The organism is Streptomyces sp. NPDC050738, assembly GCF_040654175.1.
In the GTDB taxonomy this organism is placed as follows: domain Bacteria; phylum Actinomycetota; class Actinomycetes; order Streptomycetales; family Streptomycetaceae; genus Streptomyces.
In genome coordinates, this window is sequence record NZ_JBFAHN010000007.1 from 217,943 (window position 1) to 333,285 (window position 115,343).

Here is a 115,343-nt window from a genome sequence, read left to right on the forward strand (position 1 = left end):
TTGTTTTTGTTTGTCTTTTCTCGGTTCTTTTCTTGGGGGGGGGGGGGGGGGCCCCCCCCCCCCCCGCCACTGCTGCGTCGCTGTCGGGATTCCGCTGCTCTCTCCGGTAAGCCCCGGGTCAAGCAGCTGACCGAGGTCACCGTCCGGCCCCTGCTCTGCCCCCTCCACGGGCAGGAACAGAATGAGAGCTATGAATGAGGGATCGGACTGGCCGACGGACAAACTGACCGCGCTCCGCCTCGGCAGGAGGCTGGTTGCGGAACTCCCCGCATCGCGGCCGGATCGCCGCGCATTCGTGGACATCCGCCCCGGGCAGAGCGACCCTGACGTCCAGGCTCGGGACGAGGGATGGGTTCGCAGAGACGTTGACCGTAGCTTCCGGCTTGAGCATTGGGAGTACGACCGCGACCGCATTGAGGGCTTCGACTACGACATCGGCGCAGCCCTCATCAGGTCCGCTGAAGCCCCGGACGAGTCTGAGCTGACCACCGTGCTCAACGCATGGGGTGTCCGGCCCGGCCTGTTCGTCTATCCGTGGGGCAGTGATGATCCCAGGTAGGCGGAGATCAGTTCAGGGGAGCCGTCAGCTCACGCAGCAGCTTCTTCGGCCCCTGAGCCGTCCGGATCTCCCGGATCTTGAAGTCCATCGCATCCCCTGAGCTGGGGTGTTGCGACGACCACTAGAACCTAAGCAGGCGATGGGACACGGGCCTTCTTGCGCGGACCTACCGGACCTCGGCGGCCAGCCGGTCACGCAGATCCGACTTGAGGATCTTGCCCGTGGGTGTGAGCGGGAGCGCCTCGACGATCCGCAGGACACGGACCTTCTGGTACGGAGCGACGCGCTCCGCCAGGTGGGCCAGGATCTCCCCGGCCAGGGTGTCCCTCTCCTCGAAACCGGGGCGCAGGACGACGAAGCCGACCGGGATTTCGCCGGCGGTCTCGCTGTGCGCGCCCACCACGGCCGCCTGGGCGACGGCGGGATGGGAGCAGAGGATCTCCTCCAGGGGCTGCGGATAGACGTTGTAACCCTTGTAGATGATCATGTCCTTGGAACGCCCGACCAGGAAGAGATTGCCCCGCTCGTCGAGGCGCCCCATGTCACCGGTGGCGAGCCAGCCGTCCTTGAACTGCAGAGCCGTGAGCTCCGGTTCCCCGTGATAGCCGTCGGTGATCTGCGGACCGCGCGCCCACACTTCACCCGTCTCGCCCGCGGTCAGCACGGTGGAGGCGTCGTGGTCGCGGATCTGGACCTCGGTGTCGAACATGGGGATTCCGACACTGCCGACCGGGACCCGGACGTCCGACTCGATCGGGGAGCCGGTCAGCCCCATCGTCGCTTCACTGAGTCCGTACCCCTCCGCGACGGCGGCCCGGGGGAAGACCTCCGCGAGCCGGCGCAGGGCGGTGGTGTCGATCGGGGCCGCGCCGGAGACGACCATCCGTACCGAGGACAGGTCGTACGCGTCCAAGGAGGGGCTGCGCAGGACGGCGTAATACATGGCGGGCGAGCCGGACATGCACACCACACGGTGCTTCTCGATGTCCGCCAGGAACGCCTCGGGATCGAAGCGCCCTCCGCAGAACACCGTGGTGGTGCCGAGCAGAGTGTTGATGTTCTGGCTGACCAGCCCCAGTCCGTGGAAGAGCGGGGCCACGGCGAGCGAGGAACCTTCGCCGAGCGGCACCATGCGTCCGGAGGCGGCCCCGGCGCCCAGGGTGATGCGCAGAGCGCCGTCGGTGTCGAGGACGGGCAGTGCGCCCGTACGCCAGCACCCGGCCTGCACCACGTTGGCGCTGAGGTTCCGGTGCAGTACCCGTACGGCCTTGGAGCGGCCGGTGGTGCCGCCGGTGAGCTGAAGGTGCGCGACGAGTTCGGGGTCGACGCGGTAACCGGTCAGTGGCTCGGCCGCCAGCAGCTCGGCCAGCGCGATCGTGCCCTCGGGCAGCTCACCGGGAGCGGGGGAGCAGGCGGTCGGCGGTACACAGACCGTGAACCACACGGACCCGGCCCCTGCCGCGGCCACCGCGCCCGCTCCCGCGCCGCTGGTGACAACGGCCTTGGCACCCACGTCGTCAAGCTGGCGGCGCAGAGCCGGGGCGGGCTGGGCGGGGTTGATGGGGGCGACCGCGGCTCCCGCGCAGAGCGCACCGTAGTAAGCGACGATGTACCAGAGGGAGTTGGACATGTGCAGGGCCACGACGTCGCCCGGCCGTATACCGCGCTCACGCAGTCCGGCGGCTGTCCGGAGCGCCTTGTCGCGCAGTGCGGCGAAGGTCAGGGACTCGTCTCCGTCGAGCAGCGCGACCTTGTCGGGGTAGGCGCGGGCCGCGCCCGCGAGGATCGCGTCGGCACCCGCGTACGGGTACTGGAGTGTGCGCGGCATGTTCTTCGGCCAGGCGCCGGTCATGGGAACTCCCTTGTTCCTGGGGGGATTACGGACGTCGGAGGCGGAAGACCGCTTCCTGTACTACGTGGGCCACGAGGTGCCCGTCGCGGCTCCAGAACTCGCCCAGGGCCAGACCGCGCCCGTCGCTCGTGGACGGGCTGCGCTGGGCGAACAGCAGCCATTCATCGGCCCGGAAGGGCCGGTGGAACCACATCGCATGGTCGAGGGACGTCAGGAAGATGCGGGGCGGGCCGCCGCGGAGCGGCACGGGCGGTTCATGGCCGAGAGCCGCCGTGTGGGCCAGTGTGAGATCGGAGCAGTAGGCGAGAGCGCAGACGTTCAGGAGAGGGTCGTCGGGCAGCTGCTCGGTGGCCCTGAGCCACACCAGCTGCTGGTTGAGCCCCGGTGCGGATACGCGCGCAGGGGGCACGAAGCGCATGGACATCACCCGTCGCCACTCGGCGCGTTCATAGCTCTCGGGGTCGGCGTCGGCCCATTCCGTGTACGGGTCGGGCAGCGTCTCCGGGGAGGGCGCCTGCGGCATGGCAGGCTGGCGGTCCTCGCCCGCTTCGGGGTGTTTGAAGGAGGCGGAGAGGGTGAAGATGGCCTCGCCGCCCTGGACCGCGGTGACCCGGCGCGAGAGGTAACTGCGGCCGTCGCGCAGCCGTTCCACCTGGTAGACGATCGGCTCGCGCGGGTCTCCGGCGCGCAGGAAGTAACTGTGCAGAGAGTGCACGGGGTGGCCTCCTGCCACGGTGAGGCCCGCCGCGGTGAGTGCCTGAGCGGCGACCTGGCCGCCGAAGGCACGCAAGGGCAGTCCCGCGTGGCACCGGCCGCTGAATCGATCGCGGTCGAGCTGTTCGAGGCTGAGGAACCCGACCAGGTCACTGCGGAGCATCAGAGCAGTTCGAGGATGGTGGCGTTCGCCATGCCGCCGCCCTCGCACATGGACTGCAGGCCGTAGCGGACGTCGTTGGCCCGCATGTGATGGACCAAGGTCGTCATGATGCGCGCCCCCGAGCCGCCCAGCGGGTGGCCGAGCGCCATCGCGCCACCGTTTGGATTCATCCGCTCGTAGTCCGCCCCTGACTCCTTGAGCCAGGCCAGGGACACCGACGCGAACGCCTCGTTGATCTCGAAGGCGCCGATGTCGCCGATGGCGAGACCCGACCGCTTCAGGGCCTTGGCCGTGGCAGGAATGGGCCCCTTGAGCATCGTGATGGGGTCGGTGCCGGCCAGCACCGCCGTGTGGATGCGCGCGATCGGTGCCCAGCCCTGGGACCTGGCGAACTCGCTGGTCGTGATGAGCAGCGCTGCCGAGCCGTCGGAGATCTGCGAGGCGTTGCCCGCGGTGATGGTCCCGTCCTCCTTGAAGGCGGGCCTGAGGCCGCCCAGCGTCTGGAGGGTGCCGCCGCGGCGTACGCCTTCGTCGGTGTCGAAGACGCGCCGGCCGCCCTCGGTCCCGGTGCCGGTGACCGGAGCGATCTGGCCCGTGAAACGGCCCTCGTCGATGGCGCGGGCGGCGCGGGCGTGGGAGTCCAGGGCGTGCTGGTCCATGGCGGTGCGGGTGATGCCGTACTCGTCGGCGATCATCTGGGCGCCCACGCCCTGGTCGAACGCGAAGCCGTCGTACCGGGACACCGCGAGCGGTCCGTAGGGCCGGCCGAATGCGCCGTCGGCGAAGGTCGAGCCCATCGGGACACGGCTCATCGACTCCACGCCACCCGCGACGGCGACGTCGTACTGCCCGGAGACAACCCCGGCCGCGGCGAAGTGCACGGCCTGCTGCGAGGAGCCGCACTGGCGGTCGACGGTGACGCCGGGCACCGACTCGGGCCAGCCGGCGGCGAGTACGGAGTAGCGGCCGATGCACGCGGTCTGCTCGCCGATCTGGGAGACGCAGCCCCAGATGACGTCGTCGACCAGGGCCGGGTCGAGTCCGGTGCGGGTGGCCAGGGACTTCAGGACGTGGGCGGACAGATCCGCGGGGTGGATGCCGGACAGTGCGCCGTTGCGCCTGCCGACCGGGGTACGGACGGCGTCGACGATGACCGCGTCACGCATGGGGGCTCCTAGATGAGGGCGGTGCAAGAACCGGGGAGGGGCGGGAGAGGGAGCGGGAGGGAGGCGGACCTACAGGCCGAGGTCCTTCGCGATGATCGTTTTCATGACCTCGCTCGATCCCGCGTAGATCCGAGAGACGCGGGTGTCCGCGTAGAGGCGGGCGATGGGGTACTCGAGCATGTAGCCGTAACCGCCGTGCAGTTGGAGGCACTTGTCGATGACGCGCCCCGCGGTCTCGGTGCCGAAGAGCTTGAGCCGGGCCGCGTCGGGCGCCGACAGCTCGCCGGTCTCGAAGAGTTCGAGACCCCGGTCCACCGCGGCCTGTACGGCTTCGAGTTCGGTGGCGCACTCGGCGAGGACGAACTTGGTGTTCTGGAAGTCGGCGACCCGCCGGCCGAAGACCTCTCGCTCCTTGACGTACGCCGTGGCGAACTCGACCGCGGCGGCGGCCTGGGCCGAGGCGGCCGTGGCGCACCCCAGGCGCTCGTGGACCAGGTTGCGCGTCAGGTAGGAGAAGGCTTCGCCTTCCTCGCCCAGCCGGTTGGCCACCGGTACCTGTACGTCGGTGAAGGCGAGTTCGGCGGTGTCCTGGCAGCGCAGACCGATCTTCTCCAGCTTGCGGCCGACCGACCAGCCGTCGGATCCGGTGTCCACGCACAGGATCGTCAGCCCCGCCCGGCGGTTGTCCGGTGTGGCGGGGGAGGTGCGGGCGACGACCAGGACCAGGTCGGCGTGGGCGCCGCCGGTGATGAAGGTCTTGGCCCCGTTGAGGACGTAGTGGGTGCCGTCGGCGGAGAGCCTGGCGGTGGTACGGATCCCGGCCAGATCGGAGCCGGTGCCCGGCTCGGTCATCGCGATGGCGGTCATGATCTCGCCTGAGACGAAGCCGGGCAGCCACCGCTGCTTCTGCTCCTCGGTGCCGTACGCCACGAGGTAGGGCAGGCACAGTCCGGTGTGCACGGTGACACCACCCAGATTCACCCCCGCGCGATACAGCTCCTCGTGCAGCACGGCCTGGTACTTCAGCCCGCGCTCGCCGGCGCCGCCGTACTCCTCCGGCACCTCGATGCCGAAGACACCCAGTGCGCCGAGCTTTCGGTAGATCTCGCGCGGCACGCGGCCCTCGCGCTCCCACTGGGAGTAGTGGGGCGACATCTCCTTGGTGGCGAAGTCGCGGATGGTCCGCCGGAAGGCTTCGTGATCCTCGGTGAAGACAGTGCGGCGCACGGTGGTCGACCCTTCTGTTCTTGCAGTGACCTCAACGGTCCGTGGAGCGATAAGTTAATGAGCAATCACATTTGTGTCTAGGGGTGGGTGCGGCCAAAGACCTATGAGAACAGTTCGGATGGGTGTGCAAGTGAGTTCATGTTCTCTATGCTGACGCACCTGTTCTCTTGGCGCCCGCGCGGTCCGAGGTCCATCGATGGGAGGCCGGAACCGTGACACCTCGCACCCCCGCGACACCGGCGGAAGCCCCACGCCGGCAGCTCGGCGGGAAGCTCAGTGCCCCGGCGCGCGCCATGGCCGCGCGCTGCATTCCGGAGCTCAACTCCCTTGCCCGCGCCATGGTCTTCGCGTCCGTACGGAGCGACCCGGCACTCGGCGGGCTCACCACCCGCGTCCGTGACGTCGAGATGGCCGACACCGCACGGCAGGGGATGCGGGCCTTCCTCGGCGCGCTCACCGAGGGCGCGCACCCTGCCGCCTTCAACCGGCTGATCGTCGAACGCACCGCGCAGCGCGCCGAGGAGGGCCTTCCCCTGGACTCGATCGTTCACAGCTATCTCGGCGCCGGGCGGCTGTTGTGGCAGCATCTGCGTGCTCAGGCCGCCGAGGGCGAGGAGGCGGCACTCCTGGAGCTCGCCGACGCCCTGCTGGAGGCCTTGGGCGACTCGGTGCCGCGCGCGATCGCCGCGTACCAGCAGCAGATCGCGCTGTGCGACGCCGACCGGACCCGCCATCGCGACGCTCTCCGCGTCCTGCTCGAAGGGGAAGGCCCTCCGTCCCGGGGATGGGAGCGTCGGCTGGGGCGCGGTGACGGATGGCTGGTCCTCGCACTGCGGGCGGGAGAGCCGACGTCGCCGGACACCAGCACGGTGCTGCCCGGTTGCGGCGCCGGCGGCATCGAGCGCCTGGTGGAACGCACCCTGGAACGTTCGTCGGGGACCCCGGCGGTGGCGGTCCTGCGCGACGACGGCGTGGTGCAGGCCCTGGTACGTCCCCGGCCGGAAGCGGACGGTGCGTGCCTGCCGGCCGACGTGGTCGTGCGCTTGGCCGACGTGCTTGAGGAACCCGTCCGGCTGGCCGTCGCCCACGCGACGGACGACGCCTCCGTGGCCGGGAGCGGCAGGGTCGCCGGTGAGATCCTCCGCATCGTCTGCCGGCTGGGGCGGGCGCCCGGGGCTTATCACCTCTCGGATGTGCTGTTGGAGTACCAGTTGTCGCGGCCCAGCGAATCCAGCCGGGCTCTGGCAGCCGTACTGGATCCACTGGCGGAGCGGCCCGACCTGCTGGAGACGTTGCGGACCTATCTGGCGCAGGGGCAGAACCGCAGGGCCACCGCACGTGTTCTCCGGCTGCATCCGAACACGGTCGACAACCGACTGGCGAAGACCTGTGAACTGACCGGCGCGGACGTGACCGATCCCCGGGGCGTTGTTCTGATCACTTCGGCACTGATGGTGCGCACCCTCATGGACCCGACTGCTTGCCCGTAGCCCGCCCCGGCAGGCCGGACCCGACCGCCAGCGTCAGTTCGAGGACACGGTCAGGCGACCCGAGATCAGGAAACAGCTCCCGCAGCTGCGACATGCGGTACCGGACGGTCTGCGGATGGACGAACAACGCCGCCGCCACCTCATCCCGTCTGCCCTGGTGCAGCAGCCACGCCCGCAACGTCTCCTCGAGCCGCCGCGCGGTCGCGACAGGCACGGTCCGCAGCGGTGCGAGGGCTCGGGCACGCAGGTCAGCGAACGCGTCCGCGTCGGCGCTCAGCACCAGCTCGGGCAGGTGGTCCTCGGTGTCGCGGATGTCGGAGGAGAGGGAGCGCGCGCGTACGGCTCGTGCGTACGAGGCGGACGCCCGCGTCCACGGCCGGGCCGGACCGACCACGGCGGTGAGGTCGGGCAGCTGCCTCAGGAGATGTGCTCGGTCGGCATCGGGGACGAGCAGCACGCCCGAGGCGTCCGGCAGATCGTCGAGGACGAGGGTGCCCGGGTCGAGCGAGCGGTAGGCGGGCCTGGCCTGCGCGGCGGGCAGCAGGACCGCGGTCAGTGAAACCGGCGGCTGCCACCCGGCCCGCCCCGCGGCGGCAACGAGCACGTCCGGGCTCGCGCCGGCGAGGAGGTCGCGGGCCAGTTGTTCCAGGTGGCGCTCGTGGGCCCGGCCCCGGGCGGCCAGTTCGTCGGCGTGGCCCGCGGCACTCGCGGCGGAGAGCTCGTCGATGTAGGCAAAGGTCAGCTCGGCGAACTTGGCGACCTCGGCGGCGGGCAGACCTGCGGGCACGGCACCTGCGGCCAGGCCTCGCCAGGCCACGCGGGCGCCGACCCGGTAGGCGCTGAGCAGGGCGTCCATCGGACGGCCGTCGCGGACCTCGCCGCGGCCCAGCTCGTAGGCCGCGTCGCTGGCGTGGCCGCCCATGGCTTTCCCGCTCGCGAGGTCCAGGTAGAGGCCCAGGGCGGTGCGGACGGCTCGGCGGATGGTGGAGCCCATGCGGCCCGAAAGGGCGTTGGCGTAGGGAGGGACCTCGTCGATGATCGCCTGGACGACCTCGTCGGCGGTGGTCCTCAGCGCGGCCCGCAGCGCGGTGACCGTCGTTTCGTCCAGGACCAGTTCGCTGGCACTTCGGCTGGCATGACTCACGTTTTTGTTCCCTGCGAACAACTCGACCTATCAGATTCACGTCCTGCGGACAGGACTTTACCCCCTGAAGCGCATCAAGCTGGGGCCATGACGAGTGCAGCCCTCCGCAGCAGGGCGTGGAAAATGCTGGAGATGGTCACGACGCCGCTGCTGCCGTCGGACTACCTCGACCTGGTCAGCCCGCTGCGTGCGGGTGCCGACCTGCGGGGGCGCATCGAGGCCGTGCATCCCGAGACGGCTGACGCCGCGACCATCGTGATCAACCCGGGTCGGGGCTGGCGCGGGCACAGGGCCGGTCAGTACGTACGGATCGGAGTCGACGTCGACGGGGTGCGCCTGTGGCGTGCCTACTCGGTCACCTCGCCGACGGACCGCCGGGACGGCCGGATCACGATCACCGTGAAGGCGATCCCGGACGGCAAGGTCAGCAATCACCTGGTCCGCAGGGCGAAACCGGGCACGCTGGTCCAGCTCGACCAGGCGACCGGTGATTTCGTGCTGCCGGAGGCCAGGCCCGCCAAGGTGCTCTACCTGACGGCCGGCAGTGGCATCACGCCGGTGATGGGCATGCTGCGCGACACCGAGTTCGACGACGTCGTCATGGTCCACTCCGCGCCGCAGCCGCACGACGTGATCTTCCGCAACGACCTCCACGACCTGGTCGCGGACAACAAGCTGCGGCTCACCGAAGTGCACACCGCCACGGACGGCATGCTCGACGTCGCCCGTCTCGGCGAGCTCGTGCCCGACTGGGCCGAGCGCGAGACCTGGGCGTGCGGGCCTGCGGGCCTGCTCGACGCCGCCGAGGCGCGCTGGGCCGAGCACGGCATCCCGGAGCGCCTGCACACCGAGCGCTTCCGTGCCGGCGTGGTCGTCGCCGGCGACGGTGGCGAGGTCACGTTCGGCACCACCGGCAGGACCGTCGACGCGGACGGTGCCACGCCGTTGCTGGATGTCGGCGAGGAGGCCGGCGTGCTCATGCCGTCCGGGTGCCGCATGGGCATCTGCTTCGGCTGCGTCACGCCGCTCACGTCGGGCGCCGTCCGCGATCTGCGCACCGGCGAGATCACCGAGGCCGGGCCGGGCGTCCTCATCCAGACCTGTGTGTCCGCCGCGGCGGGCCCCTGCGACATCGAACGGTAGGAGCACCTTGACCGCCATCGACCCCACCGCCCATCTGACCGCGGAGCAGATCGAGGAGCTCGGCCGCGAGCTGGACGCGATCCGCGACGACGTGATCGCCAGTCGCGGCGAGAAGGACGCGGCCTACATCCGTAAGGTCATCTCGGCGCAGCGGAAGCTCGAACTGGCCAGCCGGGGCGTGCTGCTCTTCTCCTTCTTCCCGCCCGCGTGGCTGATCGGCACCGCCGGCCTTTCCGTGGCGAAGATCATGGAGAACATGGAGATCGGCCACAACGTCCTGCACGGCCAATGGGACTGGATGCGGGACCCGAAGATCCACTCCACCACCTGGGACTGGGACCACGTCTCGCCGGCCGACCAGTGGAAGCACTCGCACAACGAGCTGCACCACACGTACACCAACGTGATCGGCAAGGACAACGACCTCGGCTACGGCATCATGCGCGTCGACGAGGACCAGAAGTGGCACCCGTTCCACCTCGGCCAGCCGCTGTGGAACTTCCTCAACGCCTGCTTCTTCGAGTACGGCATCGCCGCCTACGACCTGGAACTCGGCAAGAACCTGAGCGAGCGCCGCCGCAAGACCCCGGAGTTCCGCGCGCGGGTCGGGGCCGTGGGCCGCAAGATCCGCAAGCAGGTCCTCAAGGACTACGTGATCCACCCGCTCCTTTCGGGCCCGTCGTTCCTCCCCACGCTCGCCGGGACGTTCACCGCGAACCTGGTCCGCAACCTCTGGACCCACTCGGTCATCATGTGCGGGCACTTCCCCGAGGGCGTGCAGGTCTTCGAGCGCCGGTCGATCAAGAACGAGACGCGCGGCCAGTGGTACCTGCGCCAGATGATGGGCTCGGCGAACATCAGCGGCAGCAAGGCCATGCACTTCATGACCGGCAACCTGTCGCACCAGATCGAGCACCACCTGTTCCCGGACCTGCCGAGCAACCGGTACGCCGAGGTCGCGGTGAAGGTGCGCGCCTTGTTCGAGAAGTACGAGCTGGAATACGTCACCGGGCCGCTGCCCAAGCAGGTGTACTCCGCGTGGCACAAGGTCTTCCGGCTTTCGCTGCCGAACAAGAAGCCCAAGGTCACGACGCCGGAACGTGAGAAGGAGCTCGTGGCGGCCTAACTCCCGGTACTGGTGAGGCAGATGTGGTGCGGTGGGTGGGTTCCCGCCCGTCGCGCCACGCCCTAAACTGCGGGCGCTCCGGAATCAGGCGATCATCGGGAGGGCGTGCAGGATGAACCGAGCACTCATCACCGCACTGACAGCCATGGCGTTGGTCGCGTCCGGGGGTGGCATGGCCACCGCTTCGGACGCCCCGGCGCGCACGACGCACGGCCCCTGCCAGTACACCCAGACTCCTGATGAGCCCGCGGCCCGGCCCGTCCCTCTGCCGCCGGACCCGCGTCACACCCCCAGCCGCGGCACGGTCGACCTGGCGGTTCCGACCAGCCAGGGCCCGCTCCCGCTGCGCTTGGACCGCGCGGCGGCGCCGTGCACGGTCCAGAGCTTCCTGCACCTGGCGAAGCACCGGTTCTACGACCGCACGGTGTGCCACCGGCTGACGGCGTATCCCACGCTGAAGGTCCTGCAGTGCGGCGACCCGACCGGCACCGGCGAAGGCGGGCCGGGATACAAGTACAAGGACGAGTTGCCGGTGGATCTGCCGCCCGCACCCACCGACCCGACCGGCGCCCGCCGCCTCTACGGGCGTGGCCTGCTGGCCATGGCCAACGCCGGGCCGAACACGAATGGTTCACAGTTCTTTGTCGTCTATGGCGACTCGGCTCTGCGACCGGACTACACGGTGTTCGGCACCGTCGGTGACACCGGTCTGGGGACGCTCGATAAGATTGCCGCCGGCGGCGTCAAGCCCACCGCGGAGGACCCGGCACCGGTCGACGGCACCCCCGCCCTGCGGACCGAGCTGCTCCGCGTCCGGACGTCCTGCAGGTCCTGACGACTCCGGCGCTGCCGGCGGACGGTGCCGCCGGCAGCTGGTGCCGGCGTACGGGCGTGATCCGTTGTCAGTGGCTCGTCGTACGGTCGGTGCATGAGCACGTCCGAAGAAGTCCGCGAGATCGCCCTCTCCCTGCCGGAGACGACCGAGAAGGTGGCCTGGTCCATGCCCACCTTCCGGGTCGCCGGGAAGATGTTTCTGACCGTGCCCGAGGATGAGACATCGATGGCTGTCCGGTGCCCCAAGGTCGAGCGCGACGAACTGGTCCTCGCCGAGCCGGAGAAGTTCTGGGTCGCGGACCACGAGGCGTCGTCAGCCTGGGTGCGCGTGCGGCTCGCCGCGCTCGACGACGCGGACGAGCTCCGCGCGATCATTGTCGACTCCTGGCACCAGGCGGCCCCGCCCCGGCTGTTGCCGGAGCCACCCCAACTCGCGGACACCCCCTAGGCCTGGGGTGCGGCCCGGATCGCGGAGATGTCGAATTGCAGCCGGACCCTCTCGCTCACCATGGTGCCGCCCGCTTCCAGGCGCTGGTTGTAGACCAGCCCCCAGTCGGTGCGGTCGATGGTCGTCGTGCCGTCGAAACCGGTCCTCTCGAACCCGAACGGGTCCACGACCGACCCCAGGTAGTCGAGTTGAAGCTGTACGGGCCGGGTGACGCCGCGAATGCTCAGGTCCCCCGCCATGCGGAAGGTCTCCCCGCCCTCGTAGACCGTGGAGGTGCTGCGGAACACCATCTCCGGGTGGCGGCGCGCGTCGAAGAAGTCGGGTCCGACCAGGTGGCCGTCCCGCTGTTCGACGCCGGTGTCGACGCTCGCGACCCTGATGACGATTTCGGCCCGCGAGTCGGCGGGCCGTGCGCCGTCGAAGTACAGCGTGCTGTCGTAGTCGGCGAAGGCACCTCGCACCGTCGTGACCATCGCGTGCCGGACGGAGAATCCGATGCGGCTGTGCGGGCGGTCGATGGTCCACTGCCCGGTCAGCGCGCGGAGCTTCGGGTCGAGTGCGGTATCGGCGCCTGCCGGGAACGGCGTACTGGGCCCGACGGCCGGGGTCGGCTCGAGGATCGCGGTCGGCCGACGGCTGAAGATGCCCATGGTGGTGTCGTCTCCTTCGGATGTGGTTACTCCGTGCTATCACGCTCCTCGAAGTCGATACGTTGCGAGTTGGGAGGCCTTACCCGGTTTCCGTTCCCCTGACGGCAAAGAAGCACAAGATCGACACGCATGTGGATGTACGAGGGGGTGGCCCGACATCACACACGGTCACGGCCGGCGGTGGTGATGGCGTGAGATCCCGAGGGATCGGCCGGGCCCCCCGGGACGGCTACAGCAAGCCGCCCAACGGCAGGCATCGCTCGGTGAGTTGTCCGCGGAGTCTGTCTCCGCTGACGTCGGCATCGACCAGCCAGTCCGCTGCGACCAGCAGTTCGGCGTGCTCGCCGACCTCGGTCGGGGGCAGGGTGCAGAACGCGGCGACCGCGTCCAGCGGCAGTCCGTCGTCCTCGGCAGTGCCCAGGCGCCCATCGGAGCGGCTGTGAGCGGCGGTGTAGAGAGCAAGGAGCCGGGTGGGGGCGCCCAGTTTCTTCTTCCTGATCTTCCGGTCGCCCACCACCTTCTGCGCCCAGCCGGAGATGCGAGCCCGGGTGGTCTTGCCGATGGACAATTCGGTGGGGCTCCCGGGGAGCAGCAGAGGGACCGTGACCACGGCAGGTTCCTCGGGCCGGGAGGCCAGCGCTTCCGGGACCGTGCCGGGGAGCTGCAGCCATCCGGACGCGACGAGGCGTTCGAGTACATCCTCGGTGTCGCCGAGCAGCCAGCCGGTGAGGTCCTGCCCGGTCACGTTCCCCGCCCCGGTGCGGGCGGCCCGCAAGGTGAACAGAAGCGTGGCCAGGCGCATTTCGGCATCAGGGAACGGGACATGTTCCTGGACGTGGGCGAGTACCTCGCGGGCGCGCACCGCCTGAACCCGGGTCAGCAGTCGTTCCACCGCCGGTGCGCCTCCGCCCGTACCGTCCAGGGACTCTCCGGTGCGCTGGAGGTGCATCTCCCTGGTCGTCAGGACCGCACTCTCGGCCCGCTCCGCCTCGTGACGCAGGGTGCGGTCCCCGGTGACATCGGCCCACAGCGCGAACGCGCGGGCCTTGCGCTCGTGGAGCGTGGCCAAATGCGCGAGGTCGGGTTCGGCGCACCTCTGATAGGCGCGGAACGCGTCGCCGAGCTCGATGAGTTCGTCCCGCAGTACTTCGGGCCGGAGGTCGTCGGGGACGGTCCGCTGCGCGATCGTTCCCTGCCGCCTGGTCCTGCGGGGAGCGGGCACCGAAGCCGCGTCGGGTCGGGCGGGGTGCTGGTCCGAGAAGAGCGTCACCGCACCGGGGGCGGCCTCCACCGTCCCGTGGCGGCTCTCGGAGCGGACAGCGGTGGAGCGGCGGGGAGGTGGCGCGGTGTCCAGGACGCGGCAGCCGGGGACGGCGGCCGCGCAGCTCGCGCACATCTCCGCGATCCGCCACAGCCTCCCGGCCCGGTCCGCGTACACCGCAAGGACGATCGGGCCGCCGCACCGCCCCGTCACCGGCCGGTTTCCTGGACGTGTGTCCGGGTCGGGGGTGTGCCACGCGCAGTCGGCGGCGCGGCAGCCGCACCATGCCCGGCCTCGCGGGCCGCCACCCGTACGGATGTGTGCCAGATGGGAGTTGACGTGTCCGACCGCGGCCTTGCGCCCCTCGGCCGTGTGCGGGAAGTGCTGGTCGGCACAGGCCGGGCGGGAGCAGGTGAGCCGTACCGTGCCGGCGGAGAGGCGGCCGTACGGGTCCAGGCGCACTGTCCACACCCGCCCTGCGACGCGCTCCTCTGGTGTATGCGCCTCTACCGCCATGCCCGTTCTCCCTGTGTTGCTCGTCCGTCACTCCCTGCGATCTCCATCATTGCGGACTGAGTCCGATCCGTAGGCCGGTACGGAAAGGACGGGGCGGTCGGGTGGGTGGTGGACGGTGTCATGTCATCATGCAATGACATCGCTTGATGACTTGATCGGGAAACCCCTTGCAACCCTCCATACCGGCGTCCGCGCTCCGCCACCCACGCGCCCTGGTGCCCGTACTCGTCTCGCTCGGCATGCTCGTCGCCGTCGTCAGCAGCCTCGGCGCACCCCTCATCCCGACCATCGCCGCCAAGGACCATGTCCCGGTCTCCACCGCGCAGTGGGCGCTGACGGTGACGATGCTGGTCGGGGCCGTCGCCACGCCCGTCATGGGACGACTCGGAGACGGCCCGTACCGCAAGAACGTCATCCTCGTCGGCCTCGCCGCCGTCCTGGCCGGCAGTCTTCTCGCGGCCCTGCCCTTCGGGTTCGGCTGCCTGCTCACCGGGCGGGCGCTGCAGGGCGTGGGCCTGGGACTCGTGCCGCTCGCCATCGCCACCGCGCGCGACGCACTGCCGCCCGAGCGGGCGCGGTCGGCGGTGGCGACGCTCTCGCTGACCACTGCCGCGGGCATCGGGCTCGGATATCCGATCACCGGGATGTTCGCGGAGTATCTCGGCATGTACGCGGGCTTCTGGTTCGCGGCCGCCACGGCCGCCGCCGCGTTCGCCGCCACCGTGCTCGTCGTCCCCACGCCCCCGCACCGGCCCTCGACCCCCATGGACTACCCGGGAGGACTGCTGCTCGCCGGCGGCATGGCGGCGCTCCTGGTGACGCTGGCCGAGGGGGAGCGCTGGGGCTGGGGCTCCGTGACGCTTCTGGCACTCGCGGCCGCGGCCGTCGTCCTGCTCACCGGCTGGGTCGTGCACTCCCTGCACTCCACACACCCGCTGGTGCGCATCCGGCTCGTCAAGGACCGCGGCGTGCTTCTCGCCAACGTCACCGTGATGGTCGGCGGCGTCGGCACCTATCTGCTGATCTCTCTGGTGACCCGGTACGTACAGACCCCGACGTCCGCCGGATACGGATTCGGAGCCTCCATCGTCGTCACCGGTCTGCTGCTCGTACCGTTCTCCGCGGCCAGCCTGATCACCGGTCGTCTCGTGCGGATGCTGGGCCGTGCGGCGACGCCCGCCCGTATGCTGCCGCTCGGCTGTCTGCTCTCGCTCGGTTCCCTCGTCTGCTTCCTGCTCGCCCGCTCCAGCCTGTGGGGCATCGGCGCGATGATGGCGCTCGCCGGACTCGGCGTCGGAATCACCTTCGCCGTAACACCCGGCCTGATCGTCGGCGGGGTGCCCGCGCAGGAGACGGGCAGCGCGATGGGTTTCAATCAGGTCGTGAAGTACATCGGATACTCGACCGGCAGCGCTCTGAGCGCGGTTATCCTGCAGGCCGCCACGGCTCCCGGTGCGCAACTGCCGAGCGACGACGGCTATCGCACCGCGGGTCTCGCAGGCTGCACCGCGTTCCTCCTCACCGGCATCCTCGCCGTCGTGCTCACCCGTACGGGAGCTTCGCGGCGCCCCTCCGTCGTCACCCTGCGAGGCGGCGCGACGGTCGTGCCGGACGACGGAACGCGCTCCGAGGCCGGGCGCCCGTGAACACGAACGACACCGGCCCGCGCCGTAACTCCACCCGCAGCCGGGAGGCGCTGCTGCGGGCCGCGACCGAACTGTTCTCCGAGCACGGCTACGACCGCACGACGATCCGCGAGATCGGCGAGCGGGCCGGAGTGGACCCGGCGCTCATCGCCCGCTACTTCGGCAGCAAGCCCCTGCTGTACGTGGAAGTGCTGCGCGCCGAGCACGGGGACGCTGCGCCGGACGACCTGCTCACCGAACCCCGGCTGCGGGAGATCGCCGAGCGTGCGCAGCGGCGCGGCCCGGTCCCGCTGCTGCGGGTGGCTGTCCAGCCGTTGAGCGATCCGGCCGCCCAGGAAGCCACCCGCGCCGCGCTGACGGCCCGCCTCGTGGAGCCCCTGCGCGCACGCTTCGCACGCGAGGGCCGCGACCGTCCCGGGCTGCGGGCCGACGTCCTGGTCGCGGCGGTCGCCGGGGTCCTGCTCGCCCGGCACTCCGGGGCGTTCGACGACCTGGCCGACGCGGAGACGGACGAGGTCGTCGACGTACTGCTGGAGATGTTCGACAGCGGCACGCGGTGACTGGCGCCGCGGCTGCCCGCTCGACGAGGATGGACCCATGAAGACGATCACCTTCCCCGATACCGAACTGCAGTCCTCGAACGTCGTCCTGGGGCTGATGCGCATCGCCGAAATGGCCGATGACGACATCCGCACCCTGTACGGCAGCGCCCGTGACGCCGGGATCAACACCTTCGACCACGCGGACATCTACGGGCCCTCGCGGCACGCCTGCGAGGAGCGCTTCGGCGAGGCCGTCAAACTCTCCGCCGCGGAACGCGAATCGATCGTCATCCAGAGCAAGGTCGGTATCAGGCCCGGCTTCTTCGACTTCTCCAAAGAGCACATCCTGCGCACCGTCGACGAGTCGCTCGCGGCCCTGCGCACCGACTACCTCGACCTGCTCCTGCTCCACCGGCCCGACACCCTCGTCGAGCCCGAGGAGGTCGCCGCGGCCTTCGACGAACTGCATGCCGCAGGGAAGGTCGTGAACTTCGGCGTCTCCAACCACACCCCGGGCCAGATCGAACTGCTGAAGACCGCTGTCCGCCGGCCGCTCGTGGCCAACCAGGTGCAGTTGAGCATCACCCACTGCCCGATGATCGCCTCGGGCATCGCCGCGAACATGGGCGGCCTCGACCAGTCGGTCGACCGGGACAACGGCCTCCTCGACTACTCGAGGCTGCACGGGATGACCCTGCAGGCGTGGTCGCCGTTCCAGAAGGGGTTCTTCGACGGGGTCTTCATCGGCGACCGGGAGAACTTCGCGGAACTGAACACCGCCCTCGAGGAGTTGGCCGCGAAGTACGAGGTCACCCCGACCGGCATCGCCGTCGCGTGGATCACCCGCCACCCGGCGCACATGCAGGTGGTGCTCGGTACCACCAACCCGGGCCGGGTCGCGGAGTCCGCGGCGGGGTCGGAGCTCCCCCTCACGCGTGAGGAGTGGTACCGCCTCTTCCGTGCGGCCGGGCACGTCCTTCCGTAACCGATGGCGGCGGGGCGCACCCCGCTCTCAGACCCCGGTGACCTTTCCGCTCGACGCCAGTTCGTAGACCAGCGTCACCGTGCGCCTGCCCCCGGGCGGCAGCGTGACGTTCCAGCGGGCGATGCCCTCGGCGTCGAGCGCGTCCGGGGCGGGGGAGCAGGCCTCGGTGCGGAGCCTGACCTCGACCTCCGACACCTCGGAGACCGGGATCCGCTCCCGTAGGCCGACCACGCGTTCGCCGGTCTCGTCCGGGGCGGAGAACCGCGAGAGGTGCAGCCGTACCGTACGGGTGACGACCGTCCGGTGGGTGAGTGCGCCGGTGTCGCGGGACTCGTCGGTTTCACGGATCACGCGGTAGGTGTCCGAGCTGCCGAATGCCAGCTCCGCGGCGGCACCCGGGGCGGTGAAGTCCAGCGTGGAGCGGCCGGTGAATCCGCTGTCGCGGACCAGGTCCACCGGACCGGCGAGCAGGGCGTGGCCCGAGGCGTTGGTGAACCGCACCACCTCGGTGACCAGTGGGGAGAGTTCGGGCGCGCAGGCGTATGTGCTCCGCGCCGCCGAGACGGCGGAGGTGAGCGGCGTGCGGTGGGCGCGTCCGTCGCTGGGCACACTGACCGTTGCGGGTGCGTGCAGGACGCGTGCCTCTCCGCCGTCGTCCACACCCGGCAGACCGGCGACCGGGGTCGGACCGAGATCCGTGATCTCCTCCTCGCGCAACTCCACGTCGACCGTGCGGCGTTCGGCCGTGGACCGGTCGCGGAGCGTCAGCCGGTCCGCCACCAGCCGGGGCGGGGCGGTGGCGTGGGCCGACCGGGCCGTCGACAGCGTCAGCCGTACGTCGGACCAGTCCTCGCCGGTGCGCTGCCACACCACCGCGTCCGTCTGCAGGGTCAGTTCGCCGTCGCTCAGTGCGGCACGGTAGGCGGGGCGCCACGCCGCACAGGGTGTGAGGTGGCTCAGGCGCAGGCGGGCCGTGCCGGCGGACCGTGCGCGCACGGTCAGCTCGATGTGGGCGGTCAGTGCCGGCGGTTCCTCCTCGGCGAGGTCCAGCGACTGCCAGGTCTGTTCCAGCTCGGTCGCGATTCGCGTCAACTGGGCCTCTGCGGACCGTAGTTCGTCGTCATGGGTGTCGATCTCCGCATCCACCCGGTCCAGCTCGCGCTCCCAGCGCTCCTGATCGGTCTCACCACAGCCGGCGCCCTCGCCGATGTCCCGCAGCAGATCGGCGGACAGCTTCCCCAGCAGATCCAGTCGCGCCCGGAGCCTGTCGCGCCGCTGCTCCAGCGGACGGCGCTCCTCTTCCAGGGCGTGGGCGTGGCGACGGAGCCGGGAGTCCTCCTCCGTGGGCGGCTGCGGGCCGCGCGGCGTCCATGCCCGCACCAGGCGTACGTCGGTGACGGCGGCGTCCGGGGCGCCGGTGAGTTCGGCGTGCAGGCTGCGGTCGACGGCGAGCGCGCTGACGGGACCGAGGAGCAGCCGCTGGACTCCGGCCGCCACCTCCACGGTGGTGGTGCGCTCGATGTGCGCGCGGTCCTCCAGACAGGTCACCGCGGTCACGGGTACGGGTACGGGTGTCGGGGTCAGAGGTGTCGGTGATTCCTGCATGGCGGGTGTCAGCTCCTCCGGTTGCCGCCGGTGAGGGCCTTGGCGGCCGGGATGCGGATCTCGTAGCCGCCGTCGAGCGCGGTGGTGCCGCCCGCGGGCACGTCCACCCGCCACAGGCGCGTGCCCGGCACATGCTGCTCGGGCCCATCCTCGCCGTCCTCCGGGCGTGTCCAGTCGCCTCGTTCCTCGATGCGCACATCGGACTCGGACGTCATCGGGACGCGCTCGCGCACCTCCACGGTGACCTGCCGGGCGAGGCGGTTGGCCAGCTCCACGTGGATGCGATGGTCGAACACCGTGGTCGTGTTCCGCAGCCCCGCGGTGGATTCGCGCAGCTCCGTACGGCGGGCGGCGCGGACCGCCTCGGCAGGTCCGAGTCCCACACGACCCGTGGCACCGGGGGCCAGAGTCGGCAGTGCGGTGGTCGGCAGAGGCTCGCCGTCGACCGTGATGTCCACCGGGCCCGCCAGCAGGGCCTGGTCGGTGGTGTTGGAGACCAGCAGGGTCGCGTACACGGTCTCGTCCACGGACGGCACGCACACGTACTCCGTACGCAGGCCCATCGGGAGGCGGGTGACGGTGACCGTGTGCCAGGTGCCGTCGGAAGGGATGTCCGCCGGGTCCGAGGCGTCGTAGCGGTGGTCGAACGAGCCGGCCGACTCGCGGGGCCGCACCGCGTGCCCGGGCAGCGGCAGCGAGCTCGGCGACTCCGCGCGCCGGCGGTACTCGGAGGTCACGGCGTCGGTGGGGGAGCCCGGCAGGAGGAGGCCGCGCCGGCCGCCGTGCTCATCGGGTCCGGACAGGACGAGGTCGGAGTATTCGAGTTCGGAGGCGCTGGGCTGCGGTGGTCCCAAGGGTGGGGGCGGTGCAAAGGCCTGGCCGGGGGGAGCGGGTGCCGCGGGCCTGGCGCCGCCGCCCATACGAGGACGAGCCGATGGTGGCGGCAGGGGCGCGGCCCCCGCATAGCCCTGGGGTGCGACGTCGGCCGCCGCGCCGGGCGCGGGGGGTGGGGGTGCGTACGGCGCGCCGTACGCAGCGGGCTCCTCCGCGTACGCGTAGCCGCCCGCCGCCGCTTTGAGGGCAGGGGCAGGGCGTGGCCCCGCCGCGGCGTACCCGGTGAACAGGTCGGCGAGCCCCGCCGGTGGCTCGCGCCAGCCGGACGGCTCGGGGACGGCCTGGCGGCGCCCGATCCGCAGCGAGCGGAGTGTGGGGACACCGGTGGGCCGCAGCAGATCTGCGGTGGACAGACCGATCCGCACACCGGACCAGTCCTCGCCGGTGCGCTGCGCGACGCCGGCGCGGAGCACCAGCTCTGCGTCGTCCGCTCCCTGACGGTGCGTCAATCGATAGGCCGGAACCCAGACCGCGCCAGGCACCCGGTACTCCAGCTCCACCTCCATGTCGATCCCGTCGGTGGCCGACTGGGCTCCCTCGACGGTGAGTTCGGCCAGGACCGTGGTGCGCACCGACGCCTGAGGAGCCTCCGTGGACGCGCGCTCGAGCCGGTCCGTGGCGAGGTCGAGGTCGTGCGCGATCCGACGGAGCTCCGCGTCCAGTTCCGCGAGCTCGCCGTGCAGAACCGTCAGCCGCCCGTCGACGAACCCCGCGAGATCCAGCCACGCGTCGACGGGGGTGTGCCGGTGCGGATCCTCACGCTTGCGCGGCGGCGGGACCGGGCGCAGTGCCGAGACCGCCTCGATACGCCCTGCTTGCCTTGCACGCCGTACCTCCGCGACCCGCTGCGCCTCGTGCAGTCGCTCCACCTCGCGGTACAGCTCGTGCCGGGTGCCGGGCGCCACAGGTTCGGCCTCGACGACCGGCCGCACCTCGCTGACCCGGACGTCCGGCATGTCCACGACGCGGGCGCGCAGGGAGTCCCGGTCCAGCGACAGCGGCAGTCCGCTCACCCGTATCCGGCCGTTCGATGGCACGACACCTCGGGCCAGCCGCCTGCAGACCGCGCCCCGCGCGTACACCACCACCGACGCCAGCTTCGATTCCCACGGATGCGCCGCCGGATCCGTCATCGTGCGTTCCTCCCCAGGGCGCCGCGGGAGTGCGGCGGCAAGGACCGTACGGTACGCGAGTGGAACGCGTGAAGAGCAGGGGGCTCCTTATGTACAAGTGGGTCTGGAATACGCGGGATTCGGACCGGTCGTTCCGCCGTCGTGCTGCCGCGACCCTGCTGGCGGTCGTCGTGGCGGCCGCAGGCGCCGGATGCCATCCAGGCAAGCATGCGACGTCCGGAGAAGGCGGCGGGGCGGACCGCCGAGTCGAGGCCAAGGCGACGAATCCGCCCCCGGGCCTGCCTGCTGCCCTGACCGCCGGCCAGCGGCTCCACTGGTCCGCCTGCCCGGCACCGACCGCCGCACAAGGTGACGGTGACGCCCCGGGCGCCGGCTGGGAATGCGCCACGATGAAGGCACCCTTGGACTACCGGAAGCCTGACCGCGACACGATCGGCGTCGCGCTGATACGGAAGAGGGCCACCGGTCCGGAGCGCAAGCGCCTCGGGTCGTTGCTGCTGAACTTCGGAGGTCCCGGTGTGTCGGGCGTCATGGGGCTCCCCGAGTTCGAGGACCTGTTCCGATCGTTGGGTGGGCGGTACGACCTGGTCAGCTTCGATCCGCGAGGGGTCGGTGGGACCATTCCCGTCACCTGCGGTGCGAAGGCGTTCGAGGGCAGCGACGCATGCAAGCGGTACTCCGGCAAGTTCCTTCCGTACGTGGGGACTTCGCACACGGCCCGCGACCTGGATCTGCTGCGCTATCTCCTCGGCGACGAGAAGCTGCACTACCTCGGCGTGTCCTACGGCACCGAGCTGGGCGCCGTCTACGCGCACCTCTACCCGAAGAATGTGGGCAGGCTCGTTCTCGAAGCCCCCGTCGACCCCACACACGATCGCGTTCAGGCGGACCTCAGCCAGGTCAAGGCTGTCCAGCTCGCCTTCGAGCGCTTCGCACAGCACTGCGCGAGCAGCGACACCGACTGCCCCACCGGCAGCGACCCGGGGCAGGCGGACCGCCGCATGATCGCGCTGATGGACAAGCTCGACAAGGCGCCCGCCGACACCGGCGGGAAGGAGAAGCTCAACGGCGATCACGTCGCGCTCGCCATCGCGAACTATCTGGACCTCGGCGAGGACGGCTGGGCGCCCTTGACCAAGGCGCTCAAGCAGGTCGTGGAGCAGGGCTCCGGCAGCCTGTTGATGCGCAAGGTCTATGACCACGAGCCGGGTGCGCGGTCCCTGCAGGGCTCGGCATCCGGCGGCAACGGTACGTCCGCCCTGGTCGCCATCACCTGCGCCGACTCCAACGTGCGCCTCGGTCTCACGCAGTACGACGAAAAGGCGCAGCAGATCGCAGAGGCCTCACCGGTCTTCGGCAAGGCGATCTCCGGGAACGTCTACCTCTGCTACGACTGGCCGTTCGCAGGCGAACGCACCACCCCCGAAGTCGGCGCGCACGGCGCCGCCCCCATTCTCGTCGTCGCCAACACCGGCGACCCGACGACGCCGTACGAGGGCGGCAAGCGGATGGCGAACGCACTCGGGCCGGGTGTCGGTGTTCTGCTGACCGTGCGGGCCGAGGGCCACGGCTCCTACCCCTATGTCCGTTGCGCCGCCAAGACAGTTGACGCGTACCTTCTCGACGGCGCGCTCCCCGAGAACGGCGCCACCTGCTCCTAGGAGCCGGCTGGTGAGGGCCGCAGCTCAGATGCCCGCTCCGGTCGCCCTCACGATGATCTTGCCCTGGTTCTCGCCCCGCAGCATCCCCAGGAATCCGTCCACGATCCCCCCGAAGCCGTCGACCAAGGTCTCGTCGAGCGTGACGCTTCCACTCTGCAGGTGCGGCACCACGAACTCGTACAACTCCTCCTGCACATCACGGTAGTTGCTGACCAAGAAGCCCTCCATGCGCAGGCTCTTCTCGACAATGTCGGGGAGGTTGCGCAGGGCATAGGGGGTGCCGGTGCTGTTGTACTGGGAGATCGTGCCGATCCGTACGATCCGTCCGAACTCGCGCAGCGAGGAGATCGCCGCCTCGAGGTGTTCGCCACCGACGTTGTCCATGTACAGGTCGATCCCGTCGGGCGCCGCCTTGGCGAGCAGCTCGGCCGTCGGGCCCGCGTGGTAGTCGAAGACCTCGTCGTAGCCGACATGTTCGGTCAGGTAGGCGGCCTTCGCTGCCCGGCCCGCGCTGCCGACGAGCCGTCCCGCGCCCATCAACCGGGCGAGCCGCCCGGTGGCCGTGCCCACGCCGCCGCCCGCGGCCGAGACGAACACGTCCTGTCCCGCGCGGAGTTGGGCGATGCGGGTGAGGCCGACGTAGGCGGTCAGGCCGGTTCCGCCGAGGATGCTCAGGTGGGCGGAGAGCGGTACGCCGTCGAAGTGGGGGACCTTACGAGCCTCTTCGGGGGTGACGACACTGTGGGTGCGCCAGCCCTGCCGGTGGAAGAGGATCTCACCCTCGCGGAACGCCGGATCGCGGGACTCCACGACCCGGCCGAGGGCGCGGCCCTCCAGGGGTGCGTTCAGTGCGAAGTCCCCGTCCATCATTTCGCGGTGGTACGGGTCCACCGACCAGTAGAGGTTCTCCACCAGCGCCGTTCCTGGGCGGGGTTCCGGTACTGCGGACTCGGCGAAGGCGAAATGGCCTGGGGTGGGGAAGCCATGGGGGCGGGCGGTCTGGTGCACGGTGATCGCGGTCTCGGTCATGGCGGTGACCGTACGGAGGAATGCGGAGACCGGGGAGGGGGTTGCGTTCATGGAACGGCTCGATCCATGAAGAGCCCTCATAGAAGCAGGTGGGACACCCCTTATGGCAGCCGCAGCCCCCATGGTCGCCACAGACCTTGCCCCGCACGAGCTCCGCATCCTCGTGGCGGTCGACCGCGAGCGTGGGTTCTCGGCGGCGGCCAAGGTCCTCGGGCTGACCCAGTCCGCGGTTTCACACTCCATACGCGGGACGGAACGCAAGGTCGGAGCGGTCCTCTTCACGCGGGGACGCAAGGGTGCGACGCCCACCGCGGCCGGTGCCGCCGCTGCCGCCCACGCCCGCCGGATCCTGCGGCTCCTGGACAACCTGGCCGCAGAAGCCCGCGGGGCCGAGCGGGGCATGGTCGCGGGGCCGCTGCGCATCGCCGCCTTCCGCAGCGCCGCACTCCACCTGCTGCCACGGGTCCTGGAGCGGCTCACCGCCCACCACCCAGGCATCGAACCGGAGGTGTACGTCGTCCGCGAGCTGGGCGCGGGCACTGCCGGCGAGGTCGCCGAGGGGCGTGCGGACGTGGGCATCGCAACGATCGGCGCCACCTCGCCCGTGCCCGCCGGGCTCATCGGCGACGTACTCGTCGAGGAGCCCTACTCGCTGGTGCACCCGGCCGGCCACCCCGCGCCGCGCTCACTGCCGCTGGTGGACTGGCACGAGAACTGTGGTTCCTACACCCGTAAGTGGTGGGCCGAACAGGACTGGATTCCGAAGGCGACGGTGCTGACCGAGGACGACGGAGCGGTGCTCTCGATGGTGAGCAGAGGTCTCGGCATGGCGATCATGCCGGCGCTCTCGCTGAACGAAGCGCCTGACGGTGTCGAGATCACCGATCTTGGACCCGAGCGCCCGACCCGTTCCGTCGGCTACGTCACCACTCCGGAGCTGGCCTCCAGCGGTTCCGTCCGCGCCCTGATCCGCGAACTCAGGGCGGCCCACCGGTGAAGCCGGTATCGCCGAGGGGCACCGCCTGGTTGCCGGCGTGGGCATCGGTGGCAAACGGGGTGCTGCCCGTGCCACCGACGCCCTGCTGCCACGCTGTTCTATGTCTGCGGCGCGAGCTCCGGGCCGAGCGAGGAGAGCTTCTCCTGTGAGACCACGCGCTGCGGCGGCCAGGTGATGTTCGCCGGCGGCCACTTCTGACCTGTCTTCTTCAGGAACCAGGCGGGCGGCTCGTACATCGGCGGCTCGTATCCATCGGGCAAGGCCGTCTGCCACCGCACTCCCTTCGTGCGGTCCGCGAACTCCGACTTCAGCTCGGCCAGCCGCTCCGGCTGGGTGATCAGGTCAATGGCGGTCGCCGCCAGGTACTTTGCCGCGGCGATGACGGCGGCCTGACCGGGAGCGGCTGCCGCGCAGGCCGCGGTCGACCAGGTGTGCATCTTGGTGCCGATGGGAGCGAGGGCCGCGCCCATCGAGACGGTGGGGACGTTCCAGGAGATGTCGGCGACATCGGTCGAGCCGCCACCGAGGAAGACCGGATTGGGCGGGGTCAGCTCGGCGACCTTGTTGTGCATACCCAGTTGGGGGAGACCGAGCGATTCCTGGAGGCTCTTGGCGAGGGACTGGGCTTCGTCGGTGAAGGTGGGCGGTCCGATCTGCTTCATGTTCTCGTGCAGCAGTTCGGCGAAGGAGCGGGAGGGCAACTGGTTCCAGCAGGACGAGGTGATCCGGTGGCGGACGCTGGTCTGGCTGGCCTTGGCGGCCGCTTCGGCGACGGCGATGACCTTGTCGAGCAGGACCTGGACGCGGGCCGGGCTGCCCTCGCGTACGTAGTAGGAGATTTCGGCGATCTCCGGGGTGACGTTGGGGATGTCGCCGCCGTTGTTGATCACCCAGTGGAGTCGCCCCGAGGGGGCGAGGTTCTCCTCGCGGAGGAACTCCGACATGGTGGCGGTCATCACCGCCGCGTCCAGTGCGCTCTTGTTGCCGAGCGGGGTGCCGCCGTGGCCCGCGACGCCCAGGAACGTGAAGGTCACCGCGGTCATCGCATTGGTGGTGCCCCACCCGGTGGCGTTGGCGGGGGAGGGGTGCCAGTCCAGGAATGCGTCGAGGCCCTTGTAGACGCCCTTGCTCACCGCGTACGTCTTGCCGATCAGCGCCTCTTCCGCGGTGGAGCCGAAGAACTTCACGGTCACCGGGAGGCGGTGGCGGCGAGCCGCCTGGGCCACGGCGGAGGCGGCAGCGGCGGCCGCCGTGCCCAGCGCGCTGTGTCCGCAGCCGTGCCCGGGGCCGTATCCGGGGGCGAAGGGGTCGTGGATGTATTCGAGGGGGTCGTGGTGGCCGACGCCCTTGCGCTGGGAGAGGCCGGGCAGGGCGTCGTACTCGCCGCTGAAGCCCAGGACCGGGCCTCCGCTGCCCAAGGTGTACGTAGCGGTGAAGGCGGTCGGGAACCCGGCGGTGCCGAACTCGACGTGGAAGCCCGCCTTTTCCAGGAAGGCGGCCTCGGCGAGCGAGGAGTTCCACTCGCGCAGACTGAGCTCGGCGTGCTCCCAGATCTCCTCGTTGAGGCCGGTGATGCGCGCGGAGTTGGAGTCGATCCAGCCGAGCGCCGCGGCCTTGGCCGGGCTGTCCTGGGCCAGGCCGGTGGGTGCCTGGTAGCCGCCCGCCTCGGCCACCGAGGAGTCGTCGGCGGCGGCCATCGCGGGGTCCGCCTCCGCGGTCATCATCGCGGTGGTCACCCCTGCCGCGCCCAGGATTTGCATGATCTTGCGGCGGCTGAGGGCCGGGCCGGTTCCTGTTGCCGTGGTTCCGTGCTCATGCTGATCGTGCAGATCGCACACGTACGCCTCCGAGGGTGAGACCGGTGACCGAGCAGAATGATCAGCACTGTGGCCCCGTGACGTTGCCTCGTCAACATCTTGGGATGACAAAGTTGTTACATGCACGGGAAGTTGCGGGCGAACACGTGGCGAGTCCGGTCACTGGTAGGCGCGTTGCTCGGCCACGTCGAGCCAGTGCCCGACGTCGACCGGAGCGGCGGGCGATTATTGGGTCGAACCGCCTGCTCGCGGCGCCTAGTCTGGCCGCTACCCCAGTGCCCCACCAGGAGCGGACCATGCGCACGCACTACCCCCGTACCGCGCATCTGCCCTGGTCGCCCGGTGCTTCCCCGGACGACATCCGGGCCGCGGATCTGTCGGGGCTCGATGGGCGTGAAGTCGTCGTCACCGAGAAGCTCGACGGGGAGAACACCACCCTCTACCGGGACGGCGTTCACGCCCGGTCGCTCGACTCCGGGCACCATCCCTCGCGCGCCTGGGTCAAGGGGCTGCAGGGCCGGATCGGCCCGCGGATCGAGGCAGGGCGCCGGATCTGCGGCGAGAATCTCTACGCCCGGCATTCGATCCCGTACGACGAACTGGACAGCTGGTTCTACGGGTTCTCCGTCTGGGACGGCGACGAGTGTCTGCACTGGGACCGTACGACGTGGATGCTCCACGGGCTCGGGGTGCCCACTCCGCGCGTCCTGTGGCGCGGGGTGTTCGACGAGCGGGCGCTGCGCGGACTGCGACTCGACCTCGCCCGGCAGGAAGGGTACGTCGTACGGACCGTGGAGGGGTTCGGGCGTGCGGAGTTCGGGCGGCGGGTGGCCAAGTGGGTCCGGCCGTCGCATGTGCGCACCGACACGCACTGGATGCACAGCGCGGTCGTGGCGAACGGGCTCGGACCCGCCGCCCCGCTGTGGGCGGTGCGCAGTGGGGCGGCGCCGGACGCAGGCGCGCTGCTGCACGCGGTCGGCCTCGGCGAGGAGCCGGGGCCGGGGCCGATGCCGGTCGACGGTGTCGCCGTCGACGCGGTGTCCGGCGCGCTCGATGTGCTCGGGCGCACCGGCGACTCACGCCTGGCCGGTGTCCTGGCCGTGCTGCTGCACGGCATGCACCGTCCTCGCCTCGCGGCCCGGCTCATACCGCCGCTCGGGATGCGGCTCGCCCGCAGAACGGCCGATCTGGTCGGGCTGTACGGGAATCTGCAGCGGCCGTACCCGGACGAGATACGGCAGGCAGGGCTGCTGAGGATGGCCGCGGCCGTCGACCTCGGTGTGCTGCACGCAGTGGCCGGGGCGGTGCTCGTGGGGCGTACGGATACCGCGACCGTGCAGGCGCGGGAGCAGGTCGAGTGGTCCCAACTGCACGCGGTGGAAGCCGGGTTGCTCGGCGAGGACCCTCTCGCGGCGCTCCGTTCGGGGCTGCGCACCGCGCTCGCCGAGGCCGGAGTGGGCAGGGAGGCCGCCGACCGCTGCTGGGCCGAGGCGAGGGAAGCCTGCGCCGAGGGACGTATCGGGTGCGGGGGAGCGGAGGAGGCGGTGGCGGCGACCTGGCGTTGGCGCGAGGGGACGTACCCCCGGCTGGTGCACCTGGTCGGCCCCTCCGGGAGCGGGAAAAGCACCTACGCGGATGCCTTGCCGGGGCCCGTCACGCGTGTGTCGCTCGACGCCATCCGGACCGCTCGCGGATCACGCAGCGACCAGCGCGCCAACAGCGACGTGCTGCGGGAAGGCCTCGCGCGGCTCGACTCGGCCCTGGCCGAGCGGGGGACCGTCGTCTGGGACGCGACCTCGCTCCACATCCGCCAGCGCTCCCTGGTCACAGCTGTCGCGCGCCGCCGCAATGCGCTGACCACCCAGGTGGTGACACTCGTACCGGAAGAAGAGCTGGCCGCGCGCAACGCCCGCCGCGCGCATCCGGTGCCGTCCGACGTACTCGACGGGCAGGTGCACCGTTACGCGCCGCCGTATCCGGGCGAGGCCCACCGCACCTGGTATCTCGGCGGCGACGGTGGAGTCGAGGACCGCGAAGGAAGTCTGTACGGGACGAGGGACGCGCACGATGCGGACCAGTGAGCAGATCTACCACCAGGTGCGCTGGGACCCGAGGTTCGACCCCGCGCGGTTCGTCCTCGGAGTGCTGCAGCGCGGGGCCGCGCCGAAACGGGTGCAGCTGACCTCCTTCGTGCCGGGCGGGGACATCCCCTGGCACCGGGTGCTGTTCGTCGAGGCGGACGGCGAAGTGGTGTGGGACCGTGCGGCCGGTGTGGACCGCATCGGCGACCCCGGCACCGACGCCGGGAGGGCGCGGGCCCCACGGCTGCTGCGCGCGCCGTTCTTCACCGCCGTCACCCCGTACACCTGGGACCCGGTCGTGGGCGGCTGGCGGCCGGCCCGCGCGGAACGGCAGCCGCCCACGACCGGAGCTGTGCTGTCCGTCCTGACCTGGAACACCCTGTGGGATCGCTACGACGCCGACCGCATCGACACCGCCCGTCGCCGCCCCGCGCTGCTCGACGCGCTCGCGGCCGCCGACGCGGACGTCATCGCGCTGCAGGAGGTCGAGGCGGGTCTGCTCGTCCTCCTCCTTGCGGAGCCCTGGGTGCGCGCCGGGTACACGCTGAGCACCTCGCCGAGCGGCAGACAGGTCGAGGAGAACGGGCTGCTGCTGCTCAGCAGAGTGCCGGTGCGGGAGGCAGGTCGTCATGTGCTCGGCCCGCACAAGGCCCTCACCGCGCTCACCGTGGAGAGTGCGGCCGGCCCACTGGTCGTCGCCGTGACGCATCTCAGCAGCGACCACTCCGACCCGGGCGGGGTCCGCCGCCGAGCCGAACTCCTGCGAATCGACGAGGGGTTGGCTTCGGTCGACGGCGAGGTGCTGCTGCTCGGCGACTTCAACGACAGCACCGGCCGACCGGCCGCCGAGCTCGGCCTGCAGGACGCATGGACCCGCACACACGGCGCGGCGGACGACACACCGACCTTCGATCCGGTGGCCAATCCGCTGGCCGCGGTCTCCTCGCTGGGTGGGCGGCCCGGACGGCTCGACCGGGTACTGCTGCGCGGTGAGACGCTGCGGGCGGCCGGAGCGGAACTGCTCGGCACGGTGCCCGCCGAAGACGGGCTGTTCGTATCGGACCATTACGGAGTACGAGTCGAGCTGACCCCCGGCGCGGACACCCCCGAGCTGCCCGGAGGACAGGCCGCGGACGACCTGGTCCGACGCATCGCCGGTGCGCTGCCGGACGGCGCCGTTCTCGAGGTCGTCGGATCCCGCCGCATGGGCTGTGCTCTGCCGGACGCCGACCTGGACCTGGTGGCCGTACTGCCAGGGGCTGTTGACGTGGCGGACGTGGGGGCGCGGCTGCGGAGGACCCTGCCGGGCGACCTTCGTCTACGAGAGGTGACAGGGGCCAGAGTGCCCGGTCTGAAACTGCGTACCGCGGAGCTGGCGGCCGACCTGGTGGTGGTCGGCGCCGGCGGGCTGCCACCGGCCGCAGCAGTCGTGCGCAGGGCCGAGCTCGGCGAGTCCACAGCGATCGCCCTCAGCGCGGTCAGCGACGCCTGTGCGGTGACGGAGGCCGTGGGCGGGCGGCAGGCGCAGTTCGGTGCGCTCGCCCGTACGGTCAAGGCGTGGGCGCGGGCCCGGGGGTTGGACTCCGCGCCGTTCGGCGGGCTGCCGGGGATCGCCTGGGCGGTGCTCGCGGCCCGTACGGTCACCGACGCCGACAGCTCGACCCCACCGGGAGAGCTCCTGCGCGACTTCTTCGCCCGATGGGCCGTCCACGACTGGAACGAACCGGTCACCCTTGCCGCACCCGCCCCCGCCGGGACGCCCCGGGCGCCCCTGACCGTCCTCACCCCCACCGCGCCCGAACGTTCCTGCACCGCGCAGGTCGGTGCCGGGATGCGCGACCTGGTGTGCGAAGAGCTCTACCACGCCTGGGAGATCACCCAGTCGGCACTCGGCGCCCGCACCGATCCGCGGCCGCAGTTGCTCTCACCGCCCCCGATGGACCGCCGTCACCGGGCTCGGGCGATCGTGACCGTACGCGCGCAGAACGACGAGGCCGCTCCATCGTTCGAGGCGACACTCGGCCGGGTCCGGGGAAGGATGCGCGCACTGCTCGACGCGCTGGCGGAGGCGGGCTCGCCCGATGCGCATGCCTGGCCCCGCCCTTTCGAAGCCGACCGGTCCGTGGTGCGTTACGCCATCGGGCTCGGTGCCCATCCGCCCAGTGCGCCGCAGCTGAAAGTCATCTCGGACGCCTGGCGCGGAGGACTGACCGGCACCGATGTGATCCGCGCCGGATGGGAGGCGGGAACGCTGCTGTGGCGTCCCGACTTTTCGTGCACGCGAGACTCGTAGGTGAGGGGCCGTTCGGAGAACGGCCCCTCACCGCTTTTCGCATACGTGGTCAGGAAACTTCGCACCTGACCACGGCCTCGCGCCAGTCCCTGTGGCACACGTCCCGAGCGCTGCCGCCGTCGAGCTTGTCGTCGGCCCGGCCGTTGCGTGCGGTGAGGATGTCGCGGCCTGCGTGGCCGAACAAGTAGTCACGCGCGTGATCGGCGTCGCGGGAATCGATCACGTCATTGCCCGCACTGCCGTGCATGGTGTCCGTGCCCGTCCCGCCGGTGAGGCGGTCGTTGCCCCAGTTCAAGTACCAGAACCAGCCGTTGCCTCCGTCCAGCAGGTCGTTGCCCCCACCGCCCCACAACTGGTCGTTGCCCTGGTGTCCGAAAAGGGTGTCGTCTCCGGCGCTGCCACTGAGGGAGTCGTTGCCCTGCTCGCCCGCGAGCACGTCCTTGCCGTCCCCGCCCGCGACGTAGTCGTCGCCTTTCCCGGCCGAGATGAAGTCGTTTCCGGAGGAGCCGCAGATGGTGTCGGCTCCGGCACCGCCGTAGATCCGGTCGTTTCCGCCGAGACCGACGATGACATCCCTGCCCGGCGTGCCGCGGAGGGTGTCGTTGCCCGGGGTTCCCCAGAGGGTCGCGGACTTGCCGTGGCAGATGGGCGGTGCAGCCGCCGCGGCCCCGGCCTGCGGGACCGTGGCGGCGAGCAGGGCCAGCGTTCCGGCGGCCGCGAACAGGTACATCGCGCGCAGTGACCCGCGGGTGGTCACGGACGGTCGCGCCGGGCCCGGTCGTGATGGATGGAGCATGGCTTCACCTCGTTCATGGGATCGGATGTTCCGTCTCCCACGGTGTTCCTTCGCCGCCGCAACAGCCATTCGCCATATGGCGAATCCCTGTCCGGGGGAAGCGGTAGCGTGGAACGGCCAGGTCTTCATGAGGGGCCGCGATGAGCCGACACTCGATCACCGAGAGCCACTTGCGGGCGATGCTCGATGTCGTCGCGGAGGCCCGGTGCGACGCCACTCGCGAGGTTCCACCCTTGTCGCTGCTCAGAGGGTTGGGACGGCTGATCCCCTGCGACCTGGCCGAGTTCAGCGAGGTGGACCTGCCCACCCGGCAGGGTCTGGCCGGTCAGGCCGTGGAGTACGGCGGAAGTTACCCCGAACCTGACGACGCGGCGTGGTGGCGCTGGAAGCACCAGCATCCGCACTGCAGGGAAGTCGAGCGGACCCACGGGTCCATGGAAGTCGCCCAGCTGTCGGACTACATGGGAGTGCGGGAGTTCCGGAACCTGGCGCTCTACAGCGAGTACATGCGGCCCTTTCTCACCATGGTGGTCCTGCCGCTGCCCACCGCCCCGGGACGTATCCGCATGTACAACCTCAGCCGCGAGAGCTCGAAGCCCTTCACCCCACGCGATCTGCTCACCCTCCAGCTCCTGCGCCCTCACCTGATCGACATCTACCACTCTGCCGCGCGCCGCCGCCGAGAGCCCGTACGGCTGACGTCCCGCGAACTCGACATCCTGCGTTCCGTGGCGAACGGGCTGAGCACCTCGGCGATCGCCCGGCAATTCGTGGTCTCGCCGAGCACCGTGCGCAAACACCTGGAGAACACCTTCCGCAAGCTCGGTGTCTCCAGCCGCATCGAGGCGCTTGCCCGCGTCTTTCCGGAGCCCGAGCCTTACGGGCCCTTCTGAGCGGAAGCGACGACACTTTCCGGCTTGAATCCTGCATTCCTGCATTCCTGCATGCCCGCAAGTCGCGTGATCATGCTCACGGGATACCCCCCGGGGTATTTCTGATACCCTCGGGGGTATAGAGTTCATGGTGTCGTCAGGAGGTTCCCGTGAAGGTTGTGGTTATCGGAGGCGTGGCGGGCGGCATGTCCGCGGCCACCCGGCTGCGTCGGCTCGATGAGCAGGCGGAGATCGTCGTGCTCGAGCGCGGTGCGCATGTCAGCTATGCCAACTGCGGGCTGCCGTACTTCCTGGGCGGCGTCATCGAGGAGCGCGACGCGCTCCTCGTGCAGACTCCCGAGGCGCTGCGCACCCGCTTCCGCATCGACGTGCGGGTCCGGCACGAAGCCGTCGCCGTGGACCGGACCGAGCGGACACTACGCGTGCGGGACCTGGTGAGCGGGGACGAATACGCGGAGTCGTACGACAGGCTCGTGCTGAGCCCGGGCGCCCGCCCATTTGTGCCACAACTGCCGGGCGTGGAGCGGGCCTTCACGCTGCGGGACGTCTCGGACACCGACCGGATCGCCGCCGCTCTGACCGCCGGGGCGGGCTCCGCCGTCGTGGTCGGCGCCGGATTCATCGGGGTCGAGGCGGCGGAGAACCTGCGGCACCGGGGCCTCGATGTGACGCTCGTGGAGCTGGCCGACCAGGTGCTGCCGCCGCTCGACCCCGAGATGGCGGCGCCGCTCGCCGACGAACTGCGCGCCGGCGGAATCCGGCTGGCCCTCGCCGCCCAGCTCAAGGAGGTCCGTGCGCACGACGTCCTCCTGGACGACGGTGAGGTCGTGCCCGCCGACGTCGTCCTCATGGCCATCGGCGTCCGTCCCGACGTGGAACTGGCCCGAGTCGCCGGGCTCGCCATCGGCCCGCGTGGCGGCATCGCCGTGGACGAGGCGGGCCGCACCAGCGACCCGCTGATCCACGCCGTGGGTGACGCGGCCGAGAAGCGCGACGCGCTGAGCGGCGAGAGCACCCTGGTGCCGCTCGCGAACCTGGCCAACCGGCACGGCCGGCTCGTCGCCGACGCGATCGCCGGCCGCCCGGTCTCCGCCCGCCCGGCCACCGGCACCGCGGTCGTCCAGATCTTCGGACTCACGGCCGCGGCCACCGGCTGGAACGAGAAGCGGCTGCGCGCGGCGGGCCGCCCGTACCAGGCGGTCCATCTGCACCCCGGATCGCACGCCGGCTACTACCCGGGTGCGTCACCGATCGCGCTCAAGGTGCTGTACGACCCCTCCGACCTGCGCATCCTGGGCGCACAAGCGGTCGGCGCCGACGGTGTCGACAAGCGTATCGACGTCATCGCCACCGCCATGGCGGGCGGTCTGACCGCGCCCGGACTCGCGGATCTGGAGCTCGCCTACGCTCCTCCGTACGGCTCGGCGAAGGACCCTGTCAACATGGCAGGAATGATCGCCGAGAACCTGGTCACCGGCACGGACCGTACCGTCCAGTGGCACGAGCTGGCCGCGGTCCGCGACGCGGGCGCCACCGTCGTGGACGTACGCACGAGCACCGAGCACGCCCGGGGTGCGATCCCCGGCGCGGTCAACATCCCGCTCGACGAACTGCGCGAGCGCTCCGCCGAACTGCCCGCAGGCGATCTCGTCGTCCACTGCCAGGTCGGCCTGCGCGGCCACACCGCACTGCGGCTCCTCGCGGGCCTCGGCAGGGACGCCGCCAATCTCGACGGCGGCTACGCGACCTGGTCCGCGGGACAGGCCGCGTGACCCCTTCGACTCACCACTGTCACCGATCACTTCACCTGGGAGAGACATGAGCACCACCACCCTTGCCCCCGCCGAGCTGCGCGCCCGCCCCTCCGGCACCACCCTCGTCGTCGACGTCCGCGCGCACGGCGAGTACGCGGCCGGACACGTCCCCGGCGCGATCAATGTGCCCGCGGACCACCTCGACGAGCTGCTGCCCGATCTGCGGGACGCGGCCGGGCGCCGCCGTATCGTCGTCGTGTGCGCGGCCGGGCAGCGCTCCGCTGCGGCCTGCGCGAAGCTCGCCGACGCGGGCATCGAGGCGGTCGGCCTCGAGGGCGGCACGCAGGCGTGGACCGCCGAAGGGCTGCCCGTCGACACCGCCGCCCGCCAGGGCAGGAACGTCTGGGCGATGGACCGCCAGGTCAGGTTCGCCGCAGGTTCGCTGGTCCTGCTCGGCCTGACCATCGGCCGCCGCTCGCCCAGGGGGCGGCTGCTGGCGGCCGGAGTCGCGTCGGGCCTGGTGTACTCCGGCCTGAGCAACACCTGCGGCATGGCGGCCGTGCTGGGCAAGCTGCCCCTCAACCGGCCCGAGCCCGGCGCACTCGACGCGGCCCGCTCCGCGCTGCGCGGATGAGCGGGAACCCGGCGGCGTCCGACGCCGTCCTCAAGCGGCTGCGCCGTGCCCAGGGCCAGTTGGCGGGCGTCATCGCGATGATCGAGGCGGGCCGCGACTGCAAGGATGTGGTGACACAACTAGCCGCCGTGTCACGGGCGTTGGACCGCGCCGGCTTCAAAATCATCGCGTCCGGAATGCGGGACTGCATGAATGCGGCGGATGGCGAACAGCCTGCGCTCACCGAGGACGAGCTGGAGAAATTGTTCCTTTCGCTGGCGTGACGGCGCCTTCAGCCGGCCGTGGCGTCGTGCTGGAGGTGGACGGCGTTCACTCGCGGGCGGTCACTGACCGCGCTCGGCATTGAGCGCGTCCACCGCGCCGCGGGTGTCGCCGATGGTCGTGTAGTCGACGGCGATGAAGTTCACCGGCCTGCCGCGTTCCTTCTCACAGGCGTGAGCGCGCTCCAGCACCTGCGCCCGGGTGTTGATCTTGCCCGCGTCCAGCCGGCTGCCGCCCGCGACGGTGATGAAGTGGTTGAGCAGGAAGAGCCGCTTGCCGGTGCCCCCGCGGTGCGGGACGCAGCTCAGCTCCTCGGGGCTCTGGAAGGAGAAGGGCGTCTCCATGCCGTAGCGGTAGAAGTTGCGGTACCAAGGCGCGGGTCCGTCCGCCTGTTCGGCGAAGACGACGAGGCGCTTCCCGCTGTCGATCATCTCGCCCATCGTCGGCCAGGGACGGTCGGGGTCCTTGTCGGGTACGTACAGCAGATCCTTCAGCCCGGCCTCGTCGAAGGCGCGCTCGGTGTCCTCGCCGCTGATGTCGTCCTGGACGATCAGCGTGAGGATCTCCGAAGGGTTCTGGCGCAGCCAGCCGCCGATCTGCTCCAGTGCCGGCACCAGAGGGATCGCGCCGGCCCGGCAGACCGCGTGGCAGAGCCAGGTGCCCTCGCGGGCCGGATTGAACAGATTGATGGCCGCGGCCAGTTGGCGCTGCTGCTCCGGCGGCAGCCCTGATGCGTGCAGCCGTGCGGTGACGTCCTCGGGACTCTCCCAGTGGTACGTGTCGATCTGCAGCGCGCGCACCCCGTCGTTCAACTGCCCGACGATCAGCGGATCCTGCAGCGGGCCGATGAACCGGTCCGCGGTGGTCGACATCGCATTGTGCGAGGTGACCTGGGCGACCTCGTCGTACGGGCGGTCGCACAGCCGGCTGCTGCCCTGGCAGATGCGCTGCCCCTGCCCGGCGAAGGCCAGGGGCACGAGGACGATCCCGGCCAGCGCGAACGACGCCGCCCCGGCAGCGGCCCAGGCCGGCCGGTGCGGAGCGGCGCCGAGCGCGGGCCGGGTGCGCAGCACCCAGGCGAGGGCCACGAGCAGGGCGCCCGCTGCGACCGGTAGCAGCGCCGTCACCAGCGCGACGGTCAGCGCACGGTCGACCGCGGCCCGCTGTACGTCGTCGACCAGCCGGGCCACCGAGTGCGGCCAGGACGCCGCGGGCTCGACCACGGTGCCGCCCGTCCTCCACCGCAGGAGCGCGACGGCGACCGCGTACAACAGCCCGCCTGCGGCGAGCGTCCAGCCCAGCAGCGTCAGCCGGCGGGAGAGCGAGGCAGGCCCGGCCAGCCAGAGCGCCGCCAGCGCCAGGAGCCCCAGCACGGCGGCGACCGGCTCCACCACGTCCAGGGCGAGCCGGGTGGCGGACCGCACCTGGTCCACGGTGGCCAGGCCGCCCTGGGAGGTGTCGAGGTCGGCGGTGATGTTCCAGGTGCCGCCGTCGGACGCCTCCCGCAACTGCGCGGCCGCGTTCTGCGTACGGCCCGAGAAGGCGGCGGGGCCGACGGCGGCCAGCGCGGTGGCCACGTCGCCGTTCTGCAGTGCCACGACGACCTCGGGGCGCAGTGCGGCCCGATCGCTCTCCGGGACGACTCTGAGCAGGCCGTCGGCGGCTGTCACGGCTTCGTCGCGGGACAGCGTCAGCTGGGGCAGCCCGGCGGGCGGCTGTCCCGCGGCGATGCTGCGGGCCGCCGCGTCGATCCCCTCGACGAAGGCCGGGAAATCGGGTTCCGGCTGTTGCTGCAAGGAGGCGACCAGGTCGCCGAAGTAGATCTGGGCGAGAGTGCCGGCATTAGCGCTCAGCGCTCGGACGTCGACCGTCAGGCGCAGGGTGGCGTGCTCGCCCCGCAGATAGCCGATGACCTCCGAGATCTGCCGGTCGGTCAGTGCCCGCAGCGTCTCCGGTGGCAGGACGAGCTTGAGATTCGACGTCAGGATCGCCTCGGGGACGGGCAGCTGCCCCAGCAGGTTTCTGGTCAGCGGCGTGATCTGCGGATCGACCAGGACCTCGTCGTACATCCGGTTCCAGGCGCGCTGGTCGTCGAGCGCGGCCCGGTAGAAGCCGGCGCTGAGCACGGTGCTGCGCGCGGTCGCGGCTCCGGCCACGACGACGATGCACAGCACGGCGAGTACGCACAGCGCCGGGCGGAGCATTTTCAGGGCCGAGGCCGGCACACCCATGGATCCATGCTGTGCCTCCGGCCGCGCTGCGGCGACCCGGATGATCGGGTACCGGGGCACCGTGATCGGCGGCCCTCGGCCTGGAGGCCAAGATTCCGGGACGATTTATACGGAACGCGGCATATCGACCCAAGTTTCATGGTGCGAGACTGACGCCTCCGCCCCGGTGCGGTTTACCGTAGGACTTCCGGTCCGGGGGAGGGGAGCGGCGTGGCTACTGCATGGAAGATCCTCGTGGTGGACGACCGCGAGGACAACCTCTTCGCGGTCGAAAGCGTGCTGCGCCCGGTGGGCCGGCCGGTGATCTGTGCGCGCAGTGGGGACGAGGCGCTCAAGACGGTCCTGCGCGGGGGGATCGCGGTGATCGTCCTCGATGTGATCATGCCCCAGATGGACGGCCTCGAGGTGCTCGCGTACCTCAAGAAGCTGGAACACACGAGGGATCTGCCGGTCGTGCTGATGACGGGGCTGGGCCGGGACGACGATCTTGCGGCCCGCGCCTACCACCTCGGCGTCGCGGACTTCCTGGTCAAACCGGTCGACCCCTGGGCCGTACGGGCCAAGGTGCGGGTGCTGGCCGACCTCTATGCCGAGAACCAGAATCTGCGGCGGCGTCTCGACGCCGCACTGGCGTCCACCGGGGCTTTTCCCGAACCGCGCGTGCCCATTCAGCGTGACGGGCCCGAGGACCACGGCCGGGTCGTCGAAGCAGTGGACTGAGGATCACGCACCGGGGACGGTGTGGTGGATCTGCCGGAGGAAGGTCGCGTTGTCCGGCGTACGCCGGAGCTTGTCGAGCAGCGTCTCCAGTGTGGCCTGGCCGTCCCTGGTGTGCAGCGCCCGGCGCAGTCCCCGAACGGCGGCCAACTCGGTTGTGGGGAGCAGGAGTTCCTCACGGCGCGTGCCCGAAGGGGTGATGTCGACGGCAGGGAAGACGCGCTTGTCCGCGAGGGTGCGGTCCAGGCGCAGCTCCATGTTGCCGGTGCTCTTCAACTCCTCGAAGAAGTAGTCGTCGGCGCGGGAGCCGGTGTCGACGAGCGCCGTGGCCAGGATGGTGAGCGAGCCGCCCTCCTCGACGTTGCGTGCGGCGCCGAACAGGCGCTTGGGGCCCTGTACGGCGGCGGCGTCGACGCCACCGGTGAGCGTGCGGCCACCGGTCGCGGCGGCGTTGTTGTGCGCCCGGCACAGCCGGGTGAGGGAGTCGAGGAGGATGACGACGTCCTGTCCCTGCTCGACGAGGCGCTTGGCGCGCTCCACGGCGAGTTCGGCCAGGGCGATGTGCTCCTTCGCCGGCCGGTCGAAGGTGGAGGCGAAGACCTCGCCCCGTACCGAGCGGCGCATGTCGGTGACTTCCTCGGGCCGCTCGTCCAGCAGCACCACCATCAGGTGGCACTCCGGGTGATTGGCCGCGATGGAGGCGGCAAGCTGCTGCAGGAGCACCGTCTTGCCGGTCTTGGGCGGCGCGACGATCAGCCCGCGCTGCCCCTTGCCGACCGGAGCGACGAGATCGACGAGCCGTGTGGTCACCCCGCCGGCCGGGCTTTCGAGCCGGAGCCGCTGGTCGGGGTGGAGCGGAGTCAGGTCACGGAAGTGTGCCCGGCCGCGCATCGCCTGGGGCGGGCGGCCGTTGACACGCTCGATGTGGCTGAGTGTGCGCTGCCGTTCGCATGCGCCCTCGATCACATCGCCTGTACGCAGGGCGTGTTGGCGGATCAGGGCGGCTGACACCTGGGTGTCGCCGGGCGCAGGAAGGCAGTTGGTGGAACGGAGGAATCCGTGCCCTTGGCGTGTGATGTCGAGTACGCCGGTGACCTGGGTCAACGGGGCCTGGACAAGCGGGTGTTCAAGTGTGCTGGTCATGAGGGAGTCCTTTCGCGGACAGGGTGAAGGGAGTCCCGGCAGGGGGGCGGTGACATCACGCCCCCGGAGATGGGCAGAGAAGCCCAAGGCCGGAAGAAAGGTGTGCAGTGGGGCTGGATCGCCGGTCCGGAATGAGTCCGGAAGGTCTGGCGCATCAGCGTGGTGAAGAGGAACGAGCACCGGCGCCGACATCGCGGCGTACACAAGTGCTGAAAGCACCATAGCACGGGTTGTCCATTCTTGGGGCGGGGCTACGGCGCGGGGCGGGTGCTGCTGGGTACGCTGGGGCCGGTGTTCACCACTGAGGGACCCACATTCCGCGAGCTCACCGTGCAGGCGCTCTCCTCCATCGAGCGCGGCTACGACCTGCTGGCTCCGAAGTTCGACCACACCCCGTTTCGCACGCCCGACCGGTTCCTCGACTCGGTCGCCGAGACGCTGGAGCCGCTGGGACCGTTCGATGCGGGCCTCGACGTCTGCTGCGGGACCGGCGCGGGGGTCGGCATGCTGAGGCCGCTGTGCCGGGAGCGGGTCACCGGGGTCGACTTCAGTGCCGGGATGCTGGCTGCCGCACGGGATTCCGTGGGCGATCGCGTACGCGATGAGCGGCCGCCGGCGGTGGACTGGGTCAGGGCCGATGCGCGTGAGCTGCCGTTCGACGGTGACTTCGACCTGGCCGTGAGCTTCGGTGCGTTCGGGCACTTCCTGCCCGCCGAGCGGCCCGCCGTGTTCGCCGGGGTGCACCGGGCACTGCGGCCCGGTGGCGTGTTCGCCTTCCCCATCGGGGCACCCCAGCCCCTGAGCTCCCCGCTCTACTGGGCGACGCTCGGCTTCGACTCGGTGATGCGGGTGCGCAACGCGCTGTGGCGGCCGTCGTTCGTCATGTACTACCGCACCTTTCCGCTGCAGGGGGTGTACGACGACCTCATGCGGGCCGGCTTCACGGTGCGTCTGCTGCCGATGGAGGAGTTCGGGCGCAGGGAGGACGGGAGCCCCAACTGGCGTCTTGTGGTGGCCGACCGGCTCTAAATGGTGTGTTCATTTCCTGAAGGCATGACTTCCTCAGAACGTTCTTCTGTCACATGTCTTGACGGAACGCTGTGAGCGATCAAGACTCGCTCCTCGTAACACCGCACTTACACGTGTGACCAATTCAAGTTCTGTCCGGGTTGCGGGACCCGGACTCCAAGCCGCGCGGGCGACGGAGCCCGCACCGCGTGCTGCGCGGCGACTCCTTCTTCGGAGGTCTCCTCGCCATGCCCGACGCACAGAACGACGTCACGCCCGGAACCAGCCGCCGTGCGCTCTTCCAGCAACTCGGCGGCACCGCGGCCGCTTTCGCCTTCCTGGCCGCCGCGGGTCCGATCGCCACGGCCGCACCTGCCGCAGCGGCCGGTGGTGCCGGCGCCGGAGCGGGATCCCCGGCTCCCGCCTTCGCCTCGAAGCGGGTGCGGAAACTGCTCGCCCGGCTCACGCTCGACGAGAAGATATCCCTGGTCCATGGCGCGACCGATCCCGAGAGACTCGGTCAGGCCGGATATCTCCCGGGCGTCGCCCGCCTCGGCATTCCCGAACTGCGGCTGACCGACGGACCGGCCGGTGTGAACGTCGCGAAGTCGGCGACCGGGCTGCCCCCGGTCTCCACGCTCGGCGCGACCTTCAACCCCCGCCTCGCCCGCGACTACGGAGCGGTCATGGGACGCGAGGGCCGCACGCTCGGCATGGACGTCCTGCTCGCCCCGCAGATCGAGCTCTCCCGCACCCCGCTGTTCAGCCGCAACAAGGACCAGGCGAGCGAGGATCCGTACCTCAACGCGCTGATCGGTGTCGCGCAGGTCGAGGGCGTACAGGCACAGGGCATGCTCGCCCAGGCCAAGCACTTTCTCGCCAACAACCAGTCCGTGGGCCAGAACGGCGACTTCACCACCGGCAAGGGCGCCTACGACTTCCGGGTCGACGACCGCACCCTGCACGAGATCTACCTCCCCGCCTGGGACGCGGTGGTCCGCGCCGGCGTCGCCTCCGTGATGGCCGCGTACAACCACCTCAACGGCCAGTGGAACTCCGAGAACAAGACCACCCTCACCGGAATCCTCCGCGGTGAACTCGGCTTCGAAGGCTTCGTCACCTCGGACTGGGGCGCCACCCACAGCACCTCCATCGGGGCCGGCCTCGACCTGCAGATGCCCGACGGCGGATACTTCGGCGCCGCACTCAAGAACGCGATCACAGCGGGCTCGATCCCCGAGGAGGCGCTCGACACCGCGGTCGCCCGCATCCTCGGACAGTACGACGTCTTCGGCATGCTCGACTCCACCCGGGTGCCGGCCCGCAGGCGCATCGACGTCGAGGCCGGGGCGCGGGTCGCCCGCGAAGTGGCCACGCAGGGCGCGGTGTTGCTCGCCAACGACGGAGCTCTGCCGCTCAGCCGTACCGCACTCCGGGACCTGGCCCTCATCGGTCCGACGGCGGCCCAGGTCGCGATCTCGGCATCCGGCGAGCGGGCGTACGGCTTCGAGGACCGCATGGTGGGCCCGCTCGACGCACTCCGGCGCACCGCGGGCCGTGACGCACACATCCGCTACGCGGTCGGACTCGACCTCACGGGTACGCCCGTGCCCGCCTCCGCGTTCCCCGGCGGGCTCACCCGCACCTCGGTTACCGGCACCCAAGTCACCGACAGCACGGTGGACTTCACCGGCGACAAGGCATTCGCGACCGGATCGACCCAGACCTGGACCGGCGGCTTCACGGCGCCGGCCACCGGTGAGTACGCGCTGCACATCCAGGGCTGGGGCGCCGCCGTCAGCCTCTCCCTCGACGGGACGCAGGTCGTCGCCGCGGCCACCTCGCGGGACAGCTTCGTCCGCAAGTGGAGCAGCATCGTGCCCACCACGGACGGGCTCGACAACGGCCGGATCTCGATGCGGCTCACGGCCGGGAAGACGTACGCACTCAACATCACCGCCACGGGCTGGGCGGAGTCCATCGCGGACCGCGGCCCCGTCCAGGTCCGCTTCGCCTGGGTCACGCCCCAGCAGCGTGCGGCCAACATCCGGGACGCGGCCGCGCTCGCCCGCAGGGTCCACACCCCGGTGCTCTTCGCGTACAACGGCGCGGGCGGATCCTTCGGCGGTGCGACCGAGACCGGCAGCCTCGCGCTCCCCGACCACCAGGACGAACTGATCTCAGCGGTGGCAGCCGCCAACCCGCGCACCGTCGTCGTCCTCAACACCGGCACCCCCAACACCATGCCGTGGCGGCGGCAGGTCGCCGCCGTCCTGCGGGCCGGATACGTGGGCCAGGAGGGCGGCTGGGCCACCGCGGACCTGCTCCTCGGCAGGGTCAGCCCGAGCGGGCGCCTCACGGTCACCTACCCGAAGCAGCTCACCGACCACCCGGCGCACGTGCCAGGCCACCCCGAGCGCTACCTGGGCGTCGACGAAGTGGTGACGTACAGCGAGGGGATCTTCACCGGCTACCGGGGATTCGACAGGGCGGGCACCGAACCGCTCTTCCCCTTCGGACACGGCCTGTCCTACACGGAGTTCGGATACACGCGGCTCTCCGTACGACGGCACGGCGACGGCCTCTCCGTGGCCTTCACGGTCACCAACCGCGGCCGCCGGGCCGGGGCCGAGGTGCCTCAGGTGTACCTCGGGGCGGCGCACGGCGCGCCCGTGGAGATGGCGGTGAAGTCCCTTTCCGGCTTCGAGCGCATCGAGCTGGACCCGGGGGAGTCCCGCCGGGTCACCGTACGCATCGACGAACGCCTGCTCTCCTACTGGGACACAGGGCGCAGCCGCTGGGTACGCGCGCGAGGAGAGCGCCCGGTGTATGTGGGTGCCTCCTCCCGGGACATCCGCCTCACGGGGACGACGGGCGGGTCGCACGGGCACTGAGCCGCCGGTAGTGCGGGCAGCGGGTGATGTCCTCGTGGCCGCAGCCCAGAGCGCACTCGATACGTTCGAGAGACGCCTGGGCCGCGGCGATGCGGGCGCGCAGAATCCCGGCCTCGCGCCGCAGGATGCCGCGCCGGGTCCCAAGACCGCCGGCCGAGACCAGCGCGCGGATGGTCTCCAGGCCGAGCCCGGCCTCCTTCGCCCGCAGGATGACGGCCACGCGGGTGACGTCGGCCGGGTGGTAGCGGCGGTGGCCTGCTGTGTTCCGTACGGGATCCAGCAGGCCCATCGCCTCCCAGTGGCGCAGCACATGAGGGGCGAGACCGAAGTGCGCGGCCAGCTCCCCGATGGTCAGCTGCCCGCCCGTAGCACTGTCCCTTGACCTCATGTCGGCATGAAGCCGCAGCCTGTCTCCCATGGACAAGGAGACGCAGCAGACGACGGATTCCCTGATCGCCGTGCTCGACGCGGCCGAGCGGATGCCCGGTGCGGCAGGGCTCCGGGAGCGGATCGCCGAACTGCTCGGAGTGTCGCCGGGGCAGCGCGTGGTGGACGTGGGGTGCGGGACGGGGCGGGCCGTCGCGGAGCTGGCGGAGCTACGAGGCGTGCGGACCGTCGGGGTGGATCCGGACGAGCGGATGATCGCCGTCGCCCGCGAGCGCCTGCCCGCAGGCGACTTCCGTGCAGCGGGGGCGTATGCGCTGCCCCTGGGGGAGGGGTCGGTGCACGGGTATCGCGCCGAGAAGGTGTTCCATGAACTGGCCGATCCCATACGGGCGTTGACGGAGGCGCGGCGCGTACTGGTTCCAGGAGGACGCGCGGTTCTCGCGGGGCAGGACTGGGAGACGCTGGTCGTCGATGCCGACGACCCGGCGCTGACCCGGAGAATCGTGCAGGCCCGCGCCGACCTGGTGACCAGCCCGCGGGTGGCGCGGCAGTACCGCAATCTGCTCCTTGCCGCGGGCTTTCGGGATGTCGCCGTCGAGGTGCACACCGCAGTGTTCATCGACGGCCGGGCTCTGCCCCTCCTCACCGGACTCGCCCGGGCCGCGCGTGCCGCAGGGGCCGTGACGGCCGAATCCGCCGGTGGCTGGATTGCCGAGCAGAGTGAACGGGCGCGCACGGGGCGGCTGTTCCTGGCGGTTCCGTTCTTCGTTGCCGCAGGCGTGGCCGGGGGTGAGGACCGTGGACTAGATACCCCCTAGGGGTATAGTCTCCGGTGCGGGAAAGCCACTCCGAGGAGCAGGGGGTTCGTCATGAACACCGGACTGAAGATCACCGCCTTTGCCGCCGCGGTCGCAGCGACCTTCGGCACGGCCTACGGCGTGGGCAAGGCGGTCGACCCCGTGGTCGCGACCGAGCGGGGTCACGACGCCGGAGCCGGCCACGACAGCGGGAGCGGGAGCGGGAACGAGCACGGTGTGCACGAGGAACAGGCCGCCGGGGGAGGTGCTTCGGCCACCGGGCTCAAGAGTGCGGAGGGCGGCTACACCCTGGATCTGCAGACGCCGACGGTAGCGGCGGGTGGATCCGCCGAGATCCGGTTCGCCGTCAAGGGCAAGGACGGGCGCAATGTCACCGCGTACCGACGTGAACACGGCAAGGAGCTGCACTTCATCGTCGCCTCGCGTGACCTCACCCAATACCGTCATCTGCACCCCGTACGCGCAGCTGACGGCACCTGGTCGACCCCGCTGCGGCTCCCGAAGGCCGGTGCGTACCGGGTCTTCGCCGACTTCACGCCCGAGGCCCAGGGCGCCACAGGGCACACGCTGGGCACCGGTCTGACCGTCTCGGGCAAGGGGAGCCCGGAACCTCTGCCGCCTGTCCGCACCACGGTGCAGGTCGACGGCTATGAGGTCGCCCTCGCCGGCGCGCTGCACTCGGGCACGGCGGGCGAGTTGAGGCTGACCGTACGCAAGGACGGCAGGCTCGTCACCGATCTGCAGCCCTATCTGGGGGCGTACGGACACCTGGTCGCCCTGCGCTCCGGAGATCTCGCCTATCTGCACGTCCACCCCAACCCGGGAGGCCCGGGACCCGTGGTGTCGTTCACGGCGACCGCGCCGAGCGAGGGCAGGTACCGGCTGTTCCTGGACTTCCAGCACGAGGGGAAGGTGCGTACTGCCGCATTTACGGTGGAGGCGCAGGGGCAGGCGGGGTAAGCGTCGGCCGTGGGTCCGATGCCGGGGAGGCAGTCAGTGAAGCCAGTGAAACCAGTGAAGTCGGTGGAGGAGGTCGACGCGCTCGTCGGCACCGCGCACGCAGGGCAGGTCGACAAGATCGAAGTCCCCTACGTCGACCACGTACGAGCGGTCGCCGCCGGGCTGGTGCCCTTCGGCCCGGAGCTGGAGATGGCCGGGCTGCTGCACGACATCGTCGAGGACACGGACTGGACGGCCGAACGGCTCCGTTCCTCCGGCATCCCGGACCGGGTCGTCGAGATCGTCGAAGCCGTCACCAACCAGCCTGGAATGTCCTACGAGTTGAAGATCCAGCGCATCACCCGCAGCCGGGACGCCACCCTCGTCAAGATCGCCGACAATGCGCACAACAGCATTCCCGAGCGTGCGGCGCGACTCCCGGCGCCGGAGCGCACCCGACTCGCCGCGAAGTACCGCGCGGCGCGCGAAGTCCTGTGGGCGGCAGCCGACGTGGCAGAGATCGAATCCATCGTGACGATCGTCAACCCGGCGCTGTTGCCCGAGCTGCGGGAGTGGACCGCCTCCTGACCGCACGGTCCGGTCGGTCCCGTGCGTACGGGCTCACGCCGCGGCATCGGTGTCGGCCCGGACTGCCGCGGCCCACTCCACCAGCAGGCGTTCGTACCGGACCGCCTCCACCTCGGACAAGGTCCCGTGCGCACGCGACCACAGCGCGCGTATCTCCGCGTTCACCGCGGATGCGGGACGCGCGGCGCCGGTGGGCGAGGGGGTGAAGGACATGACGACCAGGCTACGGGCGAGCACTGACAAACGGCCATATGGCAGTCAAAGATCCGTTGAACTGCGCTCGTGACCTGCCGCGGCATCTACGCCCGGGACGGTGGAGTAGCCCCCGCCCCCGGGGGTACCGGTCAGATGCACGCGTGTGGTCCATATCCCTGCCGAAAGAGGCGGTCATGGAGATCTCGGGTCTTATCAGCGCGATTGTGATCGGCATCGTGATCGGGGTACTGGGACGGCTCGTCGTCCCGGGGCGTCAGCGGATCGGCATTCTGTGGACGATCCTGATCGGGATCGTGGCCGCGCTCGTCGGCAGCGTCATCGCGCATGCCGCCGGTGTCGACGACACAAAGGGTGTCGACTGGATCGAGTGGCTGATCCAGATCGGGCTCGCCGCGGTCGGCGTCGCGGGTCTCGACCGCGCCAAGTCGCGCTGAGCACGGACATACCGTCAGGGGCCGTCGCTGCGACGGCCCCTGACGGAGCCTCAGACAATGCCCTCCGCGATCTCGGCCTGCTCGCGTTCCGACCCGTAGGCGGCCGGGGTGCTGTACGTGCGCCGGGCGACGTACCACCAGATGCTGGCCAGTACGAGGACCGCGGCCAGCGCGATCACCGCGTAGTTCATCGAGTCGATGTTCACCGGTGACTTCTGGGGGAGGCAGAACAGCACGGTGACCAGGGCCACCCACACCACCGCGATCCAGCCGATCGGCCTGCTCCACCGGCCCAGGTTCCAGGGGCCGGGCTGGAATCGGTTCCCGGCGCGGAGCCTGAGGTAGATGGGGATGGCGTACGCGGGCGTGATCCCGATGACGTTGATGGCGGTCACCGCACCGTAGGCGGTCGCGGAGTACAGCGACGGCACGGCGAGCAGGCAGGCGAAACCGACCGACAGCCAGACCGCGTTGACCGGAGTCTGGGTGCGGCTGCTGACCTTGCGCCACAGCTTGGAGCCGGGCAGCGCGTTGTCGCGGCTGAAGGCGAAGACCATACGGCTCGCGGCGGCGACCTCGGCGTTGCCGCAGAAGAGCTGCGCCACGATCACGACCAGCAGCAGGGCGGTGGCGCCGCCGTTGCCGAGTGCGTCGATGAAGATCTGGGCGGGCGGCACCCCGGTGTCGCTGTTCTGGGTGCCCGCGTAGTTCTGGATGGCGAAGGTCAGCCCGGCGAGCAGGACGAAGCCGGCGATCCAGGACACCCATATGGAGCGGACGATGCCCTTGGCCGCCGACACCGAGGCGTTGGAGGTCTCCTCCGAGAGGTGGGCGGAGGCGTCGTATCCGCAGAAGGTGTACTGGGCCAGGAGGAGGCCGATCGCCGCCACGTACAGCGGGTTGGACCAGCCGGTGTCATTGACGAAGTGGGTGAAGACGAACGAAGGCGACTGGTGGTGGTCGGGGACGATCGCCAGGACGCCGACGATCACGGCGACACCCGCCAGGTGCCACCACACGCTGACCGAGTTGAGCACGCTGACCAGCCGTACGCCGAAGAGGTTCAGCACCGCGTGCAGCAGCAGGATGCCCATGAAGATCAGCATTGTGGAGCCGGATGTGGGCGTGAACCCGAACTGCAGGTTGAGGAAGGCGCCGGTGAACAGGGCGGCGCCGTAGTCGATTCCGGCGATCGCGCCCAGCAGGCCGAGCAGGTTCAGCCAGCCGGTGTACCAGCCCCAGCGGCGGCCGCCGAGCCGGTCGGCCATGTAGTAGAGGGCGCCCGACGTGGGGTAGGCGCTGGTGACCTCGGCCAGGGCCAGACCCACGCACAGGACGAAGAGGCCTACGCCTGCCCAGCCCCAGAGCATGACGGCGGGGCCGCCGGTGCCCATCCCGAAGCCGTACAGCGTCATACAGCCGGAGAGCACGGATATGACGGAGAAGCTGATGGCGAAGTTGCCGAAACTGCCCATGCGGCGGGCGAGTACGGGCTGGTAGCCGAGCTCCCGCAGGCGTTGTTCCTCGTCCTGCTGCTGTGGCGGGATGCTGGTGCTCGACCAGATGGTTCGCGACACGGGAGTGCCTCCTGGGGCGGGGGGAAGGGGGACGGGGTGGTTCAGTTCTGGGGCCCGGATCCGGGGTCGCGTGCCGCGGCCAGACAGCGTGCACGCGCCTGCACGAAGGTCTCCGCGGCCAGGTCGGGATCACTGGGGTCGTGGGTGCGGTGCGACCAGGGGGCCGGAGTGAAGTACGGGCCGAGCGCGTCGAACACCCTTACCGCGTCACGGAATTGGAGCGACCCCCACAGGGCGTGCGCCAGATGGCTCAGGTCGAGCAGCGAGCGCGTGGCCGGAGGCGACAGGTCGAACCAACCGTGCAGTGCCCGCAGCGTCTCCCGGGTGGCGTCCTCCGCGACCCAGTGCAGGTCCAGGGCCTTCTCGCGGCCGCCCTCCCGCAGATAGCGCTCCACCCGTACGTACAGAGGCAGCGCGAGGAGCGCGGACCCCTCGGGCGCCCGCGCCGCCGCCCACTGCACGAATCCGACCGCTTCGGACAGATGCCCGCCGGGTCTGCGCGCGTAGGCGAACTGGAGCATGCGGTGATAGGCCTCGCGGTTGTACGGGTCGCGCTTGTCGGCCTCGGCCAGCAGACCCCAGGGACCCGGGAAGAGCATCTGCTCCGGCGGCGCCTGCCGGTGCTCCTCCCACTGCTGGTGCTCGTCGAGCCGGGCCAGCGCCAGCTGGCAGACCCAGGGCACGGGATCCCCGGGCATCGTATGAGCGGCGATCTGGCACGCCTCCCAGGCCTCGTGCCACAGCTCGTTGGTGGACCGGTGACCCGCGCGATGCGCGCGCAGGGTCCGCTCCACCAGGACCCGGGTGTGCATCACGGCCGCGGCCGCGCTGCGCGGCTCCTCGGCCCGCCATGTCTGCACGACGTCCGTGCCGGCGGCCGCGGCCGCGAGTACCTGGGTGCGCTGCGTCCACAACGCCCAGTCGGGGGTCTCGGCGAGCAGATCGCGCAGGGACCGCCAGCGCCCGGTTCTGAGGTCCTGAAGTGCGTTGCGCAGTCCGTCGTCGTGGCCGGCGGGGTGATACACCGGGCGTGCTAACACCTGGCTCCTCTGTGGGGGGAAGCGATAGAGGCGGACGCTCCGGTTCAGTGGAGCGGAGCTGATCTTATGCAACTCTGGGCAGAAAATGGGAATTTGATGGTGTGTCAGAAACTCTTGACGCCTCCAAGGACGTGTAGCAGGCTGCCGCAGTGATCACGATGGACAGCCCGGTACTGGCGATCGACCAAGGCACCTCCGGTACGAAGGCGTTGGTCGTCTGCCCGGAGCGCGGTGTGATCGGCTCCGGTGCGGCAGAGGTACGTCCGCACTACCTGCCCGGCGGTCTTGTGGAGGTGGACCCGGCCGCACTGCTCTCCTCCGTCCTCGACGCCGGACGGCAGGCCCTGGCGGAAGCGGGCGAGGCGGTCGCCGGGGTGGGCCTGGCCAACCAGGGCGAGACGGTCCTCGCCTGGGACCCCGCTACCGGGCGGCCGCTGACCGACGCGATCGTCTGGCAGGACCGCAGGGCGGCGCCGCTGTGCGCCGAAATGGCCGCGTACGGCGATGAGTTGCGCCGGCTGACCGGGCTGCCGCTCGACCCGTACTTCGCCGCCCCCAAGATGGCCTGGATACGCCGGTTCCTCACCCGGGAAGGCGTGGTCACCACCAGCGACGTATGGCTGATCCACCAGCTCACCGGCGCCTTCGCCACCGACGCCTCCACCGCAGGACGCACCCAGCTCCTCGACCTCGACAAGGCGGCCTGGTCGCCGAGGGCCCTCGACCTCTTCGGACTCGGCACGGAGCGGCTGCCGCGGGTCGTCGACGCGGCAGGACCGGTGGGCACCACCACCGCCTTCGGCGCCGAGATCCCGCTCACCGGCCTCCTGGTGGACCAGCAGGCCGCGCTCCTGGCTCAGCGCGTCACCGCACCGTCGACCGCCAAGTGCACCTACGGAACAGGTGCGTTCCTCCTCGCCCAGACCGGCACGGAGCCGCGCCGCTCCGCCAACGGCCTCGTCAGCTGCGTCGCCTGGCGGCTCGCGGGAGAGACCAGCTACTGCCTCGACGGGCAGGTCTACACCGTCGCGTCCGCCGTACGCTGGCTCGCCGACCTCGGGGTGATCTCCGGAGCCCGCGACATCGACCCGGTCGGCTCCGCCGTCCCCGATTCCGAAGGCGTCACCTTCGTCCCCGCGCTCGCCGGACTCGCCGCCCCCTGGTGGCGGGGCGATCTGCGCGGCTCGGTCACGGGACTGGGACTCGACACGACCCCCGGGCATCTGGTGCGCGCCCTCTGCGAGGGCATCGCGGCCCAGGTCGCCGAAGTGGCCGCCGCTGCGGCCGCCGACCTGGGGACGCCTCTGTCCGTACTGAGGGTGGACGGCGGCCTGACCCGCTCCTCACTGCTGATGCAGACACAGGCAGACCTCCTCCAACTACCGGTCGAGGTATCGGAGTTGCCCGATGCGACAGCGCTCGGCGTATCCGCGGTCACCCGGCTCGGCCTGAACCCGTCCCTGTCTCTGGGAGAGGCGGTGGTACGGGGCAAACCGTCCACCGTCTACGAACCCGCGATCGGCCCGGACCAGGCCGCCGAACGACTCGGCGCCTTCCGCGCGGAAGTCGCAGCGCTCCTCGACCGCACGCCCGCCCCCTCATGAGCGTCACCACGGCCGGAGAACTGCCCGACAAGAGCTACGACGTCGTGGTCGTCGGAGCCGGTGTGGTGGGCACGGCCATCGCCCGCGAGCTCGCCCACCACCCTCTGCGCACCGCCCTCGTCGAAGCCGCGGACGACGTCGGCGACGCCACCTCCAAGGCCAACACGGCGATCCTGCACACCGGTTTCGACGCCGTTCCCGGCTCCCTGGAAGCCCGTCTCGTACGGGAAGGGCAGCAACGGCTGGCCGCGTACGCGGCACGGTCGGGCATCCCCGTCGAACCCGTCGGCGCGCTGCTCGTCGCCTGGGACGAGGAACAGCTCGCCGCGCTCCCCGCCCTCGCCGACAAGGCCGTACGCAACGGCTACCACGAGGCGCGCATCATCGATGCCGACGAGCTGCGCCGACGCGAACCACACCTGGGCCACGGCGCCCTGGCCGCGCTCGACGTCCCCGGCGAGAGCATCATCTGCCCCTGGACCACGACACTCGCCTACGCCACCCAGGCGGTCCGCGCAGGCGTCGACCTCCACCTCAACTGCCGTGTGGAGGACTTCAGCCGCACTGCAGAAGGCCTGCACCGGCTGGACACCGTCCGCGGAACACTCCACGCCCGCTATCTGGTGAACGCGGCCGGCCTCCACTCCGACACCGTCGACCGTACGCTCGGCCACGACGCGTTCACCGTCACCCCGCGCCGCGGCCAGCTCATCGTCTTCGACAAGTTCGCCCGAGAGCTGGTCCACCACATCCTCCTTCCGGTGCCCACGGCGCTCGGCAAGGGAGTGCTGGTGGCGCCGACCGTCTACGGCAACGTGCTGCTGGGCCCCACGGCCGAGGACCTTCAGGACCGGACGGCGACGGGTTCGACGCCCGAAGGCATCGCCCTCCTGAGGGAGAAGGGCCGGCGGATCGTTCCCGCGCTCCTCGACGAAGAGGTCACCACCATCTACGCCGGGCTGCGTGCCGCCACCGAACACGACGACTTCCAGATCCACGCCCACCCGGAACAGTGCTCCGTCACCGTCGGCGGAATCCGCTCCACCGGCCTGACCGCCTCCATGGCGATCGCCGCGTACGTCACCGAACTGCTCGCCGGGGCAGGCCTGGACCTCGGCGAGGGGCGGGAGCTGGAACCCGTGCGCATGCCCAACCTGGGCGAGGCGTTCCCGCGCCCCTACGAGAATGCCGAACTCATCGCATCCGACCCCGAGTACGGCGTCCTCGTCTGTCACTGCGAGCAGGTCTCGCGCGGCGAGATCCGCGACGCCCTCACCGCAGAGGTCCCGGCCGGCTCCCTGGACGGACTGCGACGGCGCACCCGGGCACGAGGGGGCCGTTGCCAGGGCTTCTACTGCGGAGCCGCTGTCCGCGAACTCTTCTTGCAGCGTAAGGAGTTGACCGACCGATGAGAGGCGAGCGCACCGTCGACGTCCTGATCATCGGCGCCGGACCCGCAGGCCTCACCGCTGCCGCCCGGCTGGCGGGCGCGGGCACGGGCACGGTCGAGGTCCTGGAACGCGAGGCCCACCCCGGTGGCATCCCGCGCCACTGCCACCACGGCGGCTTCGGCCTGCGGACGGGCCCGCAGTACGCGCGCAGGCTGGCCCGTGAGGCGGCCCAGGCCGGTGCCCTGCTCCGTACCTCGGTCACCGCCACGGGATGGGCAGGACCACGGACCCTGGACACCACAAGCCCCCACGGCCTCGAACGCATCACCGCCCGCGCCGTCGTCCTCGCCACCGGCGCCCGCGAACGCCCCCGCAGCGCACGGCTGGTGGCCGGCAGCAGACCCGCCGGGGTGTTCACCACGGGCGAGCTCCAGCAGACCGTCCACCTCCACGGCCGTCACCCCGGCACACGGGCGATCGTGATCGGCGCCGAACCGGTGGCCTACTCGGCCGTACGGACGCTGCTGGGCGCGGGCGTCGAGGTCGCCGCCATGATCACCGGCCTCCCGCGCCATCAGGCGGCCCGCAGGGACGCCGTCGACGTGCGCCTGCGCCGCCGGGTGCCCCTGTACACCGGCGCCACCGTCACCGAACTCCTCGGCAAGGGAAGGGCGTCGGGGATCGTGATGCGTCACACGAGCGGCCGGGAGACGGTGCTGGCCTGCGACACCGTCGTCTTCACCGGCGATTTCATCCCCGAGCACGAGCTCGCCCGGCGCGGCGGCGTGCCGCTCGATCCCGGCACCAGAGGCCCCGCCGTCGACCTGGCCTTCCGCACCGCCGAACCGGGCGTCTTCGCCGTCGGCAATCTGCTCCACGGGGCCGAACCGGCCCTGGCCGCCGCCCGGGAGGGGGACCTCGCCGCGACCGCCGTACTCCGGCACCTGAACGGAGCGCCCTGGCCTTCAGAACAGCTTCCGGTACGGACCGAAGGCCCCCTGCGCTGGGTGGCACCCCAGCGCATCACCCCGGGCGGCCCGCCGCCCCCGGACGGCCGCTTCCTGCTGCGCCCCGACCGGTTCCTGGTCGGACAGCACCTGACGGTCCGCCAGGACGGTCTGACCCTCCATGAGCAGAGGCTGCCGCGCACCTTCGTACCGAACCGCTCCCTCACCGTCTCCGCGAGCTGGGTGGACAGAGCCGATCCCCGAGGTGGCACAGTGATCTTCACGACGGAACAGGCGGAACAGAGGAGCACCTGATGGGCGAGGCGCCCCACGCACCCTTCGAACTGATCGCGGGCGCACCCGCATCGCCGGTCATCCTGCACGTACCGCACTCCGCGCGCACCGTGCCCGCCGACGTACGTCGCTCCATCGTGCTGGACGATGCGGCGCTCGGCCTCGAACTGGACCACATCACCGACGCGCACACCGCCGAGATCGCGGCCGCGGCGGCCACCATGGCCCCGCTCACCCCCTGGCAGTTCGTCAACCGGCTGTCGCGCCTGGTCGTCGACCCGGAGCGGTTCCCCGACGAACGCGAGGAGATGCGATCGGTCGGCATGGGGGCGGTCTACACCCACACCACCCACCGCGAACGGCTGCGCGCGCCCGACTCGGACGAACTGCTCCTGATCGAGGCCTACTTCCACCCCTACGCGGCCGCGATGACACAGGCGGTCGACGACCGGCTGGCGGCCACAGGACGGGCGGTGGTGATCGACGTGCACTCGTATCCGACCGAGCCCCTGCCCTACGAACTGCACGGCGAAGGCCTCCGCCCGCCCGTCTGCCTGGGCACCGACACCGTCCACACCCCCGCCCGGCTGCTCACGCGCGCGCAGGAGGTCTTCGCGCCGCTCGGTACGACCGCCGTCGACACCCCCTTCGCCGGCACCTACGTGCCCTTGAAGCACTACGGCAAGGACCGGCGGGTCAGTGCCCTGATGATCGAGATCCGGCGCGACCTCTACATGACCGAACCGGGCGGTAGACCCGGCCCAGGCCTGCAGCCACTGGCCGAGGCGCTCGCCGCACTCGTACGGAGCGAGAGCGCGCGGTGAAGGCCGAACGCGCCGAGCGGCGCTTTCCCGTACCGAACAGCCTCACCGGCGTCGGTCTCGTCGTCACCGGCGACGACGGCCGCATCCTGCTGGGACGCGGCCACGACGGGCGCTGGGAGCTGCCCGGCGGAAAGGTCGACGCGGGCGAGGGCTTCGCGGAGGCGGCCGTACGGGAACTCGCGGAGGAGACCGGGATGCGGGCCGACGCGGCCGACGTCGAGATCATCGCCGTACTTCTGGACAGCCGGGGCGGAGTGACCCGGGTGACCGCAGCCGCGCGGACCACAGTCGCCCGTGGACGGGCCCGGGTCACCGAACCGGACAAGATCGAACGGTGGGAGTGGTTCGCGCAGGACGCCGTCCCGGCGGAGCTCTTCGGGCCTTCGGCGGCGGTACTGCAATGCCTCGGACCGGGGCCGGACACGCAGCCCGGCCCCGAGGTCCACCGCTATCGCGTCATGAACCGTCCGCCGCGTCCCTGAGCGCCTGCACGTCGAGCTTCTGCATCCCCATCATGGCCTGCATGGCCCGGCCCGCCCTGGCCTTGTCCGGGTCTGACAGAAGGTCGGTCGCCTCCTTGGGGATGATCTGCCAGGACAGCCCGAACTTGTCCTTGAGCCAGCCGCACTGGCTTTCCTGGCCGCCGTCGGCGGTCAGCGTGGCCCACAGCTCGTCGGCCTCCTCCTGCGTGGCACAGTCGACGTACAACGAGATGGCCTCGCTGAACTTGAACATCGGTCCGCCGTCGAGCGCGAGGTACTGCTGCCCGTCGAGCTCGAATGTGACCACGGTGACCGCACCCCCCGGTTTGCCCGGTTCGCCTTCGCCGTAGTGGTTCACCTCGACGATCCGGGAGTTCGGGAAGACGGAGGTGTAGAAGCGCGCGGCTTCCTCGGCCTGGTCGTCGAACCACAGGTGGGTCGTGATCTTCTGCATGAGGGCTCCTCCTCGGGAGGTGGCGTACGGATGCTTCCGAAGGGGGGACCGGTTCCGCCGCCGTAACTCATCGGTCTTCGGCAAGACCATCCTCGGCCCGTACGCCACTCCCCGCACGGCAGGCGGGAAGGGCCGCCAGGGCGATGCCCCGGCCGGAGGGGGCAGACCCGGGCAGCCTTCCCTGGAGGAGGACGCCGAAGAGGCATCCGGTTCAGGTGGTGGGGGCTGTGGCGGTCGCCTCGCGCAGCGCCTGCCGGCAGAGCGCATCGGCGCGACGGGTCGTCTCCGGCAGCCGGTAGCCGGGCGACAAGTGCAGAGTGTGGGCACAGGCGTTGTCGAGACCGACCCGGTGGCCGACCGAGACGTAGACCGGCTTGACGGACCTCTGGGTGCGCAGCGCGCGACCGACCTCCTCGCCTCCGTCGGCGAGCAGCGGCGAGGAGTCGCCGCGCAGGAGGCCTGGCTGTGCGTAGGTGAAGGTGAAGGGGTTTTTCGCGACGCCGATCACCGGAAGCCCGGTGAGCACACCCAGATGGCTCGCCAGCCCGAAGCGGCGCGGATGGGCCTGCCCGTAACCGTCGCAGACCACCAGCCCTGGCCCGGAGCCGAGCTTCTCCAGAGCCGCGAGGACGGTGGGAATCTCCCGGAAGGCGAGCAGCCCGGGTACGTAGGGGAAGGTCACCTCGCCCACCGCGGTGGCCTCCTCGACGACGGCGAGAGTGGCCGCGTCGAGGACGACCGCTGCGGCCGCGACGACATTGCGTTCGTCGTCGTATGCCACGTCGACACCCGTGACCAGGCCTGTGCCGGGAGGCGGTCCGGTCTCGTCCAGCACCACACGGGTGCGGAGTTGGTCCTGGATCGCGCGGGCCGAGGCTTCGTCGGTCGGGGTGTCCATGACCGGTAGCTTACGAGTGCGGGTGCTCCGCGGGCTCCAGTACGAAGACGGGGATCTGCCGGTCCGTCTTCTCCTGGTAGTCGGCGTAGTCGGGGTACGCCGCGACGGCGCGCTCCCACCACAGGGCCTTCTCCTCGCCGGTCACCTCACGTGCCGTCATGTCCTGGCGCACGGTGCCGTCCTGGAGCTCGACCCGCGGGTCGGCGACGACGTTGTGGTACCAGACGGGGTGCTTGGGCGCGCCACCCAGTGATGCCACAGCGGCATAGGCGCCGTCGTGCTCGACGCGCATCAGCGGCTGCTTGCGAAGATTGCCGCTCTTGGCGCCCCGGGTGGTCAGCAGGATGACCGGCATGCCGCGCATGGTCATGCCCTCGCTGCCGCCGGATTTCTCGATCCGCTCGACCTGTTCGCGTACCCAGGTGGTCGGGCTCGCTACGTACTCGCCCTCAAGAGGCATGGCAGATGTCCCTTCGTCCGATTGGTACTGACGATGGGCCAACGCCCGCGGGAACGGAATCCATCCACGCCCGAATGGTCCAGCACTCGAATGGCCCAGCAACGGTGTGGGCGGGCGCGGCGGGCACGGAGAGTGGAGGGGTACCTCCCCGGCCGCTCACCCCAGCCGCTCACCTGGAGACCGCGATGACCTGTATGAACCGGCGTGACCTCGGTCTGCTCGTGCTGCGGGCCGGCACCGGCGGAGTGCTGATGGCGCACGGAGCGCAGAAACTCCTCGGCTGGTTCGGCGGCGGCGGTATCGAGGGCACCACCGCCGCGATGGAGCACATGGGCTTCACCCCCGGCCGGCAGAGCGCGATCGCCTCCGGGCTCGGCGAGGCGGGCGGCGGGGCGCTGCTGCTGCTCGGACTCGCCACTCCGGCCGCGGGGGCCGCGGCTGCGGGCACGATGGCGGGCGCCGTGGCCGTGCACGCGCCGGCCGGGTTCTTCGCCCAGGGCGGCGGCTTCGAGTACCCGGCCTTCCTCGGCTTCACCGCGGCGGCGATCGGTGTGGCCGGTGCGGGCCGCTACTCCGTCGACCACGCGACCGACCATGTCTTCGACCAGCCGTGGACCGTGGCGCTGGCCTTCGCGGGCAGCGCGCTCGCGGCCGCGGCCGTGGTCGGCCGGCGGAACAAGGCGCAGCGCGCGGCCCAGGAAGACCAGGAAGACCAGGAAGCCCAGGAAGTGCGGTAGTCGCGCCGGATCCCGACCGTCAGGCGATGCACGCCGAGACGATGGCGGCCACGGCGATGTTGCAGGAGGCCGTGACCCACACCGCCGGGTGCGGTTCGGGGTCGACGAGAGTCGCGCCCAGCTTGCCGGGCGTCACGACGTCGACGACGAAGAAGGCGATCGCCATCATCGCCAGGCCCAGCAGGCCGAACGCCGCCGTCGAGGCGAGGCCCTTGCCGAAGTCGTCGTACGTCGTCCAGATCGATGTGAACACGATCCCGCCTATGCCGAGCAGCGCGGAGCTCAGCAGCAGGGCCGCGTTGCGGTTGCGCTCCTCCCAGATCTGACGGCCGAGCTTGCCCGGTGTGAGGGCGTCCACCAGGAAGATGCCGAGGATCAACAGGACGACGCCCAGGGCTCCGTAGGCGGCGGCACGGCCAAGTCCGTTGACGATGTCGTTCATGGGGTGTCTCCGCACGTGAAGGTGATCAAGTCAAGGAAGCGCAAAACCTATCGCACCGCGGCGGCCAGAGGTATGGGCTTGACCTCGATCTTGGTTGAGGTCTTACGGTTCACGTAATTCCCGACGGAGCCCCCGGAGGCATGACGTGAGCATGGAAGTCACCGCATGGACATCACTGCACAGTGTGATGAATGCGCAACAGGACAAACGGCCCTTCTCCCGTGCGACCCTGCGCCGGATCGCCGCCTTCGCCCGCCCGCACCGCGCCCAGCTCGTGCAGTTCCTGGTGCTCAGCGTGGTCACCGCGCTGCTCGCGGTCGCAACTCCCGTTCTTTCGGGGCGGGTTGTGGACGCGATCGTCAAGGGCAAGGCCTCCGGCACGGTCACCGCGCTCGCCCTGCTCATCGCCGGAATCGCCCTCGCCGAGGCGGCACTGGGACTGGTGACCCGCTGGCTGTCCTCGACGCTCGGCGAGGGGCTGATCCTCGATCTGCGCACCGCGGTCTTCGACCATGTGCAGCGCATGCCGGTCGCGTTCTTCACCCGGACCCGCACCGGTGCGCTCGTGAGCCGGCTGAACAATGATGTGATCGGCGCCCAACGGGCCTTCAGCAGCACGCTGTCGGGCGTCGTCGGCAATATCGTCACGCTCCTGCTGACGGTCGCCGTGATGCTCTCGATCTCCTGGCAGATCACCCTGCTCGCCCTGGTCCTGCTGCCGGTCTTCGTGATCCCCGCCCGCCGAACGGGCTCGCGCATGGCACGCCTCCAGCGCGAGGCGGCCGGCCTCAACGCGTCCATGGGCACACAGATGACGGAGCGTTTCTCGGCCCCCGGAGCGACCCTGGTCAAGCTCTTCGGCCGGCCCGCGGACGAGTCCTCCGAATTCGCCGCCCGCGCCCGCAGGGTGCGCGACATCGGTGTCCGTACGGCCATGGCCCAGTCCGTGTTCGTCACCGCACTCACCCTCGTCTCGGCCCTGGCGCTCGCCCTGGTCTACGGTCTGGGCGGTTTCTACGCGCTGCGCGGCCAGCTGGAGCCCGGCGCGGTCGTCGCACTCGCCCTGCTGCTGACCCGGATGTACGCCCCGCTCACCGCCCTGGCCGGTGCCCGAGTGGAGGTCATGAGCGCACTCGTCAGCTTCGAGCGGGTCTTCGAGATCCTCGACCTCAAGCCGCTGATCTCCGAGAAGCCGGACGCGCGCACGGTCCCCGAAGGACCTGTCTCCGTCGAGTTCGACGACGTGCGCTTCGGCTACCCGGCCGCCGACAAGGTCTCCCTCGCCTCCCTCGAAGAGGTCGCCACCCTCGACTCCCGTGGTGGCACCGAAGTCCTCCACGGCGTCTCCTTCCGCGCCGAACCCGGGCAGATGATCGCCCTCGTCGGCTCCTCGGGCGCCGGCAAATCGACCATCGCGCAACTGCTGCCCCGCCTCTACGACACTGATGCGGGCGCCGTGCGGCTGGGAGGCGTCGACGTACGCGACCTCTCCGCCGACTCCATCCGCGCCACGCTCGGCATGGTCACCCAGGACGGCCATCTCTTCCACGAGTCGGTCCGCGCCAACCTGCTGCTCGCCAGGCCCGGAGCGAGCGAGGAGGACCTCTGGGACGCCCTGCGCCGCTCCCGTCTTGAGGGCCTCGTCGCCTCACTGCCCGATGGCCTGGACACCGTGGTCGGCGAGCGCGGCTACCGCCTCTCCGGCGGTGAGCGCCAGCGCCTGACCATCGCCCGCCTGCTGCTGGCCCAACAGCGCGTCGTCATCCTCGACGAGGCCACCGCCCACCTGGACTCGACCTCGGAGGCCGCCGTGCAGGAGGCGCTCGGGGAAGCTCTGGAGGGGAGGACCGCGGTCGTCATCGCCCACCGGCTCTCGACCGTACGGGCTGCCGATCTGATCCTCGTCGTCGAGGACGGGCAGGTCGTGGAGCGCGGCACCCACACGGCGCTCCTCGCGGCCGGCGGCCGGTACGAGCAGCTGTACCGCACCCAGTTCGAGCGCCCGGGCACGGAGACCGCGGAGGTGGCAGGGTGAAGGGTGGCGATGAGTTCTCCGGCCGGCCGCAGTCCACCCTGCGAAGCCGCCGACGCGGCCGGCCCGAACGGAAGGACCACCCTCCATGACCACCACGCACATCCTCGAAGGACCCGGTGTACGCCTGCACTACGAGATCCGCGGGACAGGACCCCTGCTGCTGATCATGGGAGCGCCGATGGACGCATCGGCCTTCGCCCCGCTGGCCGAAGCGCTCGCGAGCGATCACACCGTCGTCACCCACGACCCGCGGGGCATCTCCCGCAGCGTCCTCGACGACCCCGAACAGGACTCCACCCCCGAGCTGCGGGCCGACGACGTGGCCGCCCTCCTGGACGCGCTCGGCGCGGAATCGGCCGATGTGTTCGGCAGCAGCGGAGGCGCGGTGACAGGCCTCGCGCTCGTCGCCCGGCATCCGGGCCGGGTGCGGACGCTCGTCGCGCACGAGCCGCCCGTGGTCGAACTGCTGCCCGACGCAGCCGAGCAGCGCGCCAAGGTCGAGGACCTGGTCGAGACCTTCCACCGCGACGGCCTGGAAGCGGCATGGCGGAAGTTCATGGCCGGAGCGGGATTCGAGGACGGTGCGGACGGCGCCCCGGTCGCAGCGCCGGACGAGCCCTCCCTGCAGGACCTGGCCAACAGCGCCCGGTTCTTCGGCCACGAGCTGCGCGGGACCAGCCTGTACCGGCCGGACATCGACGCCCTGCGGACCGGGCCGTCCCGCGTCGAGGTCGGCATCGGCGCCGACTCGGGAGGCCTGGACACCTTCCGTACGTCGACGGCGCTCGCCGAGCTGCTCGGCAGGCCGCCGGTCGGGTTCCCCGGTGACCACGGCGGCTTCATGGGCGATCCGCAGGGGTTCGCCGAGGCACTGCGCAAGGTGCTCGCCGACGGTGCCTGAAAGGCCGTGCGGTCCACACCGAACCAGCACGCCAGCACGTCGTGAGTCACCCCATGACGAAGGTGCACGCGCGTGGCCAGGAGCCGGTCGATGAACACCATCTGGGGCATCGCACCGGCGCCCACGGCACGCTTCCGCGGCCGGGACGCAAGCCGGGCCTGGTGCCGCTCATGCCACAACGGCCCCACCTCGGCAACGAGTTCAGCGATCACAGCAGCCGACAGGCCCGTGATCCGGCTAACCGTGCACGAGGTCGTAAGGCGTGGAACTCAGAGCGGTGTCTCACATCGTGGCGTTCTGCTTGCGTTGCCGTTCGGCCAGGTTGTAGGCGGTGGTGAGGGATTCCATCAGGTGAGGGGTTTCCGCGATGACGGATTCGGGGCCGAGTGCGTCGAGGGTGCCGGAGCGGGCGAAGAGTTCGTGCTGGGACTGCGGCACGCCGCAGAGGACGAGGTGGACGTTCTGCTCGCGCAGGCGCAGGGCGGCGCGTTGGAATGCCTTGAGGAAGGTTGCCGAGGGAATGCCTGCCGAGCCTCGTAGAGAGAGGACCACGGCGGCGTCGTGGGTGTGGCGGGCGTCGGGCCACTCGTCTTCCAGGCGGTTGACTTCGGCGAAGAAGCCTGTGCCCAGGTAGTGCAGGACGGTGGTGCGTCCGCTGGGGAATGCGGCCGGGGCGTCCTCGATGCTCCAGCCGCCCCCGCTTTCGGGTGTGAGCTGGACGAGGCGGCCGCGGCTGGAAGCTGCGACGGCGTAGAGGAGGATGGAGAGGCCCGCGCCGATGAAGATGGCGTATTGGAGGGCGAGTTGTGTGGTGGCCAGGAATGTGATGGTCATCGAGGTGGCGGAGAGCCATGAGGTGCGCAGTACCAGGACGATGTCCTTGACGCGGCCTGCGATCAGTTCGCCGCCGATGACGAGGAGCAGTCCGCCGATGACGGCCATCGGGATCTGTCCGGCGAGCGGTCCGACGAGCAGGACGAGTACGGCGAGCCAGATGCCTGCGAAGATTCCCGACCAGCGGGTCCGGGCGCCGGCGCTGGTGCCGACGCCGGTGCGCGAGAGTGACCCGCCGGCGGGCAGGGCGGAGAAGAGTCCGCCTGCGATGTTGGCCAGGCCCTGTGCGGTGAAGTCCCGGGAGGCGTCGGGGCGGGCGCCGTCGGGGTTGGCGACGGCCGCTCCGATGCCCGCGGCCTGGGCGAGCGCGACGAGCGCGATCGCGATGGCGCCCGTCGCGAGGTCGGGGACGGCGCTGAGGTCCGGCAGGGAGAAGGGGGGAAGGGAGCGGGGGATAGCAGCGATGTCTTTGACCAGTTCCACATCGGGCCGGATGATCGCGCAGGCGACGCTCACGACGAGCAGCGCGAGGAGTGTGGCGTAGGACTCCAGGCGCTTGACGGCCTTGAACGCGGCCCACACCGCGAGCGTCGCGATTGCCACGAGGACCGTGGCACCCTTCCAGTCGCCGATGTGGGCCAGCGCGTCGTAGAACTTCGCCAGGGTGTTGTGGGGGGTCGGGGTGTAGCCGGTCGCGTCCTTGACGACTCCCGCGATGATCTGCAGCGCGATGCCGGTGGTGAAGCCGGTCATGACGGCGGTGGAGACGAACGACATGACGGATCCAAGACGCAGCAGACCCATGATCAGCATGACGATGCCGACGAGGACGGTGAGCGTCGCGAGAGCACCGAGGTCGCCGGGATCGAGGTCGGCCGCGGTCAGCACGCCCTTGGATGACAGGGCGATCGCGCTGGTGAGGGTGGTGACCATCAGCGCGGTACGGGCGAACACCGAGCCCATGATGGTCGGGACCACCCCTGACCACAGACCCAGGGGTGCGGAGAACCCGCCGATGCTGGCGTAGGCCATGCCCTCGGGGATGGAGAACAGGCCGGTGACGAATCCGGAGGTGACGTCACCTGCTGTGGGGCGGGGGAAGGGCGCGGCCGTGGGCGACGGCGCCTTGTCCGGTGCGGCAGGTTCGGGTGCGGGCTCGTCGGGCGGGCCCGAGGCGGTGGTATCCGTCATGGCTGTGCTCCCGCGGGCTCGGCTTACGCCGCCGTTCGTTGGTTCCAGGGTGTGTACGTCTTTGCGCGCGGTCCGCGTGCAGGACAGCAGTTCACGCCGTGACGATGGGGAAGTCCTGGTCGCCGGGGTCGAGGACCCCGGCCAGACGGCCGAGAACTGCGGTGTCGCCAGCGGATTCAATGCCGGCTGCCGCCAGGCCCGCCTGGGTCAGGTCACCGGCCGCGAGGGCCGGGAGGGCACGCGTCGTGGTGGTGAGGGTGAGGTCGGCAGGGGCGTCCTGCGGGGCCGCGGTGTAGTTCAGCACCCCGTTGGCCAGGCGCAGACGGTAGCGCTCGTCGGAGTCGGTGAGGTGGACGTCGATGCTGAGCTTCTCGTCCCATGCCTTTGGCCCGTCGATCTGGATGGCGATCGCGTCGAACAGCATCCGCGGGGTGAGGTGGGCGACGATGTCGGCGGAGGCCGTGACGGTGGGAGTACCGAACTGCCCTTCGCGCAACTCGGTGGCGCCGGAGAGGTAGAAGTTGCGCCAGGTGCCGTTCTCCGCGCCGTAGCCGAGCTGCTCCAGGGTGTCGGCGAGCAGGTCGCGGGCCCCGGCGTGGGCCGGCTCGGCGAAGACGACGTGGCTGAGCACCTCGGCTGCCCAGCGGAAATCGCCCGAGTCGAAGGAGTCGCGAGCCTTTTCAACGACGCTGTCGGCGCCGCCCATGAACTCGACGTACCGACGGCCGGCCTCGACCGGAGGGTGCTGCCACAGGTGCGCCGGGTTGCCGTCGAACCAGCCCATGTAGCGCTGGTAGATGGCCTTGAGGTTGTGGCTCACCGAACCGTAGTAACCGTGAGTGCTCCACGCGTTCTCCAGGGCCGGCGGCAACTGGAGGTGCTCGGCGATCTCGCTCCCGGTCCAGCCCTTGTTGATCAGGCGAAGTGACTGGTCGTGCAGGTAGCCGTACAGATCGCGCTGGATTTCGAGGAACGACACGACGCGCTCCCGACCCCAGGTGGGCCAGTGGTGCGAGGCGAAGGCGACATCCGTCGTGCTGCCGAACAGGTCGATGGTCTCGGTGAGGTAGTGCGACCAGGCGTGCGGGTCCCGGACCACCGCTCCGCGCAGCGTGAGCAGGTTGTGCAGCGTGTGCGTGGCATCCTCAGCCGTGCACAGCGCCTTGAAATCGGGGAAGTAGAGGAGCACCTCCGCCGGCGCCTCCGTGCCGGGAGCCATCTGGAAGACCATACGGACACCGTCGACGACCTCCTCCTGGCCCGTGGTCGTGATGTCCACGGTCGGAGCGATGAGGGTGATCGTGCCCGTTGACGTCGTCTGCCCGAGCCCGGCGCCCACCTGCCCCTGCGGGCCGCGGGCGAGCGCTCCTCCGTACATGTAGGCGGCACGCCGGCTCATCGCGGTGCCCGCGTACACGTTCTCGGCCACCGCGTGCTCGGTGAAGCCCTCCGGCGCGAGCACCGGCACCCGGCCCGCCTCGACATCCTCGGCGGTCGTGACGCCCTTCACGCCGCCGAAGTGGTCGACGTGGCAGTGCGTGTAGACGACGCCGGTCACCGGACGCTCTCCGCGGTGCTCGCGGTACAGCGCGAGCGCTGCCGCGGCCGTCTCCACGGAGATCAGCGGATCGATCACCACGACCCCTGTGTCGCCCTCGATGAACGTCACGTTCGACAAGTCGAAGCCGCGCACCTGGTAGATGCCCTCGACGACCTCGAACAGGCCCTGCTCCGCGACCAGTCGGGACTGCCGCCACAGGCTGGGATTCACCGTGTCGGGGGCGTCCCCCTCGAGGAACGCGTAAGTGTCGTTGTCCCAGACGACCGTGCCGTCCTCGGCCGTGACGGCGTTCGGCGTGCGACGTGCGATCAGACCGCGCTTCGCGTCTTCGAAGTCCTGCTGGTCGTTGAAGGGATACCGGTCCCGCAGGACGGCCTGCTGCTGGACGACGGAGGGGTGCGCTGCCCTGGAGGGTGAAGTCATTATGGGAGAATTGCACACATATTGGCTCGGAGCACTTCGGCTTCGAACGCCACCCGCAACGTCGACGCTGCCACCATCAACATCATCGCGACCTGCGAGTGGGGCAGGACAGGACAGCCACTGAGTCTTTCTCGGTGTCAGTGGTGGTTGCTCACTGTGGCTGCGATGCTGACGCCGCAGGTAGTTGGCAGGGGCGGAGGGCCGGGCCTGGATCGCGGCGCGAAGGAACGGGGGCGCATCTGCCAAGGACCGCCCCGTTTCCGGCTCTTGATCACCGCCGGCCACAGCAGGGTGGACTTCGATGTACGTGCCGATCAGGGGCTTGAGCGTGGGGAAGTCAGCAGCTGTGGCGTCGTTCAGTCGACGCGGGTGACGGCCGGGGGGATGTAGCGCCCCGTGAGGATGTCCTCGCCGGGCAGATACTGACGGAGGATGAGGCGGAACAGGACGCCGGCTTCGGTGGTCGGCAGCCAGTTGGCGTGCTTACCGGGGCCGGGGTCCTCGCGCTGCAGGTACAGGGTGAGCGAGCCGTCGGGACCGTAGACGAGGTCCTTGGTCAGTGAGCCGAGGTGGTAGCGGTCGATGGAGTTCTCGACCAGATAACCCTGGGGGTTGAGGTACATGGTCAGCGACCAGAACGCGGCTACCGGCGGGAAGTCGCCGGGGCCGAAGCGCAACTCGTAGCGGTGCTCGCCGGACAGCGGATTGCCGTTGGCGTCGAAGATCGAGCCGACGTAGTAGGCCTCGTGGGCGCTGTTGGCCAGCAGTCCGGCCTGAGCGATCTCCAGGCGCGAGAAGTAGTCGGTGCCCCAGTCGCCGACGGTGTCCAGGTCGACCATGACCCAGCCGTTGTGGGAAGGCGCGGTGAAGGGGATGTCGGCGTACAGGTCGTGCAGGCTGTCAGCGATTGCGCGCTTGAGCCCGTCCACGGCCGCCGGGTGCAGCTGCTCGGGATCGAAGGCACGGTGCGGTGTGATGCCGATGCGCCGCAGCAGCCCGAGCACGCCCGCGTCGACCGCAGGCGGTGGGCTGGCGGTCAGGCACTCGGCGAGCATCCGATAGAAGTCCAGGGGGTCGCCGGTGCGGAAGTCCCGCGCCCTCGGGTTGGCACCGGGCTCCGGATCCGCGGCATCTGGGTCGGCCGGGCGCACGGTGATCTGTTTCTGGAGGGTAACGGTGGCGGGCACGTCGTCGTCCAGAATGGTGACCCGTGCGAGCAAGCACACCAGCGGTCCGGGTGCGGTGATCACGCGCACGACGCCTTCGGGCACGATGCCGCGCCAGTCGGGGCCGACGATCAGGTATTCGCCACCGGTGGTGTCGCCCGTCCGGGTGCCGACGTAGGCGAAACTGTTGGTGTACATGTCCAGCAACTGCACGGTGAAGTACCGGTCCGCGATCGCGGGAACGGAAAGAATCACGGAGCCGCCGGCGGTCAGGTCGATGAACGTGCGCGAGTACGGCGCATCGACGATCGGGGTCACGAAGTAGGTGTCCTCGGGCCGGGCGCGTCGTGGGGTGTGATGCACCTCGTTGATGGCCCCCAGATGCGTGGGCGCCGTGGTGTCGGCGTGCCACTCCCACAGGGAGCGGTGCATCTCCGTCAGTGGGAAGCCGTAGCGGAACGCGGCCATGCCCAGCCAGTAGCCTTCGTGACCGCTCGCGATCTCGTGCCCCTTGGCGATTTCCTGCAGCAGCGACTGCGCGTCCACGCGAACCCCGATTCGATCCGTCGGCCCTGGCCTGACCCTTCCCCACTCACTGTCTTGTGGGGAAGGCGTATCGGCAACTGCAGACGATCAAGTCCACCGCCGTCGGCAACGGCTCCGTGACATCCGATCCGGGCCGCTCCGGTCAGCCACCTGTGGGCTGGCGTCGGAGGCGATCACCACGCGCTCGACGCCGCGGTTTCTCAGCTGCGCCAGCCCTGTCGGCGTGGCCTCGCCGCCGCGAACTACCCACACGCCCAACACGTCGCGCTTGCCTTCGGGCGGACGTGGCCAACCCTCATTCCCAAGTGGGGCCAGAAAGCACTGCTGAAGCCTCGCACGCCTGGTCCGCGCGATGGATGTCAGCGCGCGGGCATGTTCCGCTGGGGCCGGTGACTCGCCGAGAGCACCCTGTCCATCAGGCGGTCGGGCAGGATGCGGGCGATGGGGATGATGAATGCGGCGTCCATGCCGAGGGTGTATCTCGTACGCGGTCGGGCAGTTGTGGCTACCTTGGCGATCTTGGCTCCGGCTTTCGCTGCGGGTCCCGCGCGCTTGAGGAAGGCGGTGTTCGAGGCGACTGTTGATGTGACGAGATCGCCGTAAAGACGCTGGTGCTCGCTGCTCATCTTGTCGGCGAGTTCGAGGGAGATGTCTCCGCTGTGGGCGGCCATTTCGGTCTTGACGCCGCCGGGTTGGACCACCACCACCTGCACGCCTTGCGCTTTGACCTCGCGACGCAGGGCGTCGCTGGCTGCTTCGAGAGCGAACTTCGTCCCCGCGTACGCACTGAAGATCGGGAGTGCTGCTACACCGCCCACCGAGCTGATGTTGACGATCCTGCCCCGGCTCTGCCGCAAGAAGGGCAGGAGCTTTTGGATGACAGCGATGTGTCCGAACAGGTTGACTTCGAATTGCTCACGCCACAGCTCCAGCGGCAGCACCTCGAGCGGTGCGTTGACTTCGATCCCGGCGTTGTTGATGAGAGCACGCAGTGCGCGCCGCTCCGGGTCGTTGGCGATCCGCTCGGTGAGGGCCTCGATGTGCCCGGGGACGGTGATGTCCAAGGTGATGGGTTCGATGCCGTCGGCCCGGATGGCGTCCCCCTCGCTTTCGGTGCGTACACCGGCAAGCACGTGGTAGCCCATCGAGGCGAGTTCATGAGCCGTCGCCGCTCCGATCCCCGTTGACGCCCCGGAAACAACGATGAGTTCATTTTTGCGCGGAGGGGTCATGGCTGTGGCGCCTCTCAGGGAACGTGCGGTGGGTGGTGGCCGGTCAGGCTTCTTTTGCATGGCCACCCGGCGGCGGGATGTCAGAGGTGGGAGAAAAGGGACACGATCTCAATGTAGCCACTGGAAACATAGTAGTCAATGACAACATTGATTCGGTACGCTTGCTGACATGCCTGATTCCGCCGAACAGCGGCCCTACCATCACGGAAGCCTCCGCGCCTCCCTCCTCGACGCAGCAGAACGAGGGCTGCGGGAACACGGAGCCGAACACCTCTCACTCAGGGATCTGGCGAAGGAAATCGGTGTCAGCCATGCCGCGCCGCGGCGTCATTTCGCGGATCGCCAGGCGCTGCTCGACGCGCTCGCCGAGGCCGGTTTCGTTCGCCTCGGTGCCGCGATACGTCAGGCACTGACCGAGGGTGGCAGCGAGCGTGAATTCCCCTCGCGTGTGCGGGACGCCGTTTCGGCATTCGCCCGCTTCGCCACCGAGAACGCCGCACTCTATGGACTGATGAACTCCAGCAAGCACCGCCTGGGAGCAACCCGAGTCACCCAGGCCGCTGCGACCGCTTTCGGGCAGGTGGTCGACCTGATCGAAGAGGGGCAACGGCACGGCGTACTGCAACAGGGCGATCCAGAAGAGGTCGGAATCATCCTCTACGCCACCGTGCAAGGCATCACCAGCATGGTCAACAGCGGCATGATCGACGCGACGCGGCTCGACGGACTCGTAGACACCGCGGTCACGCAGTTCCTGCGAGGCGCCCGTCCGGAACCGAGCGAGCACTAACGGGCTGACCCGCGAGAAGTCGCTGCCTCGCACGCTCTCGCAGAAATACCTCGGTGAGAACCCGCCGGCCGAGCCGGAGGAGGTACTCCGGCTTATCGTGCGGGTGGAACCGAACAAAGGCCACTGGCTTCTCCGCCTGACGGACTGCGCCCGCGACCGATCTTGGTCACAGGTGGGCACATGGCGAAGGCCGCGCGAGTTGAGTCGGGTGTGACGACGAGTCAGGCTCGCACGGCCATGTCCCATGCTGCCCTCTGTGGCCTGTCGCAGGAGCACCTGGGCGAGCTCACCATGGAGCTCGCCGCGCGCTGGTAGGCGCGGTGCGAGTCCGGGCGCCGGGACCGGCGCGGGGGTGTACGGCAACGGGACGCCGCAGCCGGGCCGAAGTACGAACTGGTCCTCGCCGACCGGCTGCTGGCCACGCTGGCGCATCTGCCGACCGGGCTCCCCTGCTCACCGAGCGTGGCTTCGTCGTCCCTAGCCAACCCGGGCTGCGGCTGCGCACCTTGGAGGACGTGTTCGCCTACGCCGAGGCCGAGAATGTCACATTGCGAATCGATGGGATGGGGACCCAGGTCCGCCGCCCGAGACCGGGCAGGCCCGGGCGGCGGGCGTTCGTCTCCGGCAAGCGCAGGCAGAGCACGATCACGACGACGACCATCAGCGAAGGCCAGGGCCGGCGCACTCGCCCGTGTCCACATGGATGAGCCTCGCGCCTTCAGCCCCGTCCGCCTCAGCCGCTTCCGACATACGACACCCCCAGAGCGTTGACGGCTAGCGACTGGGTTCGCTGTCAAAAGCCTCGATTGGCTGACAATGGACAGTCGCAGACCCTGTCCTGTGACAGCGATTCTCGTTCGATTGCCACCGATTCCTCATGCCGTTCGTCAAGCCACAGGGCACGCGCGAAGTAGCGGGCCGGGGATTGTCAGAGGTGCCCGGTACGGTGCGTCCATCAGACTGGGGAGGGCTCATGGCGACCAAGTGGAGCTTGACGATCGACTGCGCGTACCCGGCCAAGCTGGCCAAGTTCTGGGCGCTGGCATTGGGCTATGTGGAGAAGCCCGCGCCCGCAGGGTTCGGGAGCTGGGAGGAGTGGTTCGCGCACCATGGCGTTCCGGAGGACGAGTGGGATGACGGGGCGTATCTCTCGGATCCGGACGGCGTAGGTCCCACCTTGTCCTTCTTGAAGGTGCCGGAGCCGAAGTTGATGAAGAACCGGTTGCACCTTGACGTGCAAGTAGGTGGCGGCCGTGAAACACCGTGGGAGATCCGCTGGCCTCGTGTGGTCGAGGCGGTCGAGCGGTTGACCGTGGCGGGTGCGACTGTGGTCCGCGAGGACGAGCTGCAGGGCAGGCCGGATCACGTGGTGATGGCAGACCCTGAAGGTAACGAGTTCTGCTTGGTCTGACTGAACGCGCCAGATCGACCGTCCGACACGGAACGTGTCGCGTCGGTTCCTACGCGGCAGCCCTTGCTGGCGGAGCTGGCTCGTAGCACCGGCCGTCCCGTAGGAGGGCCCAGAGGACGTTCACACGGCGTCGGGCGAGAGCGAGGACGGCCTGGTGCGACGCGATGCCCCAGGTCACTTCGTCGCCCAGGGCCAGGACGTCGGCGAGAAGTTGGAGGAGTTCGGGTTCGTCGTTGGCGACGCGTCGGGACAGCAGCCGGAGGCCGCTCTCGTCGATCGCGACGCAGTGGTGGTGGGTCCATACGAAGGGCTCACCACGTCCCGCAGGACAACGTAGGGAACTTTGACCGATGCGGTTGGAGGCGTGGTGGGGGCACCGGCTCCTGCGTGTGGAGATCCGTCGTTGTCCGCCTAGGCTGGCGCGGTGACTGATGATCAGGAGCGGGTGCAGCCGTCGGGAGTGTGGGCCACGGCGGTGGGGGTGGCCCGGGTGCGGGCGCTGGAGACCGAGCGGGAGAGCGCGCTGTTCCGCGACCCGCTGGCTCAGGCCTTCGCCACCGCCGGCGGCCTGTGGCCCTCTTCGCCGCCGCTGCCCGATGACGAGGCCGCGCGCCGCCGCCGGCTGGCCGTGTCGTTCTCCATCGTCATCAGGACGAAGTTCCTCGACGACCTGTTGCAGCAGGCCTCCGCTTCCGGGGTCCGGCAGGTCGTGCTGCTCGGCGCAGGCATGGACAGCCGGGCCTTCCAGATGGACTGGCCCGAGGGCACCCGGCTGTTCGAGGTCGACACCGCCGCGCCACTGGACTTCAAGGCTTCGGTGCTGGCCCAGGAGCGGGCCGTCGCGCGCTGCGAGCGGATTACCGTCGCGGTGGATCTGCGTGAGGACTGGCCAGGCGCGCTGGCCGCCGCAGGGCACGACCCGGCGGTGCCGACGGTGTGGATCGCCGAAGGGCTGCTTGTCTATCTGCCCGAGGACGCGGTGGAGTTGCTGCTGGCCCGGATCAGCGCGCGGTCGGCGGCAGGCAGCCGGCTGGGGCTGACGTTGGGCTCGCGCGGCGTGATCGAGCGGTTCGGCGCGGACGCCGCGCCGGGTTCGGCGGCGTCCATGTGGGTCTCGGAGATGCCTGACGACCCGGTGGGCTGGCTGGCCGGGCACGGCTGGGAGGCCGACAGTCACACCCTGCGCGAGCGCGCTGCCGCCTACGGCCGCCCGATCAGCACCCCGCCGCAGCGCGAGGAGCGGCCCGGCGGACTGATCTCGGCGATCCGCCGGTAGAGCACCTCCAGGCGGCCACACTTCACCGGCAATCGGTCAAGGCTCACTGTCACAGGACCGATCCCAGGCGAGAGCTTCGGTGGCGCGTGTCCCTGCGATCACAGGGCTTGTCGCAGAGCCCCGCAAGCAACCGGAGCGAAGGCTGCCGCGAGCTGGTCGAGCAGGAGCGCCGCAGAGGGGTGGGGGTCACGGCGTGGTGTGAGTGTGTAGATGCCGCGGGTCGGGGGATCGACGAGAGCCACCGTGGTGACGTCGATCCGCAGCGCGCACGTCAGCACTCCGGGTATCAGCGCGATGGCGTGACCGGTTGCAACCAGGGCCAGCTTGCCGAGTAGATCGGCCGCGGTCAGGTCGATGCGCGCGCTGACTCCGGCGCGGGCGGCGTGCTGGCGCAGCAGCGCCGCCGAGCCGTCGTTGTCCTCGACCCAGATCTGGTCAGCCAGCGCCTGCATGTGCACCGGGCCGCGCCCGGCCTGCGGATGGCCGACGGGCAGGACGACGACCATGTCGTCCACCCCGAGGAACCGGCGTTCGACCCGCGGGTCCTGGGGCAGCCCTGGCGGCGCATCGGTGACGACAGCAATGTCGAGATCGCCGGCGATCACGCGGCTGTGCAGCTGTGCGCTCAGGCCGGGCAGCAGGCTCCACCGTACGGACCCGGCCTCCAGCAGGCGCCGGATGGCCTCAGGGACGATGCCCGCGGCAAGAGATGGTGTCGCACCGACGGCCAGGGGCCGGTCGAACGCCCCATCACGCACGTCTCGTGCGGCGCGAACGGCACGGTCAGCCTCGTTGAGCACGGCCAGGGCGTGCCGATGGAACACCTCGCCGGCCGCTGTGGGGCGGACCCCGCGCGCATGGCGCTCCACCAGAGTCACGCCGAGCTGCTGCTCTAGCCCGGCGATCTGCCGGGAGATGGCCGACTGCGTGTGGTGGAGCTCAGTTGCCGTTGCCGACAGCGACCCGAGTCGGCACACGGTCACGAAGGTCCGCCACACAGTCAGGTCCATGGCGTCAGTATCCCTACGAGGTATGCGAACTCCGCAGGGCCGTCCTGCGAAACCTGCGCTTGTCGCAGCTGTTGCTGTGCACGACTCTGGCACGCATGACCACACCGCATACGATTGCCGTCCTCGGCCTGGGGCGCATGGGCGACGCGATCGCGACACGGCTGGATGCCCAGGGCTGGGACGTCATCGGCTGGACCCGCTCCGGGCGCACCTCAAGTGCAGTCAAGACGACCGTCGATCCGAACGACGCCGTGGCGAGGGCCGACCTCGTGCTCTTGGCGTTGTTCGACGGCCCGGCCTGCCGGCAGGTACTCGACAACGTCCGCGACTCGCTACGAACCGACACGATGGTACTGAATGCCAGCACCATCGCCCCCACCGAAGCGTCGGAACTGGCCCGTCAAATCGGCCAGTCCTACATCCACGCGCCCGTGCTCGGCTCTCTGCCGGCTGCCGCCACCGGCGCCCTGCAGATTCTCGCCGCCGCCGACGAAAACACGCTCAATCGAGCCCGGCCGGTTCTGGAAACGCTCGGCACCGTGCTGCGCGTCGATGACGCCTCCACCGCCGCTTCGCTCAAGCTGATCGCCAACAACAGCCTTGCCGGCGCAGTCCTCGCGCTGCGCGACTCACTGCAGCAAGCCGACGCCCTCGGCCTCCCCCGCGCCCAGGTACTGGATGTCCTCGAACTCGGCCAGCTCGGCAGGCTCGTGGCCCGCAAACGAACCTTCCTCACGGACCAGACGGCCACTGGCACATCCGAATTCACAATCGGCGCGCTGGCCAAGGACATGGCTCTGCTGGCCGTCGCGTCGAACACTCCCTTGCGCAGCACAACCAACCTGGCCGACACCCCTGCCGACCTTGAAGCCGACATCGCCGCTGCCGCCACAGTCCCCGCCGTGGAAGATCCCGTGCTCAAACCGCTTCGCGCCTACGTCCGGGGACACGCCACCGGCGACCCCGCCTACTTTCGTGACGCGTTCCTACCCACCGCCCACATCGAGGGAATCCGGGACGGCGCATTCGTCTCATGGCGTCTGGACGATTACTGCGCGCTCTTCCGCAGTCAGCCGGCCCCGGACGAACCAACCCGCTCCCGCCACGTGGACACCGTCGACGTCCACGGCACCGTCGCAACCGCAACCATGACGCTCAGACACGGCGCGGACACCTTCACCGACATCTTCCTGCTGGTCCGCACCGACGACAACTGGCGTATCGCCAACAAGGCTTACCACCGACACACCTGAGAGAGCGGGAAACGATGCACCGCCTAAGGTCGTTGGACGGCGGGGGATCCCGACGCAGCGGCTCGGTCAAGCGGGTGGCCTCCGCGGTCGGCGAGGGGGCCATGGCCGTCCGCCTGGCACACGAGCACCTCGGGGAGTCGCCATCGCCACCGTGAACTCGACCGTCCGGAACCTGGCCGCGTCCATGAGTGCGCCACGTTCCGTGATCGCCATGGTCGTGAGAATCGCGGCCTTTGCCGACCTGCGATTCACTGCTAGATTGCCGCGCTGCATCGAGTCCCGTGCCCTTGGGGAGTCGCCGTGGTGGGTTCGGGAGGGCGAGCTGAATCCTCCCGCCTCAACCTGATGATGCGTCAGCTAAGTCAGCAAGTGGTCAGCGTGAGTCCTGAAAAACCTGGGGAACGCTACCCGAACATGCGACTCGTTGTAGGATGTGAGAACAGCACTTGACCTGCAAAAACGCAGGCAGGGAGCCTACGTCCAGGAGTGCCTCGATGTTCCGTACCATGTTCAAATCCAAGATCCACCGCGCCACCGTGACCCAGGCCGACCTGCACTACGTCGGATCGGTCACCGTCGATGCCGAGCTGATGGAAGCCGCCGACCTGCTGCCCGGCGAGCTGGTTCACATCGTCGACATCGACAACGGTGCCCGACTGGAGACGTACGTCATCGAGGGCGAGCGCGGCTCCGGTGTCATCGGCATCAATGGCGCGGCGGCCCACCTCGTGCACCCCGGTGACCTGGTGATTCTCATCAGCTACGCGCAGGTCGACGACGCCGAGGCGCGCACCCTGAAGCCGAGCATCGTGCACGTCGACGCGGACAACCGGATCGTGGCCCTCGGGGCCGACGCCTCCGCGCCGGTTCCCGGCACCGACCAGGAGCGAAGCCCGCACGCCGTGGTGGCGGGCGTCTGAGCAGGAAGGGCACCGCACGATGACAGAGATCAGGGACGACCGGCCGCAGGGGCGCCTGGAGGCGTACGAGGACGGTCAGGTCATCGGCCACATCGCCTACTTCGTACTGGACGGGGATCCGGCGGCGCTCGTCGCCGTTCACACCGTTGTCGAACCGGCCCACGAGGGCAAGGGCGTGGCCGGTTCGCTGGTACGGGAGCTCTATGCGACGGCCGCGCGCGAGGGTCTTGCCGTCGCGCCGCTGTGTCCGTACGCCGCCAAGTGGGCCGAACGCCACCCCGACGAGGCCCCGGCCGCCCCGCCCGACCTTCTGCAGGCGGCCAAGGAGCAGCTGGCGGCGGACCCGCGCAGTTGGTGAGCCGGGTCGGGTTCGAGCCGGGAGGCGAGGGCAGGCGCACGGGGAGATAGTGGACGAAGCGCGTCCGCCAGCACTGTGGAGGTGTCCCACGTGACGCAGCCGTACCCCGACCCCGCACCGCCCGCGCCCACCCCGCCGCCGGGCCCCGGCAGCCCGGAACCCGGCCCCACGCCGGGCCCGCTGCCCCCGCCGCTGCCCGACCCGGTCCCGCAGCCGCCGGGCCCCGACCCCGTACCGTCGCCGGAACCGCAGCCGGGGCCCGCTTTCCGTTCGTAACCGGCAGAGGGCCGTGCTCAGACCAGTCCCGGTTCTCCGGACCGGGTGAAGCGGAGCACGGCCCTGCGGACGAGGTCCAGGAATGCGGGCAGGTCGTCCGCCACGCGGTCGAACTCCGACTCCTGTGATGCCGTCCGGGATCGGTGGATCGCTCCGCCCCAGTCGGCGGCATACAACTGTCCGCCGCCGTTCGAGGCGATCACCATGCCCTGCGGGTCGTCGGACTCCGGGAGGAACACCGGGCCCTCCTCGGCCAGTTGGTGCAGGACCTGCCGCGCGGAGTGGATGAAGTAGCCGTTTCCGATATCGGGAAGACTCACCTCGCCGACCGAGGAGTAGAACGCCGCCAGATCGGTGAAGGCGAGCGGCTCGCGACTGAAGTCCAGCGCGGCACGGAGGTCGTCCTCATCGGCCGCGCGGACCTCGTTGGCGCCCGGCCGGTAGCCGTAGTCGTCTTCGAAGTGCGTCAGCAAGGCCGTGACTGCTTCGTTGATCTGCTCGCGCCACTCGGCGAGCCAGGCCAGTGAGAAGGAAGAGTCGTCCACGGGGGGATCGTCCCACTGGCGGACCCTTTGAGGGAACTTGCCCAATCGGCAATCTTGCCTGTCCGGCAAAATTCGTTACGATGGTCCGCATGTCACCGGAAGACGAAGCACGCATCGGGCTGCGGGAGCGCAAGAAGCGGGAGACGCGCGCCGCGCTGAGCCTGGCCACCATCAGGCTCTGCGTGCAGCGCGGGTGGGACAACGTGACGGTCGAGGACATCGCCGCCGCGGCCGATGTGTCCGTACGCACCTTCCGCAACTACTTCTCCAGCAAGGCCGAAGCAATCGCCGCGAGCCATCTGGAGCGCATGCTGCGGATCGCCGACGCCCTGCGTGCACAGCCGGACACCGAGCCCCTCTGGGAATCCGTCGCGCGCGCCGTCGAAGCCCAGTTCGTGCCGCAGGGCGCGGGCGGTGCGGGTGCTTTCGGCGACCCGCGCTGGGCGGAGGGCGTCCGGCTCATGCTGGCCGAACCGGCGTTGCAGGGGGAGGTCGTCAAGGCGAGTGCGGCCGCGGAAGCGCAGCTGGCCGGGGCGATCGCCGAGCGCACCGGTACCGATGCGGTCCGGGACGTGTACCCGAAGCTCGTCGCCGCGGTGATCGGCGCCGGCAGCGCCATGGCCGTGGAGCACTGCCTGCGCGCCGATCCGCCCGTTGCGCTCGGCCCCGTGCTGCGCGAGGTGTTCGAGCGCGTCGCCGCCGGCCTTCCCATTCCTCAGCAGTGATCCGTCCGTACAAGGGGGACACCATGACAGTCACCGATGTCGTTGTCGTCGGAGGCGGCCCGAACGGGCTGATGCTGGCCTGCGAACTGGCCCTGGCCGGGGTGCGGTCCGTCGTACTGGAGAGCCTGCCCGCGCCGAGCACGGAGCCCAAGGCGAACGGGCTGCTCGGTCAGGTCGTGGAGGTGGTCGACCGGCGGGGGCTGTACGAGCGGCTCGGCGGTCCGCCGGGAGCGCCGCAGCCGAACTCGGCGTACTTCATGTTCGCCGCACTGCCCCTTGACCTGAGTCTGCTCCCGCAGAGCCCGGTCTTCGGCCTGCCCGTGCCACAGGCGCAGATCGTCCGGGTCCTGGAGGAGCGCGCCACCGAACTCGGGGTGGAGATACGGCGCGGGCACCAGGTCACCGGCCTGGTGCAGGACGAGTCCGCGGTCACCGTCGACGTCGCGGGCCCCGAGGAAACGTACCGGCTGCAGGCGCGTCACGTCGTCGGCGCGGACGGAGCGCGCAGCGTCGTGCGCAAGCTGTCCGGCATCGGCTTCCCCGGGATCAGCTACGACCGCAGGACCAACCGTGCCGCCCACGCGACGGTCCCGGCGGAATGGTCGGATCCCGCGACGGGGGCGCTGAACGTGCCCGGTCACGGCCCCGTCCTGCCGTTCCTACCCCTGCGCACCGAACGCGGCGGCTTCTCCTACGCACCCTTCCCCGGCCTCCCGCCGCTGCTCGCCACCACCGAGTGGGACCAGCCGGAGACCGACGAGCCGATGAGCCTCGAGGAACTCGCGGCGAGCATCGGGCGCGTACTCGGCGCCGACATCCCGCTTACTCCGCCCAGCGGGGAGGGTCCCCACGTGCTGCGGCGGCTGACCGGCGGCAATACGCGCGTGGCCGACCGCTTCCGGGACCGCCGGGTGTTCCTGATCGGTGACGCCGCGCATGTGTACGCCTCCGGGGGCGGCCCCGGACTCAACCTCGGCCTGCAGGACGCGGTCAACCTCGGGTGGAAGCTGGCGGCCGAGATCCGCGGCAGTGCGCCGCCCGGACTGCTCGACAGTTACGACACCGAGCGCAGGCAGGCCGCCCGGCGCATGGTCCTCAACGCCCAGGCGCAGTCCGCCCTGACGGCTCCGGGAAACGACATCACCGCGCTGCGCGAACTGTTCGGCGAACTCCTCGCCCACCGGAGCACCGTGCAGCACCTCGCGGACCTCACAGCCGGCAGCGACCTCCGCTACGACATGGGGGTGCCCGATGCGCACCCACTGGTCGGCAGGTTCGCTCCGGACATGGAGCTCGACACCCCGGAAGGCCCCGGCAGGCTGGCCGAACTCGCAAGGAGCGCACGGCCGTTGCTGCTCGACCTGACCGAGGGCGGTGGTGCGACGAAGGCGCTCGCGGACCGGCACGAGGAGATCGAGATCGTCACCGTACGACCTCCGGTGTCCGCGCCCGCAGCGAGCGTTCTGCTGATCCGCCCGGACGGTTACGTGGCGTGGGCGTCGGCCTCACCGAGCCCGGACGAGGCCGGGGTCGAGGATCTGCGGGCAGCCGTGGAGCGGTGGTTCGGCACAGCGCGGGAGCGGGCGTCCGCAGGCAGGTCGTCCCAGGACTGACCACGTCCCGCTGCGGCACTTCGTGAAGTGCCGCAGCGGGACGTGCGGTTCGCTCAGGCGGCCCGGCGGCCGCGGCCGTGGCTGCGCGAGGAGCGGACGATGTCCGCGTACCGGTGGCCGCTGCCCTTGATGGTGCGGCGCTGCGTCGGATAGTCGACGTGGACCAGGCCGAAGCGCTTGTCGTAGCCGTACGCCCACTCGAAGTTGTCCAGCAGCGACCAGGCGAAGTACCCGGCGAGGGGGACACCGCGTCGGGCGGCGCGGGCGCAGGCCGCCAGGTGTTCCTCCAGGTACGTCACCCGCTCGGTGTCGTCGATCGAGCCGTCGGCCCGCAGGACGTCCGGGTACGCCGAGCCGTTCTCGGTGATGTAGATCTGCTGGGGCCCGTATTCGTCCGCGAGGCGCACCAGCATGTTCTCCAGGCCGTCCGCGTTGACCTCCCAGTCCATCGCGGTGTGCCGGGCCCCGGGCAGATACACCTGCTTGGCGTGCGGGAGCGGGCCGCCCGGGTCGGCGGCGACGACATTGCGGAAGTAGTAGTTGAGGCCCAGCCAGTCGAGCGGGGCGGCGATCGTGTCCAAGTCGCCTGCCCTGATGGGCAGTTCCACTCCGTACAGGTCGACCATGTCCTGCGGATAGCCGCGGCCGTGGATCGGGTCCAGCCACCAGCGGTTGGTGTGCCCGTCGGCGCGCACCGCGGCGGCCTGGTCCTCCTCGCGCTCGGTCGCAGGCTCGCAGGGGCTGAGGTTGTTGACGATGCCCACGCGTGCGCCGGGGACCGCCGCGCGGATCGCCTGGGTGGCCAGGCCATGGCCCAGGTGCAGGTGGTACGAGGCACGGACGGCGGCGGTGATGTCGGTGAGGCCCGGCGCCATCCGGCCTTCGAGGTGTCCGATCCACGCGGAGCAGAGCGGCTCGTTGAGGGTCGTCCAGTTCTTCACGCGGTCGCCGAGCCGGCCGGCCACCACGGCCGCGTACGAGGCGAAGTGCTCGGCGGTGTCGCGGGCGGGCCAGCCGCCGCGGTCCTGGAGGGTCTGCGGCAGATCCCAGTGGTAGAGGGTCGGGTAGGGGGTGATGCCGGCTTCGAGGAGGCCGTCCACGAGCTGGTCGTAGAAGGCGAGGCCCTTTTCGTTGACCGGTCCGTCGCCGCCGGGGACGACGCGCGGCCAGGCGACGGAGAAGCGGTAGGCGTCCACGCCGAGCTGCTTCATGAGGGCGATGTCCTCACGCCAGCGGTGGTAGTGGTCGCAGGCCACGTCGCCGTTCTCGTCGGCGGCGATCTTTCCCGGGGTGTGCGAGAAGGTGTCCCAGATGGAGGGCGAGCGGCCGTCCTCGGCAACGGCTCCCTCGATCTGGTACGCGGCGGTCGCCACGCCCCAGGTGAAGCCGGGGGGAAGGGAGTTGAAGTCGTTCACGGACTGCCTTTCGTGGGTCACTTGACGGCGCCGGCGGTGAGCCCGGCGACGAGATAGCGCTGGAGGAGCAGGAACCCGGCGACCACCGGCACGCTGACGACCAGCGAGGCGGCCATGATCTGGTTCCACGAGACGTCGTTGAGGGTGGAGTAGCCCTGGAGGCCGACGGCGAGGGTCCGCGTGGTGTCGTTGGTCATGACCGAGGCGAAGAGGACCTCGCCCCAGGCGGTCATGAACGCGTACATCGCGACGGCGACGATGCCGGGGATCGCCGCGGGCACCACGACCCGGAAGAGCGCGCCGAGCGGACCGCAGCCGTCCACCATCGCGGCCTCGTCGAGGTCCTTGGGGATGGAGTCGAAGTACCCGATCAGCATCCAGATCGAGAACGGCAGCGAGAAGGTCAGATAGGTGAGGATCAGACCGCCGCGCGAGCCGTAGAGCGCGATGCCGGTGGAGTTCCCGATGTTGACGAAGATCAGGAACAGCGGGAGGAGGAAGAGGATCCCCGGGAACATTTGGGTGGAGAGCACGGTGATGGTGAAGACCCGCTTGCCGCGGAAGCGGTAGCGGCTCACCGCGTACGCCGCGAACACGGCGACGACCACCGAGGCGATGCTCGCGGTGCCCGCCACGATCAGCGAGTTCATGAAGTACCTGGCCAGCGGGATGGTGGTCCAGATGTCCACGTACGGGCTGAAGGTGATCTCGTGCGGGATCCAGGAGAACTTGCCCGAGACGTCCTGGAGCGACTTCATGGAGCTGCTGAGCATCACGTACACGGGCACGAGCGTGAAGAGCGTGATCAGGGTGAGCACGATCCGCCGGGTCCAGACGAAGGACTGCGGGGGTGCGGTGGGGGAGCGGCGGGGGGCGGTCGTGCTAGACATCGGCGCTCTTCCTTCCGCGGGTGGTGCAGATCAGATAGACGGCCGTCACCACGAGCAGGAACAGCAGGAGCAGTACGGACATGGCCGCGCCGCTGCCGAAGTTCCAGGTGACGAACGAGGACTGGTAGATGTGGATGGAGATCAGGTCCGCGGCCTCGGGCGCCGATTTGCCGAACAGGACGTACGGCGTGTTGAAGTCGTTGAAGGTCCACAGGAAGAGGACCAGGACCAGGACCTGGTTGACGGAGCGCAGCGAGGGCAGGGTGATCTTGCGGATCTGCTGCCAGATGCCGGCGCCGTCGATCGACGCGGCCTCGTACAGCTCGCGCGGGATGTTCTGGAGCGCCGCCATCACCATCAGGAAGGCGAACGGCCAGGATTTCCAGATCGCCACGGTCACCAGGGCGTAGAAGCTGTTGTCGCCGATCAGCCAGAACGACGCCTTGTCGGTGATGCCCAGCTGGTCGTGGAGGACATGGTTCACTAGGCCGTTGTCGTGCTGGAACATGAAGACCCAGGTGATGATCGCGGCGTACGCGGGGAGCGCGTAAGGGATCAGGAAGACCGTCCGCAGCAGGCCCCGGCCACGGAAGTTCTCCTGCATCAGGACCGCGGCCGCCGTGCCGATCAGCCAGGAGAGGCCGACGGCGAGGACGGTGAATCCGCAGGTGACATAGAAGGAGTGGAGCAGGGCCTTGCCGATGGGGGCGTTGAAGTCGACGGCTACGTCGTAGTTGTGCAGTCCCCGCCAGGGGGCCGCGTTCCAGTTGCGGATGAAGAACTGCGTCAGCCCGCGGAAGCTCATCACGATGCCCATGATCATCGGCACGATGTGGATGAGCAGTTCGAGGATCAGGGCGGGCAGGAGCAGCAGGTAGGGCAGGCCACCGCGGCGGATCCGGTCGGGGATGTGCGGGAAACGCCCCCGCACACCCCCGGACTTCAGGACTTCGTCGCCGGCCGCCGTTGTCACCTTGGAAGGAGTCACGGTGGACGTCATGGTTCAGTGCCTCACTGCTGCATCTGCTGCTGGGCCTTGTTCAGCTTGGACTTGACGAGCGCGTCGGTGATCTCGTGGCCCGCCGCGGCCTCCGCCCACAGCTCCTTGATGGCGGTGCCCACCGTGGTCTCGAACTGGGACTCCGCCGCCACCTGCGGAAGCGGCGCGGCGCTGGTGCTGAGCGTGTTCTTCAGGACGGTGAGGTCGGGCGCGGAGAACGCGGCGTCCGACTGCGCGTCCTTGACCGGCGGTATCGCGCCGAAGGACTTGTTGAGGATCTTCTGCTCCTCGGTGCTGGTCATGAACTTCACGAAGTCCAGAGCACCCTTGGTGTTCTTGGTGTTCTTGAAGATGGCCATGTTGATGCCGGCGACCATGGAGTTGACCTGCTTGTCCTGGCCGGGCGCGCCGGACGGGACGGGGACCGGGGCGGTTCCCCAGTCGGCGGGCTTCATGCCCTGGGCGGCGAAGGTCGTGGCGGCGGCCTGCCAGAGCACCATGGCGGTCTTGCCCTTGGCGAAGTCGCTGAGCGACTGGTTCTGGGCGTACTCGGCGTTGCCCGGGGCGATGATCTTGTCCTTGGCCATGAAGTTGACGTACTGCTTCACGGCCGCGACGGCGCCGTCGGAGGTGTAGGTCGGCTTGCCGGAGGCGTCGAAGAAGTCCGCGCCGTGCTGCTTGCCGAGCACGAAGGCCTGGTGGATGTTGTTGGAGAGGTTGCCGCCCTCAGCGCCCAGTCCCCACTTGCCGCTGGTGCCGTTCTTGGAGATCTTCTGGCCGTCGGCGACCAACTCGTCCCACGTGGCCGGGGGCTTGGCGATGCCCGCGTCGGCGAACATCTTCTTGTTGTAGTAGAGCGCGTACGACAGCGAGTAGAGCGGGACCGCCGAGGGGTCCTTGCCCGCGGCGCCGGCCGAGGCGACGGCGGATTCGACGAACTTGTCGCGGCCGCCGATCGCCGAGAAGTTCTTCGCGTCCCAGGGCAGCAGGGCGCCCGTCGCCTGGAGTGAGGCCGACCAGGTGTTGCCGATGTTCAGGACGTCGGGGCCCTGGCCGGACGTGGTGGCCGCGAGGATCCGGTTGAGCAGGTCGGACCAGGGAACGACTTCGAGCTTGACCTTGATGCCCGTCTGCTTCTCGAACTTGGCCAGTTCGGGCGCGAGGATCTTCTTGTCGGTCGCGATGTCGGGCGCCTGGTTGGACGCCCAGTAGGTGAGCGTCTTGGGGGAGCCATTGCCGCCCCCGCCGCCGGAGTCGGACCCGCCGCCGCACGCCGTGGCGGCGGCGAGGGTGGAGACGGTGACGACAACGGCTGCTGCGGCTCGGATTCTGCGCATGATCGGTGGCCCCTTCCAGGGGGAGGGCTGCGTTCAGTGGTCGAACGGCCTTCATGTCTTAATTCAGATCGTGAGTTAAGTAGTGAGAGAAGTGCGCGTCAAGGCCTTGGGCAGGGGTATGTTGCTCCCTGGGAAGGAGCCACATGGCCGAGCAGAACAGACGAACCGTGCGTGACCTGCGACGAGGTAACCGCGCAGAGGTATTGCAACGGTTGTATTTCGAAGGTCCGCTCAGCCGCCAGGAGTTGGGCTCGGTCACCAAGCTGAGTTCGGGATCCATCAGCAATGTCGTGGCCGAACTCGCCGGAGACGGCCTCCTTGAGGAGGCGGGGCTCGTCGAGTCCGACGGAGGTCGCCCGCGCACCCTGCTGCGCGTCGCCCCGGGCAGCGGTCACCTCATCGGCATCGACGTCGGCGAGACCCGGGTCAGGGTGGAGCTCTTCGACCTCGCGCTCACCGAACTGAGCCGCGCCGAACGCCCCTTGGTCCACCATGGTTACGACGTCGAGCGCATCGTCACCCATATCCGGGAGGCCGTCGCGGAGGTCCTGCGCGACGCGGACGTCCCGGCCGAGCAGCTGATCGGCGTCGGTGTCGGGGTGCCCGGGATCATCGACCGCTCCTCGCCCGACGGCGTGGTCGTGCACGGACAGACCGTCGGCTGGGACGCCGTACCGCTGGAGGCGATGCTGCGCGAGAGCGCCGAACTGCCGGCGCACGTCCCGTTCTTCATCGACAACGGGGCCAAGACCCTCGGCCAGGCCGAGATGTGGTTCGGCGGCGGACGCGGGGCGAGCGACGCCGTCATCGTGCTCTTCGGTTCCGGCGTCAGCGCCTCCATCGTGGTCGACGGCGCTCCGTACGGAGGTGCGGACAGCCGTGCCGTCGAATGGGGACACACCACCGTCCGGGTGCGCGGGCGCCGCTGCCGCTGCGGCTCGCCGGGCTGCCTGGAGGCGTACGTCGGGGCCGAGGCCATCCGCGAACGCTGGCTGGAGGCCGGCGGCGGGAAAGGCGCGGGCGACACCGAGGAGGCCGCCCTCGCCTCCCTGCTGCTCGCCGCCGAACCCGGCGAGGCAGGCTCCGACCCCGACCCCGCAGCCCTCGAACTCCTCGACGAGACAGCCGAGTTCCTCGGTGCCGCCCTCGCCGATCTGGTCAACCTCTTCCGTCCCGAGCGCATCCTCGTCGGAGGCTGGGCGGGCCTGCTCCTGGGGCCCCGGCTCCTGCCCGCCGTACGCCGCTACGCGACCGAGTACGCCCTGCGCCACCCCGGCGAACGCACCACCATCGACCTCGGCCGCCTCGGCCCTGACGCGGTCACCGTCGGCGCGGCGACACTGCCCCTCGCGGACTTCTTCGCCCGGGGCGGCCGTCACCGCCGCCTCGATGCGGCAGAAGCCCGGCCGGGCTCCACCGACGGCCCCCAGGAAGGGAGTTGGCGCCGCGTCGTGGTCGAGCGCCGGTCGTTGTGACGGCAGGGCTCTTTGGTGCGCACTCTTGTCATGGTCTCTGCGACAGTCGTACTTTTACCGCTTGCGCGTGTCTGCTGTGCCCGACGTGTGAGTGGGGGAGCCGAGCCATGGCCGCATCCGGTCGTCACCGCCGGTACCAGCCCAGCCGTATCAACCGTGCCTCGCTCACGGTGACGGCGGGCGGTGCCGGGATCGCCCTGCCGCTGCTCACGGCGGGTACCGCTTCGGCGGCGTCCGTCGATGTCTGGGACAAGGTCGCCAACTGCGAGTCCACCAACAACTGGAAGATCAACACCGGCAACGGCTATTACGGCGGACTCCAGTTCAGCCAGTCGACCTGGAAGGCGTTCGGCGGCGCGGGCTACGCGCCACGGGCCGACCTGGCGACCAAGGACCAGCAGATCGCCGTGGCGGAGCGAGTCCTCAAGGGCCAGGGACCCACCGCCTGGCCGGTCTGTTCGGCACGGGCCGGGCTCACCCGTGGCGGCGACGCGCCGCAGATCAGGACCGCGAGCACCCACGAGACCGGGAACACGACGAAGCACACACCGGCTCCTGCCCCGCACAAGGCGTCGACGGCGCAGCCCGCGCACGGCTCGTACACCGTCGTCAGCGGCGACTCGCTCTCCCGCATCGCGGACAAAGAGCACGTCAAGGGCGGCTGGCACCAGCTGTACTCGGCGAACCGCAAGGTCGTCGGTGACGACCCGGACCTGATCCTGCCCGGTCAGCGGCTCAGCCTCGGAGCCCACCAGGCGACGGCGAAGACGGCCGGCCACACCGGTACGGGAGCGCACCCCTCCAAGGCCTCCACCGAGCCCAAGAAGGTCACCAAGGCGGCGAAGGACACCAAGCCCGCGAAGCCCGCGAAAGCCGCGAAGGTCACGCATACGGCGAAGGCCTCCGGGTTCACCGCCCCCGTCGACGCGAGACCCAGCACCCCCTACCACCGGGCGGGCGGGTCCTGGGCCAGCGGCTATCACACCGGCGTCGACTTCCCTGTCCCCACCGGCACTTCGGTGAAGGCGGTCGCAGCGGGACACGTGGTCTCGGCGGGCTGGGCCGGCGCGTACGGGTACCAGATCGTCATCCGGCACGCCGACGGCAGGTACAGCCAGTACGCCCATCTCTCCGCGCTCACCGTCCGCGAAGGACAGAAGGTCGGCGAGGGCCAGCGAATAGCGCGGTCGGGATCGACCGGCAACGCCACGGGCCCGCATCTGCACTTCGAGGTGCGGACCGGGCCCGGCTACGGCAGCGACATCGACCCGCTCGCCTACCTCAGGGCGGGCGGAGTCACCGTCTGACCCGCCCCGGTCCCGTCGGACTCCGGCCGGTCGTCGGACGGCTCACGCTGCGCGGGTATCGACGGCAGCGACGCCGCGACCCTGCGGCTCGGTTCCGGCTGCGGCCGCTCCGTGGTGAGCAGGATCAGCCCGCCCGCGGCGACCACTCCGCAGCCGAGGGCGAGCAGCGTGCCGGTCGTTCCGTAGCGGAAGTGCTCGCCGAAGAGGGTGAGTCCGATCGCCGCCGCGAGTACGGGATTGACCACGGTGACAGTTGCCAGCGGAGCCGCCAGTCCGGCGCCGCGGTACGACGCCTGGGAAAGCAGCATCCCCGCCCCGGCCAGAGCCGCGATCGCCAGCAGACTCGGCCACTCCGCGGTCGGGGAGTGCGAAGTGAAGTCCACCGCCACGGTCTTGGTGAACACCGAGGCGACACCGAAGGCGGCCCCCGCGGCCGCCGCCAGGATCACGCTGCGTACGACAGGACGGTGCATCCGGCGCGCGGCCAGGAAGAGCGCGGCCACCCCGCCCGTGGTCACCAGCGCCAGCAGCAGCCGCTCTCCGCCCTCGAGGGTGTCGGAGTCGGCGGAGCCCGTCAGTGAGAGCAGCCCGGCCAGCCCCACGGTCGCCATGATCGCGCCGCGCCAGGCGGTGGAACCCGCCCTGCGGCCCACCAGCAGGGCGGCCATCGGCAGTGCGAAGACGATCGTCAGCGCACCGAGCGGCTGCACCAGACTCAGCGGGCCGAGAGCGAGCGCCGCGACATGCAGGGCCGCACCGAGACCGCTCAGCGCGATGGCGCCCCACCAGGCGCCGCGGCGCATCGGTGCGTACTGACTGCTCGGTGCGGACGCGGCGACGCGCTCCTGCATGATCGCCGCTGCCGCATAGGCGACAGCGGAGACCAGCGAGAGAAGCACGGACAACGCAAGGGCACTCATGGTGTCCACGATGTCCCGTCGCGGGTGTGAAGTCGTCGTACCTGAGCAGGCAATTGGTCGTACTGCTCTAGTAGTACGGCCGTACTCCTGAAGTCGTCCTCCCGGACGTCGTCCAGGTCAGAAGGCGGAGAACGAGATCCTCCCCGTATCGAGGTCGAAACGGGCGCCGACCACCACGGCCTGCGTGAACGCCGGATCACAGGAGAGCGTGCGGCCCACCCGCGCCACATGCGCGCGCAGCGCGTTCTCCACCCAGTCCCCGTCCGCGGCGCGCACCGAACAGACCGCCGGGGCGATCTCGTCGACGACGCGCGCCAGATGGCCGCGGACCGTGGTGCCGGTGCGCGCGTGCTCCACCGTCGCGGAGATCGCCCCGCACCGCTCGTGCCCCAGCACCACCACCAGGCGCACGCCCAGTTCCTCCACCCCGAACTGCAGCGAGCCGAGGGTGGCCTCGTCGAGGGAAGGGCCCGCGGTGCGGACACAGAGCAGATCGCCGAGGCCGGCGTCGAAGACGATCTCCGGCGGGACACGGGAGTCGATACAGCCGAGGACCACGGCGAAGGGGTGCTGGGTGAGCGCGACCGTGCGGCGGCGCGCCTCGTCCTGACGGGGGTGGCGGGCGCGGAGGGCTGCGTACCGGCTGTTGCCGGCCCGCAGTCGGGTCAGGGCCCGGGCGGCGGATGAGGTGTGGTCTTCGGGTGCGGACAGCGGGGAGGGCAGGGGTGCGGAGACGGCGGCGGACATGGCGAGAAACGCTCTGCGTGTTCGGGACCTCACCCGGTCAGGGAACGGCTCAGGAGCCACAGACGTGCCGAATCTCTGCCAAAACCCCACCTTCAAGTGAAAAGGGACCGTGCTCTGCCGCGCTCTTCCCCCACGGCCCCAAGTGGGTGACCATCGAGGGACATTCGGTCACTGGCGACGTCAGGGGGACGGGCGTGAAGGTCGGTCTGCTGACCCGGGAGTACCCTCCGGATGTCTACGGCGGGGCCGGTGTCCATGTGGAGTTCCTCGCCCGCGAACTGCGCGCCCTCGCCGACCTCGAGGTCCACTCCTGGGGTGACGGCGCGTCGAACGGTGTGTTGCGCCACCGGGCCTGCGAGGCGCTCGACGGTGCCAATGACGCGCTGCGCACCTTCTCGGTGGACCTCTCCATCGCAGCCGCACTCGAAGGCCGCGAACTGGTCCACTCCCACACCTGGTACGCCAACCTCGCCGGCCACCTCGCCAAACTGCTCTACGGCATCCCGCATGTCATGACGGCTCATTCGCTGGAACCCCTGCGCCCCTGGAAGGCCGAGCAACTCGGCGGCGGCTACGCACTCTCCGGCTGGGCCGAGCGCACCGCCATCGAATCCGCCGACGCCGTCATCGCCGTCTCGCACGGGATGCGCGACGACATCGTCGCCTGCTACCCGCAGCTCGACCCGGCCAGGGTGCGCGTCGTCCACAACGGCATCGACACCCGCCTCTACCGACCGGCCCCCGGCGTCGACGTCCTGCACCGCACCGGAATCGACCCCGACCGCCCCTTCGTTCTCTTCGTCGGCCGCATCACCCGCCAGAAGGGCGTCCCGCACCTGCTGCGCGCCGCACGCCGGCTCGACCCGGCGGCCCAGCTGGTGCTCTGCGCCGGGGCCCCCGACACCCCGGAGATCGAGCGGGAGTTCCGTACGCTCGTCGACGAACTGAGCCGCACCCGCGACGGCGTCCACTGGATCTCCGACATGCTGCCGCGCCCCGACATCATCCAACTCCTCAGCAGGGCAGCGGTGTTCGTCTGTCCCTCCGTCTACGAACCGCTGGGCATCGTCAACCTGGAGGCGATGGCCTGCGGCACGGCCGTCGTCGCCTCGGCGGTCGGCGGCATCCCCGAGGTCGTCGCCGACGGCCGCACCGGCCTGCTCGTACCGTACGGAGCGGACGACCCGGAGGCCTTCGAGGCGGGCCTGGCCGCCGCGCTCAACCGGCTGCTCGCCGACCGGTCTGCGGCCCAGCGGATGGGCGAGGCGGGACGCGAGCGGGCCGTGCGGGAGTTCGGCTGGGACATGGTCGCCCGGCGCACGCTCGAGGTGTACGAGGAGATCGTCAAGTCGCAGTCGTAACAGTCGTAGCAGGGCAAGGCCAAGCAGGGGGAGCAGCCATGCGCGGTGGACCTTCGGTGCTCGGGATCGTACTGGCGGGAGGAGAGGGCAAGCGGCTGCTGCCGCTGACCGCGGACCGGGCGAAACCGGCGGTGACCTTCGGCGGGACCTACCGGCTCGTCGACTTCGTCCTGTCGAACCTCGTCAACGCCGACATCCTGCGGATCTGCGTGCTGACCCAGTACAAATCGCACTCGCTGGACCGTCATGTCACCACCACCTGGCGGATGTCCAGCCTGTTGGGCAACTACGTCACCCCGGTCCCGGCCCAGCAGCGTCTGGGCCCGCGCTGGTACCTGGGCAGCGCGGACGCGATCCTGCAGTCCCTCAACCTCGTCCACGACGAACAGCCCGACTACATCGCGGTGTTCGGGGCCGACCACGTCTACCGCATGGACGCCCGGCAGATGCTGGAGCGCCACATCGAGAGCGGCGCGGGCGTCACCGTCGCCGGCATCAAGGTCCCGCGCGCCGAGGCGTCCTCCTTCGGCATCATCACCCCCGCATCGGACGGCACGCGCGTCGAGCGGTTCCTGGAGAAGCCGGCCGATCCGCCCGGGCTGCCCGGCCACCGCGACAAGGTGTTCGCCTCCATGGGCAACTACCTCTTCTCCACCAAGGTCTTACTGGACGCCCTCCACCAGGACTCCGAGGACGAGAACTCCGTCCACGACATGGGCGGCTCCATCCTTCCGATGCTCACCGGGCGCGGCGTGGCACAGGTCTACGACTTCGACGAGAACCACGTACCGGGCGAGACCCCGCGCGAGCACGGCTACTGGCGCGACGTGGGCTCACTCGACAGCTACTACGAAGCCCACATGGACCTCATCTCCGAGCAGCCGCTGTTCAGCCTCTACAACCGGCGCTGGCCCATGTACACGCACTCGGAACAGCAGGCCCCGGCCCGCTTCGTCTCCGGCGGCATCGCGGGCGAGTCGATCGTCAGCGCGGGCTGCGTCATCCGTGGCCAGGTCACCGGCTCCGTGCTCTCACCCGGGGTGATCGTCGAGCAGGGTGCCGTGGTCCAGGGCTCCGTACTGCACCACGGCGTGCGCGTCGGCAGAGGGGCGGTCGTACGCAACGCGATCCTCGACAAGAACGTCGACGTCCCGCCCGGGGCGACGATAGGCGTCAACCCCGAACGGGACCAGGAGCTCTACACCGTCTCGAAGAACGGTGTCATCGCGCTCGGCAAGGGCCAGTTCGTCTCATAGCATCCGGCGCCTGCGGGCGAGATAGGTCTGTGCGACGACGACGACCGCGAGGAAGGCGCCGCTGACGACCTGCTGGTAGGCGGAGCTGAGCGACCCGATCTGGTTGATGACGTTCTGGATCACCTTCAGGAGGAGTACGCCGACGAGCGAACCGCTGATGAAGCCGAAGCCCCCCGACAGCAGCGTGCCGCCGATCACGACCGCGGAGATCGCGTCCAGCTCCATGCCGACGCCCAGAATGGTGACTCCGGAGGCCAGATAGGCGGCGTTGAGGGCGCCTGCCAGTCCGGCGCAGAGACCGGAGAGCGCGTACACGGAGGTAGTCGTACGGGCAACGGGCGCGCCCATCAGCGCCGCCGCGTCCTCGTTCCCGCCGACCGCGTACACGTACTGGCCGAACCGGGTGCGCCTGAGCACCACGGCGCCCAGGACGAAGAGGACGACGGTGATCCAGAAGGGCACTTCGAGGCCCAGGAACTTGTCCCTGCCGATGCGGGCGAAGACCGAGTCCTGGTCGACCAGATACGTGGTCGCGCCCTCGTTGGTGATGGCCAGCAGAATGCCGCGCGCGGCGAGCAGCGAGGCGAGCGTCACGATGAACGGCGCGAGCCGCGCCCGTGCGATCAGCAGTCCGTTGATCAGCCCGATCGCTCCGCACACCGCCAGCGGCAGCAGGAGCGCGACGAGCGTCCCGTACTGCGAGCCCCACGCGGCGAGCACACCACCGAGCGCGAAGACCGATCCGACCGAGAGATCGATCCCCCCGGTGATGATGACGAAGGTCATTCCCAGCGCGACGACCGCCGGAAAGGCGGACGAGACCGCCATGTTGGAGAAATTGCCCGTGGTGAAGAAGGAGTCGAAGGACAGCGAGGCGGCGATCACCGCCACCACGAGCGTGACCAGCGCGCCGTGCTGCTGGGCGAGCCCGCTGAGCCGCTCGGCCCTGGTGGAGCCCAGGGGCTCCTCGTCGGTCTTCGGATTCGGCGACGTGTTCTCCACGGTCTGCACGGCGGTCACCGCTTCCCTCGTTCCCGTGCCGCGTACACCGCGAGCACGATCACCACGGCCTGGGCGATCTGCGTCGAGGAGGGCTTCACATCGTGCTTGATGAGTGTGGCGGTGAGCAGCTGGATGAGGACGGCACCCGCCACGGTCCCGCCGATCCGTACCCGGCCGCCGCTCAGCGGCGTGCCGCCGACCACCACAGCGGTGATCGCGGAGAGCTCCATGAGCGAGCCGAGCGAGGTCGGGTCGCTCGCCCCCAGCCTGGCGGAGGCCAGGAATCCCGCGATGGCGGCGAGGACACCGGAGGCGACGTACACCAGGATCCGCACCCTGCGTACGGGAAGCCCCGCGAGCTGGGCGGCGGGCCGGCTGTCGCCGATGGCCAGGAGCTGCCTGCCGAACGTCGTACGGCGCACGGTGAAGCCCACCACCAGCGCGAGGGCCGCCGCGATCAGCACGAGATACGGGATCCCTAGCACCGCGCCCGAGCCGAGCGACGCCATGGACGGGTCGCGGATGTCCTTGAGCTGGGGGAGCAGCACCTGGGCGACGCCCCGCACCGCCACCATCAGCGCCAGTGTCGCGACGATGGGCTGGACGCCGATGAAGGAGATCAGCGCGCCGTTGGCCACGCCGACGACCGCCCCGCCGATCAGGGCGACGATCAGGGCGACCCACACCCCGTATCCCAGGTAGAGGGAGACGAGCGAGGTGGAGAGCGCCATCACCGAGCCGACCGAGAGGTCGACGCCTTCGCTGCCGATGGCCAGGGCCATGCCGAGCGCCACGATGATGACGGGCGCGACCTGCACGGCCTGCGTCCGGAAGTTCTCGGTGGACAGGAAGAGCGGGGTGAACGCGATGTTCACCAGGATCAGCACGGCCACGCCCGCGTACACGCCGTACTCCTGAAGCCACGTCAACAGACGTGCCTTGTCCAGGTGTTCGCGTCGGATCGCGAGGTCAGTCATGGGTTCCTCCCTTCGGGGCCTTGGCGGGGTCCGACACCTTCGGGCTCTCCGCGGCGATCGCCTGGAGCAGCGCGTCCTCGGTGACACCGTCGCCGTTGAGCTCCGCGACGACGGCTCCGTCCTTGAGGACGACCACACGGTCCGAGCCCTCGATCAGTTCCTCGGGGTCGGAGGAGATCAGCAGCACGGCCAGTCCGTCCTCGGCGAGTTCGTCGATGAGGCGCTGCACTTCGGCCTTGGCCCCGACGTCGATGCCCCGGGTCGGCTCGTCGAGCAGCAGTACCTTCGGCTGCATCGCCAGCCAGCGGGCGAGCAGTACCTTCTGCTGGTTGCCGCCGGAGAGTTCACCGACCTTCTGGTGCGGGCCCGACGCCTTGATGCGCAGGCGTTTCATGAAGGTCTCCACGATCCGGTCGATGCGTTTCTCGTCCACCAGGCCGAATCGGGAGAGCCCGGGCAGGGCTGCCAGCGCGATGTTCTCGCGCACCGAGAGCCCGGGCACGATGCCCTCCGCCTTGCGGTCCTCCGGGAGCAGGCTGATGCCGGCCCGGATCGCCGCGGGGGTCGATCCGGTACGGACGGCGGCGCCCGCGACGCTCACCGTGCCGGAGTCGGGCGGCAGCGCTCCGGCGATGGCCTTCGCCGTCTCGCTGCGGCCGGAGCCGAGCAGGCCGCCGAGACCCACCACCTCGCCGGGGCGGATGGACAGCGACACGTCGTGCAAGGTGTGACGCAACGTCAAATTCTGTGCCCGGAGCACGGGTTGATCACCCATGTCGTGATCCCCGGTGAATTTGGTGACGCCTTCGCTCCGCACCTCGCTCATCTCGCGGCCGAGCATCAGCGACACCAGCCGCAGCCGCTCGAGTCCCGCGATCCGGCCGGTGTGCACCACCTTGCCGTCGCGCAGCACGGTGACCGCGTCGCAGATCTCGTACAGCTCCTCGAGCCGGTGGCTGACGTAGATCACCGCGATGCCGCGCTCGCGCAGCATCCGGATCACTCCGAACAGGGTCTGCACCTCCCGTGGTTCGAGGGAGGACGTCGGCTCGTCCATGATGACGACCCGCGCGTCGACCGAGACCGCGCGGGCCAGTGCCACCATCTGCTGCGCTCCGATGCCCAGCGAGCGCAGCGGCCGCCGTACATCGACGCGAACTCCCAGCGTCCGCAGGGCCTCGTCGGCCTCGCGGTGCATCCGGCGGAAGTCGATCAGGCCGAGCCTGTTGTGCGGTTCGCGGCCCAGGAAGAGATTGCGGGCCACGCTCATCAGCGGGACCAGGTTCACCTCCTGGTAGATGGTGGAGATCCCGGCGTGCTGAGCGTCGAGAGGGGTGGCGAAGCGGACCGGCTTCCCCTGGTACGTCACCTCTCCCTCGTCCGGACGGTAGACCCCGGTCAGTACCTTGATGAGCGTGGACTTCCCGGCGCCGTTCTCGCCGATCAGGGCATGGACCTCACCGGGCTCGGCGGTGAAGTCGACCCCGTCGAGCGCACGGGCGCCGGGGAAGACCTTGGTCAGTCCGGAGACGGAGAGCATGCTCAGTACGCCTTGCCCAGGTCGGCCTTGGCGTTGTCCTTGGAGTACTCGGAGTCCTGGATGACGATGTCCTGGGAGACCTTCGTGCCCTTGGTGAAGTCGTCGAGGGTCTGGAAGGCCAGCGGTCCGAAGCGCGGGTTGGACTCGACGACGCCGCTGATCCAGCCGTCCACGATGCCCTGTACGGCATTGCGGGTGCCGTCGACGGTGACGATCTTGACGTCCCCGGCCTTCTTGCCGGCGCCCTTGAGCGCGTTGACCGCGCCGAGGCCCATCTCGTCGTTCTCCGCGTAGATCCCGGTGATGCCGGGCTTGGACTGGATGAGCTGCTCGGTGACCGACTGGCCCTTCTCGCGGGCGAATTCACCGGTCTGCTCGAAGACGACCTTCAGGCCGGGTGCCTTCGCGGCGATCTCGTCCTTGAAGCCCTTGGTGCGCTCGGTGGTGACGTTGTTGCCGGCCGCGCCGAGCAGGATCGCGATCTCTCCCTTGCCGCCCGTCGCCGTGATCATCTGGTCGGCGGCGCGCTTGCCCTGCGAGATGAAGTCGGAGCCGATGAAGCTGACGTAGTCCTTGCAGGCGGCGGCGTTGATCTTGCGGTCGACGGTGATGATCGGGATGTGCTTGGCGGCGGCGGTGCGCAGTACGGGACCCCAGCCGTCGGAGTTGAGCGGGGCTATGACCAGCAGGTTCGCACCCTTGGCCATCAGATCCTGGACGTCGCTGATCTGCTTCGAGAACTGCGACTGGGCGTTGGCGGTCAGCAGCTTGAGGCCGCGCTTGGAGGCTTCGGCCTTGATGGAGGCGGTCTCCGCGATACGGAACGGATTGGCCTCCTTCTCGGACTGCGAGAAACCGATGGTGGCGCCCTTGATGTCGAGCTTGGCGCCACCGAACTGGTCGATGGTGCAGCTCTTGGCGTCGCCGGACGGGGTGGCGACCTTCTGGCCGGCATCGGCGGTGTCCGAGGCGCTGGGGCTGTCCGAGCCCGAGTCCTCGGACTTGGAGCAGCCCGCCGCCAGCGCGAGGCCGGCGGCGAGGCTTACGGCCACGAGGGTCCTGGTGGTGGTGTTTCGACGAAGAGCGGTCGGCTTCATGGCGTCCCCAGATCTGCACTGACCCGTGGCCGAGGCACACGGGAGACGGGCCAAGATGAGTCAACTCGGCGTTCCGGGGCACTTTTTACATCGTTGGAAGGACGCTGTAAACCCCCCGCGTCAGGGTTGGAGCCGACCGGCCTTCACCTGCGCCCCAGAGTGCTCTCCCGTTCCAGCAGCCTGAATTCGGCGGCCAGTTCACGTCCGCCGGTGGGCCCGGGGCTCTGCAGACGCCGCAGCACCGACTCGACGGCGAGCCGCGCGATCGACTGCTTGTCCGGGGAGATCGTGGTCAGTGTCACGGCTCCGAACTGCCCCTCGGCGATGTCGTCGAACCCCACCACCGCCACGTCCCACGGCACCCGCAGCCCCCGTTCGGAGAGCACGCGCATCGCCCCGATCGCGACCAGGTCGTTGTACGCGAAAACCGCGTCCGGGCGCTGCCCGGACTCCAGCAGCCGCGCCATCGCCTCCGCACCGTCCCCGCGGTCCCAGCCGCTCGTCGGCGCCACCAGGGCGTCGGGCGCCGGCAGTCCGGCTGCGGTCAGCTCCTCGCGCCAGCCGCGCAGGCGCAGATGCGCCGGGCGGTTGCTGCGGTCGGTGCGCGCGCCCAGGAAGGCGATCCGGGTGCGGCCGAGGCCGATCAGGTGCCGTACCGCGATCCGGGAGGCCGCGACGTTGTCGATGGCGATGTGATCGAACGGCAGGTCGTACTCGCGCTCGCCGAGCAGCACCAGCGGCGCGTCGTGGTCGCGGCTGCGCAGATCCTCCGCCTCCAGTTCGATCGGGCTGAGGATCAGCCCGTCGATCACCCGGGCGCGGAACCCCTGGCTCACCAGGACCTCGCGGGCCCGTTCGCCCCGGGTGTGGTCGAGCAGCACGGTGTAGTCGTGCTCCGCGGCCGCGTCGACGACGGCGCCGGCGAGCTCGGCGAAGTACGGGTTGCCGAGCTCGGGGACCGCGAGCGCGAGGATGCCGGTCCGGCCTTTGCGCAGGTGGCGGGCGGTCAGATTCGGTACGTAACCGAGCTCGTCGATCGCCGCCTGGACTTTGGTCCGCATGGCCGGGGTCACGTGCTGATAGTTGTTCACGACGTTCGAGACGGTCTTGATCGAGACGCCCGCGTGCTCGGCGACGTCCTTGAGGCTGACCCCCACTGACTCTCCCCTGTGATGTGTCATGCACCTGGACAGCCGAACCGGAGTCGTGCTGTCATGCCAACTGCCGTTCCTTCCAACGTTGTACAGACTGTTGCAACGAGCCGCCACCCTTCCTCACCAAGGAGGATCCGTGCGCATCAGAAGCAAACTGGCCCTACTCCTCGCCGCCGGCCTCGGCGTCGCCGGGCTGTCCGCCGTGCCTGCCGCGTCGGCCGCCGACGACCCTGTGGCCGTGCACGGCCTGAAGGGCGAGTACTACACCCAGTCCGCACCCGGTGCCTTCGATTTCGCCCAGCTCAAGGCCACCGGCTTCGACCCGTCCATCGACTTCCCCTCGCTGGAGTCCCGACTCACCTCCGCCACCGGGCAGAACGACGACGTCAACGTCCGCTGGACGGGAAAGATCGTCCCGGAGAAGTCCGGCGCGACAACGTTGTCCATGTCCGGGGACAACGGCTTCCGCGTCTGGGTCGACGGAAAGCCGGTCATCGACCACTGGGTCGACGACTGGGACAAGGAACAGACCTCCGAGCCCATCGAGTTGACCGCGGGCAAGGCCTACGACCTCAAGATCGAGTACTTCGAGCACTTCGGCGGCTCCAACCTCCACCTGCGGTGGACCGAGCCGGGCGGCACCAAGGTGCCCGTGCCCCAGTCCGCGTTCCTGTTGCCCGACGGGTACGCCTACGACGGAGCCATCGCCTCCACCGTCCAGGCGGACGGCCGCACCCTCAAGCTCGACTTCGCCCAGAAGCTCGCCGCACCCCCGGCCGACCTCGTGGCGCACCTGAACGCGGTCATCGGCGGCGCGACGTGGCCCCTCGGCGCGGTCAAGGCCGACCCCGAGGACCCGCGCAGCCTCACCGTCGCGCTCAAAGAGCCGGTCGTCGGCAACAAGGCGGGCGACGCGACAGGTCTCGCCGACATCCGCTACGACGGCAACGGCGCTCTGACCGGCGAGAACGGCAAGGCGGTCGGGGCCTTCTGGTCCAGCGGACCCAACCACTCGCGCTACGAACTGAGCACCAAGTGGGCGGACCAGGTGGGCCCGAAGAACGCCCTGCCCGAATACCCGCGGCCCCAGCTCACCCGCGACAACTGGCAGAACCTCAACGGCTCCTGGCAGTTCGCGGCCGCCGCGGCGGGGGAGCAGCCCCCGGTCGGCAAGCAGCTCGGCGAGAAGATCCTCGTCCCGTACCCCGTGGAGTCCCAGCTCTCCGGCGTCGAACGCCATGAGGACCGCATGTGGTACCGCAGGACCTTCACCGTGCCCCAGGGCTGGAAGGTCGGCGACGGCAAGCGCCTCCAGCTGAACTTCGGCGCGGTCGACTGGCAGTCCGAGGTGTACGTCAACGGGAAGAAGGTCGCCGAACACAAGGGCGGCTACGACAAGTTCAGCGCCGACATCACCGACGCGCTGAAGCCGGGCCGCACCCAGGAGCTGATCGTCGGCGTCTACGACCCGACCGACTCCGCGACCGGCGAGAACCCGCCCATGGGCAAGCAGCGCCTGGACCCCAGTGGCATCTGGTACACCCCGACCTCGGGCATCTGGCAGACCGTGTGGATGGAGCCGGTGGCCGCCGATCACGCCGCCGACCTCAAGCTCACCCCCGACGTCCCGGGCCAGAAGCTCGCCGTCGAGGTGCGCGGAGTGCGCGACGGCGTCCCGGTCACGGCGACCGCGTACGACGGCAAGCGCAAGGTCTCCACGGTCACCGGCCGCACCGGCGGCGCGCTGAGCCTGCCCGTACGCAACCCGCATCTGTGGACCGCCGACGATCCGCACCTCTACCAGCTGAAGGTCACGGTCGGATCCGACCAGGTGGGCAGCTACTTCGGGATGCGGTCCATCGCCGTGGAGAAGGTGAACGGCACCCCGCGCACCGTCCTCAACGGCAAGCCCACCTTCATGATGGCCACCCTCGACCAGGGGTTCTGGCCGGACGGTCTCTACACGGCGCCGACCGACGAGGCGCTCGCGTACGACCTGAAGATGCACAAGGCGATGGGCTTCAACTCGGTGCGCAAGCACATCAAGGTCGAGCCCGACCGCTGGTTCTACTGGGCGGACAAGCTGGGCCTCATGGTCTGGCAGGACATGCCGGCGATGGACGCGGGGGCCAACCCCTCGCAGGCCGCGCGCACCGAGTACGAGCACGAGATGAAGGAGATGATCGACGAACACTCCAGCCACCCCTCGGTGGTCATGTGGGTGACCTTCAACGAGGGCTGGGGGCAGTACGACATGGCCCGCATCGCCGACCAGGCCAAGGCCTGGGACCCGACCCGGCTGGTCAACAGCATGTCGGGCCTCAACCTGGGGGCCGACGGCGGCACCGGTGACATCTCCGACGAACACGGCTATCCCAGTCCGGCGCTCCACCAGCCGGACGGCGAACGGGCCCTGGTCAGCGGTGAGTACGGCGGACTCGGCCTCGCCTTCCCCGGGCATGCCTGGGCGGTGCAGCAGAGCTACGTCGATGTCGATCCCTCGACCTACACCGACGACTATCTGCGCCATCTCGACGAGGTCCGAGCCCTGGCCTGCAAGGGCAGCAACGGCGCCGTCTACACCCAGATCTCCGATGTGGAAGGCGAGTTGAACGGGCTGATGACCTACGACAGGAAGATCGTCAAGCCCGATGTCCAGCGGCTGAAGGCGGCCCAGTCCGCCCTGATCCGCGATGCGTCGCAGGCGTCCCCCGCAGGGTGCCCGGCGGCCTGACCGGTACGGCATTCCGGCCCGCCCCTCCCCGGGCGGGCCGGAATGCCCCCGCCGCAGCCCTTGACGGGGGCGCGCCAGGAATCAACAATGATCGCGATTCTGACAACGTTGTCTAGATCGCAGTCGAAGGGAACGACCCAGCGTGTCGCACCACTCGTCCGAGCTGAGCCGGCGCCGGTTCGCCCAGCTTCTCGGCCTCTCCGCCGCCCTCGTGGCAACCCCCGCGGCCATCGCGGGTACGGCCGCCGCAGCCCCCCGTACGACCGAGGCCACCTCGGCGGCCCCGGACGATGTCGCCGCCACCTACTACCGCGTCCTGCTCGACCACACCCGCTGGTCCGAGACGCAGTGGAACGCGGCGGCCGGTCACTACACCGCGACCGACTTCGGCTTCGCGGTCGTCCTCGGCAACGCGGTGCTCCTCACCCGGGGCGCGTACGACGCGGAGGCGGCCGGAGTCGACAAGGAGACTCTGCGCACGCGTACGCTCGCCACGCTCCGGCACTTCGCCGCCTCCAACCGCCTCACCGGTGGAACGGAATGGGGCAAGAAGCTCTTCTTCGACACGACGTTCCAGTCGTACTTCGTCCTCGCGGCCAGGCTGCTGTGGGACGAGCTCGACGCGACCACGCGGCGCAATGTCGAAGCCATAGCCGTCGAGCAGGCACGGTTCACCACCTCGCTGGGCACCGGCGACGACCCGGCCTCGGGCGGCTGGTCCCCGAACGGTGCCACCGGCGGATTCCAGGGCGACACCAAGCTGGAGGAGATGGGCGTCTACGCCCAGTCCCTCGCCCTCGGAATCGCCTGGGCCTCCGATCACCCCGAACAGACCGACTGGCGCTCAGCCTTCGGCCGCTGGAGCCGCAACGAAGCCGGCCTCCCGGCCGCGGACCTCGCCAACCCTGCCTTGGTGGACGGCGTTCCGGTCAGCGACAACACCGCGCAGAACCTCTACGACACCTTCATCGTCGAGAACCACCTGTCCTTCGGCCCGCATTACCAGGAAGAACTCTGGCGCACCTCGGGCCGGAACTCCGCCCACTTCATCACCGCGGACCGTCCGCTCCCCGAGGTCCTCACGCACCAGCCGAACGCCGGGCCGCTCTGGGACACCCTGCTCATGATGATGAGCGACGCGGGCGAGCCGCTGATGCCCATGGTCGAGGACCGCGAACACCTCTACGGCCGCGACGTCATCCCCCTCGCCTTCCTCGCCCAGGTCCTCGGCGACCGGGCCGCGGCCCGCGCCGAAGTCGCCCTCGCGGAGCGGCTCGAGGCCTACCAGGCGTACCCGCCGGTGCACAGGATGGCGAAGTTCTCCGGCGAGCCCAAGTACGAGCCCGAGGCCCGTGCCGAGATCGCCATCAGCTATCTGCTGCACGAGTGGCGGGCCCGCCAGGGCTCCCCGGTGCAGCCGCTCACCTCTCAAGCACTCTTTGAACGGGCAAGCGGCACAAAGGACTTCGGCACAGGGCCTGGCATCCTCGCCCACCAGTCGCCCGGCGCCTGGGCGGCCACCGTCACCAAGCCCGGCTTCGTCAAGTTCGCCTGGCAGCCCGCCCACGACGACTGGCTGTTCGCCCTCAGCGGCCACACCCCGATGTTCCTCCCCGCCTCCAACGGCAAGGTGACCACCCGCCGCACCACCACCTACAGCGCGGTGCGCGACGGCTTCGACGGCAGCGCGAGCTTGCTGGCACTGGACACCGGCTACGCGGGGATGACCACTCTGCCCTCGGGCGCGGTCGTCTACGCCACCTCGGGCACCGGCACGGGGGAGGGCCACATCGAGGTGCGCAACCTCACCATGCCGGGCATCGCAGGACTCACCGGGTCCCGTACGTACACGACCGCCGAAGGCGCCACGACCGTGCCCGCCAAGGACACCGGTGGCACCGCCCCCACCGGCGCACGGACCGACGAACTGTCCCTGGACCGGGCCGAGTTCCGCTACGTCCGGATGCTGGGCGTCACTCCCGCCGCCACCTACGGCTACTCCCTCTACGCCTTCGAGGTCCGCGACGGCGCCGAAGGAACCGACCTGGCGCGTACGGCCACAGCGACCGCCTCCTCCGCCGACACCGGCAAGGAAGCCCCCTTCGCCATCGACGGAGACCCCGTCACTCGCTGGGCGGTCTCCAAGGCGGACCGCCCCCGCGCCGACAGCAGCCTCACGCTGGACCTCGGAGCGTCACGGCAGTTCGACCGGGTCACCCTGCGCTGGGAGTCCGCCGCCGGAAAGGCATACGCCGTCCAGGGCTCGGCCGACGGGCAGACCTGGACCGAGCTCGCCCGCTATCCGCACCCCCGGCTCACCTCCACCGGTGGCTGGATCTCCGTGGACGGCAGGGCGGGCCTCGTCGTACGCGGTGGCGTCCACCCGATCGCCGTGTACGACGACACCGTCGTCCTGTCCGACGGACCGGCCGCCGCGCTGCTCGTCGAGGGACACCCCTCCGCGGACGCCGCCCGCACCCGTGCCGCGGCGGCCCGAAAGGCCCCCACCTGCGGACACCCGGCGCTGCGCGCCAGCACGGCCGACGACCACCTCAGCCTCTTCAACCTCTCCGACGGCCCGGTCGACACCACCGTGAGCATCTCCCAGGACGCCAGGGAGGTACGGCTGTACGAGGGCGAGCAGACCGTTACCCCCACGGGCACCGACTTCCACGCGCGGACCGAAGCCGTACAGGCCCTTCTGCTCCCGCCCCGGCTCACCCTGCGCGCAAGCAACGGAGGACGGCTGCCCGCCGGACTCCGCGCGGAGGTCACGGACGCGAGCACCGTCCAGCTGACCGGACCCTCCTGCCGGCTCACCGTCACCGCCCCGAACGGGCGCACCGCGCAGGTCTCGCTGCGCTCCGGACGCGCCCAGGACGTACGGCTGAAGGGTGTGACACCGCACCCGCTCACGGACGTCGCACTGGGCCGCGCCACCTTCCCCACCACGCCGCTCCCGGCCGGAATGACCGCCCCGGCGGCCGCGGTCGACGGCGACGCCCGGACCTCCTGGACCCCGGGCCCCGGCGGCCGGATGGTCGTCGACCTGGGATCCGTGCGCCAGGTCGACGGGGTGCGCGTGGAGTGGACCGGCGGCCATGTCCCGTCCGCCCAGATCGAGTTCAGCACCGACGGCCGCACCTACGAGACGGCCGGCACCCTCTCGCGCCGCTCCTCGCTGACGACCGACGCAAGCGCGCGATACGTGGCGCTCGCCGTACCGCACTGGCGAGAAGGAGACGCCCGCGTCGTCTCCCTCGGCCTCACCTGACCCTACAAAGATCATCCGCACCACGAAGTCACCGAATTCCAGGAGGTCTTCACCCATGCAGTGGACCCAACGGCTGCGCGGCACGGCGACGGCAGTCGTCGCCGCCGCGCTCCTCGGCGGAGTCCTCGCCGCACCCGCGGCCCAGGCGAATGGGCAGCACGACGGCGAGCAACTGACCGATCTGGTCAACCCGTTCATCGGCACGGAGAACGAGGGCAACACCTACCCGGGTGCCGCCGTTCCTTTCGGCATGGTCCAGCTCTCCCCGGACACCGGCCACAACACCGGCTACGACCACGCCGACACACACATCCGCGGCTTCTCCAGCATCCACATCTCCGGCGTCGGCTGCGGACTCGGCGGCGATCTGCCGACCCTGCCCACCACCGGGGACATCACGGAGACCGACAACTCCAAGTACGCCGCCACCTTCAGCCACGACACCGAGAAGGCGAGCCCCGGCTACTACAAGGCCGTCCTCGGCTCCGGCATCACCGCCGAGCTGACCGCGACCGCGCGCACCGGTGTCCAGCGCTACACCTTCCCGGCCACCGACAAGGCCAACGTCCTGCTGAATGCGGGCCAGTCGCTGCACAAGACCGTCTCCACGTCGGTCGAGGTGCTCGACTCGCGCACCATCCGCACCGCCATCACCGGCAGCGGCTTCTGCCAGGACACCAAGCCGTACACGCTCTACACGGTCACCCGCTTCGACCGTCCCTTCACCACGTCGGGCACGTGGAAGGACGGCAAGGTCACCGAGGGCTCCAAGGCTTCCACCGGGGCCGGCGGCAACGGCGCCTTCGTCCGTTTCGACACCACCAAGGACCGCACGGTCGAGGCCACCACGGCCGTCAGCTACGTCGACGCCCGCGGTGCCGCGGGCAACCTGCACGCCGAAGGCGGCAAGACCTTCGACCGCGCCTACCGCGCCGCGCAGGCGAGCTGGGAGAGCCGGCTCGGCGAGGTGCAGGCCAAGGGCGGCAGCGAGACCCTCCGCCGCACCTTCTACTCCTCCCTGTACCGCTCCTTCCTCGCGCCCAACGTCGGCAGCGACGTCGACGGCCGTTACACCGGCTGGGACCAGAAGATCCACCGCGCCAAGGGCTTCGCGTACTACCAGAACTGGTCGCTCTGGGACACCTACCGCACCCAGACCCAGCTCCTGTCCCTCCTCGCCCCGCGCGAGGCACGCGACATGGCCATCTCGGTCCTCAAGATCGACGAGGAGAGCGGCTGGCTGCCCAAGTGGGGCTACGGCACGGTCGAGACGAACATCATGACCGGTGACCCCGTCACCCCCTTCCTCACCAACGCCTATCAGCAGGGCCTGCTCAAGGGGTACGAGGAGGAGGCGTACAAGGCGCTCAAGAAGAACGCCGACGGCGTCCCGCCCGCCGACTCCCCGGCCGTGGGCCGCGAGGCCAACGTCCAGTACATCAAGGACGGTTACGCGCCCTACATCAAGGATCGCGCCCATGTGAAGCCCGGCGACTCGGACTTCGACCATGGTGCGTCGGCCACCCTGGAGTACGCACTCTCCGACGCCATGCTCGGCCAGATGGCAGGCGAGCTCGGCCACAAGGACGACGCGGCACGCTATGCGGCCCGCGCCCAGAACTACCGCAAGATCTTCGACCCCTCGACCGGCTTCTTCCGGGCCCGCGACGCGTCGGGCGCCTTCACCGGACCGGCCGACCCGGCGCTGAGCGAGGGCTTCCACGAGGGCACGTCGTGGCAGTACCAGTGGCTGGTCCCGCAGGACCTGGCCGGCATGGTCTCGCTCATCGGCGGCAAGGACGCCGCCAACCAGCGCCTCGACTCCTTCTTCGCGTACGACAAGCTCCTGGCCGACCCGGCCAAGACGGCACGCGAGGTCTGGGTCAACGGCCCGTACGCGTACTACAACGCCGACAAGTACAACCCGCAGAACGAGCCCGACCTGATCGCCCCGTACACCTACCTCTCCACCGGCCAGCCCTGGAAGACCACCGACGTGGTGCACGCCGCGCTCACGCTCTTCACGGACGCGCCCACCGGCATGACGGGCAATGACGACCTGGGCACCATGTCCGCCTGGAACGTCCTGTCCTCCATCGGCGTCTTCCCGGTCCAGCCGGGCACCGACACCTGGGGCCTGTCGACGCCCGTCTTCGAGCGCGTCGACCTGAAGCTGGACCGCCGCTACTACCCGCACGGCAAGCTCACGATCACCGCGCCGGGCACCACGGACACCGACCGCTACATCCAGTCGGCGTCCCTGGACGGCAAGGCCCACGCGAAGACGTACCTGACCACCGACGAGATCCGCTCCGGCCGCACCCTGTCCTTCGGGGTCGGCGACAAGCCCTCGGACTGGGGTACGGACGCCTCGGCGGCCCCGCCCGCCATCGGCTGATCCCCTTCACCGGACCGCCCGCCCCCTGCCCAGGGGGCGGGCGTTTTGGTACCTGGCCGGGTCGTTACGTAAAATCGAGGTTTTGGGCCTGCAGCGGCATGCGGCACGAACGGCAGAGGAAGCACGATGACGGTGACAGAGGACAGCCAGGACTTCGGCCCCGGCATCGATCCCGAGCGGCTGGCCCTCTGCCTGAGCGTGCTCGACGAGCTCGACACGATCGACGTCGACCACCCGGACGCCATCGCGGTACGCCGCGCCACCGCCGGTGTCTACCGCACGGTCAAGCAGCGCCGCCGCCAGGACCGCAGGGCCGCCAAGACGGCCAACGACAAGGCCGTCACCGAGGCCACCGCCACCGGCTCCGCCGAGCGCATCGACGACGAGACGGCCGGCATCCTGCCCAGCTCCGTCACGGACGCGGGCCGGATCGCGGGGATACTGCAGCGGCCCCGGTCCTGCTACATCTGCAAGACCCGCTTCGTCGAGGTCGACTACTTCTACCACCAGCTCTGCCAGCCCTGTGCGGCCGAGAACCGCTACCGCCGTGACATCCGCGTCGACCTCACCGGCAAGCGGGCCCTGCTCACCGGCGGCCGCGCCAAGATCGGCATGTACATCGCGCTGCGCCTGCTGCGTGACGGTGCGCACACCACCATCACCACCCGTTTCCCCAAGGACGCCATCCGCCGCTTCAAGGCGATGGAGGACTCCGCGGATTGGATCCACCGCCTTGAGGTCATCGGCATCGACCTGCGCGACCCGGGCCAGGTGGTGGCCCTCGCCGACCGGATGACCGAGGAGGGCCCCCTCGACATCCTGATCAACAACGCCACCCAGACCGTGCGCCGGCTGCCCTCCGCGTACGCCGCCCTGGTCGAGGGCGAGAGCGCTCCGCTGCCCGCCGGCGAGCTCCCCCCGCACCACGTCATCGGCGCCTTCGGCTCCGGTGCGGTGGACGGCCTCGCCGCGCTGCCCATCGCTGCCTCCGGTCTCGACGCGCAGAAGGTCGCCGACCTCGCCCTGGTCGCGGGCAACGCCACCATCGCCAAGCACCACGACGGCACCGCGATCGACGCGGGCGGTCTGCTCCCGGACGTCGTCCACACCAACACCTGGGTGCAGTCCATCGAGCAGATCTCCCCGGTCGAGCTGCTCGAGACCCAACTCTGCAACTACACCGCGCCGTTCATCCTGATCAGCCGCCTCCGCCCGCTGATGGCCGAGGCCGCGGCCAAGGCCCCGAAGGGCCGTGCCTACGTGGTGAACGTGTCGGCCATGGAAGGCGTCTTCAGCCGCGGCTACAAGGGTGCCGGGCACCCGAACACCAACGCCGCCAAGGCCGCGATGAACATGGTGACCCGCACCAGCGGCCAGGAGATGTTCGAGACCGACAAGATCCTGATGACCTCGGTCGACACCGGCTGGATCACCGACGAGCGCCCGCACCACGACAAGCTGCGCCTGGCCGAGGAGGGCTTCCACGCCCCGCTCGACCTGGTCGACGGCGCGGCCCGCGTCTACGACCCGGTCGTGCGCGGCGAGTCGGGCGAGGACCTGTACAGCGTCTTCCTCAAGGACTACGCCCCCGCCAACTGGTAAACAAGCGTCTTAGACAAACGCTCTATACAAGCGTCATAGACAGCCGTATGGTTGCCGCTATGACGCACACAGCAGCGCGCCAACACCCCGCCCCCGCAAGCCCGTTCACGACCTTCGTCCGCTACGTGCTCTGCGGCGGCGGGGTCGGCCTCGCCTCCAGCGCCGTCCTCGCGCTGCTCGGCTCCCGCATTCCGTGGGCGCTCGCCAACGCGCTGATCACCGTCGCCTCGACCGTCCTGGCCACCGAACTCCACGGCCGCTTCACCTTCGCCTCGCGTCGCAGCGGCTGGCGCCACCACCTCCAGTGCGGGTCGACGGTCGCAGCGGCGTACGCCGTCACCAGCGGCGCGATGCTCCTCCTTCACGCGCTGCGGCCGGCCCCCGGCGCCCTGTGCGAGCAGGCGGTCTACCTCTCGGCCTCGGCGCTTGCCGGGGTCGGCAGGTTCGTCGTGCTGCGGCTGGTCGTCTTCGCGCCGCGCAAGCGCTCGTGCACGGCGTACGGCCCGGAACTCGCCGCCCGCACCCTGGTCCCGCCGTCCACGAGCAGGTCGGTGCCCGTCACCCACCGCGCCTCGTCGGAAACCAGCCACAGCACGGCCCGTGCCACATCCTCCGGCTCCCCGATCCGCCCCATCGGCAGCCCTGCGGCGATCTGTTCCTCCGCCGCCTCCCACACGAAGCGCGCCATCTCGGTACGTACGAGCCCCGGCGAGACGGAGTTCACCCGCACCGCAGGGGCCAGTTCCCCCGCGAGCTGCTGGGTCAGCCGCAGCAGGGCCGTCTTGCTCGTCCCGTACGCACCGACCTGCGGCCCCACGCCGTGCGTGCCCTCGGTGCAGATGTTGACCACCGCCCCGCCGCGCTCGCGCATCCCCGCACGCCACACGAGCTGGGTCAGCCGCAGCACCGCCTCCACGTTCACCGTGAACGCCTCGCGCCAGAGCTCCGGGTCCGCGTCCATCAGCGGGCCGAACGGGGCGTTGGTGGCGGCGTTGTTGACCAGGATGTCGACCGCTCCGAACTCCCGCACCGCCATCTCGACGCACTCCGCGAGGTGCCCCGGATCGGCGACCGAGCCCGCGCACCCCACCGCCTGTGCTCCGGCGGCGGTCAGTTCACGTACGGCCAGCGCCACCCCGTCGGGGTCGCGCGCGGTGATGCAGACCCTCGCCCCCGCCGCCGCGAGCGACTCGGCGACGGCGCGTCCGATACCGCGCGATGCGCCAGTGACGACGGCCGCCCTTCCCTCCAGCGGTCGGTGGGGCATCTGCGCGTGAGAACCCTGGATATCCATCCCCGTACGGTCTCATGACGGGCCGTCAGATGGCGCGGGCGGCGACCAGTTCCAGTACGGGACGCCAGTCCTCCATGATCCCCGCGTCCAGCCCCACGACCTTCCCCGCGTCGTCCGCGTGCCGCAGCGTCACCGCCGCCTCGCACAGCGGATCGCGCTCGAAGGCGGCGACCTCCTGCGCCGTCATCACCCCGCCCTGCAGCCCCATCGTCAGCGCACTCTGCGGCGACAGCGCCCGCCCCGGCTCCACGGTCGCCAGATAGCGCTTCGCCGTGACGTGCAGCCCCACCAGCCCGGCCACCCGTGCCCCGAGCAGCCCCCGCACCGCATCCGCGGCCCGGTCCGCGTGTCCCGCGTCGTCGCCGGGGGAGAGCAGATGTCCCAGATCGTGTACGAGCCCCGCGACCTGCAGCTCCTTGTCGCTGGGGTAGGAGCGGCGCAGCAGATGGGCGGTCTGCAGGGCGTGGTCGTAGAGATCGACCGGATCCCCGCTGCGGTCCGGGGCGTCCCAGGCGTTACGGCAGGCGTGCAGCAACTCCATCAGCTCATCGACGGTGACCGGCGTCATGTCTGCTCCTTCCCGCGGGTGGCGGCATCCTGGCCGAGCACATCAGGGCCGTCTGACGTGCGGGCCAACAGGGTCTGAACCCTCCGCCACGTTCACCTGAGGCCGGGCTGCCCATTCCGTCCTGGGACCGCACCCGCCACGGCGCGCGCCGTCACCGTCACCGTCGACGCCGTGAGCCACGCCTACGGACCCGACCGTCCCGTCCTTCACCAGGTCTCCCTCGTCCTCGGGCAGGGCGAGCACGTGGCGCTCGTCGGAACCAGAGGGGCAGGGAAATCCACCCTCGCCCGGCTCGTCGCAGGCGTCCAGCAGCCCACCGAGGACACGGTCACAGGCGCCGAGTCGGTCGTCCTGGTCACCCAGGAAGTCCATGTGTTCACCGGGACGCTCGCCGACCCCGCCGTCGCCGTACTCGACGAGGCGACCGCGGAGGCGGGCAGCGCCGGCGCCCGGGACCTGGAGCGCTCCGCCGAGGCCGGCACGCACGAGGAGCTTCGTAACGCGGGCGGCCCCTACGCGACGCACTGGCTCGCCTGGTCCGGCAGCCGCGGCACGCCCCAGTCCTGATCCCACGACGCAGCACCAGCGCCGACCCGGTCGGCTCAACGCCCCTCGTTTTCCCGGTCGGTCGGCACCACGCACCCGCCGGGAGCAGGCAGGAGACGGCGGAACTGCCCGGCTGGGCGGGCCACCCCACGTCCCGCTGAACGGCAGGCAAAGAAAACTTGGCCCAATGACTACGGGCCCCATCGAGCGCGACCCCGCTCATTTGGTTACTCTGTTCCCGACGGACAGCCGGAAGAGACCTACCAGTCTCTCCGGCCCGTTCTGGGACAGGCACGCACCACGGCCGCGGTCCCGCCCGAAAACAGGCGCCACCGCGTCCGAACTGCCCTTGCCCATGCGGTTACGCGAGCACAAAGGAGTGCGCGGTGACACCTGAAACGACAAAGCGCGAGCAGCGCCCGGCAGACCGAAGCGATCGGGCCCGAGGGCCTGAGAAGCTCCGCAATCTCGAAGTCTGGGCCCGTTCGGCGCCCATCCGGCTGGCCGGCTACGAGGAAGACCTGGCGGAGCCCCACATCCTGCAGGGAATCGACTAGAGCAGCTCGCCCCGGCCCCGGCCCCCGGCACCAGCCGGGGGCCGGGGCTTGTCCGATGGGGGGCTCAGTGCCGTGCGGCGACCCGGGCTTCGATTTCCCTGAGTACGAGATCGGGGCGGTCCTTCGGCACCTCGTGGGAGCTGCCCTTGGCGGTGACGAGCGTGCGGCCGGGACCGGCCTGGGCGAACTCGGCAGCGGCGTCGCGCCAGCGCTGGGCGTCCACGGGGGACCCGTCGAGCGGGGTCTTCTCCGAGACGATGACCGTTGCAGGCACCGAATCCGGCCACGTGACCTTGTGGAATGCCCGGTGCGCCGCGGCGAAGCCCTCCGCGGTGGAAATGAGCTGGCGGTTCGCCGGATCCTCGGGGTCCTTCTTCGCGGCGTCGAGCTGCGGCCGACTCGCGGCCACGAGGCGGGGGATCTCCTCGTCCGTGAAGAACGGGGGAAGGTTGGCGTCGACCAGGACGGCACCGGAGAGGATCTTCGGGTGGTCCTCGGCGAAGCAGTTCGCGATCTCACCCGCCTGGGAATGGGACACCAGGGTCACGTTCTTGGTGACGCCGAGCTGGTCGAGCCCCGCCTTGAGGTCGCCGACAGCGCTCTCGACCTTCCACGGTCCGGGCACGACGTCGCTCTTGCCGAGGCCGGCCCGGTCGTAGGTGATGACCGTGGCACCGGTGTCCTCGTGAAGCTTCGGGGCGAGGTCCTTCCAGTAGGAGGAGTCCTCGCCGCCGCCCGAGTCCAGGACGATCGTGCGGCCGTTGCCCGGCGTGACATGGAAGGCCAGACGGTGGCCATCATGGGTGATTATGTGGAGCTTCGGTACGGCTGACCGGCCCGTTGCCTGCGATGCGGTGTGCTGGGTGGTGGAGTCGTTGCTGTCGCACGCCGCGAGGGCGCCGGCGGTCAGGGTCAGCAAGGCGAGTGCCGACAGGACACGGGACGTGGACCGGCGCTTGAGGGGAGTGCGGGACATGGTTGATCCTTCGGTGACTCGGGGTGCTGTCGCGCTGTCGGTCCCATCCTTCGGCGCTTCGGCCGATCATCGAATCCGGCTGGCAGGTCTGTTGGTGGTGTCCCTGGAGCCCGTGAGTCCGGTGGGGTTAACCCCCGAACGTCTCCCTCGCACCCTTTACCCACGTCATGGGCATCGCACTCGGCCGCCACTGAGCAAGTCATCGGATGTCAGAGGGAAGAGAGTTCCCTTCTGTCTGGTGAAGTGTCTTGACAGGTCGTCATCGCGCTCCAATCATCGGACCTCATGACCGAACTTCCCAGGCGCCATGTACTCGGAATGACGGCGGGGGCGGCAGTCGGCGCCGCCCTTCTCTCCCCGGCAACGGCCGATGCGGATCCAGGAACGGCAGACGCGGTCGGGGAAGTGAGAGGCGACTGGGGCACTGTCCCGGCCGCCGTCCCCGTACCGCTCGACCAGTGGTTCGACAACGACGGCATCGACACCGCCGATGCCCGCGGCGGAAACTTCGACGGTTCCGGATACACCTTCCCAGGTGAGGAACTCCCCGCAGGACCAGTGCAGTTGGACGGAATCCCGTTCCTCTTCCCCGCGTCCACGGCGGGCGCCAAGAACAACGTCGTCGCCCTCGGACAGCTCATCGATCTGCCGCGCGGCCGCTATCTCTCCGGCTCCTTTCTCGTCGCGTGCAGTTACGGTGCCGCCTCCGGACCGGCCACGCTGCACTACGCGGACGGCTCGACCGGAACGGCGGGGCTCGGCGGGCCCGACTGGTACTCCGGCAGCGGTCCGCTCTCCGCCCCGTACCGCTACGACCCCACGGGCGGCAAGGACGCCAACCGGGTCTCCTTCGGCGTCTCCGAGCTGGCGATCGACCCGTCCCGGGAGCTCGTGGGTGTCACGCTGCCCACCACGCACGCGGCCGAGGCCGGCAAGTCGTCGCTTCACGTCTTCGCGCTCTCCCTCCAACCGGCAGCCGAGGGGCGGGCGTTGACCCTGCGTGGCGCCCACTCGACCACCAGCTCGCTCGACTCGGGCGCACAGAGCGTCGAGGCCACCGTCGTCAACGCGGGCACCGTCGGGATCCTGGCCGCCGACGCCCTCACCGTCTCCGTCGACGTGGACGGCGCGCGTACGGTCCAGCCCGTCCGGATCCCCCGGCTCGCCCCCGGCGACCAGGCCAGGGTGCGTATCGGAATCCGCAGCAAACCCGGAGTCGACCCCGGCAGCCGGCGCTCCGGCCGCGTCGTCGCCCGGGGCCGCGGCCAGGAGGCCGCCGCCTCGCAGAGCCAACTCACCCTGGGCGTCCCGGACTTCCAGCCGACAGACACCTCACTCTCCACCCACCAGGCCCCGTACTGGTTCCAGGATGCCAAGTTCGGCATCTTCATCCACTGGGGCGTGTACTCCGTGCCCGCCTGGGCGCCGGTCGGCAAGCAGTACGCCGAGTGGTACTGGGACCAGATGCAGGATCCCAACAACCCCACCTACGCACACCACCGCGAGGTATACGGCGAGAACTTCGACTACGACGACTTCATCCCGCAGTTCACGGCCAAGAACTTCAACCCGCGCTCCTGGGTCGAGCTCTTCCGGGACGCCGGAGCGCAGTACCACGTGCTGACCTCGAAGCACCACGAGGGCTTCGCGCTCTGGGACACCAAGGTCTCCGACCGCAACGCCGTCAAGATGGGCCCGAAGCGCGACCTCGTCAAGGAGCTCTTCGAGGCGTCCCGTACGTACGCGCCCGAACTCCACCGCGGCCTGTACTTCTCGATGCCCGAATGGTTCAACCCCGACAACCCCTGGATGGGGCACGCGCCCCGCAACCCGTACACCCTGGAGCCCGTCCCGTACACCGGCTACACGTCCGGCAAGGACTACGTGAAGGACCTGCAGGCCCCGCAGATGCTGGAGCTGATCGAGGGCTATGACCCCGAGATCATCTGGTGCGACATCGGCGGTGTGAACGACAGCCACCGGGTCCTGGCCGAGTACTTCAACCACGCCAAGAACCGCAACCGGCCGATCGAAGTCACCGTCAACAACCGGTCGGGCATCGGTCCGCACGACTTCACGACACCCGAGTACACGACGTACGACTCGGTCGTCACCGACAAGTGGGAGGCCAGCCGGGGGCTCGATCCGTTCAGCTACGGCTACAACCAGGCCACCCCTGACAGCATGTACATGTCCGCCGAGGAAATCGTGCACACGATCGTCGACGCGTCGAGCAAGAACGGCAACTTCCTGCTCGACATCGGACCACGCGCCGACGGGACGATCCCCGAGATCATGCAGACCAGACTGCGCGAGACGGGCCAGTGGCTGAAGGTCAACGGCGAGGCGATCCACGGCAGTACGTACTGGGCCCGGATGCCGGAGCTGGGGGAGGACCTGCGCTTCACCGTCCAGCCGGGCAAGGCCTTCTACATCCACTCGCTGGCCCGGCCCGGTGCCACCCTGACCGTCGAAGCGCCGGTTCCGGTCCGCAGCGGCGACAAGGTCACCATGCTCGGCCACCCACGCCCCCTCAACTGGCGTACGAGCGGCGGAAAGCTTGTCATCGACGTGCCCGCGGCGGCCAGGGCCGCGGGCCGGTACGCCTGGGTCTTCAAGATCGAGCAGATCAGGTAGCGGCGGCGATCTTCCGCAGGGCCCCGGAGAGCCGGTGGGCGTAGGCCCGCTGGAGCACAGGGACCAGCGGGCCCGCGAGCCGGGTGTACCAGCTCGCGGGCCGGCTGAAGGCGGTGACCGTGAACCACACCGTCCCGTCCTCGGCCAGTTCGACCACGAAGGACTCCTCGCCGCGCTCCGGGTGGCGCTGCCGGGTGCCGTACGCGAACCCCGTCCGCTCGCTCTCGTACGCCGTCCAGATGACCTCGCAGGGGGCACGGAAGCGCAGGGGTCCCAGCCCCATCGACACCTCGACGAACGTTCCCGGCTCGGCCCGCGGCGCTTCGGCCGCGACCCGGGCACCCGAAGCGCGGTGCATCAGCCAGCCGGTCACGGCGGATCCCGCGGTCTCGAAGGCGTCGCGGCCGTGCCCGACGGGGGCGCGGAAGTGCAGGTGGTTGTAGCCGGCCGGCAGCGGGAGCCCGCGAGTGGCCCCCGTCTCCGGGTAGTTGAGGTCGCCCGAGTGGTCGGTCCGGTTCATCCGGCTCAGCAGATTCATACGGCAGCAGTCTCCTTGATGCGTCGCCAGGCCAGCACCGAACAGAGCGCGAAGCCGAGCGCATTGCCGAGGCCGTGGGTGGCGGCCATCCAGGTCAGGGTGGGGTGCGGGATGCCGGTGGCCTCGCCGAGCGCCCAGCTCAACGCGAGCAGCATGGTCGCCACGAGTACACCGGCGGCCGTGGCGAGCATCGCCCGCGTCAGCCGGTCGCGGCCACGCCTGCGGATGTCCCGCCAGGTCAGCAGCGACACGGCCCACATGCCCGCGGTGAGCACGAGTGCCCCGGCCAGCTCGGCCCAGTCGTCCACGAAGTAGCCGACGAGAACGAGCAGCGTGCCCAGCGGCACGCTGAGTGCGGCCAGTTCGCCCGTACGTCCGCCGCTCACCCGGCAGCAGAGGCCTGCGACCAGTGCCGCGCTGAATCCCGCGAAGTGGAAGTGCGCGACGGTCAGGGCGAGGATCGGCAGACCGAAGCCGAAGAGCGTGTGCCCCGAGCGTTCGGCGACCAGCGCGAGGCCGGCGATCGACGGGGTGACGAGTGCGGTGAGCACCGCGATCTCGGAGGCGGTCAGGACGCGTCTGCGGTGGAGCCGCACCGGCGCGTGCACCGCGAGCACCACCGTGGCCAGGGCGTAGACCGAGGCGAGTGCGGTGGCCGTGGGGCCGCGCTCGCACCACAGCGAGACGGCGCCGGGCACGGCCGCGAGCGGCCAGAGCCGCCGCACCGTGTCCAGCTGCGGATCACCGATGAGGCGGAGCCCCGCAGGGACCACGACGAGCATCCCCAGCATCACGATCAGATCGACCAGTACGGACATCTATTCCCCCCAGCCCCTTGGTTGAACGCGTTCAAGACGCAGCTTGAGCCTAGACGTTGACTTGAACGTGTTCAAGTCCGGATTCCCGACCGTTCGAGGAATGGGACAAACCGTGGCAGAGTGGCTCCATGGTGGATCGGACGGCGGGCACTTCGTCCCTCCCGGACGACTGGCCCGCACACCCGGATCTGAGCCTTGCCCTGAACCGCATGGGCAGCTTCGACTGGGATCTCGACAGCGGGCTGATGCACCTCGATCAGTCCGCCCTCGACGTGTTCGACCTCTACGCCGACGAATACGACGGACACCCCGAGACCCTCGGCCGCCGGGTCCCTTCCGATGAGGGGACCCGGCTCGATTCGATGGTTTCGCAGGCCCTCAAGAACGGCTCGACCACCTACGGCGCCTACTTCCGGGTCCGCGGCCGCGACGGGCAGCTGCGCTGGGTGCACACCCAGGGGTTCATCCGCCGTGACGCCGCAGGCCGGCCGCGCCGGATCATCGGCATCGTCCGTGACGCCGCCCAGGAGCTCGCCGAATCCGCCGCCCGCCAGGAGCTGGACGCCGAGCGCCGCCACCGGACCCGCCTCGTCGAGGGCACCACCGCGGCGCTGGCGCACGCCCGCACCGTCCGCGATGTCATCGACGTACTGAAGAACTCGCAGGGTCTCGAACACCTGGGCGCGACCAGCCTGGTCATGGGCCTCAAGGAGGCCGGGCGCATCCACCTCGTCGCCGAGGGGCCCGAGGGCAGCTTCGTGCCCGGCACCCTGTACACCCGGATCGACGAGCAGTACCCGATGAGCGAGGTCATCCGCACCCTCTCGCCCCGCTTCATCGAGTCGGCGGAGGACTTCGCCGCGTCCTATCCGGGGCTGTGGCCGCACATCAGCGGCCTGGGCATCACCTCGGCCGCCTATCTCCCGCTGATCGCGCAGGCCCGCCCCATCGGCGCGCTGGGCCTGCTCTACAAGGACAAGACGGGCTTCACCACCGATGAGCGCAACCTCCTGGTCGCGCTGGGCAGTTCCATCGGCCAGAGCCTGCAGCGCGCCATGCTCTTCGAGCAGGAACACGACCTGGCCCAGGGGCTCCAGCAGGCGATGCTGCCCCGCCGGATCCCCGAGGTCGCGGGGGCGGAGATCGCCGTACGCTACCGCTCGGCCCGGCTCGGCCAGGACATCGGCGGTGACTGGTACGACGTGATCCCGCTGCCCGGCGGCCGGGTCGGGGCCGTGATCGGCGACGTGCAGGGCCATGACACGCACGCGGCGGCCGTGATGGGTCAACTGCGCATCGTGCTGCGGGCGTACGCCGCCGAAGGGCACACCCCTGCGACCGTCGTGGCCCGGGCCTCGGTCTTCCTGCACGAGCTGGACACCGAGCGGTTCGCCACGTGCACCTACGCCGAGGTCGACCTGAGCACCGGCGTCATCCAGGTGGTGCGCGCCGGGCACATCGATCCGCTGATGCGGCACGCCGACGGCAGCTGCCGCAGGCTGCCCGTGGAAGGTGGGCTGCCGCTCGGCCTCTCCGCGGAGTTCAGACAGCTCGAATATCCCGTCACCACGGTGGAGTTGGACCCGGGGCACGCCCTGCTGCTCTACACCGACGGACTGGTCGAGCAGCCGGGCGCGGACCTGGACGACGGGATGCAGGCGCTGTCGATGGCGGTCGAGAGCGGTCCGCGCGATCTGCAGCTGCTGGCCGACCGTCTGTGCGAGGAGGTCGACGACCGGGGCGGCGCGGACGATGTGGCGCTGCTGTTGCTGCGCCGTACGGTCGGGGACCTGCCGCAGTCGGGCGGACGGCTGCGGCAGCACGTGGCGTCCGCCGACCCGGAGGCGCTGCGCTCGGCGCGGCACATGATCCGTGCGGCGGTACGGGCCTGGGGCGCCCGGGAGAGGTCCGATGAAATCGAGCTGGCCGCCGATGAGTTGATCACCAACGCGCTGATGCACACCGACGGCGGGGCCATTGTCACCATCCGGGTCCTCGCCGGCGCCGAGAGGCGGATG

Annotated in this window: 95 protein-coding genes and 4 pseudogenes (1 of these 99 cut by a window edge); 53 read left to right on the plus strand and 46 right to left on the minus strand. The window is 70.1% G+C overall.

Annotated elements, in window-relative coordinates:
* Positions 1-190 precede the first annotated feature (190 nt).
* Positions 191-559, plus strand: a complete 369-nt coding sequence (locus tag AB0H78_RS20130; RefSeq protein WP_363235833.1) for a hypothetical protein — start codon at positions 191-193, stop codon at positions 557-559.
* Between the two features lie 166 nt (positions 560-725).
* Here AB0H78_RS20130 and AB0H78_RS20135 read toward each other — a convergent pair whose 3' ends face one another.
* The 4 genes from AB0H78_RS20135 to AB0H78_RS20150 form a co-directional block, all read right to left on the minus strand.
* On the minus strand, positions 726-2,411 hold the full coding sequence (locus AB0H78_RS20135) for a class I adenylate-forming enzyme family protein (protein WP_363235834.1): 1,686 nt from the start codon (positions 2,409-2,411) through the stop codon (positions 726-728).
* 25 nt (positions 2,412-2,436) lie between these two features.
* A complete protein-coding gene (locus tag AB0H78_RS20140; RefSeq protein ID WP_363235835.1) occupies positions 2,437-3,288 on the minus strand; it encodes an acyl-CoA thioesterase II in 852 nt (283 codons plus the stop codon).
* Positions 3,288-4,454, minus strand: coding sequence for a thiolase family protein (locus AB0H78_RS20145; RefSeq protein ID WP_363235836.1), 1,167 nt, complete (start codon positions 4,452-4,454; stop codon positions 3,288-3,290). The genes AB0H78_RS20140 and AB0H78_RS20145 overlap by 1 nt, the downstream gene beginning before the upstream one ends.
* 69 nt (positions 4,455-4,523) lie before the next feature.
* Positions 4,524-5,681: an acyl-CoA dehydrogenase family protein gene (locus AB0H78_RS20150; protein ID WP_363235838.1), complete on the minus strand. Its 1,158-nt coding sequence runs from the start codon at positions 5,679-5,681 to the stop codon at positions 4,524-4,526.
* A 212-nt stretch (positions 5,682-5,893) separates the two neighbouring features.
* Between AB0H78_RS20150 and AB0H78_RS20155 the strand changes: the two genes are divergently transcribed.
* Complete coding sequence (locus AB0H78_RS20155; protein WP_363235839.1) at positions 5,894-7,171, plus strand: helix-turn-helix domain-containing protein; 1,278 nt, start codon at positions 5,894-5,896, stop codon at positions 7,169-7,171.
* On the opposite strand, the gene AB0H78_RS20160 is transcribed toward AB0H78_RS20155, so the two are convergent.
* Positions 7,146-8,315 carry a helix-turn-helix domain-containing protein gene (locus tag AB0H78_RS20160; protein ID WP_363235840.1) on the minus strand — a complete coding sequence of 390 codons (1,170 nt, stop codon included), beginning with the start codon at positions 8,313-8,315 and terminating at the stop codon, positions 7,146-7,148. The genes AB0H78_RS20155 and AB0H78_RS20160 overlap by 26 nt on opposite strands.
* 87 nt (positions 8,316-8,402) lie before the next feature.
* Here AB0H78_RS20160 and AB0H78_RS20165 point away from each other — a divergent pair, with 87 nt between their 5' ends.
* The 4 genes from AB0H78_RS20165 (at position 8,403) to AB0H78_RS20180 (ending at position 11,866) form a co-directional block, all read left to right on the plus strand.
* A complete protein-coding gene (locus tag AB0H78_RS20165; RefSeq protein WP_363235841.1) occupies positions 8,403-9,458 on the plus strand; it encodes a ferredoxin reductase in 1,056 nt (351 codons plus the stop codon).
* A gap of 7 nt (positions 9,459-9,465) precedes the next feature.
* On the plus strand, positions 9,466-10,584 hold the full coding sequence (locus tag AB0H78_RS20170) for an acyl-CoA desaturase (RefSeq protein ID WP_363235842.1): 1,119 nt from the start codon (positions 9,466-9,468) through the stop codon (positions 10,582-10,584).
* Positions 10,585-10,696: 112 nt separating this feature from the next.
* Positions 10,697-11,419, plus strand: a complete 723-nt coding sequence (locus tag AB0H78_RS20175; protein ID WP_363235843.1) for a peptidylprolyl isomerase — start codon at positions 10,697-10,699, stop codon at positions 11,417-11,419.
* A gap of 93 nt (positions 11,420-11,512) precedes the next feature.
* Positions 11,513-11,866 (plus strand): MmcQ/YjbR family DNA-binding protein, encoded by a 354-nt coding sequence (locus AB0H78_RS20180; protein WP_363235844.1) that lies wholly within the window; start codon positions 11,513-11,515, stop codon positions 11,864-11,866.
* On the opposite strand, the gene AB0H78_RS20185 is transcribed toward AB0H78_RS20180, so the two are convergent.
* Positions 11,863-12,516 (minus strand): YceI family protein, encoded by a 654-nt coding sequence (locus tag AB0H78_RS20185; protein WP_363235845.1) that lies wholly within the window; start codon positions 12,514-12,516, stop codon positions 11,863-11,865. The genes AB0H78_RS20180 and AB0H78_RS20185 overlap by 4 nt on opposite strands.
* 229 nt (positions 12,517-12,745) lie before the next feature.
* On the minus strand, positions 12,746-14,293 hold the full coding sequence (locus AB0H78_RS20190) for a hypothetical protein (RefSeq protein ID WP_363235846.1): 1,548 nt from the start codon (positions 14,291-14,293) through the stop codon (positions 12,746-12,748).
* A 167-nt stretch (positions 14,294-14,460) separates the two neighbouring features.
* Here AB0H78_RS20190 and AB0H78_RS20195 point away from each other — a divergent pair, with 167 nt between their 5' ends.
* The 3 genes from AB0H78_RS20195 to AB0H78_RS20205 are packed head-to-tail and all read left to right on the plus strand — an operon-like array spanning position 14,461 to position 17,466.
* Positions 14,461-15,939, plus strand: a complete 1,479-nt coding sequence (locus AB0H78_RS20195; protein ID WP_363235847.1) for an MFS transporter — start codon at positions 14,461-14,463, stop codon at positions 15,937-15,939.
* On the plus strand, positions 15,936-16,499 hold the full coding sequence (locus tag AB0H78_RS20200; protein WP_363235848.1) for a TetR family transcriptional regulator: 564 nt from the start codon (positions 15,936-15,938) through the stop codon (positions 16,497-16,499). The genes AB0H78_RS20195 and AB0H78_RS20200 overlap by 4 nt, the downstream gene beginning before the upstream one ends.
* A 37-nt stretch (positions 16,500-16,536) precedes the next feature.
* On the plus strand, positions 16,537-17,466 hold the full coding sequence (locus AB0H78_RS20205) for an aldo/keto reductase (protein ID WP_363235850.1): 930 nt from the start codon (positions 16,537-16,539) through the stop codon (positions 17,464-17,466).
* A 27-nt stretch (positions 17,467-17,493) separates the two neighbouring features.
* Here the strand turns inward: AB0H78_RS20205 and AB0H78_RS20210 are convergent, their stop codons facing one another.
* Both AB0H78_RS20210 and AB0H78_RS20215 read right to left on the minus strand, forming a co-directional pair.
* Positions 17,494-19,071: a DUF4139 domain-containing protein gene (locus AB0H78_RS20210; RefSeq protein ID WP_363235851.1), complete on the minus strand. Its 1,578-nt coding sequence runs from the start codon at positions 19,069-19,071 to the stop codon at positions 17,494-17,496.
* Between the two features lie 8 nt (positions 19,072-19,079).
* A complete protein-coding gene (locus AB0H78_RS20215) occupies positions 19,080-21,098 on the minus strand; it encodes a DUF4139 domain-containing protein (RefSeq protein ID WP_363235852.1) in 2,019 nt (672 codons plus the stop codon).
* Between the two features lie 89 nt (positions 21,099-21,187).
* Here AB0H78_RS20215 and AB0H78_RS20220 point away from each other — a divergent pair, with 89 nt between their 5' ends.
* Positions 21,188-22,759, plus strand: a complete 1,572-nt coding sequence (locus AB0H78_RS20220) for an alpha/beta hydrolase (protein WP_363235853.1) — start codon at positions 21,188-21,190, stop codon at positions 22,757-22,759.
* Between the two features lie 24 nt (positions 22,760-22,783).
* Here AB0H78_RS20220 and AB0H78_RS20225 read toward each other — a convergent pair whose 3' ends face one another.
* Positions 22,784-23,788, minus strand: a complete 1,005-nt coding sequence (locus tag AB0H78_RS20225) for an NADP-dependent oxidoreductase (protein ID WP_363236060.1) — start codon at positions 23,786-23,788, stop codon at positions 22,784-22,786.
* Between the two features lie 121 nt (positions 23,789-23,909).
* Between AB0H78_RS20225 and AB0H78_RS20230 the strand changes: the two genes are divergently transcribed.
* Positions 23,910-24,785, plus strand: a complete 876-nt coding sequence (locus AB0H78_RS20230) for a LysR family transcriptional regulator (protein WP_363236061.1) — start codon at positions 23,910-23,912, stop codon at positions 24,783-24,785.
* A gap of 98 nt (positions 24,786-24,883) precedes the next feature.
* Here the strand turns inward: AB0H78_RS20230 and AB0H78_RS20235 are convergent, their stop codons facing one another.
* Entirely contained in the window at positions 24,884-26,623 is a 1,740-nt protein-coding gene (locus AB0H78_RS20235) for an amidohydrolase (RefSeq protein ID WP_363235854.1), read from the minus strand.
* Between the two features lie 275 nt (positions 26,624-26,898).
* Between AB0H78_RS20235 and AB0H78_RS20240 the strand changes: the two genes are divergently transcribed.
* Positions 26,899-28,683, plus strand: coding sequence for an RNA ligase family protein (locus AB0H78_RS20240; RefSeq protein WP_363235855.1), 1,785 nt, complete (start codon positions 26,899-26,901; stop codon positions 28,681-28,683).
* On the plus strand, positions 28,670-30,976 hold the full coding sequence (locus AB0H78_RS20245; protein WP_363235856.1) for a poly(A) polymerase: 2,307 nt from the start codon (positions 28,670-28,672) through the stop codon (positions 30,974-30,976). The genes AB0H78_RS20240 and AB0H78_RS20245 overlap by 14 nt, the downstream gene beginning before the upstream one ends.
* Before the next feature lie 49 nt (positions 30,977-31,025).
* On the opposite strand, the gene AB0H78_RS20250 is transcribed toward AB0H78_RS20245, so the two are convergent.
* Entirely contained in the window at positions 31,026-31,706 is a 681-nt protein-coding gene (locus AB0H78_RS20250; protein ID WP_363235857.1) for a calcium-binding protein, read from the minus strand.
* Between the two features lie 206 nt (positions 31,707-31,912).
* On the opposite strand from AB0H78_RS20250, the gene AB0H78_RS20255 reads away from it, so the two are divergent.
* The 4 genes from AB0H78_RS20255 to AB0H78_RS20270 all read left to right on the plus strand — a co-directional run bounded on the left by AB0H78_RS20255 (position 31,913) and on the right by AB0H78_RS20270 (position 35,316).
* Positions 31,913-32,665, plus strand: a complete 753-nt coding sequence (locus AB0H78_RS20255) for a helix-turn-helix transcriptional regulator (protein ID WP_363235858.1) — start codon at positions 31,913-31,915, stop codon at positions 32,663-32,665.
* A 149-nt stretch (positions 32,666-32,814) separates the two neighbouring features.
* Entirely contained in the window at positions 32,815-34,437 is a 1,623-nt protein-coding gene (locus AB0H78_RS20260; protein WP_363235860.1) for an FAD-dependent oxidoreductase, read from the plus strand.
* Between the two features lie 46 nt (positions 34,438-34,483).
* A complete protein-coding gene (locus AB0H78_RS20265) occupies positions 34,484-35,053 on the plus strand; it encodes a rhodanese-like domain-containing protein (RefSeq protein WP_363235861.1) in 570 nt (189 codons plus the stop codon).
* Positions 35,050-35,316 (plus strand): metal-sensitive transcriptional regulator, encoded by a 267-nt coding sequence (locus tag AB0H78_RS20270; RefSeq protein ID WP_363235862.1) that lies wholly within the window; start codon positions 35,050-35,052, stop codon positions 35,314-35,316. The genes AB0H78_RS20265 and AB0H78_RS20270 overlap by 4 nt, the downstream gene beginning before the upstream one ends.
* A 60-nt stretch (positions 35,317-35,376) precedes the next feature.
* On the opposite strand, the gene AB0H78_RS20275 is transcribed toward AB0H78_RS20270, so the two are convergent.
* Complete coding sequence (locus AB0H78_RS20275) at positions 35,377-37,545, minus strand: PI-PLC domain-containing protein (protein WP_363235863.1); 2,169 nt, start codon at positions 37,543-37,545, stop codon at positions 35,377-35,379.
* A gap of 210 nt (positions 37,546-37,755) precedes the next feature.
* Between AB0H78_RS20275 and AB0H78_RS20280 the strand changes: the two genes are divergently transcribed.
* Positions 37,756-38,265, plus strand: a complete 510-nt coding sequence (locus tag AB0H78_RS20280) for a response regulator (RefSeq protein ID WP_363235864.1) — start codon at positions 37,756-37,758, stop codon at positions 38,263-38,265.
* Between the two features lie 3 nt (positions 38,266-38,268).
* Here AB0H78_RS20280 and rho read toward each other — a convergent pair whose 3' ends face one another.
* On the minus strand, positions 38,269-39,447 hold the full coding sequence (rho, locus tag AB0H78_RS20285; RefSeq protein ID WP_363236062.1) for a transcription termination factor Rho: 1,179 nt from the start codon (positions 39,445-39,447) through the stop codon (positions 38,269-38,271).
* 249 nt (positions 39,448-39,696) lie between these two features.
* On the opposite strand from rho, the gene AB0H78_RS20290 reads away from it, so the two are divergent.
* Positions 39,697-40,434, plus strand: coding sequence for a class I SAM-dependent methyltransferase (locus tag AB0H78_RS20290; RefSeq protein WP_363235865.1), 738 nt, complete (start codon positions 39,697-39,699; stop codon positions 40,432-40,434).
* Between the two features lie 188 nt (positions 40,435-40,622).
* Positions 40,623-43,307, plus strand: coding sequence for a glycoside hydrolase family 3 C-terminal domain-containing protein (locus AB0H78_RS20295; protein ID WP_363235866.1), 2,685 nt, complete (start codon positions 40,623-40,625; stop codon positions 43,305-43,307).
* Here AB0H78_RS20295 and AB0H78_RS20300 read toward each other — a convergent pair.
* Positions 43,273-43,695 carry a MerR family transcriptional regulator gene (locus tag AB0H78_RS20300; protein ID WP_363235867.1) on the minus strand — a complete coding sequence of 141 codons (423 nt, stop codon included), beginning with the start codon at positions 43,693-43,695 and terminating at the stop codon, positions 43,273-43,275. The genes AB0H78_RS20295 and AB0H78_RS20300 overlap by 35 nt on opposite strands.
* A 28-nt stretch (positions 43,696-43,723) precedes the next feature.
* Here AB0H78_RS20300 and AB0H78_RS20305 point away from each other — a divergent pair, with 28 nt between their 5' ends.
* The 3 genes from AB0H78_RS20305 to AB0H78_RS20315 are packed head-to-tail and all read left to right on the plus strand — an operon-like array spanning position 43,724 to position 46,039.
* Complete coding sequence (locus AB0H78_RS20305) at positions 43,724-44,512, plus strand: methyltransferase domain-containing protein (protein WP_363235868.1); 789 nt, start codon at positions 43,724-43,726, stop codon at positions 44,510-44,512.
* A 51-nt stretch (positions 44,513-44,563) separates the two neighbouring features.
* The gene (locus AB0H78_RS20310) at positions 44,564-45,472 is read left to right on the plus strand and encodes a hypothetical protein (RefSeq protein ID WP_363235869.1); all 909 of its coding nucleotides are present in this window, start codon (positions 44,564-44,566) and stop codon (positions 45,470-45,472) included.
* A 36-nt stretch (positions 45,473-45,508) separates the two neighbouring features.
* Complete coding sequence (locus AB0H78_RS20315; RefSeq protein WP_363235870.1) at positions 45,509-46,039, plus strand: HD domain-containing protein; 531 nt, start codon at positions 45,509-45,511, stop codon at positions 46,037-46,039.
* Positions 46,040-46,072: 33 nt separating this feature from the next.
* Here AB0H78_RS20315 and AB0H78_RS20320 read toward each other — a convergent pair whose 3' ends face one another.
* Positions 46,073-46,252: a hypothetical protein gene (locus AB0H78_RS20320; protein WP_363235871.1), complete on the minus strand. Its 180-nt coding sequence runs from the start codon at positions 46,250-46,252 to the stop codon at positions 46,073-46,075.
* Positions 46,253-46,428: 176 nt separating this feature from the next.
* Between AB0H78_RS20320 and AB0H78_RS20325 the strand changes: the two genes are divergently transcribed.
* Complete coding sequence (locus AB0H78_RS20325) at positions 46,429-46,689, plus strand: GlsB/YeaQ/YmgE family stress response membrane protein (protein ID WP_363236063.1); 261 nt, start codon at positions 46,429-46,431, stop codon at positions 46,687-46,689.
* 50 nt (positions 46,690-46,739) lie between these two features.
* On the opposite strand, the gene AB0H78_RS20330 is transcribed toward AB0H78_RS20325, so the two are convergent.
* Positions 46,740-48,266 (minus strand): amino acid permease, encoded by a 1,527-nt coding sequence (locus tag AB0H78_RS20330; protein WP_363235872.1) that lies wholly within the window; start codon positions 48,264-48,266, stop codon positions 46,740-46,742.
* Positions 48,267-48,307: 41 nt separating this feature from the next.
* Positions 48,308-49,291, minus strand: a complete 984-nt coding sequence (locus AB0H78_RS20335) for a hypothetical protein (RefSeq protein ID WP_363235873.1) — start codon at positions 49,289-49,291, stop codon at positions 48,308-48,310.
* Positions 49,292-49,464: 173 nt separating this feature from the next.
* On the opposite strand from AB0H78_RS20335, the gene AB0H78_RS20340 reads away from it, so the two are divergent.
* From AB0H78_RS20340 to AB0H78_RS20360, 5 genes are read left to right on the plus strand one after another with little or no spacing between them, the layout of a single operon-like run.
* Positions 49,465-50,910 (plus strand): FGGY family carbohydrate kinase, encoded by a 1,446-nt coding sequence (locus AB0H78_RS20340; protein ID WP_363236064.1) that lies wholly within the window; start codon positions 49,465-49,467, stop codon positions 50,908-50,910.
* Positions 50,907-52,322, plus strand: coding sequence for an FAD-dependent oxidoreductase (locus AB0H78_RS20345; RefSeq protein ID WP_363235874.1), 1,416 nt, complete (start codon positions 50,907-50,909; stop codon positions 52,320-52,322). Before AB0H78_RS20340 ends, AB0H78_RS20345 begins: the two co-directional genes overlap by 4 nt.
* Positions 52,319-53,563, plus strand: coding sequence for an NAD(P)/FAD-dependent oxidoreductase (locus tag AB0H78_RS20350; RefSeq protein ID WP_363235875.1), 1,245 nt, complete (start codon positions 52,319-52,321; stop codon positions 53,561-53,563). The genes AB0H78_RS20345 and AB0H78_RS20350 overlap by 4 nt, the downstream gene beginning before the upstream one ends.
* The gene (locus AB0H78_RS20355; protein WP_363235876.1) at positions 53,563-54,366 is read left to right on the plus strand and encodes an N-formylglutamate amidohydrolase; all 804 of its coding nucleotides are present in this window, start codon (positions 53,563-53,565) and stop codon (positions 54,364-54,366) included. The genes AB0H78_RS20350 and AB0H78_RS20355 overlap by 1 nt, the downstream gene beginning before the upstream one ends.
* On the plus strand, positions 54,363-54,848 hold the full coding sequence (locus AB0H78_RS20360; protein ID WP_363235877.1) for an NUDIX domain-containing protein: 486 nt from the start codon (positions 54,363-54,365) through the stop codon (positions 54,846-54,848). Before AB0H78_RS20355 ends, AB0H78_RS20360 begins: the two co-directional genes overlap by 4 nt.
* Here AB0H78_RS20360 and AB0H78_RS20365 read toward each other — a convergent pair.
* The 3 genes from AB0H78_RS20365 to AB0H78_RS20375 form a co-directional block, all read right to left on the minus strand.
* A complete protein-coding gene (locus tag AB0H78_RS20365; RefSeq protein ID WP_363235878.1) occupies positions 54,823-55,302 on the minus strand; it encodes a VOC family protein in 480 nt (159 codons plus the stop codon). The genes AB0H78_RS20360 and AB0H78_RS20365 overlap by 26 nt on opposite strands.
* 211 nt (positions 55,303-55,513) lie before the next feature.
* Positions 55,514-56,200, minus strand: a complete 687-nt coding sequence (locus AB0H78_RS20370; protein ID WP_363235879.1) for an endonuclease V — start codon at positions 56,198-56,200, stop codon at positions 55,514-55,516.
* 10 nt (positions 56,201-56,210) lie between these two features.
* Positions 56,211-56,660: a nitroreductase family deazaflavin-dependent oxidoreductase gene (locus tag AB0H78_RS20375; RefSeq protein WP_363235880.1), complete on the minus strand. Its 450-nt coding sequence runs from the start codon at positions 56,658-56,660 to the stop codon at positions 56,211-56,213.
* Between the two features lie 185 nt (positions 56,661-56,845).
* On the opposite strand from AB0H78_RS20375, the gene AB0H78_RS20380 reads away from it, so the two are divergent.
* Positions 56,846-57,397: a DoxX family membrane protein gene (locus tag AB0H78_RS20380; protein WP_363235881.1), complete on the plus strand. Its 552-nt coding sequence runs from the start codon at positions 56,846-56,848 to the stop codon at positions 57,395-57,397.
* A 19-nt stretch (positions 57,398-57,416) separates the two neighbouring features.
* Here AB0H78_RS20380 and AB0H78_RS20385 read toward each other — a convergent pair whose 3' ends face one another.
* Entirely contained in the window at positions 57,417-57,839 is a 423-nt protein-coding gene (locus tag AB0H78_RS20385; RefSeq protein ID WP_363235882.1) for a DUF350 domain-containing protein, read from the minus strand.
* Between the two features lie 145 nt (positions 57,840-57,984).
* Here AB0H78_RS20385 and AB0H78_RS20390 point away from each other — a divergent pair, with 145 nt between their 5' ends.
* Both AB0H78_RS20390 and AB0H78_RS20395 read left to right on the plus strand, forming a co-directional pair.
* On the plus strand, positions 57,985-59,874 hold the full coding sequence (locus AB0H78_RS20390; RefSeq protein WP_363235883.1) for an ABC transporter ATP-binding protein: 1,890 nt from the start codon (positions 57,985-57,987) through the stop codon (positions 59,872-59,874).
* 85 nt (positions 59,875-59,959) lie between these two features.
* Positions 59,960-60,775 carry an alpha/beta hydrolase gene (locus tag AB0H78_RS20395; RefSeq protein ID WP_363235885.1) on the plus strand — a complete coding sequence of 272 codons (816 nt, stop codon included), beginning with the start codon at positions 59,960-59,962 and terminating at the stop codon, positions 60,773-60,775.
* A 17-nt stretch (positions 60,776-60,792) separates the two neighbouring features.
* On the opposite strand, the pseudogene AB0H78_RS20400 reads toward AB0H78_RS20395, so the two are convergent.
* The 5 genes and pseudogenes from AB0H78_RS20400 to AB0H78_RS20420 all read right to left on the minus strand — a co-directional run.
* Positions 60,793-60,885 (minus strand): annotated as a pseudogene (locus tag AB0H78_RS20400) (transposase family protein); the annotation flags it as partial.
* Positions 60,886-61,057: 172 nt separating this feature from the next.
* Positions 61,058-62,800 carry a solute carrier family 23 protein gene (locus AB0H78_RS20405; protein ID WP_363235886.1) on the minus strand — a complete coding sequence of 581 codons (1,743 nt, stop codon included), beginning with the start codon at positions 62,798-62,800 and terminating at the stop codon, positions 61,058-61,060.
* A gap of 91 nt (positions 62,801-62,891) precedes the next feature.
* Complete coding sequence (locus AB0H78_RS20410) at positions 62,892-64,784, minus strand: alkyl sulfatase dimerization domain-containing protein (protein ID WP_363235887.1); 1,893 nt, start codon at positions 64,782-64,784, stop codon at positions 62,892-62,894.
* Between the two features lie 356 nt (positions 64,785-65,140).
* Positions 65,141-66,496, minus strand: a complete 1,356-nt coding sequence (locus tag AB0H78_RS20415) for a DUF1254 domain-containing protein (protein ID WP_363235888.1) — start codon at positions 66,494-66,496, stop codon at positions 65,141-65,143.
* Between the two features lie 359 nt (positions 66,497-66,855).
* Positions 66,856-67,728, minus strand: coding sequence for an SDR family NAD(P)-dependent oxidoreductase (locus AB0H78_RS20420; protein WP_363235889.1), 873 nt, complete (start codon positions 67,726-67,728; stop codon positions 66,856-66,858).
* A 169-nt stretch (positions 67,729-67,897) separates the two neighbouring features.
* Between AB0H78_RS20420 and AB0H78_RS20425 the strand changes: the two genes are divergently transcribed.
* Both AB0H78_RS20425 and AB0H78_RS20430 read left to right on the plus strand, forming a co-directional pair.
* Positions 67,898-68,518 carry a TetR/AcrR family transcriptional regulator gene (locus tag AB0H78_RS20425; RefSeq protein WP_363235890.1) on the plus strand — a complete coding sequence of 207 codons (621 nt, stop codon included), beginning with the start codon at positions 67,898-67,900 and terminating at the stop codon, positions 68,516-68,518.
* Between the two features lie 973 nt (positions 68,519-69,491).
* Entirely contained in the window at positions 69,492-69,929 is a 438-nt protein-coding gene (locus AB0H78_RS20430) for a VOC family protein (RefSeq protein WP_319596225.1), read from the plus strand.
* Positions 69,930-70,092: 163 nt separating this feature from the next.
* Here the strand turns inward: AB0H78_RS20430 and AB0H78_RS20435 are convergent.
* Positions 70,093-70,281: pseudogene (locus tag AB0H78_RS20435) on the minus strand (transposase); the annotation flags it as partial.
* A 72-nt stretch (positions 70,282-70,353) separates the two neighbouring features.
* Here AB0H78_RS20435 and AB0H78_RS20440 point away from each other — a divergent pair.
* The gene (locus tag AB0H78_RS20440) at positions 70,354-71,205 is read left to right on the plus strand and encodes a class I SAM-dependent methyltransferase (protein WP_363235892.1); all 852 of its coding nucleotides are present in this window, start codon (positions 70,354-70,356) and stop codon (positions 71,203-71,205) included.
* Positions 71,206-71,303: 98 nt separating this feature from the next.
* Here AB0H78_RS20440 and AB0H78_RS20445 read toward each other — a convergent pair whose 3' ends face one another.
* Positions 71,304-72,215 carry a LysR family transcriptional regulator gene (locus AB0H78_RS20445; RefSeq protein ID WP_363235893.1) on the minus strand — a complete coding sequence of 304 codons (912 nt, stop codon included), beginning with the start codon at positions 72,213-72,215 and terminating at the stop codon, positions 71,304-71,306.
* A gap of 95 nt (positions 72,216-72,310) precedes the next feature.
* Between AB0H78_RS20445 and AB0H78_RS20450 the strand changes: the two genes are divergently transcribed.
* The 4 genes from AB0H78_RS20450 (at position 72,311) to AB0H78_RS20465 (ending at position 75,022) form a co-directional block, all read left to right on the plus strand.
* Positions 72,311-73,468 (plus strand): nuclear transport factor 2 family protein, encoded by a 1,158-nt coding sequence (locus AB0H78_RS20450; RefSeq protein WP_363235894.1) that lies wholly within the window; start codon positions 72,311-72,313, stop codon positions 73,466-73,468.
* Positions 73,469-73,962: 494 nt separating this feature from the next.
* On the plus strand, positions 73,963-74,388 hold the full coding sequence (gene panD / locus AB0H78_RS20455; RefSeq protein WP_363235895.1) for an aspartate 1-decarboxylase: 426 nt from the start codon (positions 73,963-73,965) through the stop codon (positions 74,386-74,388).
* Between the two features lie 19 nt (positions 74,389-74,407).
* Entirely contained in the window at positions 74,408-74,746 is a 339-nt protein-coding gene (locus AB0H78_RS20460) for a GNAT family N-acetyltransferase (protein ID WP_363235896.1), read from the plus strand.
* Positions 74,747-74,836: 90 nt separating this feature from the next.
* Positions 74,837-75,022 (plus strand): hypothetical protein, encoded by a 186-nt coding sequence (locus AB0H78_RS20465; protein WP_363235897.1) that lies wholly within the window; start codon positions 74,837-74,839, stop codon positions 75,020-75,022.
* A 17-nt stretch (positions 75,023-75,039) separates the two neighbouring features.
* Here AB0H78_RS20465 and AB0H78_RS20470 read toward each other — a convergent pair whose 3' ends face one another.
* Complete coding sequence (locus tag AB0H78_RS20470; protein ID WP_363235898.1) at positions 75,040-75,567, minus strand: hypothetical protein; 528 nt, start codon at positions 75,565-75,567, stop codon at positions 75,040-75,042.
* 89 nt (positions 75,568-75,656) lie between these two features.
* Here AB0H78_RS20470 and AB0H78_RS20475 point away from each other — a divergent pair, with 89 nt between their 5' ends.
* Positions 75,657-76,292, plus strand: coding sequence for a TetR family transcriptional regulator (locus AB0H78_RS20475; RefSeq protein ID WP_363235899.1), 636 nt, complete (start codon positions 75,657-75,659; stop codon positions 76,290-76,292).
* Positions 76,293-76,315: 23 nt separating this feature from the next.
* A complete protein-coding gene (locus AB0H78_RS20480) occupies positions 76,316-77,905 on the plus strand; it encodes an FAD-dependent monooxygenase (RefSeq protein WP_363235900.1) in 1,590 nt (529 codons plus the stop codon).
* A gap of 53 nt (positions 77,906-77,958) precedes the next feature.
* Here the strand turns inward: AB0H78_RS20480 and AB0H78_RS20485 are convergent, their stop codons facing one another.
* From AB0H78_RS20485 to AB0H78_RS20500, 4 genes are read right to left on the minus strand one after another with little or no spacing between them, the layout of a single operon-like run.
* Positions 77,959-79,320 (minus strand): GH1 family beta-glucosidase, encoded by a 1,362-nt coding sequence (locus AB0H78_RS20485; RefSeq protein WP_363236065.1) that lies wholly within the window; start codon positions 79,318-79,320, stop codon positions 77,959-77,961.
* Positions 79,321-79,337: 17 nt separating this feature from the next.
* Positions 79,338-80,210: a carbohydrate ABC transporter permease gene (locus tag AB0H78_RS20490; protein ID WP_363235901.1), complete on the minus strand. Its 873-nt coding sequence runs from the start codon at positions 80,208-80,210 to the stop codon at positions 79,338-79,340.
* Positions 80,203-81,210, minus strand: coding sequence for a sugar ABC transporter permease (locus tag AB0H78_RS20495; protein ID WP_363235902.1), 1,008 nt, complete (start codon positions 81,208-81,210; stop codon positions 80,203-80,205). Before AB0H78_RS20495 ends, AB0H78_RS20490 begins: the two co-directional genes overlap by 8 nt.
* A gap of 11 nt (positions 81,211-81,221) precedes the next feature.
* Entirely contained in the window at positions 81,222-82,547 is a 1,326-nt protein-coding gene (locus AB0H78_RS20500; RefSeq protein ID WP_363235903.1) for an extracellular solute-binding protein, read from the minus strand.
* A gap of 143 nt (positions 82,548-82,690) precedes the next feature.
* Between AB0H78_RS20500 and AB0H78_RS20505 the strand changes: the two genes are divergently transcribed.
* Positions 82,691-84,022, plus strand: a complete 1,332-nt coding sequence (locus AB0H78_RS20505) for an ROK family transcriptional regulator (RefSeq protein ID WP_363235904.1) — start codon at positions 82,691-82,693, stop codon at positions 84,020-84,022.
* 107 nt (positions 84,023-84,129) lie between these two features.
* Positions 84,130-85,329, plus strand: a complete 1,200-nt coding sequence (locus AB0H78_RS20510; RefSeq protein ID WP_363235905.1) for a transglycosylase family protein — start codon at positions 84,130-84,132, stop codon at positions 85,327-85,329.
* Here the strand turns inward: AB0H78_RS20510 and AB0H78_RS20515 are convergent.
* Both AB0H78_RS20515 and AB0H78_RS20520 read right to left on the minus strand, forming a co-directional pair.
* A complete protein-coding gene (locus tag AB0H78_RS20515; RefSeq protein WP_363235906.1) occupies positions 85,299-86,249 on the minus strand; it encodes a DMT family transporter in 951 nt (316 codons plus the stop codon). The two genes, AB0H78_RS20510 and AB0H78_RS20515, sit on opposite strands and share 31 nt — an antisense overlap.
* A 117-nt stretch (positions 86,250-86,366) precedes the next feature.
* Positions 86,367-86,996, minus strand: coding sequence for a carbonic anhydrase (locus AB0H78_RS20520; RefSeq protein ID WP_363235907.1), 630 nt, complete (start codon positions 86,994-86,996; stop codon positions 86,367-86,369).
* A gap of 194 nt (positions 86,997-87,190) precedes the next feature.
* On the opposite strand from AB0H78_RS20520, the gene glgA reads away from it, so the two are divergent.
* The gene (gene glgA, locus AB0H78_RS20525) at positions 87,191-88,357 is read left to right on the plus strand and encodes a glycogen synthase (protein ID WP_363235908.1); all 1,167 of its coding nucleotides are present in this window, start codon (positions 87,191-87,193) and stop codon (positions 88,355-88,357) included.
* 38 nt (positions 88,358-88,395) lie between these two features.
* Positions 88,396-89,613 carry a glucose-1-phosphate adenylyltransferase gene (gene glgC, locus AB0H78_RS20530; RefSeq protein WP_363235909.1) on the plus strand — a complete coding sequence of 406 codons (1,218 nt, stop codon included), beginning with the start codon at positions 88,396-88,398 and terminating at the stop codon, positions 89,611-89,613.
* Here the strand turns inward: glgC and AB0H78_RS20535 are convergent.
* The 5 genes from AB0H78_RS20535 to AB0H78_RS20555 form a co-directional block, all read right to left on the minus strand.
* Positions 89,608-90,573: an ABC transporter permease gene (locus tag AB0H78_RS20535; RefSeq protein ID WP_363236066.1), complete on the minus strand. Its 966-nt coding sequence runs from the start codon at positions 90,571-90,573 to the stop codon at positions 89,608-89,610. The genes glgC and AB0H78_RS20535 overlap by 6 nt on opposite strands.
* A 56-nt stretch (positions 90,574-90,629) precedes the next feature.
* Complete coding sequence (locus tag AB0H78_RS20540) at positions 90,630-91,592, minus strand: ABC transporter permease (protein ID WP_363235910.1); 963 nt, start codon at positions 91,590-91,592, stop codon at positions 90,630-90,632.
* Positions 91,585-93,132 (minus strand): sugar ABC transporter ATP-binding protein, encoded by a 1,548-nt coding sequence (locus AB0H78_RS20545; RefSeq protein WP_363235911.1) that lies wholly within the window; start codon positions 93,130-93,132, stop codon positions 91,585-91,587. The genes AB0H78_RS20540 and AB0H78_RS20545 overlap by 8 nt, the downstream gene beginning before the upstream one ends.
* 2 nt (positions 93,133-93,134) lie before the next feature.
* Positions 93,135-94,229 carry an ABC transporter substrate-binding protein gene (locus AB0H78_RS20550; protein ID WP_363235912.1) on the minus strand — a complete coding sequence of 365 codons (1,095 nt, stop codon included), beginning with the start codon at positions 94,227-94,229 and terminating at the stop codon, positions 93,135-93,137.
* A 143-nt stretch (positions 94,230-94,372) separates the two neighbouring features.
* A complete protein-coding gene (locus AB0H78_RS20555; protein ID WP_363235913.1) occupies positions 94,373-95,386 on the minus strand; it encodes a LacI family DNA-binding transcriptional regulator in 1,014 nt (337 codons plus the stop codon).
* A gap of 133 nt (positions 95,387-95,519) precedes the next feature.
* Between AB0H78_RS20555 and AB0H78_RS20560 the strand changes: the two genes are divergently transcribed.
* The 5 genes and pseudogenes from AB0H78_RS20560 to AB0H78_RS20580 form a co-directional block, all read left to right on the plus strand.
* Complete coding sequence (locus tag AB0H78_RS20560; RefSeq protein ID WP_363235914.1) at positions 95,520-98,117, plus strand: PA14 domain-containing protein; 2,598 nt, start codon at positions 95,520-95,522, stop codon at positions 98,115-98,117.
* Positions 98,118-98,259: 142 nt separating this feature from the next.
* On the plus strand, positions 98,260-101,391 hold the full coding sequence (locus AB0H78_RS20565) for a discoidin domain-containing protein (protein ID WP_363235915.1): 3,132 nt from the start codon (positions 98,260-98,262) through the stop codon (positions 101,389-101,391).
* A gap of 55 nt (positions 101,392-101,446) precedes the next feature.
* Entirely contained in the window at positions 101,447-103,789 is a 2,343-nt protein-coding gene (locus AB0H78_RS20570; RefSeq protein ID WP_363235916.1) for a GH92 family glycosyl hydrolase, read from the plus strand.
* A 126-nt stretch (positions 103,790-103,915) separates the two neighbouring features.
* The gene (locus tag AB0H78_RS20575; protein ID WP_363235917.1) at positions 103,916-105,391 is read left to right on the plus strand and encodes an SDR family NAD(P)-dependent oxidoreductase; all 1,476 of its coding nucleotides are present in this window, start codon (positions 103,916-103,918) and stop codon (positions 105,389-105,391) included.
* A gap of 59 nt (positions 105,392-105,450) precedes the next feature.
* Positions 105,451-105,870 (plus strand): annotated as a pseudogene (locus AB0H78_RS20580) (GtrA family protein); the annotation flags it as partial.
* Here AB0H78_RS20580 and AB0H78_RS20585 read toward each other — a convergent pair.
* Entirely contained in the window at positions 105,798-106,658 is an 861-nt protein-coding gene (locus AB0H78_RS20585) for an SDR family oxidoreductase (RefSeq protein WP_363235918.1), read from the minus strand. The pseudogene AB0H78_RS20580 and the gene AB0H78_RS20585 sit on opposite strands and share 73 nt — an antisense overlap.
* 52 nt (positions 106,659-106,710) lie before the next feature.
* Complete coding sequence (locus tag AB0H78_RS20590) at positions 106,711-107,253, minus strand: inositol oxygenase family protein (protein ID WP_363235919.1); 543 nt, start codon at positions 107,251-107,253, stop codon at positions 106,711-106,713.
* 156 nt (positions 107,254-107,409) lie between these two features.
* Here AB0H78_RS20590 and AB0H78_RS20595 point away from each other — a divergent pair.
* Positions 107,410-107,820 (plus strand): annotated as a pseudogene (locus tag AB0H78_RS20595) (ATP-binding cassette domain-containing protein); the annotation flags it as partial.
* Positions 107,821-108,420: 600 nt separating this feature from the next.
* Here AB0H78_RS20595 and AB0H78_RS20600 read toward each other — a convergent pair.
* Positions 108,421-109,332: an alpha/beta hydrolase gene (locus AB0H78_RS20600; RefSeq protein WP_363235920.1), complete on the minus strand. Its 912-nt coding sequence runs from the start codon at positions 109,330-109,332 to the stop codon at positions 108,421-108,423.
* Between the two features lie 285 nt (positions 109,333-109,617).
* On the opposite strand from AB0H78_RS20600, the gene AB0H78_RS20605 reads away from it, so the two are divergent.
* Entirely contained in the window at positions 109,618-111,969 is a 2,352-nt protein-coding gene (locus AB0H78_RS20605) for an alpha-L-fucosidase (RefSeq protein WP_363235921.1), read from the plus strand.
* Here AB0H78_RS20605 and AB0H78_RS20610 read toward each other — a convergent pair.
* Positions 111,962-112,507: a DUF1990 domain-containing protein gene (locus tag AB0H78_RS20610; RefSeq protein ID WP_363235922.1), complete on the minus strand. Its 546-nt coding sequence runs from the start codon at positions 112,505-112,507 to the stop codon at positions 111,962-111,964. The two genes, AB0H78_RS20605 and AB0H78_RS20610, sit on opposite strands and share 8 nt — an antisense overlap.
* Complete coding sequence (locus AB0H78_RS20615) at positions 112,504-113,325, minus strand: YndJ family protein (RefSeq protein WP_363235924.1); 822 nt, start codon at positions 113,323-113,325, stop codon at positions 112,504-112,506. The genes AB0H78_RS20610 and AB0H78_RS20615 overlap by 4 nt, the downstream gene beginning before the upstream one ends.
* Before the next feature lie 128 nt (positions 113,326-113,453).
* On the opposite strand from AB0H78_RS20615, the gene AB0H78_RS20620 reads away from it, so the two are divergent.
* Positions 113,454-115,343 carry the 5' portion of a SpoIIE family protein phosphatase gene (locus tag AB0H78_RS20620; RefSeq protein ID WP_363235925.1) on the plus strand. The gene runs 183 nt beyond the window's last position, so only the first 1,890 of its 2,073 coding nucleotides appear in the window; its start codon is at positions 113,454-113,456; the stop codon falls past the right edge of the window.

What these genes read in the sequence shown, in the direction of transcription:
- AB0H78_RS20130 (WP_363235833.1), top strand. Translation starts at nt 191, where the DNA reads ATGAATGAGGGATCGGACTGGCCGACGGACAAACTGACCGCGCTCCGC.
- AB0H78_RS20135 (WP_363235834.1), bottom strand. Translation starts at nt 2,411, where the DNA reads ATGACCGGCGCCTGGCCGAAGAACATGCCGCGCACACTCCAGTACCCG.
- AB0H78_RS20140 (WP_363235835.1), bottom strand. Translation starts at nt 3,288, where the DNA reads ATGCTCCGCAGTGACCTGGTCGGGTTCCTCAGCCTCGAACAGCTCGAC.
- AB0H78_RS20145 (WP_363235836.1), bottom strand. Translation starts at nt 4,454, where the DNA reads ATGCGTGACGCGGTCATCGTCGACGCCGTCCGTACCCCGGTCGGCAGG.
- AB0H78_RS20165 (WP_363235841.1), top strand. Translation starts at nt 8,403, where the DNA reads ATGACGAGTGCAGCCCTCCGCAGCAGGGCGTGGAAAATGCTGGAGATG.
- AB0H78_RS20175 (WP_363235843.1), top strand. Translation starts at nt 10,697, where the DNA reads ATGAACCGAGCACTCATCACCGCACTGACAGCCATGGCGTTGGTCGCG.
- AB0H78_RS20180 (WP_363235844.1), top strand. Translation starts at nt 11,513, where the DNA reads ATGAGCACGTCCGAAGAAGTCCGCGAGATCGCCCTCTCCCTGCCGGAG.
- AB0H78_RS20185 (WP_363235845.1), bottom strand. Translation starts at nt 12,516, where the DNA reads ATGGGCATCTTCAGCCGTCGGCCGACCGCGATCCTCGAGCCGACCCCG.
- AB0H78_RS20190 (WP_363235846.1), bottom strand. Translation starts at nt 14,293, where the DNA reads ATGGCGGTAGAGGCGCATACACCAGAGGAGCGCGTCGCAGGGCGGGTG.
- AB0H78_RS20205 (WP_363235850.1), top strand. Translation starts at nt 16,537, where the DNA reads ATGAAGACGATCACCTTCCCCGATACCGAACTGCAGTCCTCGAACGTC.
- AB0H78_RS20210 (WP_363235851.1), bottom strand. Translation starts at nt 19,071, where the DNA reads ATGCAGGAATCACCGACACCTCTGACCCCGACACCCGTACCCGTACCC.
- AB0H78_RS20215 (WP_363235852.1), bottom strand. Translation starts at nt 21,098, where the DNA reads ATGACGGATCCGGCGGCGCATCCGTGGGAATCGAAGCTGGCGTCGGTG.
- AB0H78_RS20220 (WP_363235853.1), top strand. Translation starts at nt 21,188, where the DNA reads ATGTACAAGTGGGTCTGGAATACGCGGGATTCGGACCGGTCGTTCCGC.
- AB0H78_RS20225 (WP_363236060.1), bottom strand. Translation starts at nt 23,788, where the DNA reads ATGACCGAGACCGCGATCACCGTGCACCAGACCGCCCGCCCCCATGGC.
- AB0H78_RS20230 (WP_363236061.1), top strand. Translation starts at nt 23,910, where the DNA reads ATGGTCGCCACAGACCTTGCCCCGCACGAGCTCCGCATCCTCGTGGCG.
- AB0H78_RS20240 (WP_363235855.1), top strand. Translation starts at nt 26,899, where the DNA reads ATGCGCACGCACTACCCCCGTACCGCGCATCTGCCCTGGTCGCCCGGT.
- AB0H78_RS20245 (WP_363235856.1), top strand. Translation starts at nt 28,670, where the DNA reads ATGCGGACCAGTGAGCAGATCTACCACCAGGTGCGCTGGGACCCGAGG.
- AB0H78_RS20250 (WP_363235857.1), bottom strand. Translation starts at nt 31,706, where the DNA reads ATGTACCTGTTCGCGGCCGCCGGAACGCTGGCCCTGCTCGCCGCCACG.
- AB0H78_RS20255 (WP_363235858.1), top strand. Translation starts at nt 31,913, where the DNA reads ATGAGCCGACACTCGATCACCGAGAGCCACTTGCGGGCGATGCTCGAT.
- AB0H78_RS20265 (WP_363235861.1), top strand. Translation starts at nt 34,484, where the DNA reads ATGAGCACCACCACCCTTGCCCCCGCCGAGCTGCGCGCCCGCCCCTCC.
- AB0H78_RS20270 (WP_363235862.1), top strand. Translation starts at nt 35,050, where the DNA reads ATGAGCGGGAACCCGGCGGCGTCCGACGCCGTCCTCAAGCGGCTGCGC.
- AB0H78_RS20275 (WP_363235863.1), bottom strand. Translation starts at nt 37,545, where the DNA reads ATGGGTGTGCCGGCCTCGGCCCTGAAAATGCTCCGCCCGGCGCTGTGC.
- AB0H78_RS20300 (WP_363235867.1), bottom strand. Translation starts at nt 43,695, where the DNA reads ATGAGGTCAAGGGACAGTGCTACGGGCGGGCAGCTGACCATCGGGGAG.
- AB0H78_RS20305 (WP_363235868.1), top strand. Translation starts at nt 43,724, where the DNA reads ATGGACAAGGAGACGCAGCAGACGACGGATTCCCTGATCGCCGTGCTC.
- AB0H78_RS20310 (WP_363235869.1), top strand. Translation starts at nt 44,564, where the DNA reads ATGAACACCGGACTGAAGATCACCGCCTTTGCCGCCGCGGTCGCAGCG.
- AB0H78_RS20320 (WP_363235871.1), bottom strand. Translation starts at nt 46,252, where the DNA reads ATGTCCTTCACCCCCTCGCCCACCGGCGCCGCGCGTCCCGCATCCGCG.
- AB0H78_RS20325 (WP_363236063.1), top strand. Translation starts at nt 46,429, where the DNA reads ATGGAGATCTCGGGTCTTATCAGCGCGATTGTGATCGGCATCGTGATC.
- AB0H78_RS20340 (WP_363236064.1), top strand. Translation starts at nt 49,465, where the DNA reads ATGGACAGCCCGGTACTGGCGATCGACCAAGGCACCTCCGGTACGAAG.
- AB0H78_RS20345 (WP_363235874.1), top strand. Translation starts at nt 50,907, where the DNA reads ATGAGCGTCACCACGGCCGGAGAACTGCCCGACAAGAGCTACGACGTC.
- AB0H78_RS20350 (WP_363235875.1), top strand. Translation starts at nt 52,319, where the DNA reads ATGAGAGGCGAGCGCACCGTCGACGTCCTGATCATCGGCGCCGGACCC.
- AB0H78_RS20355 (WP_363235876.1), top strand. Translation starts at nt 53,563, where the DNA reads ATGGGCGAGGCGCCCCACGCACCCTTCGAACTGATCGCGGGCGCACCC.
- AB0H78_RS20365 (WP_363235878.1), bottom strand. Translation starts at nt 55,302, where the DNA reads ATGCAGAAGATCACGACCCACCTGTGGTTCGACGACCAGGCCGAGGAA.
- AB0H78_RS20370 (WP_363235879.1), bottom strand. Translation starts at nt 56,200, where the DNA reads ATGGACACCCCGACCGACGAAGCCTCGGCCCGCGCGATCCAGGACCAA.
- AB0H78_RS20375 (WP_363235880.1), bottom strand. Translation starts at nt 56,660, where the DNA reads ATGCCTCTTGAGGGCGAGTACGTAGCGAGCCCGACCACCTGGGTACGC.
- AB0H78_RS20380 (WP_363235881.1), top strand. Translation starts at nt 56,846, where the DNA reads ATGACCTGTATGAACCGGCGTGACCTCGGTCTGCTCGTGCTGCGGGCC.
- AB0H78_RS20385 (WP_363235882.1), bottom strand. Translation starts at nt 57,839, where the DNA reads ATGAACGACATCGTCAACGGACTTGGCCGTGCCGCCGCCTACGGAGCC.
- AB0H78_RS20395 (WP_363235885.1), top strand. Translation starts at nt 59,960, where the DNA reads ATGACCACCACGCACATCCTCGAAGGACCCGGTGTACGCCTGCACTAC.
- AB0H78_RS20405 (WP_363235886.1), bottom strand. Translation starts at nt 62,800, where the DNA reads ATGACGGATACCACCGCCTCGGGCCCGCCCGACGAGCCCGCACCCGAA.
- AB0H78_RS20410 (WP_363235887.1), bottom strand. Translation starts at nt 64,784, where the DNA reads ATGACTTCACCCTCCAGGGCAGCGCACCCCTCCGTCGTCCAGCAGCAG.
- AB0H78_RS20420 (WP_363235889.1), bottom strand. Translation starts at nt 67,728, where the DNA reads ATGACCCCTCCGCGCAAAAATGAACTCATCGTTGTTTCCGGGGCGTCA.
- AB0H78_RS20425 (WP_363235890.1), top strand. Translation starts at nt 67,898, where the DNA reads ATGCCTGATTCCGCCGAACAGCGGCCCTACCATCACGGAAGCCTCCGC.
- AB0H78_RS20430 (WP_319596225.1), top strand. Translation starts at nt 69,492, where the DNA reads ATGGCGACCAAGTGGAGCTTGACGATCGACTGCGCGTACCCGGCCAAG.
- AB0H78_RS20445 (WP_363235893.1), bottom strand. Translation starts at nt 72,215, where the DNA reads ATGGACCTGACTGTGTGGCGGACCTTCGTGACCGTGTGCCGACTCGGG.
- AB0H78_RS20450 (WP_363235894.1), top strand. Translation starts at nt 72,311, where the DNA reads ATGACCACACCGCATACGATTGCCGTCCTCGGCCTGGGGCGCATGGGC.
- panD (WP_363235895.1), top strand. Translation starts at nt 73,963, where the DNA reads ATGTTCCGTACCATGTTCAAATCCAAGATCCACCGCGCCACCGTGACC.
- AB0H78_RS20460 (WP_363235896.1), top strand. Translation starts at nt 74,408, where the DNA reads ATGACAGAGATCAGGGACGACCGGCCGCAGGGGCGCCTGGAGGCGTAC.
- AB0H78_RS20475 (WP_363235899.1), top strand. Translation starts at nt 75,657, where the DNA reads ATGTCACCGGAAGACGAAGCACGCATCGGGCTGCGGGAGCGCAAGAAG.
- AB0H78_RS20480 (WP_363235900.1), top strand. Translation starts at nt 76,316, where the DNA reads ATGACAGTCACCGATGTCGTTGTCGTCGGAGGCGGCCCGAACGGGCTG.
- AB0H78_RS20490 (WP_363235901.1), bottom strand. Translation starts at nt 80,210, where the DNA reads ATGTCTAGCACGACCGCCCCCCGCCGCTCCCCCACCGCACCCCCGCAG.
- AB0H78_RS20495 (WP_363235902.1), bottom strand. Translation starts at nt 81,210, where the DNA reads ATGACGTCCACCGTGACTCCTTCCAAGGTGACAACGGCGGCCGGCGAC.
- AB0H78_RS20500 (WP_363235903.1), bottom strand. Translation starts at nt 82,547, where the DNA reads ATGCGCAGAATCCGAGCCGCAGCAGCCGTTGTCGTCACCGTCTCCACC.
- AB0H78_RS20505 (WP_363235904.1), top strand. Translation starts at nt 82,691, where the DNA reads ATGGCCGAGCAGAACAGACGAACCGTGCGTGACCTGCGACGAGGTAAC.
- AB0H78_RS20510 (WP_363235905.1), top strand. Translation starts at nt 84,130, where the DNA reads ATGGCCGCATCCGGTCGTCACCGCCGGTACCAGCCCAGCCGTATCAAC.
- AB0H78_RS20515 (WP_363235906.1), bottom strand. Translation starts at nt 86,249, where the DNA reads ATGAGTGCCCTTGCGTTGTCCGTGCTTCTCTCGCTGGTCTCCGCTGTC.
- AB0H78_RS20520 (WP_363235907.1), bottom strand. Translation starts at nt 86,996, where the DNA reads ATGTCCGCCGCCGTCTCCGCACCCCTGCCCTCCCCGCTGTCCGCACCC.
- glgC (WP_363235909.1), top strand. Translation starts at nt 88,396, where the DNA reads ATGCGCGGTGGACCTTCGGTGCTCGGGATCGTACTGGCGGGAGGAGAG.
- AB0H78_RS20540 (WP_363235910.1), bottom strand. Translation starts at nt 91,592, where the DNA reads ATGACTGACCTCGCGATCCGACGCGAACACCTGGACAAGGCACGTCTG.
- AB0H78_RS20545 (WP_363235911.1), bottom strand. Translation starts at nt 93,132, where the DNA reads ATGCTCTCCGTCTCCGGACTGACCAAGGTCTTCCCCGGCGCCCGTGCG.
- AB0H78_RS20550 (WP_363235912.1), bottom strand. Translation starts at nt 94,229, where the DNA reads ATGAAGCCGACCGCTCTTCGTCGAAACACCACCACCAGGACCCTCGTG.
- AB0H78_RS20570 (WP_363235916.1), top strand. Translation starts at nt 101,447, where the DNA reads ATGCAGTGGACCCAACGGCTGCGCGGCACGGCGACGGCAGTCGTCGCC.
- AB0H78_RS20575 (WP_363235917.1), top strand. Translation starts at nt 103,916, where the DNA reads ATGACGGTGACAGAGGACAGCCAGGACTTCGGCCCCGGCATCGATCCC.
- AB0H78_RS20585 (WP_363235918.1), bottom strand. Translation starts at nt 106,658, where the DNA reads ATGCCCCACCGACCGCTGGAGGGAAGGGCGGCCGTCGTCACTGGCGCA.
- AB0H78_RS20590 (WP_363235919.1), bottom strand. Translation starts at nt 107,253, where the DNA reads ATGACGCCGGTCACCGTCGATGAGCTGATGGAGTTGCTGCACGCCTGC.
- AB0H78_RS20600 (WP_363235920.1), bottom strand. Translation starts at nt 109,332, where the DNA reads ATGTCCCGCACTCCCCTCAAGCGCCGGTCCACGTCCCGTGTCCTGTCG.
- AB0H78_RS20605 (WP_363235921.1), top strand. Translation starts at nt 109,618, where the DNA reads ATGACCGAACTTCCCAGGCGCCATGTACTCGGAATGACGGCGGGGGCG.
- AB0H78_RS20610 (WP_363235922.1), bottom strand. Translation starts at nt 112,507, where the DNA reads ATGAATCTGCTGAGCCGGATGAACCGGACCGACCACTCGGGCGACCTC.
- AB0H78_RS20615 (WP_363235924.1), bottom strand. Translation starts at nt 113,325, where the DNA reads ATGTCCGTACTGGTCGATCTGATCGTGATGCTGGGGATGCTCGTCGTG.